General features: G+C 66.5%; 78 protein-coding genes and 5 pseudogenes (1 of these 83 cut by a window edge). 32 read left to right on the forward strand and 51 right to left on the reverse strand.

The annotated features are described in order from the left end of the window. Positions 1-17, reverse strand: the beginning of a protein-coding gene (dapA, locus tag ACZY08_RS16880; protein WP_463745526.1) for a 4-hydroxy-tetrahydrodipicolinate synthase. The gene continues 886 nt to the left of window position 1, outside the view; the window shows 17 of its 903 coding nt (coding positions 1-17); the start codon lies at positions 15-17; its stop codon lies off the left edge, out of view. 58 nt (positions 18-75) lie between these two features. Then, positions 76-828: an FAD-dependent thymidylate synthase gene (gene thyX, locus ACZY08_RS16885; protein WP_463745525.1), complete on the reverse strand. Its 753-nt coding sequence runs from the start codon at positions 826-828 to the stop codon at positions 76-78. Between the two features lie 197 nt (positions 829-1,025). On the opposite strand from thyX, the pseudogene ACZY08_RS16890 reads away from it, so the two are divergent. From ACZY08_RS16890 to ACZY08_RS16930, 9 genes and pseudogenes are all read left to right on the forward strand, one after another. Continuing rightward, positions 1,026-1,880: pseudogene (locus ACZY08_RS16890) on the forward strand (hypothetical protein); the annotation flags it as partial. 27 nt (positions 1,881-1,907) lie between these two features. After that, positions 1,908-2,117, forward strand: a complete 210-nt coding sequence (locus ACZY08_RS16895) for a DUF4926 domain-containing protein (protein WP_463745968.1) — start codon at positions 1,908-1,910, stop codon at positions 2,115-2,117. 151 nt (positions 2,118-2,268) lie between these two features. Further along, a complete protein-coding gene (locus ACZY08_RS16900; protein WP_463745524.1) occupies positions 2,269-2,757 on the forward strand; it encodes a hypothetical protein in 489 nt (162 codons plus the stop codon). A 205-nt stretch (positions 2,758-2,962) separates the two neighbouring features. Then, positions 2,963-3,259 (forward strand): hypothetical protein, encoded by a 297-nt coding sequence (locus tag ACZY08_RS16905; RefSeq protein ID WP_463745523.1) that lies wholly within the window; start codon positions 2,963-2,965, stop codon positions 3,257-3,259. A 71-nt stretch (positions 3,260-3,330) separates the two neighbouring features. Beyond that, on the forward strand, positions 3,331-4,116 hold the full coding sequence (locus ACZY08_RS16910; protein ID WP_463745522.1) for a bestrophin-like domain: 786 nt from the start codon (positions 3,331-3,333) through the stop codon (positions 4,114-4,116). 140 nt (positions 4,117-4,256) lie between these two features. After that, positions 4,257-4,868: a TetR/AcrR family transcriptional regulator gene (locus tag ACZY08_RS16915; protein WP_463745521.1), complete on the forward strand. Its 612-nt coding sequence runs from the start codon at positions 4,257-4,259 to the stop codon at positions 4,866-4,868. After that, a complete protein-coding gene (locus tag ACZY08_RS16920) occupies positions 4,865-5,941 on the forward strand; it encodes a DUF1214 domain-containing protein (protein WP_463745520.1) in 1,077 nt (358 codons plus the stop codon). Before ACZY08_RS16915 ends, ACZY08_RS16920 begins: the two co-directional genes overlap by 4 nt. Continuing rightward, positions 5,938-7,200 carry a sulfotransferase family protein gene (locus tag ACZY08_RS16925; protein ID WP_463745519.1) on the forward strand — a complete coding sequence of 421 codons (1,263 nt, stop codon included), beginning with the start codon at positions 5,938-5,940 and terminating at the stop codon, positions 7,198-7,200. Before ACZY08_RS16920 ends, ACZY08_RS16925 begins: the two co-directional genes overlap by 4 nt. Next, a complete protein-coding gene (locus tag ACZY08_RS16930; RefSeq protein ID WP_463745518.1) occupies positions 7,197-8,270 on the forward strand; it encodes a zinc-binding dehydrogenase in 1,074 nt (357 codons plus the stop codon). Before ACZY08_RS16925 ends, ACZY08_RS16930 begins: the two co-directional genes overlap by 4 nt. Positions 8,271-8,298: 28 nt before the next feature. On the opposite strand, the gene ACZY08_RS16935 is transcribed toward ACZY08_RS16930, so the two are convergent. Then, the gene (locus ACZY08_RS16935; RefSeq protein ID WP_463745517.1) at positions 8,299-9,501 is read right to left on the reverse strand and encodes a winged helix-turn-helix domain-containing protein; all 1,203 of its coding nucleotides are present in this window, start codon (positions 9,499-9,501) and stop codon (positions 8,299-8,301) included. A 130-nt stretch (positions 9,502-9,631) separates the two neighbouring features. On the opposite strand from ACZY08_RS16935, the gene ACZY08_RS16940 reads away from it, so the two are divergent. Next, positions 9,632-10,873, forward strand: coding sequence for a hypothetical protein (locus ACZY08_RS16940; RefSeq protein ID WP_463745516.1), 1,242 nt, complete (start codon positions 9,632-9,634; stop codon positions 10,871-10,873). Here the strand turns inward: ACZY08_RS16940 and ACZY08_RS16945 are convergent. Both ACZY08_RS16945 and ACZY08_RS16950 read right to left on the reverse strand, forming a co-directional pair. Beyond that, entirely contained in the window at positions 10,855-11,346 is a 492-nt protein-coding gene (locus tag ACZY08_RS16945) for a dihydrofolate reductase (protein WP_463745515.1), read from the reverse strand. The two genes, ACZY08_RS16940 and ACZY08_RS16945, sit on opposite strands and share 19 nt — an antisense overlap. Next, positions 11,343-12,143: a thymidylate synthase gene (locus tag ACZY08_RS16950; protein WP_463745514.1), complete on the reverse strand. Its 801-nt coding sequence runs from the start codon at positions 12,141-12,143 to the stop codon at positions 11,343-11,345. The genes ACZY08_RS16945 and ACZY08_RS16950 overlap by 4 nt, the downstream gene beginning before the upstream one ends. 42 nt (positions 12,144-12,185) lie before the next feature. On the opposite strand from ACZY08_RS16950, the gene ACZY08_RS16955 reads away from it, so the two are divergent. Continuing rightward, positions 12,186-12,935, forward strand: a complete 750-nt coding sequence (locus ACZY08_RS16955; RefSeq protein WP_463745513.1) for a dienelactone hydrolase family protein — start codon at positions 12,186-12,188, stop codon at positions 12,933-12,935. A gap of 22 nt (positions 12,936-12,957) precedes the next feature. Further along, the gene (locus tag ACZY08_RS16960; RefSeq protein WP_463745512.1) at positions 12,958-13,875 is read left to right on the forward strand and encodes an HpcH/HpaI aldolase/citrate lyase family protein; all 918 of its coding nucleotides are present in this window, start codon (positions 12,958-12,960) and stop codon (positions 13,873-13,875) included. Positions 13,876-13,882: 7 nt separating this feature from the next. Here the strand turns inward: ACZY08_RS16960 and ACZY08_RS16965 are convergent, their stop codons facing one another. The 8 genes and pseudogenes from ACZY08_RS16965 to dapB all read right to left on the reverse strand — a co-directional run bounded on the left by ACZY08_RS16965 (position 13,883) and on the right by dapB (position 19,221). After that, positions 13,883-14,347: a hypothetical protein gene (locus ACZY08_RS16965; protein WP_463745511.1), complete on the reverse strand. Its 465-nt coding sequence runs from the start codon at positions 14,345-14,347 to the stop codon at positions 13,883-13,885. A 12-nt stretch (positions 14,348-14,359) separates the two neighbouring features. Next, positions 14,360-14,599, reverse strand: a pseudogene (locus ACZY08_RS16970) (flavodoxin); the annotation flags it as partial. 562 nt (positions 14,600-15,161) lie between these two features. Next, a pseudogene (locus tag ACZY08_RS16975) lies at positions 15,162-16,076 on the reverse strand (HNH endonuclease); the annotation flags it as partial. 119 nt (positions 16,077-16,195) lie between these two features. Beyond that, entirely contained in the window at positions 16,196-16,651 is a 456-nt protein-coding gene (locus ACZY08_RS16980) for a flavodoxin family protein (protein ID WP_463745510.1), read from the reverse strand. Between the two features lie 32 nt (positions 16,652-16,683). Further along, on the reverse strand, positions 16,684-17,760 hold the full coding sequence (locus ACZY08_RS16985; protein ID WP_463745509.1) for a DUF4238 domain-containing protein: 1,077 nt from the start codon (positions 17,758-17,760) through the stop codon (positions 16,684-16,686). A 29-nt stretch (positions 17,761-17,789) separates the two neighbouring features. Beyond that, a pseudogene (locus ACZY08_RS16990) lies at positions 17,790-18,020 on the reverse strand (flavodoxin family protein); the annotation flags it as partial. Continuing rightward, on the reverse strand, positions 18,017-18,487 hold the full coding sequence (locus ACZY08_RS16995; RefSeq protein WP_463745508.1) for a hypothetical protein: 471 nt from the start codon (positions 18,485-18,487) through the stop codon (positions 18,017-18,019). The pseudogene ACZY08_RS16990 and the gene ACZY08_RS16995, both read right to left, overlap by 4 nt. Next, the gene (gene dapB, locus ACZY08_RS17000) at positions 18,484-19,221 is read right to left on the reverse strand and encodes a 4-hydroxy-tetrahydrodipicolinate reductase (RefSeq protein ID WP_463745507.1); all 738 of its coding nucleotides are present in this window, start codon (positions 19,219-19,221) and stop codon (positions 18,484-18,486) included. The genes ACZY08_RS16995 and dapB overlap by 4 nt, the downstream gene beginning before the upstream one ends. Positions 19,222-19,347: 126 nt before the next feature. Here dapB and ACZY08_RS17005 point away from each other — a divergent pair, with 126 nt between their 5' ends. Next, on the forward strand, positions 19,348-19,950 hold the full coding sequence (locus ACZY08_RS17005) for a DUF222 domain-containing protein (protein ID WP_463745506.1): 603 nt from the start codon (positions 19,348-19,350) through the stop codon (positions 19,948-19,950). Between the two features lie 172 nt (positions 19,951-20,122). Further along, positions 20,123-20,890, forward strand: coding sequence for an META domain-containing protein (locus tag ACZY08_RS17010; protein ID WP_463745505.1), 768 nt, complete (start codon positions 20,123-20,125; stop codon positions 20,888-20,890). Positions 20,891-20,892: 2 nt separating this feature from the next. Here ACZY08_RS17010 and aldR read toward each other — a convergent pair whose 3' ends face one another. Further along, positions 20,893-21,405: an HTH-type transcriptional regulator AldR gene (aldR, locus tag ACZY08_RS17015; protein WP_463745504.1), complete on the reverse strand. Its 513-nt coding sequence runs from the start codon at positions 21,403-21,405 to the stop codon at positions 20,893-20,895. 93 nt (positions 21,406-21,498) lie between these two features. Here aldR and ald point away from each other — a divergent pair, with 93 nt between their 5' ends. From ald to ACZY08_RS17030, 3 genes are all read left to right on the forward strand, one after another. Then, a complete protein-coding gene (ald, locus tag ACZY08_RS17020) occupies positions 21,499-22,626 on the forward strand; it encodes an alanine dehydrogenase (protein ID WP_463745503.1) in 1,128 nt (375 codons plus the stop codon). A gap of 98 nt (positions 22,627-22,724) precedes the next feature. After that, positions 22,725-23,276, forward strand: coding sequence for a DUF4334 domain-containing protein (locus tag ACZY08_RS17025; protein WP_463745502.1), 552 nt, complete (start codon positions 22,725-22,727; stop codon positions 23,274-23,276). 127 nt (positions 23,277-23,403) lie between these two features. Beyond that, positions 23,404-23,874, forward strand: a complete 471-nt coding sequence (locus tag ACZY08_RS17030; RefSeq protein WP_463745501.1) for an Hsp20/alpha crystallin family protein — start codon at positions 23,404-23,406, stop codon at positions 23,872-23,874. Here the strand turns inward: ACZY08_RS17030 and bla are convergent. The 6 genes from bla to ACZY08_RS17060 form a co-directional block, all read right to left on the reverse strand. Continuing rightward, positions 23,866-24,750, reverse strand: a complete 885-nt coding sequence (gene bla / locus ACZY08_RS17035; protein WP_463745500.1) for a class A beta-lactamase — start codon at positions 24,748-24,750, stop codon at positions 23,866-23,868. The two genes, ACZY08_RS17030 and bla, sit on opposite strands and share 9 nt — an antisense overlap. An 18-nt stretch (positions 24,751-24,768) precedes the next feature. Beyond that, positions 24,769-26,058: a M16 family metallopeptidase gene (locus ACZY08_RS17040; protein WP_463745967.1), complete on the reverse strand. Its 1,290-nt coding sequence runs from the start codon at positions 26,056-26,058 to the stop codon at positions 24,769-24,771. Between the two features lie 29 nt (positions 26,059-26,087). Beyond that, positions 26,088-28,343, reverse strand: a complete 2,256-nt coding sequence (locus ACZY08_RS17045; RefSeq protein WP_463745499.1) for a polyribonucleotide nucleotidyltransferase — start codon at positions 28,341-28,343, stop codon at positions 26,088-26,090. Between the two features lie 303 nt (positions 28,344-28,646). Continuing rightward, entirely contained in the window at positions 28,647-29,147 is a 501-nt protein-coding gene (lppU, locus tag ACZY08_RS17050) for an LppU family putative lipoprotein (protein WP_463745498.1), read from the reverse strand. A 10-nt stretch (positions 29,148-29,157) separates the two neighbouring features. Beyond that, entirely contained in the window at positions 29,158-29,427 is a 270-nt protein-coding gene (gene rpsO, locus ACZY08_RS17055; protein WP_163662220.1) for a 30S ribosomal protein S15, read from the reverse strand. Positions 29,428-29,540: 113 nt separating this feature from the next. Then, complete coding sequence (locus ACZY08_RS17060) at positions 29,541-30,536, reverse strand: bifunctional riboflavin kinase/FAD synthetase (protein WP_463745497.1); 996 nt, start codon at positions 30,534-30,536, stop codon at positions 29,541-29,543. Between the two features lie 80 nt (positions 30,537-30,616). On the opposite strand from ACZY08_RS17060, the gene mntR reads away from it, so the two are divergent. The 3 genes from mntR (at position 30,617) to ACZY08_RS17075 (ending at position 33,788) form a co-directional block, all read left to right on the forward strand. Continuing rightward, a complete protein-coding gene (mntR, locus tag ACZY08_RS17065) occupies positions 30,617-31,339 on the forward strand; it encodes a manganese-binding transcriptional regulator MntR (protein ID WP_463745496.1) in 723 nt (240 codons plus the stop codon). Positions 31,340-31,407: 68 nt separating this feature from the next. After that, the gene (locus ACZY08_RS17070) at positions 31,408-32,577 is read left to right on the forward strand and encodes an LLM class flavin-dependent oxidoreductase (protein ID WP_463745495.1); all 1,170 of its coding nucleotides are present in this window, start codon (positions 31,408-31,410) and stop codon (positions 32,575-32,577) included. After that, positions 32,574-33,788, forward strand: coding sequence for an SfnB family sulfur acquisition oxidoreductase (locus ACZY08_RS17075; protein WP_463745494.1), 1,215 nt, complete (start codon positions 32,574-32,576; stop codon positions 33,786-33,788). The genes ACZY08_RS17070 and ACZY08_RS17075 overlap by 4 nt, the downstream gene beginning before the upstream one ends. A 7-nt stretch (positions 33,789-33,795) precedes the next feature. On the opposite strand, the gene truB is transcribed toward ACZY08_RS17075, so the two are convergent. Genes truB through ACZY08_RS17090 form a run of 3 tightly spaced genes read right to left on the reverse strand, consistent with a single transcriptional unit; the run spans position 33,796 to position 36,369 of the window. Next, positions 33,796-34,710, reverse strand: a complete 915-nt coding sequence (gene truB, locus ACZY08_RS17080) for a tRNA pseudouridine(55) synthase TruB (protein WP_463745493.1) — start codon at positions 34,708-34,710, stop codon at positions 33,796-33,798. Further along, positions 34,707-35,381 carry a 4'-phosphopantetheinyl transferase PptT gene (gene pptT / locus ACZY08_RS17085; protein WP_463745492.1) on the reverse strand — a complete coding sequence of 225 codons (675 nt, stop codon included), beginning with the start codon at positions 35,379-35,381 and terminating at the stop codon, positions 34,707-34,709. The genes truB and pptT overlap by 4 nt, the downstream gene beginning before the upstream one ends. Before the next feature lie 28 nt (positions 35,382-35,409). Further along, a complete protein-coding gene (locus ACZY08_RS17090; protein ID WP_463745491.1) occupies positions 35,410-36,369 on the reverse strand; it encodes a metallophosphoesterase family protein in 960 nt (319 codons plus the stop codon). Between the two features lie 158 nt (positions 36,370-36,527). Between ACZY08_RS17090 and ACZY08_RS17095 the strand changes: the two genes are divergently transcribed. After that, positions 36,528-37,112 (forward strand): DUF3558 domain-containing protein, encoded by a 585-nt coding sequence (locus tag ACZY08_RS17095; RefSeq protein WP_463745490.1) that lies wholly within the window; start codon positions 36,528-36,530, stop codon positions 37,110-37,112. A 49-nt stretch (positions 37,113-37,161) separates the two neighbouring features. Continuing rightward, positions 37,162-38,841, forward strand: coding sequence for a CocE/NonD family hydrolase (locus ACZY08_RS17100; RefSeq protein ID WP_463745489.1), 1,680 nt, complete (start codon positions 37,162-37,164; stop codon positions 38,839-38,841). Here ACZY08_RS17100 and ACZY08_RS17105 read toward each other — a convergent pair. Both ACZY08_RS17105 and ACZY08_RS17110 read right to left on the reverse strand, forming a co-directional pair. After that, positions 38,830-39,378 carry a DUF1802 family protein gene (locus ACZY08_RS17105; protein ID WP_463745488.1) on the reverse strand — a complete coding sequence of 183 codons (549 nt, stop codon included), beginning with the start codon at positions 39,376-39,378 and terminating at the stop codon, positions 38,830-38,832. The two genes, ACZY08_RS17100 and ACZY08_RS17105, sit on opposite strands and share 12 nt — an antisense overlap. Beyond that, complete coding sequence (locus ACZY08_RS17110; RefSeq protein ID WP_463745487.1) at positions 39,375-39,641, reverse strand: DUF2277 domain-containing protein; 267 nt, start codon at positions 39,639-39,641, stop codon at positions 39,375-39,377. Before ACZY08_RS17110 ends, ACZY08_RS17105 begins: the two co-directional genes overlap by 4 nt. A 45-nt stretch (positions 39,642-39,686) precedes the next feature. On the opposite strand from ACZY08_RS17110, the gene ACZY08_RS17115 reads away from it, so the two are divergent. Further along, complete coding sequence (locus tag ACZY08_RS17115; RefSeq protein ID WP_463745486.1) at positions 39,687-40,442, forward strand: enoyl-CoA hydratase; 756 nt, start codon at positions 39,687-39,689, stop codon at positions 40,440-40,442. A gap of 8 nt (positions 40,443-40,450) precedes the next feature. On the opposite strand, the gene ACZY08_RS17120 is transcribed toward ACZY08_RS17115, so the two are convergent. Beyond that, positions 40,451-40,888 carry a MerR family transcriptional regulator gene (locus tag ACZY08_RS17120; RefSeq protein WP_463745485.1) on the reverse strand — a complete coding sequence of 146 codons (438 nt, stop codon included), beginning with the start codon at positions 40,886-40,888 and terminating at the stop codon, positions 40,451-40,453. Between the two features lie 45 nt (positions 40,889-40,933). On the opposite strand from ACZY08_RS17120, the gene ACZY08_RS17125 reads away from it, so the two are divergent. Further along, on the forward strand, positions 40,934-41,551 hold the full coding sequence (locus ACZY08_RS17125) for a class I SAM-dependent methyltransferase (RefSeq protein ID WP_463745484.1): 618 nt from the start codon (positions 40,934-40,936) through the stop codon (positions 41,549-41,551). A 9-nt stretch (positions 41,552-41,560) separates the two neighbouring features. On the opposite strand, the pseudogene ACZY08_RS17130 reads toward ACZY08_RS17125, so the two are convergent. Next, a pseudogene (locus ACZY08_RS17130) lies at positions 41,561-41,743 on the reverse strand (class I SAM-dependent methyltransferase); the annotation flags it as partial. A gap of 311 nt (positions 41,744-42,054) precedes the next feature. Between ACZY08_RS17130 and ACZY08_RS17135 the strand changes: the two are divergent. Continuing rightward, positions 42,055-43,398 carry an FAD-dependent oxidoreductase gene (locus ACZY08_RS17135; RefSeq protein ID WP_463745483.1) on the forward strand — a complete coding sequence of 448 codons (1,344 nt, stop codon included), beginning with the start codon at positions 42,055-42,057 and terminating at the stop codon, positions 43,396-43,398. Here the strand turns inward: ACZY08_RS17135 and ACZY08_RS17140 are convergent. From ACZY08_RS17140 to rimP, 7 genes are all read right to left on the reverse strand, one after another. Continuing rightward, positions 43,395-44,729, reverse strand: coding sequence for an MATE family efflux transporter (locus ACZY08_RS17140; RefSeq protein ID WP_463745482.1), 1,335 nt, complete (start codon positions 44,727-44,729; stop codon positions 43,395-43,397). The genes ACZY08_RS17135 and ACZY08_RS17140 overlap by 4 nt on opposite strands. 32 nt (positions 44,730-44,761) lie before the next feature. Then, positions 44,762-45,766 (reverse strand): DHH family phosphoesterase, encoded by a 1,005-nt coding sequence (locus tag ACZY08_RS17145; protein ID WP_463745481.1) that lies wholly within the window; start codon positions 45,764-45,766, stop codon positions 44,762-44,764. Next, positions 45,759-46,262, reverse strand: coding sequence for a 30S ribosome-binding factor RbfA (gene rbfA, locus ACZY08_RS17150; protein WP_135453742.1), 504 nt, complete (start codon positions 46,260-46,262; stop codon positions 45,759-45,761). The genes ACZY08_RS17145 and rbfA overlap by 8 nt, the downstream gene beginning before the upstream one ends. Positions 46,263-46,276: 14 nt before the next feature. Beyond that, positions 46,277-49,105 (reverse strand): translation initiation factor IF-2, encoded by a 2,829-nt coding sequence (gene infB / locus ACZY08_RS17155; protein WP_463745480.1) that lies wholly within the window; start codon positions 49,103-49,105, stop codon positions 46,277-46,279. A gap of 134 nt (positions 49,106-49,239) precedes the next feature. Further along, the gene (locus ACZY08_RS17160) at positions 49,240-49,578 is read right to left on the reverse strand and encodes a YlxR family protein (protein ID WP_463781825.1); all 339 of its coding nucleotides are present in this window, start codon (positions 49,576-49,578) and stop codon (positions 49,240-49,242) included. Between the two features lie 51 nt (positions 49,579-49,629). Next, on the reverse strand, positions 49,630-50,658 hold the full coding sequence (gene nusA / locus ACZY08_RS17165) for a transcription termination factor NusA (protein WP_463745478.1): 1,029 nt from the start codon (positions 50,656-50,658) through the stop codon (positions 49,630-49,632). After that, positions 50,655-51,200, reverse strand: coding sequence for a ribosome maturation factor RimP (rimP, locus tag ACZY08_RS17170; RefSeq protein ID WP_463745477.1), 546 nt, complete (start codon positions 51,198-51,200; stop codon positions 50,655-50,657). Before rimP ends, nusA begins: the two co-directional genes overlap by 4 nt. A 208-nt stretch (positions 51,201-51,408) precedes the next feature. On the opposite strand from rimP, the gene ACZY08_RS17175 reads away from it, so the two are divergent. Next, positions 51,409-51,930, forward strand: coding sequence for a hypothetical protein (locus ACZY08_RS17175; RefSeq protein WP_463745476.1), 522 nt, complete (start codon positions 51,409-51,411; stop codon positions 51,928-51,930). After that, on the forward strand, positions 51,927-52,406 hold the full coding sequence (locus ACZY08_RS17180; protein WP_463745475.1) for a ferritin-like domain-containing protein: 480 nt from the start codon (positions 51,927-51,929) through the stop codon (positions 52,404-52,406). Before ACZY08_RS17175 ends, ACZY08_RS17180 begins: the two co-directional genes overlap by 4 nt. A 108-nt stretch (positions 52,407-52,514) precedes the next feature. Here ACZY08_RS17180 and ACZY08_RS17185 read toward each other — a convergent pair whose 3' ends face one another. Genes ACZY08_RS17185 through mqo form a run of 9 tightly spaced genes read right to left on the reverse strand, consistent with a single transcriptional unit; the run spans position 52,515 to position 63,554 of the window. After that, positions 52,515-54,275, reverse strand: a complete 1,761-nt coding sequence (locus ACZY08_RS17185) for a proline--tRNA ligase (protein WP_463745474.1) — start codon at positions 54,273-54,275, stop codon at positions 52,515-52,517. Positions 54,276-54,299: 24 nt separating this feature from the next. Further along, positions 54,300-54,971: a VOC family protein gene (locus ACZY08_RS17190; RefSeq protein ID WP_463745473.1), complete on the reverse strand. Its 672-nt coding sequence runs from the start codon at positions 54,969-54,971 to the stop codon at positions 54,300-54,302. Then, complete coding sequence (locus tag ACZY08_RS17195; RefSeq protein ID WP_463745472.1) at positions 54,952-56,499, reverse strand: MFS transporter; 1,548 nt, start codon at positions 56,497-56,499, stop codon at positions 54,952-54,954. The genes ACZY08_RS17190 and ACZY08_RS17195 overlap by 20 nt, the downstream gene beginning before the upstream one ends. A 33-nt stretch (positions 56,500-56,532) precedes the next feature. Further along, positions 56,533-57,750: a uroporphyrinogen-III C-methyltransferase gene (cobA, locus tag ACZY08_RS17200; RefSeq protein ID WP_463745471.1), complete on the reverse strand. Its 1,218-nt coding sequence runs from the start codon at positions 57,748-57,750 to the stop codon at positions 56,533-56,535. Further along, positions 57,747-59,102: a cobyrinate a,c-diamide synthase gene (locus tag ACZY08_RS17205; protein WP_463745470.1), complete on the reverse strand. Its 1,356-nt coding sequence runs from the start codon at positions 59,100-59,102 to the stop codon at positions 57,747-57,749. The genes cobA and ACZY08_RS17205 overlap by 4 nt, the downstream gene beginning before the upstream one ends. Positions 59,103-59,104: 2 nt before the next feature. Beyond that, complete coding sequence (cobO, locus tag ACZY08_RS17210; RefSeq protein WP_463745469.1) at positions 59,105-59,719, reverse strand: cob(I)yrinic acid a,c-diamide adenosyltransferase; 615 nt, start codon at positions 59,717-59,719, stop codon at positions 59,105-59,107. 34 nt (positions 59,720-59,753) lie between these two features. Beyond that, positions 59,754-61,628, reverse strand: coding sequence for a magnesium chelatase subunit D family protein (locus ACZY08_RS17215; protein ID WP_463745468.1), 1,875 nt, complete (start codon positions 61,626-61,628; stop codon positions 59,754-59,756). Then, positions 61,628-62,101: a GNAT family N-acetyltransferase gene (locus ACZY08_RS17220; protein WP_463745467.1), complete on the reverse strand. Its 474-nt coding sequence runs from the start codon at positions 62,099-62,101 to the stop codon at positions 61,628-61,630. The genes ACZY08_RS17215 and ACZY08_RS17220 overlap by 1 nt, the downstream gene beginning before the upstream one ends. Before the next feature lie 13 nt (positions 62,102-62,114). After that, positions 62,115-63,554, reverse strand: coding sequence for a malate dehydrogenase (quinone) (mqo, locus tag ACZY08_RS17225; RefSeq protein WP_463745966.1), 1,440 nt, complete (start codon positions 63,552-63,554; stop codon positions 62,115-62,117). Between the two features lie 325 nt (positions 63,555-63,879). On the opposite strand from mqo, the gene ACZY08_RS17230 reads away from it, so the two are divergent. Together ACZY08_RS17230 and mtr are read left to right on the forward strand one after the other, a co-directional pair. Beyond that, positions 63,880-64,917 (forward strand): alpha/beta hydrolase, encoded by a 1,038-nt coding sequence (locus ACZY08_RS17230; protein ID WP_463745466.1) that lies wholly within the window; start codon positions 63,880-63,882, stop codon positions 64,915-64,917. Positions 64,918-64,925: 8 nt separating this feature from the next. Beyond that, positions 64,926-66,311 carry a mycothione reductase gene (gene mtr, locus ACZY08_RS17235; RefSeq protein ID WP_463745465.1) on the forward strand — a complete coding sequence of 462 codons (1,386 nt, stop codon included), beginning with the start codon at positions 64,926-64,928 and terminating at the stop codon, positions 66,309-66,311. Positions 66,312-66,335: 24 nt separating this feature from the next. Here the strand turns inward: mtr and nicT are convergent, their stop codons facing one another. Genes nicT through ACZY08_RS17270 form a run of 7 tightly spaced genes read right to left on the reverse strand, consistent with a single transcriptional unit; the run spans position 66,336 to position 72,853 of the window. Further along, positions 66,336-67,442, reverse strand: a complete 1,107-nt coding sequence (nicT, locus tag ACZY08_RS17240) for a Nickel transporter NicT (protein ID WP_463745464.1) — start codon at positions 67,440-67,442, stop codon at positions 66,336-66,338. Between the two features lie 57 nt (positions 67,443-67,499). After that, positions 67,500-67,829, reverse strand: coding sequence for an ArsR/SmtB family transcription factor (locus ACZY08_RS17245; protein ID WP_463745463.1), 330 nt, complete (start codon positions 67,827-67,829; stop codon positions 67,500-67,502). A gap of 9 nt (positions 67,830-67,838) precedes the next feature. Beyond that, the gene (locus tag ACZY08_RS17250; RefSeq protein ID WP_463745462.1) at positions 67,839-68,564 is read right to left on the reverse strand and encodes a FadR/GntR family transcriptional regulator; all 726 of its coding nucleotides are present in this window, start codon (positions 68,562-68,564) and stop codon (positions 67,839-67,841) included. Positions 68,565-68,581: 17 nt separating this feature from the next. Continuing rightward, positions 68,582-69,355, reverse strand: a complete 774-nt coding sequence (locus ACZY08_RS17255; protein WP_463745461.1) for a 3-oxoacyl-ACP reductase — start codon at positions 69,353-69,355, stop codon at positions 68,582-68,584. Next, entirely contained in the window at positions 69,356-70,735 is a 1,380-nt protein-coding gene (locus ACZY08_RS17260; RefSeq protein WP_463745460.1) for an aldehyde dehydrogenase family protein, read from the reverse strand. Further along, positions 70,732-71,484 (reverse strand): gamma-glutamyl-gamma-aminobutyrate hydrolase family protein, encoded by a 753-nt coding sequence (locus ACZY08_RS17265; RefSeq protein WP_463745965.1) that lies wholly within the window; start codon positions 71,482-71,484, stop codon positions 70,732-70,734. Before ACZY08_RS17265 ends, ACZY08_RS17260 begins: the two co-directional genes overlap by 4 nt. A gap of 1 nt (position 71,485) precedes the next feature. After that, positions 71,486-72,853 carry a glutamine synthetase family protein gene (locus ACZY08_RS17270; protein WP_463745459.1) on the reverse strand — a complete coding sequence of 456 codons (1,368 nt, stop codon included), beginning with the start codon at positions 72,851-72,853 and terminating at the stop codon, positions 71,486-71,488. A 201-nt stretch (positions 72,854-73,054) separates the two neighbouring features. On the opposite strand from ACZY08_RS17270, the gene ACZY08_RS17275 reads away from it, so the two are divergent. Next, positions 73,055-74,644, forward strand: coding sequence for an amino acid permease (locus ACZY08_RS17275; protein WP_463745458.1), 1,590 nt, complete (start codon positions 73,055-73,057; stop codon positions 74,642-74,644). Here ACZY08_RS17275 and ACZY08_RS17280 read toward each other — a convergent pair whose 3' ends face one another. Further along, entirely contained in the window at positions 74,645-77,974 is a 3,330-nt protein-coding gene (locus ACZY08_RS17280; protein ID WP_463745457.1) for a DEAD/DEAH box helicase, read from the reverse strand. 97 nt (positions 77,975-78,071) lie between these two features. Here ACZY08_RS17280 and ACZY08_RS17285 point away from each other — a divergent pair, with 97 nt between their 5' ends. After that, the gene (locus ACZY08_RS17285; protein WP_463745456.1) at positions 78,072-79,877 is read left to right on the forward strand and encodes an N-acetylglutaminylglutamine amidotransferase; all 1,806 of its coding nucleotides are present in this window, start codon (positions 78,072-78,074) and stop codon (positions 79,875-79,877) included. Next, positions 79,874-81,661: an N-acetylglutaminylglutamine synthetase gene (gene ngg / locus ACZY08_RS17290; protein WP_463745455.1), complete on the forward strand. Its 1,788-nt coding sequence runs from the start codon at positions 79,874-79,876 to the stop codon at positions 81,659-81,661. Before ACZY08_RS17285 ends, ngg begins: the two co-directional genes overlap by 4 nt. Positions 81,662-81,786 lie beyond the last annotated feature (125 nt).

Consider the following 81,786-nt stretch of genomic DNA (forward strand, 5'->3'; position numbering starts at 1 on the left):
ATTCCGCTCGTGCTCACGCGCCAAGATTACCCCGGGTCGATCGGACCTCCGTCGCGGTGTTGACCGGCCACTCCGTCAAGCCTCCGTGGCCAAAGGCGACGTTGCCACCTCACTGCCGTCCGCGAGCGTCGAAATCTCGAAATCGGAGAACACCGCTGGGGCCGCTTCGACGAGCTCACGCAGGCACGCGATCGCCAGCCTGCGGATCTCCACATCGGCATGTTCGCTGGCCCGCATCGCGATGAAGTGGCGCCAGGCGCGGTAGTTGCCGGTGACCACGATGCGGGTCTCGGTGGCGTTGGGCAGCACCGCGCGGGCGGCTTGCCGGGCCTGCTTGCGACGCAGGACAGCGTTGGGCTGGTCTGCGAACTTGGCTTCCAGCCGTGCCAGCAGGTCGATGTAGGTCGCGCGGCTGGCATCGACGGCAGCGGTGAAGAGCTCCACCAATTCCGGGTCGTCCTCGAACCCGGGCGGAACCACCACCTCGGCGTCGTTCTCCGGGACGTAGCGCTGGGAAAGCTGCGAGTAGGAGAAGTGCCGGTGCCGGATGAGTTCGTGGGTGGCAGACCGGGAGATGCCCCTGATGTAGAAGGACACCGACGCGTGTTCGAGGACCGAGAAATGGCCGACGTCGATGATGTGGCGGATGTAGCTCGCGTTGGTCGCCGTCCGGGGATTGGGCTTCGACCAACTCTGGTAACAGGCCCGGCCCGCGAACTCGGTGAGCGCGGGCCCGCCCGCGGCATCGGTGCTCCACGGCACGTCCGGCGGTGCCTGGAATTCCGTCTGGGCGATCAGCTGCACGCGCAGCGGCGCGATCTCGGCCACTCGCCCACCCTACTGTCGAGCCGTTTGCAGCGGCATGGCAGCGCGCCGACATCTACGCCAGGGCTGTTGGTCGGCCGGCGCCACGACCCCGCTGCAGAAATCGGCAACCGTTCGACCCAACGCGATCGGTATCGCTCCTAGACTTTCCTGATGTTCTGCGCCGTCCCCTCGCCATCGGCACACCACGACGGTTCACAGTGCTGATCGGCGTGGCCGCCGCGCTGCTGGCGTGTGTCGGTTATGGAACGGCCTCTGTGTTGCAGTCGTATGCCGCGGGACGTTCGGGCGCGACGGTGGCCGGCACCACGGACAGCGGCCCCACCCTGCGGTCGACCATCGGCGCGATGCTGGCACCGGTCTTCATCGCGGGAATAGCGCTCGACCTTCTCGGCTTCGTGGGCAGCCTGGTCTCGGCTCGGTTGATTCCGCTGTTCCTGTCGCAGACGATCATCAGCGCCAATCTCGTGGTGACCGCGGTGTTGAGCATCTTCGTTCTCCACGTTCGACTGCACCGGCGCGACTGGACCGCGATCGCCATTGTTCTTGTGGCGCTGTGCATCCTGGGCGCGACTGCCGGGCGTCTGGGCGACCGCGATCCGGGCGCAATGATGCACTGGGGTGTGCTGGTGGTGTCCGCGATCATCCTGGGCCTGGGCGCCGCACTGGTCGGGTTTCTCGGACGGCGTGCTGCCGTGCCTGCGGGCCTCATCGCCGGTGTCCTCTACGGGGCGATGGCGGTGGCGATACGACTCGTCGACGGTCTCGATCCCCTGAACCTCCGGGTGCTGGTCGCCGACCCGGCGACATGGGCCGTGGTGGTCGCCGGTCTCGGTGGTTTCTACCTCTTCACCGTTGCCCTGCAGGTGGGGTCGGTGAACGGCGTGGCTGCGGCATTGGTGGTGGGCGAAACCGTGGTGCCCGGCATCGTCGGCGTGGTTCTGCTGGGTGATGTTTCCCGGCCGGGATACGGCGCTCTGGTGGTCATCGCCTTCATCGCAGCCGTGGGCGGAGCCGTCGCGCTCGCGGTTTCCAGCGCCGCCGAGTACGAGCAGGCGCAGGGTTCCCGCCGGGGCGAACCGATGAAGCCGGAGGAATACGGACAGGTCCGACTGAGACGGCCGATGCCCGAACACAACCTGCCGGCCGGGGCCGTCGGGACCGTCGTGATGGACCACACCAAATATGGGCAGTCCGACCTCCCACCCGCCTATGAGGTGGAGTTCATGGATCCGCAGGGCAATACCGAAGCGGTCGTCACCGTGCTCGAGGAATTCCTCGAAGTCATCTGACGCCCGGAGTTGTCACCCCGCACCCTCGCCTGACCGAACTTGTCGGTCCCCTCCTCTTTACTGTCCTGTTCCCCGGACACAGGGTGGCAGGTTCACAGCTTGGACCCTGCCCCGCCACCCGGCCCGCCCACCTGAAAAGGAAGGTCGATCGATGCTACGCAAAATCACCGGCAAGGCCATTGCAGCTGCCGGCAACAAGCACCGAATCACTCTGGCCCTGTGCATACTTGGCACAACACTCGCGTTGGCGGGCTGCGTGTCGCCAGACCGGGTCTCGACGAACCCGACTGACACACCGAAGTGGGGCGCGGGGTTGTCGTCGTCCTCGACGCCGTCACCCGCCGCACCGTCACCCACCGCAGCCGATTTCGTCATCGGCGTCGTCGTCACCCAGCAGAAGTGCTACGGCTCGGCGGGATGCAACTACCGGTACACCATCAACCCGCAATACATCAGTGCAAAGCCATTGCCGGACAAGACGACCGTGGTCTTCAAGGTGACCGGGGGCGATCAGGATCAGGTGGGCAACTTCACCATCGACGCGGACGGAACCGCGACCTTCGACCGGGAGACCGGCATCACCGGCCCCGAAGGTGCTGACCTGCAAGCCACCGTCACTCAGATTCTGCCCGGGCGCTGAGCCACCCAGACCGATGGATCGGTCGCTGATCGAGGGGCAGCGACCGATCCGTCCAACTTTGTCCCCCGATCGGCTGATCGGGAGTTGGCCCTGGCGGTGGTCCGATCAGCGGACAGACGCCGGACGCCGATTGAACCAAGCTCGACACCATGTCGATAGCCCTGTCTCGCAATACATCTCCACCAAACGACGATCGAGAACGATCATGAGAGGAACCACCGTGCACTACGAGATGCTGGATCTGGTCACCGAACGCGCCAACGAGAAGGACTGGGATCTGATCTTTGACAGCGGACCCAACGCCGAGTACCGCACGATGGTGTGGGAACACCCGCTGCTCAGCGCAACCGGCGTGGTGACGGAGCTGGAAATCGGGTTCAGCCCCGACGGTCGCATCATCTTCTCCGAGAGGCGACGCGGCGGGGTCACCCACAAACGCGTCAAGCCCGCGAGAGCGTTCGCCTCGACTGATGTCTGCCTCGCGGCCCTGCAGATGATCTGATCCGTAGCCGCCGCCCCGAAACCGAACGATCAGCCTCCGCGACGAGAAGTTTGCTGCCATCCTGGTCAGCTATGGGCGACTTTGGGATGGTCGGCGCGTGGATCATGCTTGCTGTCGTTGTCATCGGGGCGGTGGCGCTGGCTGTCGGCAGTGTGCTGCTGGCTAGCCGGGTCATTGCCCGTGACACGCGACCAGAACACAACGGGATACTGTCGCCGTTCCTCACGGTTGTCGGACTCGTCTATGGCGCGCTTCTCGGGTTCACCGTGGTCGTCGGTTGGCAGCAATACCTTTCGGCTGAGACCAATGTGTCCAACGAAGCCTCGACGTTGGTAACCATGTATCGCCAGACCGTGGCCATGCCGCAGCCGGAACAGGCTCAGGTGCGCGAACAACTCCGCAGCTATGCAGCCGCGGTACAGGGGCCCGAGTGGGGCAAGGAGGAGTTCGGCACCATCAGCAACAATGGCCGACACGCGCTCACCGAGATGTACCGCATCGTCGGCACCGCCAAACCGGACCCCGCCGCGAGCGCGATCAACAGCCAGTTCCTCAGTCAATTGGCCGTCCTGACCTCGGACCGCAGCGCCCGGATCCTCAACTCGAGTCCGCGAATACCTCCTTTGTTGTGGGGCGCCCTGGTCTTCGGCAGCCTGGTCTTGATCAGCCTGGCCAGCTTCATGCGGCTCGAGAACAACCGCGCCCACATGGTCCTGGTGAGTTCGGTGACCGTTCTACTGGCGTTGCTGCTCTACCTGGTCTTCACGCTCGACCATCCTTATGGCGAGATCGGCGTGACCCCACATCGTTTTGCACATGCAGTGATGGTGTTCGACCTGATCGATCGCGGAACGTGACCGGTCCGCACACGCCTCACCGTTTCCGACCCGAGACCTGTTGACCGACGACGACCACGACCCAGGTGGCGAAACGGCGAGAAAAACGAGCGCCAACGAAGCCCTTGACCTATTTACGTGACGTATCGTAACGTAATCATGTGTCTTCGCTCACAGGCCCCGGACGGCCACGTGATCCACAAACCCAGCGCGACATCATGCGCGCCACCCGTGCCCTGCTGGCACGTGACGGCTATGACCAGCTGTCCATCGAGGCCGTCGCCCGCGAGGCCGGCGTCAGCCGGCCCACCATCTACCGGCGCTGGCCGTCGAAGGCCCACCTGGCCTTCGACGCTGCATTCGGCCAGCCGCCTGGCGGTGAACTCCTTTCGCTCTCAGGAGATTTCGAGTCCGACCTGCGGGGCTTCACTTCCGCGGTACTCACCTTCTGGCGTGATCCGGTGGTCGAGGCCGCCGCACTCGGCATCCTGACCGAACGTCGCCGCGACCCGGAACTACACATCAAGACCCAGCAACTGCTCGACGAGCAGACCAAGGGCGCTTTCCGCTCCCTCGTCGCCACCGGCGTGGAGCTGGGCCGGGTCCGTCCCGATGTCGACGTCGACATGGTTTACCAGGCGGTGATCGGTACCGCGTTCTTCACCGCCCATATGGAACCCGAAATCGATGTCGAAAACACCGCAGATCGATTGTGCTCCTTGCTGATCGAAGGAGCAGGACGTACCAACCCACCCAGGAAGGACCAACCATGACCGACAAGGCCGAGCTGTCCGAGGCGTTCAATGCGCTTCTCGACGAGGTGCGCAGCATCGAGCAGAAGTTGCTCACCGCCGAACCTGCACTGAGCGAACCCGATCTGCTCGACGGATATCGCCTGGCGTTCAGCGTGCTGCAGGTCAGCGTCGACGCCTACGTGCGGGGCGACCGCGACAAGCCGATGCTGATCGATGTCACCAGCCCGTATCTCAAATGGGGCGGGGACAACGCGGACGCCTTCTATCAGCTCGCCCCGCTGAACCCTGACCGCACCTTCCGCGTCACAGGCAACCGCGGTGACGCGGTGTACCTGTCGATGACCGTCTACGGCGGGCCGGGAGAGGGCCGCTACAGCGACCGCATCGTCGGCACCATCAACGATCACGACCTGGAATTCGACGAGGAAGGCAACTTCGAGTTCATCATGAGCCCGGACACCCACCCGGGCGCCTGGCTCAAATTGGAAGCCGATGCCGAATTCGCCTTGACCCGTGACTATCTGAACGATACGGCCACCGGGCGCCGGCCAGTGTGGCGGATCGAGACCCTCAATCCGCCCGCCCGGCGTTCAGACAGTGCCGCGGACCTGGCCCGCCGCTTCCGCTACGCCAAGAACTGGCTGCACGAACAGGTTTCCTTCCTGCCCACCAAGGTGGAGCCCGCCAACCAGCTGCACCCGCCGTTCCCGGTCCCCCAGAACGCCTACGGGTGGTCCGCCGGGGACGCGGCGTACGCCATGGGCGCCTACGACCTGGCGCCGGATCAGGCCCTGATCATCGAAGGCACCTCACCGGAGTGCGAGTTCTGGAACCTCTGCCTGTGGAATCCGTTCTTGCACACCTTCGACTACACCCATGAGCGGGTCACCATCAACGGCGCCCATGTCACCTACGAACCCGACGGATCCTGGCGCATCGTCATCAGCGACAAGGACCCGGGCCACCCGAACTGGGTGTCGACGGCCGGCCGGTCCAAGGGCCTCATCTGGCTGCGCTGGTTCCTGCCGGCCGAAACCCCGGCACACCCACAGTGCCGGGTCGTCGACGTGGCCGAGGTCGCGGCCCTGTGACCACCAACCTGCAACGTCCGGCGCCGATCCGGTTCGATGACCTCGCCAACCCCGTGTATCCGCCGGCCGCCCAGGCGTTCCGCGAGGGGCTGACTGCCTATGGTGCGAATCTGGAGTTGAACCCGGAAGCACTGCTGACGGCCGCGACCGAGCGGTCCGGGCTGGACGATTTCGGCGACCCCGCGTTCCGGGAGCGTCTCGATGTGCTCTGTACCGCATTTCGCGATGAGGCGAACCTTTCCGGCACCGGCGTGGCGATGGCGTTCGAACAGGTGGTGGGCCATCTGATCAATCGGTTGCGCCTGGAGGCGTTGATCACCGACCATCCCGAGATCGAGGCCATCGAGATCGAACGGCCGATCATCATCTGCGGCCTCCCCCGCACCGGGACCACGCACCTGCACAACCTGCTCGCCGCGGATCCCGCACTGCGTTACCTGCCCTACTGGGAAAGCCTAGAACCCGTGGCCGGCCCCGGCGAAGACTCACCGGCACCGCGTCAGGAGCGCTGCGCCACCGGCCTGGAACTGGTGCACTCCTCGATGCCGGAGTTCCGGCGGATGCACGACATGACCGTCGAGCATGCTCACGAGGAGATCCAGCTGCTGGCCAACGACATCTCCGGCATGCTGTTCGAAACTTCCTATTACGTACCGAGTTTCGCCGCTCACTACAAGGCGCACGATCAGGCGGCGTCCTACGCGTACGTCAAGCGCAGCCTGCAGGCGATGCAATGGCTGCGCGGCGGAAACCGCTGGGTACTCAAATCACCCCAGCACCTGGAACAGTTCCCGACCCTGGCCGCCACATTCCCGGATGCGACTTTCGTTGTCACCCATCGTGATCCAGTCGAAGTGACGCTATCGATGATGACGATGATCTGCTATGCGGCGCGGATGACGGTGGACCGTCCCGATGTGGCAAAAGTGACCGGGCACTGGCTGAACCGTGTCGACGATCTGCTCGCCGGTTGTATCCGCGATCGCGACGCGTTGCCGGCCGGGCAATCCATCGACGTCCGGTTCGACGATTTCATGGCCGACGAGCGGGCCACGCTGGCCGGCATCTACCGACTCGCCGACCAGCCGTTCGGCGACGATGTTCGCGCGGCGATGACGGACTTCCTCACCGAACATCCCCGTGGACGCTACGGGGGCGTCATCTACGACCCAGCCCCCCTTCAGCTCGATCCGGGCGCCTTGGCCGAGCGATTCCGCGCCTACCGGGAACGCTTTCTCACCGCCACGGAGGACAAGTGAATCAAACTGCACCACAGCCAATCTCGGCGGAGGCGTGGGTTGCCACCGCGCTCGGTGAGCCCACCGAGGTGCTGGAGCGCCAGACCGTGGAGGTGCGGGCGCCCGGCCCCAACGAAGTCCGGGTGGCGGTCCGCGCGTTCTGCCTGAACTTCAACGACATCGACATCATCAAGGGGCGTTACACCACGCTGCCCCTGCAGCCGCCGTTCGTGCCGGGTATGGAAGCGGTCGGTGTGGTCGAAAGCGCGGGCCTGGGCGCCGAACACTTGATCGGCCGCCGCGTGGTCGGGATCCCGGTGATGGCGTTCGGCGGGTATGCGTCCTACGCCATCGTCGACGCCGCAACGGTGCTCGATCTGCCGGAGTGGGTCAGCGACGTCGAGGGCGCCGCCCTGCACTATCCGTTCCATCTGGGCTGGTTCGCATTACGCGAACGCGGTCGCCTGAAGCCCGGCGAAACGCTGCTGGTGCACGCGGCTGCGGGCGGAACCGGATCGGGCGCCCTGGTTCTCGGAAAGGCGCTGGGCGCCAAGGTGATCGCCACCGCCGGCAGTGAAGAGAAGCTCGAGCTCTGTCGCAAACTCGGCGCCGACCATGCCATCAACTACCGCGAGAGCGACTGGGTCGAGCAGGTCATGGACCTCACCTACGGCCGGGGCGTGGACGTTGCGTTCGACGCGGTGGGCGGCAGCGTGACGACGGATACGTTCCGTTGCATGGGATTCAACGGACGTCACCTGATGGCCGGGTTCGCCGAAGACATCGCCCTGGAGGACGGTGACTACATCTCACCGCGACCCATCGCCTACGGCAACTTCGACGTGTGCGGGGTGTGTCTGGTCTATGTGACCGATCCCCTGGCCGTACGCCGCACACTAGGGTTCAACTGGCCGGCCCGCTCCGAAGGCCTCGACGCCCACGTGCAGATTCTCGAGCTGATGCGCACCGGCCGGCTACAGACCGTGGTGGGCGACAACGTGGCGTGGGATCAACTGCCGCATGCATTGGCGCGGATGGCCGCCCGCGAAACCACCGGACGATTGGTGGTGAGCACCGGGGCGCACGACTAGACGGCTACCCAATGTCGGGGCGCACAGGTTATCCCCGCAGGCTCCGGACCAATGATGTGGCGAGATCGCCCCGCCCGGCGACCGTCACGTCATCGGCCCCGAGCCACGAGGCCATCGAGCGCAACTCCCCCGCCAAGGCGCCTGCCACCCGAGAACGGTCGCGGCCGTCTTCGGTGAAAGCGCCCAACACCTGCAGCGCGGCATCGGAGCGTTTGAGATCCACCCGCGCCACCAGCTCCCCGTCGAGCAGAAACGGCCATACGTAGTAACCGAATTGGCGTTTGGGCGCGGGCACGTAGATCTCGATGCGGTAGTGAAAGTCGAACCACCGCTCCACCCGGGGCCGGAAGAAGACCAACGGGTCGAACGGGCACAGCAGGGCGGTGCCACGGTCCCGGCTCGGCACCGTCTGGCCCGCGCGCAGGTAGGCGGGGGTGCCCTCGACGTCGACGGGCTCAAGTTCGCCGTCCGCCACCAGCTTGGCGAGCGCCGGCTTGACCTGTCTGGCTCCCATCCGGAAGTAGTCGCGGATGTCGGCTTCGGTGCCGACGCCCAGCGCCGAGGCCGCGCGTAGGGCCAGCTCCCGAACCGCCTCCTCGTCGTCGACCTGTCGGGCAACGACCTCCGGTGGCAGTACGCGCTCGGTGAGGTCGTAGTGCCGGGCGAAGCCGACGCGCGTCGCCGTCGTCAGGACACCAGAGGACCACAGTGCCTCGGCCACCCACTTGGTCTCGCTGCGGTCCCACCACGGTCCTTTGCGGCCGCGCGGCTCGGACTCCAGATGTGCCTCGATCTGGCCGGCGGTCGACGGCCCGAGCTCGGCGACGGCGGCCACGATGTCCTCCGCCAGCTTGGGGTTCTTCCGGACGATCTCGGTGCCCCACCGGCCGTGGGTGTACTCGCGCATCCGCCATCGCAGCAGCGGCCAATCCTCGACCGCCATCAGCGCGGCCTCGTGCGCCCAGTACTCCACCAGAAGCCGCGGCGAACGCGCACTGTGCGACCACGCGGCCCGGTCCAGCGCATCCCGGTCATACGGACCCAGCCGACTGAACACCGGCGCGTAGTGCGCCCGCACCGCCACCGACACCGAATCCAGCTGCAGCACCTGAATCCGGGAGATCAACTTGCGCAGATGCGCGCGCGTCACCGGGCCGCGGGGCTTGGGTGCGTGAAACCCCTGTGCGGAGACGGCGACGCGGCGGGCCTGCGCGATCGTGAGGGTGGCCACTTGGCCATCGTTCCCTATGCCACCGACAAGTAGCGGAGCGGATTGGAGCGAGGTGACCGACAAGTAGCGGAGCGGATTGGAGCGAGGTGACCGACAGGTCCCCCGCCCCGGTTGGCCGATACTGGTCCGCGTGACGTTGGACTGGGATGCGTTCGAGACCGAGTTGACCCTGGCCGCGGCGGAATCGGTACGTGCGCTGGTCGCTGCGGCCGCCGCAGAGAGGCCCTATGCCGTGGCGTTCAGCGAGTTCTATGCCGAGACCACCGGCGTGATCTACCTCCCCAACCTGGCGCTGGCCACCGAGGAGTCGGTCGAGGATCCGGATTGCCGGTTCAGTCCACCGGACTGGGAGTACCAGGACTACGAGTGGGGCGAAACCGATTCGCAGTGGGGCACCCGGCTGAGCGCCGCCGTGACGGGCCTTCCCCGCGCACAGTGGGAGCAGGAGTGGGACCGGTTCGCCCTGGCGATGCTGAACATCGCCGCCGGGACCCGGATCGCTTTGGTCGCCGACGGGACCCTGCCCGACGATGCGGTCGTCTACCTCGATGACGAGGACGCCGATCTGCTGGTTCGTTCGTTGACCGGCGACGAATTGCGGCGTCACTTCCCTGAGTACCTCGCCGCAGCCGAGACAGAACGCGACCTGCTGGCCATGCCGGTCGAGCAGCGTGTGACAGCCCTCGCCGTAGCGGCGGGTCTGGCCGCCGGACCGGACAACGCACTCGGCCGTGAACGGGCGATCGAGCTTCTGCTCGATACCGGTGCGGCCGCGGTACCGGTCGCCATTGCGACGCTCGGGCACTCCGAGAACGCCTGGACCGGCGCCAAACTCCTCGCCGACCTCAACATCGCGACGCCCGAGGTGTTGGACGCATTGTGGGCTGCACTACCGCTGCGCGGCAACGCCCACGACTGGGTGGCGACGGCCCTGGGCCGCCTCGGCGCCGGGCTGGAGGTGCTGGCACACCGTGACCTACCGGCCGACAGCAGATCGGCCGCCGTCGCCGCACCGTACCGTTCGTTTCGCGATCATGGGCGCGGGCACCTGCCGCTGGACTACACGTTGCTGGCCGCCGGCCTCGCAGACCCGGCCGTCGCGGCGCTCCTGGCCGAGGACCTGAAACCGGGGCGCGGATTCTGCACGCTCGACGCCGCCGACCTCCCGGGCGTCCGGCCCGGCCTCAAGCATCCCGAGCCGCTGATCCGTCGCCACGCGGTCATCGTCATCGGTGATCTGATCGGGCCCATGGGGCCGAGCGATCTCGACAGCGACGACGTCGCGGCGCTGGAAAAGCGGATCGACGAGCTTGCCGCTGCAGACCCGGACAGCGAAGTACGCAGGCTGGCCGGTTACCGCGCTCGCACGTAGCTGGAAAATCGGTACCGAAGTCCCGCACTGCTGGTCAGCCACTCACCCGTGGTTTTGCTCCAGGAGTCGTCGAGCACCGGCGCCAACGCGTCGCCCTCGGCCGGGGCCAGGTCGATGTCGACCTCGGTCACCTCACACCTGACCGCGAACGGAAGGGCCTGCGCGTAGATCTGCGCTCCGCCGATCACCCAGCCGCGGAAGACGTCGTCGAGTCCGCTCAGCACCTCAGCACCGTCGGCGACGTACCCAGGGTTGCGGGTGATGACGACGTTGCGCCGCTCCGGCAACGGACGGACCTTGGCCGGCAGCGACTCCCACGTCAGCCGGCCCATCACCACGGTTTGTCCGAGGGTGAGTTGTTTGAACCGGGCCTGGTCTTCCGGGAGATTCCAGGGGATACCGTTGTCGCGGCCGATGATGCCCGAGGTCGACTGTGCCCAGATCATCGCCAGCGCTCGAAGATCACCGGTCATACCGCGACGGGCGCCTTGATCGCCGGGTGTGGGTCGTAGTTCAGAATCGCAATATCCTCGTACTTGTAGTCGAAAATCGAATCACGTTCAGCCAGAACAAGTTCCGGGTACGGTCTGGGTTCTCTGCCGAGCTGGGTGGCCACCTGCTCGACGTGATTGTCATAGATGTGGCAATCGCCACCGGTCCAGACGAACTCACCGACGCCCAACCCGGCCTGCGCGGCCATCATGTGGGTCAGCAGGGCATAGCTGGCAATGTTGAACGGCACTCCGAGAAACAGGTCCGCACTGCGCTGATACAGCTGGCAGGACAACTTCTCGTCGGCGACGTAGAACTGGAAGAAGGCGTGGCACGGCGGCAGTGCCATCTGCGGAATCTCGCCGACATTCCACGCCGAGACGATATTTCGGCGTGAGTCAGGGTCGCGTTTGAGCAACTCGAGGGCATTCGAGATCTGATCGATGTGCTCACCCGACGGGGTCGGCCACGACCGCCACTGCACCCCGTAGACCGGGCCGAGATCGCCTGTCTCGCTGGCCCATTCATCCCAGATTGTGACACCGTGGTCTTGCAGCCATCGCACGTTGGAATCGCCGCGCAAGAACCACAGCAACTCGTAGATCACCGATTTGGTGTGCACCTTCTTCGTGGTGATCAACGGAAAACCAGCGGCCAGGTCGTAACGCAGCTGATGCCCGAACAGGCTGCGGGTGCCGGTACCGGTGCGATCGGATTTCGACACCCCCTGCTCGGTCACCTTCCGCAGCAGGTCCTCGTAGGGCGTCTGGATCAGCACACAGTCAGCTTACGTGCCGGCCCAGGGAGTAAAACGGTAGCCATGCCGACCACCACAGACACAATCACCACATCTGATGGCACCTGCCCCGTCACCGTCGCCACGCCGGCGGGCGACGGCCCCTGGCCCGGTGTCGTGCTTTTCCCCGACGCCGGCGGCCTGCGCCCCACCATGGAACAGATGGCGGACAAGCTGGCCGGATTCGGTTACGTCGTACTGGTACCCGACGTCTATTACCGCACTCCGGGCTGGGGCCCGTTCGACCTCAACACCGTGTTCACCGATCAGGAGCAGCGCAAGCAGCTCTTCGAGCTGATGGGCACGCTCACCCCCGAGATCATCGCCTCTGACGCCGAGGCGTTCTTCGATTACCTCGCCGCCCGGGACGATGTCGACGGTGAGACATTCGGCACCACCGGTTACTGCATGGGCGGGCGGGCGTCTCTGATCGTCGCAACCCGCGTCCCGAAGCGGGTCGCGGCCGCATTGTCCTTCCACGGCGGCAGACTCGCCGTCGAAGACGATCCGGACAGCCCGCACCTGCTGGCCGACAAGATCCAGGCGGTGGTCTATGTGGGCGCCGCCGAGAACGACGCCTCGTTCACCGAGGACGACAGCAAGAGGTTGGAGGACGCGCTGGCCGGCGCCGCCGTCGAGCACACCATCGAGTTCTACCCCGCTGCGCACGGTTTCGCGGTGCCCGATCATGCGGCGGTATACGACGAGGCAGCCGCGAAACGGCATTGGGAGAACACCGAGCGGGTGTTCGGGGCCGCTTTTGCCCCGGTGTAGGCCGTGAGCGACGATTGACGGCGTGTACGACCAGCCTTTCTCCGACGAGTCCCATTCCAGCGAACCCGGGTTCCGCATCGACCCGGTACTGGCCCGGAGCTGGTTGCTGGTCAATGGCGCGCAGTACGAGCGCTTCGCGCCCGCAGCCCGCTCCCGCGCCGACATCGTCGTTCTCGACATCGAGGATGCGGTGGCACCCAAGGACAAGGTCGCCGCGCGCGAAAAGGTGACCCGCTGGCTGGCCGACGGCAACAGTGACTGGGTCCGGATCAACGGCTTCGGCACCCCGTGGTGGGCCGACGACCTGGAGATGCTGGCCGGCACCTCGGTGGGCGGCGTCATGCTCGCCATGGTCGAGTCGGTGGACCACGTCACCGAGACCGCCCGACGGCTGCCCAACGTGCCGATTGTCGCTCTGGTCGAGACTGCCCGTGGCCTCGAGCGGATCACCGAGATCGCGTCCGCGAAGGGCGCGTTCCGACTTGCTTTCGGCATCGGCGACTTCCGGCGCGACACCGGCTTCGGCGACAGCCCGGCGACGCTGGCGTATGCGCGGTCGCGGTTCACCATCGCCGCCAAGGCCGCTGGACTGCCGGGGGCCATCGACGGACCCACGGTGGGATCCAGCGCGTTGCGATTGTCAGAGGCCACCGCAGTCTCGGCCGAGTTCGGCATGACCGGGAAGATCTGCCTGACGCCCGACCAGTGCGCGACGGTCAACGAAGGCTTGGCGCCCTCTCAGGACGAGATCAGCTGGGCCAAGGAGTTTTTCGCCGAATTCCAGCGCGATGGCGGGGAGATCCGCAACGGGTCAGACCTGCCCCGCATCGCCCGGGCCAACAAGATCCTCGATTTGGCGCGGGCGTACGGCATCCACGAGCCGGAGTACAGCGACGACCCGGATCACGTGCCGGCCCCGTCCGACACCTACCACTACTGACGCCGGCTCAGGCCTGCGGTTTGTCGTCGTTGCGGTGCATGAAGCTGTTGACGGCGCGGGCGATACCGCGGCCAGCGTAGATGCCCGCGGCCACCGAGACCACGATCATCAACACGAAGGTCAACGTCCAGTTGGGCCGGCTGTGGCTGACGTTCCACCAGATGAACGTGAACAGCAACGCGCAGACGAACACCAGAATGTCGCGCCAATTTCCCCGATATGACAACGCGGCTTCACGGAGCTCACGGGTCCGTTCACCGGCATCGATCAATTCGTCGATCCGACGGTCGATGCTGGCCTGCATTCTGGCGCGCCGATCGACCTGGTCCTCCGGAATGCGGGCCAGCAGATCGAGATCCTTGGTGATCAAACCGCGTACGTCTGGTGGTTTGAGGTTGCCTGCAGCCGCTCCCAACAGGGCACCACCGGCAATGGGCGCCGCCCCCAGCGCAAGTTCGGCAATTCCTGGCATTACGTCCCTCCATCACTCCATCAGCGTTGCGGCCAGGGTCCCACCCAGCTCGTAGGCCCGTTCCCGGATCCCGGCATCGACTGCGCCCACAACTTCGAGCACGTCCGCTGCCTTGACCAACGCCAGTCCCGTCACGATCTTGTCGACCGCATTCGCCGCACCCACGGTGTCGTTGTTGCCATGCACCCACAGTCCGTAGGGACGCCCGGCCACATGGTCGAGGCTCGGGTAGTACACCGTATCGAAAAAGTTGCATCTTGGTCATAAACCCGCTTACTCAGGGGCACTAATCCGGAGGTCTAACATGCAAGCCCGCCTGCAGGATTCGCGTCTCCAGACTCAATAGCTCGGTCCGGCGGTTTAATAGACTTGTCTCCAAACCAGATATAGCGATGACAAGATCGAACAGCACTTCGTCGATGTCATAGCCGCCGTTGGCACCTTCCGCCATGACCTCCTGTCACGACTCAATCAATTCGGACGTGACGGGCTGCCGGTCTGGATCAGGATCAAGCTGCAGAACCATTTCGAGCATCGAGGTTCTCCTTCGTTCGTCGGTCCGCTCTCGCTCTGTTCACGTCGTCCTGTTATGCGTTCGCAGTTCGGCAGTTCACCGCCCGGCATTGGCCGTTTATCCGGCGACCCGCCGTTTGAGGGCTTGGCCGCACTGCTCACAGTTGAAGCTCAGCAGTGACCGCGGCACCTTCTGTTTGTGCTCGCAAACGAAACACTTCACGGTCGAATGCTCGGAGATGGGAGCATCGGCGAGTTGCCGCTGGGCATTCGCTGCCGCACCCGACGGAATGTGTCCACCGGACGCCACTTTGTTCGACTTGGTCCGGTTGCACTTCCAACACAGGGTCTGCAAATTCTCCGGCGTCGACAAGCCACCCCTTGAGATCGGGACGATGTGATCAACCTCAAGAAGTAGGTGGGGCTCCGCCGAAAGCGATACTGAGCAGTATCGGCAGGTGTGGTTGTCGCGTGCCTTGATGGAACTGCGAAGCCTGGACGTCATCAGAGCGCGCTGACCAGCAGCACTCTTTCGCCAACGGATCTTCTGCGAAAGAGTCTCAACCAGCGCGTCGGTCGTCGGCGTGTCCAGCGTGACGGTTGCACGTTGTGAGCTGTTCCCACCAGCACTCACGTACTCGAATATGTATACCGGGTAGGGAACAGTGATTGGCGACAGCTCTACCCCGACGTGCTCCATGAGCTCTGCCGTGTAGTGCTTCAAGATGAACGCGGGTGGATTGATCGACTGGGTGATGCTCACCTCGCGCTGTTGGAGGTTGTCGACAGCATCTTGGAGCCGGGCGATATCGTCGCCGAGATTCTCAACTTCGGCTAGATGCGCCTCGTCCGCCTTGATGTTGAAGTACTTCATCACGTACTTGAGGGGGTCGGCGCTGGCGTTTCGCACCACTTGTAACGAGCAGTTATGTACGTTCGGCGCGTGGTAGCTCGCCACGTTCCGATCTCGGCGATAGTTCCAGTTGCTCGTGTTCTGGAACGAGGCCAAGTGCGCCTGCAAGCCTGTGTGCGACCCGCCTAGCTCGAATGTTCCACGGTTACGGATTTCGGCGATGTATCGGGCTAATTCGTTGTGCTCGGCAACGAACGATGCGATCCGGTTCTTGTGGGCGAGGAACTCTTCGCTGGCGAAGTACCGCTCTTTGAGTATGTATCGGCCGATCCGGTACGTGCCCCAACCAACGAGGGCGAGCATGCCGACAACAAATAAACCTTCCACGCGGTTCACCCCCCGTGCCAGACACTCAGCGACCGGAATCTAGCAGAGCGCAACACAGTTGGTCACTGCTTTCGGCAAGTCGCCCACCGATTCTCTCACCCCTCCATCAGTCTGGCCGCGACCGTTGCACCGAGGTTCCAGCACGACTCAAGGTCAACCTTCGTCGGCTTACCTGACACGATGACCGTATCCGCAGCGCGCGCCCACGCGAGCCCTGCGATGATGCCATCGAGCGCGCGTACAGCACCCTCAGTGCCCTCGTTGCCGTGCAGCCAAACCCCGTAAACCCTCCCCCGTGTCGCATCGAGGCACGGGTAGTACAGCTGGTCGAAAGCGTGCTTCACAGCGCCACTGAGATAGCCGAGATTGACTGGGCTTCCGATCAGATACCCGTCAGCTTCCAGCGCGTCCGTTGGTGAAACAGTCAGCGCCGGTCGGCGTACAACGTCGACACCGTCGATCTCAGGGTCGGTAGCACCCGACACCACCGCCTCGAGCATCTCCTGGCAGTACGGCGACGGTGTGTGATGGATGATCAGCAGACGCGGCATGAGGCGATCCTCCTGTTGGTCAACTTACGGAATCAGCTAGCCGGTCTGGAATACCAACGGGAGACGGCCCATTCAGGACCTTCGCCTTCATTCCATCGGCTCGGTGCAAGCACGGCCTCCATGAACGTAGCTGCCGACGCCGGGTCGTGGTCTACCCAGTGCGGAACCTCGATTGATGCCGCGATGCTGGCCTCGGGTTGTTCGTAGCAGAACTGATTCGATGCAGCGACAACTTCGAAGTTGACCTCTCCCGCTTCTGCTTGGCTGAGCTGATGCGGCCGTTTGAGCTCGATGTCGTTGGCGGTGAGCACGAGCAGCCGGTGCGGACCGATCGGAAAGAGCACGATCGGCGAAGTGGCCCAACCCGCTGTTTTCCACCGTGGCCGCACGGACCCGCCGAGATAGACGATCGGTTCGTCACAGGTCAGCAGCGGCGAAGCGCTCGAAATCAACCACCACGTTCGCTGGGATGTGAAGTACGGGACCGCCTGGTTCCTCCATACTCCGATGGCGCTTTCGAGGGCACGTGGCTTAGGTTCGGCGCTGATGAGTGGCCGATCGAGAAATTGCTGCAGAATTTGGTCGTGAAGTCGCGGCGAGTACGGAATTCCGTACAAGCGGCACACGAATGGCAGCAAGGGCTCAAGACTCTCTCTACGCCCGAAGCGGTTGAGCGCGTCCTCGATTCGCAACTCCCGCTGATGCTGTCGCAGCGACCTCTGATCTTGAAGAGCGACGAAGACTGCCATGTCGGCAATGAGCTCCCGATCTCTCATACGCCCGTCGGGCAGGTCGTCGAGTGCCGACATCCACGCTGTCGCCTCGTTCTCGATACGCGACATGTGCTTTTCGAACCAGAGTCCAGGAAACTCTGCGTCCAAGTCTTCAGCTGAGATCGTGTAGAGGTTGTTTCGTCGGGCGATCTCTTTAGGTGGCTGCAGGTGGCTGTCGCCGGTGGTCGGGTTGGTCAATCGAACCCTGCCGTCAGCCCCGGCCCACCGCCGGAGGTACGTCTGCGGCACGTGATGGTGACGCTTGCCGACACGCGCATGTGCGGCTTGCCGTTTCGACTCCTCAATCGATACGTCAGCAGTCCATCGGTGCCGCATCACCCCTGGGCCGATCTAGTAATAGAGTTCGTTGCACAAAAGTGCTTGAGCGCACCGCTCATGTAGCCGAAATTGGCTGTGGTTCCGAACAAACAGCCGTCGGCGGCCAGCATGTCCGGGACAGTCGCAGCTAACGCCGGCTTGAGTTCGACTGTGACCCCTGAGATGTCCGGATCGTTTGCCCCGGCCAGCACCGCTTCCAGGAGTTCTCGCGTTGCCGGCGACGGCGTGTGATGCACCACCAGCAGCGTCTTGGTCATGACGCCTGCTGTTCCTGCATCCGCACCGCCGTGCGCATGGTCTCGCGCGCGCGGCCCCGATCACCGGCGAAGTCGTAGGCACGCGCCAGCCGGTACCAGCGAACCCAATTGTCGGGATCGGCTTCCAATTCGGCCTTCACCGTCCCGAACAGTTCATCGGCGGCGTCCCGTTCGATACGACCGGACGGCCGCGTCGGCAGCTCGCTGACGTCCAGTTCCATGCCCTGTTCACGGGCGAGGCGGGCCAACCGTTGATGCGCCAGCCCGGCCCGCAGCGTGGTGACCAGTACCCAGATGCCGATCAGCGGGAATACCAGCAGCGCCAGGCCCAGTCCGATCGCGGCCGGCTCACCCGAGGTGATGAAGATCCACGCGGTACGTCCGAGCATCAGGAAGTAGGCGATCAGCGCCAGGCACATGAAGCCGATCACCAGTTGGATGCGCAGCGACCGCGCGCCGTCGTTCACGACAGGTCGAGCAGCGGTTCAATGCCGATGGTCAGGCCGGGCCGCTCGGCGATCTTGCGCACGGCCAGCAGCACGCCCGGCACGAACGATGACCGGTCCAGGCTGTCGTGCCGGATCGTCAGCGTCTCCCCCTGCGTTCCGAACAACACCTCTTGATGGGCGACCAGCCCGGCTACCCGCACTGAGTGCACCGGCACGCCGTCCACATCGGCACCGCGGGCTCCCTCCAGGCCGGTGCTGGTGGCGTCCGGGTTGGGCGGCATGCCTTTCCGCGCCTCGGCGATGAGCTTCGCTGTGCGAGCGGCCGTGCCGGACGGCGCGTCGGCCTTGTGGGGGTGGTGCAGTTCGATGATCTCGACGGACTCGAAATAGCGAGCCGCCTGCTGGGCGAAGTGCATGGACAGCACGGCGCCGATGGCGAAGTTCGGCGCGATCAGCACAGCGGCTTCGGGCTTCGCCTTGAGCCAGGCCTCCACCTGTTCGATGCGGTCCCAGGTGAATCCGGTGGTACCGACGACGGCGTGAATACCGTTGTCGATGAGGAACTTCAGGTTGTCCATCACCACGTCGGGATGAGTGAAGTCGATGACGACGTCGGTCTTGGTGTCGGTGAGCAAGGTCAGCGGATCACCCACATCGACCCCCGTCGAAAATGTCAGGTCTTCCGCGGATTCGACCGCATGCACCATGGTCGCGCCGACTTTGCCCTTAGCTCCGAGAACACCAACTCGCATGGTTGGGAGCCTACTGCCCGCGGTTGTGCGGGTATTCGGGCCGGTGCAAGGAAAACATTGGTCTCGTTTGTCACTACAGCCCCAAATCACGCAAACGTGTCGGGGCATCGAACTAGTGTTCGAATCATGGACGACGGAGTGGCTGCCAAGCTGGTCGCGTTGGCGGCCGCGGTCGCCGACCTGCAGTCCCCGCCTTTCACCGCCCTGTCCACCGCGCAGTTGCTGGACGTGTGCTCGGGGATGCAGCAGGCCCGCAACCTCATTCCCACCATCGAACACCCGGCGATCGCCGCATTGGCCGAGCAAGGCACCGCGGCGCGCATAGGCGCGAAGTCCTGGCCCGAAGCACTGCGTATCCGGTTGCGGATCTCTGGGACCGAGGCCCGCCGGCGCTACCGCGACGCCCTCGACTTCGCGCCACGCATCTCGACAACCGGAGAGTCGTTGCCGCCGTTGCGGTCGGCGACTGCAGCCGCCCAAGCCGGCGGCTGGATCAGCACCGACCACATCGAGATCCTGGAATCGTTCTTCCGCAAATGCCCGCCCTGGGTCGACGCGGTCGGCCGGGCCAGGTTCGAGGAGAAACTGGTCGCCGTCGCCGCCACCAACTCCCCGGAGACTCTGCAGCAAGCGGCCAACGAGGCGCTGTACCCTCGGCTGCGGGCCAGATCAACGCCTCGTCGGCCCCGGCAAATGGACCACCCGCATCAACCACCGCGGCCAATGTGAGTGGGTCCCACCTCCACTCCTGGATACCGGCCAGGCTCGCATCAACACGCACCACCACCCCCAGCGCTACTTCACCGAAACCAACAGCAAGGGCGACGACGAAACCGACTGCTGCCCAGGCTGATTGCACACAGTAGAGACCACACCGACAACCGGTCTCTAGGGTGGAACCATGCGCCTGATCTCGCTGACACCATTCGCCATCGCTGTTCTCGCGTTCGTGGGGTGCTCCGACGATGCCGCCGCCGACGATGCCGACCTCAACGGTCGCACGTTCGTGTCGGTGCAGGTCGAGGGCGATCAGATCCCCGGAAACGGGCCGCTGACGGTCGGTTTCGACGGGAACCGGATCAGCACCTTCGCGGGCTGCAACCACGGTTCGGGCACCGTCGACCTGTCCGGCGGGCGGATCGCCACCACCCAGTTGGCCATGACCATGATGGCCTGCCCTCCACCAGTCGGCGACTCGGACGCGTGGGTGTCGAAGTTCTTCGACGCCAAGCCAACCTGGTCTCTGGCCGGCGACGATCTCACGTTGCGTACCGACGCCGCGACCGTCACATTGCGAGACAAGAAGGTGGCGGATCCCGACCGCCCGATCACGGGTACCACGTGGCGCGTCACCAGCCTGGTATCCGCGCAGGCGGTCACCACCTCGGTCGCACTTGAGAAGTCCAAGCCCACCTTGACCATCGCCGACGACGGCGCCGTGAGCGGTTCGACGGGCTGCAATCGAATCACCGGCCACGCAACCGTTTCCGGATCGAGCCTCGAGTTCGGCCCGCTGGCCACCACCAGGATGGCCTGCCCACCGGAGGTCGACGAGATCGAACAGGCCGTCCTGCGAGTCCTCAAGGGCACGGTGCAGACCACCGTCGACGCCGATCAACTGAAGCTCGTCGGCGCAGACGGCAATGGATTGGTCCTGCAGGCACAGTGAGCTCAGAGCGGTGACGCCCCCCGCAGATGCTCGAAGATCAGCGAGGTCTGTGTTCCGGCGACATCGGCGTCGGCGTTGAGGTTCTCCACCACGAAGGCCCGGAGGTCATCGGTGTCGCGCGCGGCCACATGCAGGATGAAGTCGTCTCCCCCGGCCAGGAAGTAGACGTCCATCACCTGTGGCCGGGTGCGGATATGGGCGATGAAGTTGCGGATCTTGCCCCGCGCGTTCGATTGCAGACTCACCGAGATCATCGCCTGCAGGCTCAGTCCGACGGCCGCCGGATCGATGTCGGTGTAGAAGCCGCGGATCACCCCGATCTCCTGCAGCCTGCGCACCCGGCCGTGGCACGTCGACGCGGCGACACCGACCGCGTCGGCCAGCGCACTGTTGGACATGCGGGCATCGGCATGCAACGCGAGCAGGATGCGACGGTCCACCTCGTCGAGATCCGGCCGAACATCCTTCGGTGAACGGGTCGCACGCACGGCCGAGATTGATGATTCTTCTGCCATGCACGGAGCCTAACGAATCTTCATCCGAGATATTGCTCATTAATCGAAGGTTCTTCACAATTATTTCAGCACATCAACTTTGAAGGAGCCAGCATGCTCGTCGGTATCCCGACCGAGATCAAGAACAACGAGTACCGAGTGGCGATCACCCCGGCGGGCGTGGCGGAGCTGACCCGACGCGGCCACGACGTGATCATCCAGGCCGGCGCGGGCGAGGGCTCGGCCATCACCGACAACGACTTCAAGGCCGCCGGAGCCGAGATCGTCACCACGGCCGACCAGGTGTGGGCCGAGGCCGAACTGCTCCTCAAGGTCAAAGAGCCCATCGCGGCGGAGTACTCGCGCATGCGCAAGGGCCAGACGCTGTTCACCTACCTGCACCTGGCAGCGTCCAAGGAATGCACCGACGCCCTGCTGGCATCGGGCACCACCTCGATCGCCTATGAGACGGTGCAGACCACTGGACCAGACGGGTCGGTGTCCCTCCCCCTCTTGGCCCCGATGAGCGAGGTCGCCGGCCGGTTGTCTGCACAGGTCGGCTCGTACCACCTGATGCGCACCCAGGGCGGCCGCGGCGTGCTCATGGGTGGCGTCCCCGGAGTCGCACCGGCCGAGGTCGTCGTCATCGGCGGTGGCGTGGCGGGTTACAACGCCGCCCGCATCGCCAAGGGCATGGGTGCGCACGTCACGGTGTTCGACCTGAACATCAACACGCTGCGCAAGATCGACAACGAGGCGAACAGCAGCATCGAGACCCGTTACTCGTCGTCACTGGAGCTGGAAGAGGTCGTCAAGAAGGCCGACCTGGTGATCGGCGCGGTGCTGATCCCGGGCGCCAAGGCCCCCAAGTTGGTCACCAATTCGATGGTGTCCCACATGAAGCCCGGCGCGGTGCTGGTGGACATCGCCATCGACCAGGGCGGCTGCTTCGAGGATTCACGGCCCACCACCCATGACGACCCGACGTTCGCCGTGCACGACACCGTCTTCTACTGCGTGGCCAACATGCCGGGCTCGGTGCCGCGTACGTCAACATTCGCGCTGACCAACGCGACCATGCCGTACGTGCTCAAGCTGGCAGACAAGGGCTGGCAGGCAGCCTGCGCGAATGACCCGGCGCTGGCCAAGGGCCTGTCGACACACGAAGGCGGGCTGCTGTCCGAGCAGGTCGCCTCCGACCTCGACATGCCGTTCACCGATCCGGCCACCTTCCTGGCCTGATACCAACCACGATCGCCCGGCTGCAGTTGGCTCCGGCCGGGCGATCGCGCATTCCGGCCCGTAGCCATACTTGACACGTGTCAAGTATGGTGGCGTCCATGTTGCAGCAGCTGTTCCCCACCGTCCCGTCGACCACAACCGAGGCGCTCGACGTGTTCGACGCGGCCGAGGCGGTCGAACCGGAGTTCATGGTCGGCACCTGGCACGGCGCCGAACTGCCCACCGGACATCCGATGGACGGCCTACTGGCGGCCAGCGGCTGGTGGGGCAAACAGTTCGTCGACGCCGAGACAGTGCACCCGCTGCTGTTCCCCGGAAGCGACGGCGTATCGCTGTGGGCCCTCAACCCGACGCTGGCCTTCGGCGGCCTCGCGGTGTCGACCAAGATCCCACTGCTTCGGAATCGGTCGATGGTGGCGCCGATCGCAGCGTTGCGGCCCGTGCTGCAAACCCGCGCACCCAAGGCGAGGTTGCGCACCACCCGCTACCGCGGCGTCGACACCGCCACGATGATCTACGACCAGCTGCCCATCAACGACGTGTTCCGGCGCCTGTCCGACGACGCCGTGATCGGGGCGATGGACCTGCGGAACTCCCGCAAGCCCTATTTCTTCGTCCTGCAGCGCGACGACTCAGTGCGGGTGACCTAGCAGCCGCCCGTACGCACGCTGTTCACCACGCATTCGGCCGGTGGCTCCACGTCAGTGCTTGGATCGAAAGGGCAAGCGTTACAAGGCCTTTTCCTCCGATCTACGTTCCAAGACTGAGGAGTCACCCATGGTCAACCTGCCCGTCGCGCACCAGCCCCGCCCGCTGCTGCCCGAGCTTTCGGAGTTCTTCGCCGGAATCACGCCGTTCGCCGGCCTGCGCCCCATCTTCGAGCGCAACCTCATGCGCATCGAGGACGAGGTCACCGAGGATCACTACGAACTGCGCGCCGAAATCCCCGGCATCGATCCGGCCGCGGACGTTCAGATCACCGTGGCCGACGGCCAGCTGACCGTGAAGGCCGAGCGCTCCGAACGCGCCGACACCACGGCACGGTCGGAGTTCTCCTACGGTTCGTTCCTGCGCACCGTGACGCTGCCTGCCGAGGCTGACGAAGACAACATCACCGCCGGTTACGAGCGTGGCATTCTCACCGTGCGCGTGCCGTTGTCGCAGAATCCCGCCGGAGCCCGCCAGATCGAGATCCAGAACACCGAGAACGGCTCGGCCGCAATCGGATCCGCGGAGCACTCAGAGTAACGACGGCACCACGAGCCCCGTCAACTCACCGATGAGCGGACGCAGGTTGTCGGCCTTCGGGTCATCGGCCTGCGACCGCGTCATCACCGCCAACAACAGCCTTTGACCGGCGGGCCCGTAGGCGATCCCGACATCGTTGGTGCTGCCGTAATCGCCGCTGCCCGTCTTGTCGGCCGTGGTCCAGCCCTCGGGAAGTCCGGCTCGCACGCTCGATGTCTGATTGGCCCGCATCCAGTCCTCCAACTGGCGGCGCTGCGGCGGGCTCAAAGCGCCACCGGTCAGCACCGCGCGGTACCCGGAAGCCAGCGCAGCCGGGGTGGAGGTATCCCTCGGATCGCCTGGAATCGCCGAGTTCAACTCGACTTCCCAGCGGTCAAGCCGGGTGCGCTCGTCACCGACGCTGCGGGCGAACGCGGTGATTCCTGACGGCCCGTCAATGGTTTTCAGCAGCAGGTTGCCCGCAGTGTTGTCACTGCGCTGCAGCGCTGCCTGACACAACTGCGCCAGCGTCATCTCGGCACCGGCGTGGGTCTCGGTGACCGGTGAGTTCGGCACGATCGCGTTCCGGTCGACGAAGACGCGGTTGTCCAGCGACAGCTGTCCGCGCCCGACCATCTGCAGTACCCGCGCAGCGGCGTAACCCTTGAATGTCGAGCACATCGCGAACATCTCGTCGGGCCGATGGGTGAGGGCCTGCCCGGAGTCCAGATTGGCCGCGTACAAGCCGATCAGGGCATTGTCCCGACGTTCCAGCTCAGCAATCTGGTCATCGATCGGGGCGGCAAACGCCGGTGCGGCGGCCCCCACACCGGCACCGACGGCCGCTGCCGCCGCGAGCGAACCGATCAGAACATTGCGCCGTGAGAGTCCCGTCATCGGACCCACCCTAGCGGGTCAGCCGGCGATGGTTAGAAGCTGTTGCGGCAGAGCCTTTTTCGACCTATATGGGCCGAGCACCGCAGCACCGTACTCGCGGGACAGCAACTGGTGAGCGATAGCGTTGACCTCTTCGAGCGTGACCGCCTCGATCTGAGCCAGCGTGTGGTCGATGGTCCGGTGCTCACCGTAATTGAGCTCGCTGCGCCCTATCCGGTGCATGCGCGAACCGGAATCTTCCAGCCCGAGCACGAGCCCACCGCGCAACGAGCCCTTCGCGATCCGGCATTCGTCGGCGGTGATCCCGTCTCTGGCAACGCCTTCCAGAACGTCGGTGGTCACCCGGATCACTTCGTCGAATCGTTCCGGCTGGCACCCGGCATACACCGAGAGCGCCCCGCTGTCGGCGAAGGTGTCCACCGTCGAGTACACCGAGTAGGCCAGACCACGAGATTCCCGAATCTGCTGGAACAGGCGCGAACTCAGGCCACCGCCGAGTGCGGTGTTGAGCACCGACAGAGCCCACCGGTGTTCCCAGTGTCGGCCGGGCGTGCGAACGCCCAGTGACACATGGGTCTGTTCTCCGTCGCGGTCGACCACGAGCAACGACGGCTTGCCCCCGACCCGGCCTGCACCCTTACGCGGAGCCACCGCAGTGCGCCCGGCTTCGAGCCGCGGACCGAAATGCTGCCGCACCAACGACACGACCACGTCGTGGTCGATGTTGCCCGCCACCGCCACGATCATCCGTTCGGGGGTGTAGCGACGGACGTGGAACGAATGCAGCTGCGCGCGCGTCATCGTCTCGATCGACTCGACGCTGCCGATCACCGGGCGTCCCACCGGGTGATCGCCGAACATCGCCGAGAGGAAGACGTCGCCGAGACTGTCCTCGGGATCGTCGTCGCGCATGGCGATCTCTTCGAGGACGACGTCGCGTTCCACCTCGACATCCTCGGTGGCGCAACGGCCTCGCAGCACGACGTCGGCGACCAGGTCGACCGCGAGCTCCAGATCGGAGTCGAGCACATGCGCGTAATAGCAGGTGTGCTCACGCGTGGTGAACGCGTTCAGCTCACCGCCGACGGCATCGACAGCCTGCGCTATGTCGACTGCGCTACGCGTCGGGGTGGCCTTGAACAACAGGTGTTCCAGGAAGTGTGCGGCGCCCGCGACGCTTCGTCCTTCGTCACGGGAACCGACACCTACCCAGACCCCGACCGATGCCGAACGCACCGACGGGATGTACTCAGTGACCACCCGGAGTCCGCCGGGCAGATCTGTCCGGCGGACATCAGTGGTATTCAGTGCAAACGCCTTATGTCGAGCTGAGGCGATCAGGACTCGGCAGCCGAGGCAGCTTCGGCCGGCGCCGGGGCACCGTCCACTGCACCGGCGGCCTGATCCGCCGACTCCTCTTCGACGAGCACCAGCGAGATCTTGCCGCGGTTGTCGATATCGGCGATCTCGACGCGCAGCTTGTCGCCGACCTTCACCACGTCCTCGACCTTGTTGATCCGCTTGCCGCGGCCCAGCTTCGAGATGTGGACCAGGCCGTCACGGCCCGGCAGCAGCGACACGAATGCGCCGAAATCGGTGGTCTTGACCACGGTTCCGAGGAACCGCTCACCGATCTTGGGCAGCTGCGGGTTCGCGATGGCGTTGATCTTGTCGATCGCGGCCTGCGCCGCTTCGCCGTTGGAGGCTCCGACGAACACCGTGCCGTCATCCTCGATCGAGATCGACGCACCGGTCTCCTCGGTGATCGAGTTGATCATCTTGCCCTTGGGTCCGATGACCTCACCGATCTTGTCGACCGGAACCTTGATGGTGGTGATCCGCGGTGCGTACGGGCTCATCTCGTCCGGCGCGTCGATGGCCTCGGCCATCACGTCCAGGATGGTCAGCCGTGCGTCCTTGGCCTGGCTCAGCGCACCGGCGAGCACCTTGGACGGGATGCCGTCCAGCTTGGTGTCGAGCTGAAGCGCGGTGACGAAGTCCTTGGTGCCTGCGCACTTGAAGTCCATGTCGCCGAAGGCATCCTCAGCGCCGAGGATGTCGGTGAGGGTGACGTAGCGGGTCTCGCCGTCCACCTGATCGGACACCAGGCCCATGGCGATACCGGCGACCGGCGCCTTGAGCGGCACACCGGCGTTCAGCAGCGACAGCGTCGAGGCGCACACCGAGCCCATCGAGGTCGAACCGTTGGAGCTCAGGGCCTCGGACACCTGACGGATCGCGTAGGGGAACTCCTCCACGCTGGGCAGCACGGGAACCAGTGCCCGCTCGGCCAACGCGCCGTGGCCGATCTCGCGGCGCTTGGGCGAACCCACTCGGCCGGTCTCACCGGTCGAGAACGGCGGGAAGTTGTAGTGATGCATGTAGCGCTTGGAGGTCTCGGGTCCCAGCGAGTCGATCTGCTGGGCCATCTTGACCATGTCGAGTGTGGTGACACCCATGATCTGGGTCTCGCCGCGCTCGAACAGCGCGCTGCCGTGCGCCCGCGGAATGATGGCCACCTCGGCCGAGAGTGCACGGATGTCGGTCACACCACGGCCGTCGATACGGAAGTGATCGGTCAGGATGCGCTGGCGCACAAGCTTTTTGGTCAGCGAGCGGTAGGCCGCGCCGATCTCCTTCTCGCGCCCGGCGTAGGTCTCGCCCAGGCGCTCGAGCACCTCGACCTTGATCTCGTTGGTGCGGTCGTCGCGCTCGTGCTTACCGGCGATGGTCAGCGCCTCCGACAGCGCCTCGGTGGCCACCGCGGCCACGGCGTCGTAGACGTCGTCGGCGTAGTCGGGGAACAACGGGTACTCGGCGATCTCCTTGGCGGCCTTCTCGGCCAGCTCGGCCTGAGCGTCGCACAGCACCGAGATGAACGGCTTGGCCGCCTCAAGGCCCTCGGCCACAACGGCCTCGGTCGGCGCACCGGCGCCGCCGGCGATCAGCTCGATGACGTTCTCGGTGGCTTCGGCCTCGACCATCATGATCGCGACGTCGTCGCCCACCTTGCGGCCCGCGACGACCATGTCGAAGACAGCCTTCTCCAGCTGCTCGACGGTCGGGAAGGCGACCCACTGGCCATCGATCAGGGCAACGCGCACGCCGCCGACCGGGCCGGAGAACGGCAGGCCGGAAATCTGCGTCGACGCAGAGGCGGCATTGATGGCGAGCACGTCGTACAGATCCTTCGGATCCAGGCTCAGCACGGTCACCACGACCTGGATCTCGTTACGCAGACCGCTGACGAACGACGGGCGCAGCGGCCGGTCGATCAGGCGACAGGTGAGGATCGCGTCGGTCGACGGACGGCCCTCACGCCGGAAGAACGAGCCGGGGATACGACCCGCGGCGTACATCCGCTCCTCGACGTCGATGGTCAGCGGGAAGAAGTCGAAGTGGTCCTTCGGCGTCTTGCTGGCGGTGGTGGCGCTCAGCAGCATGGTCTCGTCGTCGAGGTAGGCGACGACGGAGCCGGCGGCCTGCTGGGCCAGCCGGCCTGCCTCGAATCGGATGGTGCGGGTGCCGAAGCTCCCGTTGTCGAGGATTGCGGTGGATTCGAACACACCGTCTTCAAGTTCAACTACAGACATAGAGTCCGTTGGCCTCTTTCGATTCATTCAACTGTTTTCGCGGCGTCACGGTGGCGATACGCCACGGGCCCTGGATACGGCTACGGCCGTCGATCGAAGCGGCCGGATGGCCCCCCAGAGATAGTCCCTGTGTCGGGGTCCGGCAGCCACTACCGAAGACCGCCCGTCCAGGCGGGCCCGATATGACTCGCAGGAACAGCGCCCGCCGGATCGCGGATGCCGCACCTGAGTTCAGCGCAGAATTGAGCCACTGAACGCCCTCATGTTACACGGCAGCAACGGCCCAACAGCCATCCGTGCCAGCTAGGACACGTCCTCCACACATACGGTGAACTGGCGTTCCGGGTAGGCGTAGCCCACCCCGCTGGCGCACTGATCGACGTTCGACACCCCGCGCAGAACCTCGGTGGCCCGTTGCCGGTGCGGCGCAGAAGAATCCGCGCAGTCCACCCGATACGGGTCTTTGTCGTTCGCCGGGTCGATGCTCATGCAGCCGCCGGTGATCCAGTCGATGTCCAGACAGAGCGTCTGGGTCTCCTCACTGAATGCACTGCGCACCGAGTAGTAGGTGTCGACGTCGCCCGGGCACTGGTCGCTGTCGGTGACCGTGGAGATCACCTTGTAGTTCGACGCGTCGCTGCCGCACTCCGCCCGGCTGGAGTCCGGGCGCTCGTAGGTGCCGCTCATCTTCAGGCAGTCCCCTGCCTTCATGTCCGCGGCCGCCGCGGACGAGCATGCGGTCAATCCGCCGGCGAAAAGTATCGCGGCTGCCCCGAGAGGGGCAGCCGCGGAAAGTGGTGGCATCGACGCCGCGTCAGCGACGCAGCCCGAGGCGCTCGATCAGGGAGCGGTAACGCGCCACGTCAACCTGGGCGACGTACTTGAGCAGCCGGCGACGACGGCCGACGAGCAGCAGCAGACCGCGCCGCGAGTGGTGGTCATGCTTGTGCTGCTTGAGGTGCTCGGTCAGATCCGTGATCCGCTTGGTCAGGAGAGCGACCTGGGCCTCCGGCGAACCGGTGTCGGTCTCGTGCAGACCGTAGCTGGTCAGGATTTCTTTTTTCTGCTCGGCAGTAAGCGCCACGAAAGTAACTCCATCATTTCAGTCCCGCGAACATATTCTCGGCACAGCCACCGCGGACTGCAGCATGCACCGGATCGGGGCAAAGTCTAGCAGGACCACGGCGAGCTGCGAATTCAGCTTTGCGAGTGCGCAGCCAGAATCGCGCGGGCCCGGTCGGTGTCGGCCTCCATGGCCACCACCAGATCCTTCACCGAATCGAACTTCTCCTGCCCGCGAATCCGGGAGACGAAATCGACCGCGACATGCTGCCCGTACAGGTCGGCATTGGTGTCGAGCACGAACGCCTCGACCGTGCGGGTACGCCCGGAGAAGGTCGGGTTGGTGCCCACCGAGACGGCGGCCTGATATCGCTCGCCGGGAATCACGGTGCCCATCACCGGACCGTGCCCCAGCACGGTGAACCAGGCGGCGTACACGCCGTCGGCGGGAATCGCCGAGAACATCGGAGGCGCCACGTTCGCAGTCGGGAAACCCAGCACCCGGCCCCGCCCGTCACCGCGAACCACCACGCCCTCGACGCGGTGCGGTCGGCCCAGGGCCTCGGTGGCGGCCACCACGTCGCCGGCATCGACGCAGGACCGGATGTAGGTCGAGGAGAAGGTGACCCGCTCGTCGCGATGCTCGGCGTCGAGCGTTTCGGTCACCAGCGACATGCTCTCGACCGCGAATCCGAACCGCTCCCCGGCCGTACGCAGCATTGCCACGTTGCCTGCCGCCTTCTTGCCGAAGGTGAAGTTCTCCCCCACCACGACCTCGACCACATGCAGGTCTTCCACCAACAGCTCATGGATGTACCGCTCGGGGGTGAGCTTCATGAAGTCCGAGGTGAACGGCATGACCAGAAAGACGTCGACGCCGAGTTCCTCGACCAGTTCGGCCCGGCGGGTCAGCGTCGTCAACTGCGCCGGATGACTCCCCGGAAATACCACCTCCATCGGATGTGGGTCGAAGGTCATGAGAACCACCGGTACTCCGCGTGATCGGCCCGACTTCACCGCATGGCTGATCAACTCCGCGTGTCCACGGTGAACCCCGTCGAACACCCCGATGGTGACTACACACCTGCCCCAGTCCGTGGGGATCTCGTCCTGCCCACGCCAGCGCTGCACGCGATCAGCCTACGACCCGAACGCGCCGCGGTCTGCTCTAGATCCCCCGATCAGGTGATGATTGCCTAAACTTTCCTACTGTGAGTCCAGACGGTAACCATCAAGACCTCTCCACGGTTGCCCAGGACTATCTGAAAGTCATCTGGACAGCCCAGGAGTGGTCTCGCGAAAAGGTCAGCACGAAACTGCTGGCCGAGCGGATCGGCGTGTCCGCCTCCACGGCGTCGGAATCCATTCGCAAACTCGCCGATCAGGGCCTGGTCGACCACGAGAAGTACGGCGCGGTGACGCTGACGGATGCCGGCCGGCGTGCCGCGCTGGCGATGGTGCGCCGGCACCGGCTGATGGAGACCTTCCTGGTGTCCGAGCTCGGTTACAGCTGGGACGAGGTGCACGACGAGGCCGAGATCCTCGAGCACGCGGTCTCCGACCGGATGCTCGATCGCATCGACGCCAAGCTGGGCCACCCCACCCGCGACCCGCACGGCGATCCCATCCCGGCCGCCGACGGTCAGGTGCCCACCCCACCGGCCCGGCAGCTGTCGGCATGCCAGGACGGCGACGCCGGCACGGTGGCCCGCATCTCCGATGCCGATCCGGAGATGTTGCGTTATTTCGACAGCGTCGGCATCAGCCTCGATTCCCGGGTTCGGGTGGTCGCGCGGCGCGATTTCGCGGGCGTGATCTCGGTGGCCGTAGGACAACCGGGCAAACCCGACGATCCGTCCGACCGCGACGACACGAGCGTTCTCGTCGAGCTGGGCAATCCGGCGGCCGAGGCGATCTGGGTCGTCGCCAGCTGAATCATCAGTGAATCATCGCGATTTTTACCCGTGTGCCATAGCGGGATCGGCACCAACATGTCCTGTTCGTGACTGTCTCTCTGCACTGGTTCCTGCCCACCTACGGCGACAGCCGGCTCATCGTCGGCGGTGGCCACGGCACGCCCGCCGGTTCTGCCGGTGGTGACCGCGAAGCCTCGATCGACTACCTGGCGTCGATCGTCCGCTCGGCCGAGCGGTTCGGGTTCACCGGCGCGCTGATCCCGACCGGGGCCTGGTGCGAGGACGCGTTCATCACCGCCGCGCTGCTGGCCCGCGAGACCACCTCACTGGCGTTCCTGGTGGCGTTCCGCCCGGGTCTGGTGAGCCCGACGCTGTCGGCGCAGATGGCCGCGACGTTCGCCCGGCACGCACCCGGACGGATCCTGCTCAATGTCGTCGTCGGCGGCGAGGCCCACGAGCAGCGGGCATTCGGCGACCACCTGGACAAGGACGCGCGGTATGCGCGTTGCGACGAGTTCCTCGACGTGGTCCGGCGACTGTGGGCCGGTGAGACGGTCACGCACAAGGGCGAGTACATCGACGTCGAAGAGGCCTCGCTGGCGCTCCCGCCGACCCCGGTGCCGCCGCTGTACTTCGGCGGCAGCTCGCAGGCGGCGGGCCCGGTGGCCGCACGGCACTCCGATGTCTACCTGACCTGGGGTGAGCCGCCCGCGGCGGTGCGCGAGAAGATCGAGTGGATCCGCGCGCTCGGCGAGGAGCAGGGACGCAAGCTGCGCTTCGGTATCCGCCTGCACACCATTTCGCGGGACACCTCCGAGGAGGCGTGGGCGCAGGCCGACCGCCTGGTCGCCGCGCTGGACGAGGAGACGGTCGCCGCAGCGCAGGCCGGGCTGGCCCGCAGCCAGTCCGAGGGCCAGCAACGTATGCGGGCACTGCACGAGGCCAACCGTGTGAACGGCACCTGGAGCGACGCCCGCAGCTTGGAGATCGCCCCGAACCTGTGGTCGGGTGTCGGGCTGGTGCGCGGCGGCGCAGGGACCGCGTTGGTGGGCAGCCACACCGAGGTGGCCGACCGGATCGCCGAATACGCCGAGATCGGTATCGACGAGTTCATCTTCTCGGGCTATCCGCACCTCGAGGAGCTGTTCTGGTTCGGCGAGGGTGTCGTGCCGATCCTGCGCGAGCGCGGCCTGTTCGGCGGCGGCGAGCAGGCCGGTGCGCCCGCCTCGATCCCGTTTGTCGGTACGCCGCGATGACCGATCTGGCCGGCGCCGCCCGCATCTCGTCGGCGGAGACCGCGCTGACCGCCGCGGCACGACTGTCGAAAGCCTTCGCCGCCGACGCCGGAGCCCGCGACGCGCACCGGATACCGCCGCACGAGCAGGTTCGGGCGCTGAAGGAGTCAGGACTGCTGGCCTTGACCGTGCCCGCCGAACACGGTGGGCTCGACGTGCCGGTCACCGTCCTCGCCGAGGTGATGCGACTGCTGGCACACGGCGACCCGTCGATCGGCCAGATCCCGCACTCGCATTTCACATTTCTGGAGGCCTTGCGCTTGCAGGGCACGCCGGCGCAGCAGGCGTACTTCTACGGCCTGGTGCTGGATGGGGCGTTGTTCGCCAATGCCCAGTCCGAACGCGGGCCGCATCCCGTCGACGTGGACACCACCACGCTCACGGCGTCCGACATCGGCTATGTCCTACGCGGCCGCAAGTACTACTCGACCGGGGCGCTGTTCGCCGACTGGCTGATCGTGCGGGCCTCGCTCTCCGATGGTTCGGGGGTGCCGACGGCCGCCACGCCGAAGGCGATCGCATTCGTTCCGCGCGATACCGACGGGGTCGACGTTGTCGATGACTGGGACGGCATGGGACAGCGGACCACGGCCTCGGGCACCGTCACCCTCGATGCCGTCGAGGTACCCACGGCCCATGTCGTCGAGTTCAGCCCGATCTTCACACGACCCACGGTGTACGGGGCGCGGGCGCAGCTGCTTCACGCCGCCCTGGACGTAGGTATCGCCACCGCCGCGCTGGAGGAAGGGGTGCGCCAGGCGGGCAAGGCCCGGCCGCATTTCGAGGCGGCGGTCCCGAGCGCCGTCGAGGATCCCACGCTGGTGCAGGCGGCCGGTGAGCTGACCGTGACAGTGCGCGGTGCGGTGGCACTGCTCGCCGAGGCGGCCCGCCAGGTCGACGCGGCCCGCGGCGATCTCACCGAAGACAGCGCGGCGGCCGCCTCGATTGCGGTGGCGGTCGCCAAGGTGTCCGCGGCCCGGGCCGCGGTGGACGCCGGCAGCGCGCTGTTCGAGTTCGGCGGCACCCGCAGCGCCTCCGCGTCAGGCAACCTGTCGCGGTACTGGCGTGATGCCCGCACCCACACGCTGCACGACGCCACCCGATGGAAGATCCGCCACATCGGCAACTACACCCTCTCGGGCACGAAACCGCCTCGCCACGGCCAACTTTGAGTAGCCGCTACAACGTCGCGGGTCGCAGTACGACCACGTTCTTGGTGCGCGACGAGCCGTCCTGCAACAGTGCGATGACCTGACCGTCCGGTGCGGTGGCGGCATAGATCCCGCCGATCCCGGCCGGCGCCAACGCCCGCCCGTGGCGGGTGTCCTCGGTTTCCTCGGCGGTCAGGTCACGGCGCGGGAACCCGACCAGGCAGGCCTCGTCGAGCGAATAGCTCAGCCGCGCCTCCTCGGAAAGTTCATCGAGCGTGCGGGCCTCGTCGAGGCCGTAGCGGCCAACCTTGGTGCGGCGCAACGCTGTCAGGTGGCCACCCACCCCGAGTGCCACGCCGACGTCGCGGGCCAGGGCGCGGATATAGGTGCCCGAAGAACAGTCCACATCGACGTCCACGTCGACGAATTCGTCCACTCGACGGACAGCCAGGATGTCGAATCGGCCGATGCGCACCGGCCGGGCGGCCAGCTCGACGGTCTGCCCTTCGCGGGCCAGCTTGTAGGCCCGCTGTCCGGCGATCTTGATGGCGCTGACCGCCGACGGCACCTGCTCGATGTCTCCGCGCAGTGCCGCGACGGTGGACTCGATCTGCTCATCGGTCACATGCGCGGCCGAGACCGACTGCAGCACTTCACCTTCGGCATCTTCGGTGGTGGTGGTCTGACCGAGCCGGATGGTCGCGGCATAGGACTTGTCCGTGGCGGTGAGCAGACCGAGGATCTTGGTGGCACGTTCGATTCCGACCACCAGCACCCCGGTCGCCATCGGGTCGAGGGTGCCGGCGTGACCGACCTTGCGGGTGCCGAACAACCGCCGGCAGCGCCCCACCACATCGTGACTGGTCATGCCGGCCGGTTTGTCGACGATTACCAGGCCGGGTTTTGGACTGCTCCTCGCGTGCGCAGATTCTGGACCACTCACAGCACGATCGCCGTCAGCGTCACACCGTCACGCACCGACCATCGCCCGTCCAGCGCCGTCAGCGGTGGCCCGTGTTCGGCAGCCGGATCGATGAGTATCTGGGATCGGAATGTTCCGGCCGCGCCCGTCCCGTCCACCCCGAACGTGATGTGGGCATCTTCGAACCCGAGCCAGCGGTGCGTCAGCGGATACCACGCCTTGTAGGTGGCTTCCTTGGCGCAGAACAGGATTCGATCCCAATGCAGGCCGTCGGGAAGTCCGCCGAGTTCAACGCGCTCCAGCGGCAGCGAGATGGCGCCCAATACCCCCTCGGGCAGCACGTCATGCGGTTCGGCGTCGATGCCGACCGAGCGCACCCCGCCGACAAGCCCGACCACCGCACCGCGGAAGCCCTGGCAGTGGGTGAGGCTGCCGACGATGCCGTCAGGCCAGCACGGCTCGCCCTTGTCCCCCTTGAGGATCGGCACCGGGCCAACCCCCAGTTCGCCCAGCGCCTGGCGGGCGCAGTAGCGCACCGTGGTGAACTCGTTGCGCCGCTTCGCGACTGCGCGGGCCACCAGCGCCGCCTCCTCGGGCAGCGCAGTCAGGCCCGGCGGGTCGTCGTACAACTCGGCCGCGGCGAGCTTGTCCGGCATCTCGGGCAGGACCTGCCCCAGCAACGTGTCGCTCATCGTGCCACTCTGTTCTTCGCGCAAGCGCTCATCCGCGCCTGGCCTTGATCCGGTCCTGCATCTGCTGCGCGTGAGTCCGCATCTCATCGGTGATCTGGAAGTGCCCGCCGAACTCGTTGAGATAGCCCGGCGTGTAGTTGGGGTCGGGCAGGATCTGACGCAACCAGCGGAAGGGCTTGCGGCGGCGCCACTCCCGCGGATAACCGACCGAAACCTCCTCGAAGCGCACGTCGTCGTACCAGGTGGTCCGCGGAATGTGCAGATGGCCGTACACCGAGCAGACCGCGTTGTAACGGGTGTGCCAGTCCCTGGTGGCCGTGGTACCGCACCACAACGAGAATTCCGGATAGAACATCGCATCGCAGGGTTCGCGGACCATCGGAAAGTGGTTGACCAGGACTGTCGGGGTCATCCAGTCCAGGTCGTCGAGTCGCTTGCGGGTGGCCGCCACCCGGTCACGACACCAGGCGTCGCGGGTCGCGTAGGGCTCACTGGACAGCAGGAACTCGTCGGTGCCGACGACGTTTCGGTCGCGGGCGATGGCCAGCCCCTCGGCCTTGGTGGAGGCACCCTCGGGCAGGAATGTGTAGTCGTAGAGCAGGAACATCGGCACGATCGTCGCCGGGCCACCCTGTTCGGTCCACACCGGGAACGGATGCTCGGGGGTGATGACACCCATCTGGTCGCACATGTCGACCAGGTAGTCGTAGCGCGACCGGCCGAAGATCTGCATCGGGTCCTTGTTGGTGGTCCACAGTTCGTGGTTGCCCGGAACCCAGATGACCTTCGCGAACCGTTTGCGCAGCAGATCCAGCGCCCATCGGATCTCATCGGTGCGCTCACCGACATCACCCGCGACGATCAGCCAATCGTCCGGTGAGGCCGGGTACAACGACTCGGTGACCGGCTTGTTCCCGTTGTGCCCGGTATGCAGATCGCTGATCGCCCAGAGGACAGGCTGCCGATCTCTCGACTCGTGATCATTCACAGTTGCACCACCACAACAGACCAGCCTAACGGTGCGCCGGAACCGCGAGGCATTGACAACTAGAACAGGTTCTCGTTTATGGTCGAGTCGGTCGCGGCGGACCGCTACACTCCCCGCAAGCCGGGGAACGTTTTGCCACCAAACTGCGAGGGAGTGTGATGGCTGCCAAGTTGCGCCTGTTGTCGGCATTGACGGCACTGGTTTCGGCGGTGATCGTGCTGTGGCAGTCGGGCCCGTCCGAGGGCGCGGCCGCCGGGCCGCTCCACCTCGACGTCACCGACCTCCCGATGACCAACGTGTCCACGACGATCAAATGGCCGATCGTCGAGACCACGGATCCGTCGCCCTTCGATCCGTGCAATGACATCCCGTTCGATGCGGTCCAGCGGATCGGCCTGGCCTACACGCCGCCGGAGCCCGAGGACAGCCTGCGCTGCCACTACGACGCCGGCGACTACCAGATGGCCGTCGAGGCGTTCGTCTGGCGCACCTACGAGCAGACCATCCCGCCCGATGCGGTCGAGCTGGACGTCGACGGACACCGGGCCGCCCAGTACTGGATCATGAAGCCCACCGACTGGAACGACCGGTGGTGGGTCACCTGCATGATCGCGTTCAAGACCAGCTACGGCGTCATCCAGCAGTCGTTGTTCTACTCGCCCGTCCACTCCCCGGACCGGCCGGACTGCTTGGCTGTCAACCTGCAGCGAGCCCACGAACTGGCGCCGTACTACAAGTTCTGAGTTGCGCCGCATTGCGAGAAGCACAGCGGGCGATCCGTAGCCTGGTCGCGTGAGCACATTGCGCCGGTACGCCGGCAAGGCCGTCAGCAGGGTTCTCGGGTTGCCGCCGCACACCACCGACTTCTCCGTGCAGCACGGACTGCGGGTCCCCATGCGCGACGGCGTCGAGCTCATCGCCGACCACTACGCGCCCCTCACCGACCGACCGGCAGGCACCCTGCTGGTGCGCGGACCGTACGGCCGTCGCTTCCCGTTCTCACCGCTGTTCGCGCAGGTATATGCCGCGCGCGGCTATCACGTGGTGTTGCAGAGCGTGCGCGGCACGTTCGGCTCGGGCGGCCAGTTCACCCCGATGGTCCACGAGATGGCCGACGGCGCCGACACGGTGGCCTGGCTTCGGGACCAGCCGTGGTTCACCGGTTCGTTCGCCACCGTGGGCCTGTCCTATCTCGGCTTCACCCAGTGGGCCCTGCTGGCCGACCCGCCGCCGGAGATGAAGGCCGCCGTCATCACCGTCGGCCCGCACGACTTCAGCACGTCGTCCTGGGGCACCGGAGCGTTCAGCCTCAACGACTTCCTGGGCTGGAGCGCGATGGTCGCCCGCCAGGAGGAGCCCGGCATGATGCAAGCCCTCTCCCGGCAGCTGCGCGGGCCCGCCGAGCTCGCCAAGGCTACCGCCGGACTGCCGATGGGTACGGCCGCCCGTCAGTTACTGGGCAGCGGTGCACCGTGGTTCGAATCCTGGCTGGAACACCCCGAACTCGACGATCCGTTCTGGGACCAACTGAGGTTCGACGAGGCATTGCAGCGGGCCGAGGTACCGATCCTGCTGCTCAGTGGATGGCAGGACCTGTTCCTGGACCAGAGCTTGAAGCAGTACGAGCAGCTCCACCGGCGCGGCGTCCCGGTGGCGTTGACAGTCGGCCCGTGGACGCACACCCAGTTGATGACCAAGGGAGTCGCCACCGTGGTCGGCGAATCGCTGGACTGGCTGGGCGCCCATCTGGCCGAGCAGGGTGAGACCAACCGCGGCAGCACGGTACGTATTCATGTGAACGGGCACGGCTGGGTGGAACTGGCCGACTGGCCGCCGGTCATGCCGGAGCACGAGTTGTTTCTGCAACCGGCTGGGCGGCTGGGCGCGATTGCGCCGCCTGACACTGCCCCACCGTCAGACGACAGTTGGTCTTCGCGCGAGCGCTCATCGACGTTCACCTATCACCCGGCCGATCCCACTCCGACCATCGGCGGCCGGCTCTTGGCCGCCAGCGGCGGCTACCGCGACGACACCCGACTGGCCCGGCGCAGCGATGTCCTGACGTTCACCGGCGACCCGCTGCCGGCCGACCTGTACCTGGCAGGCAGCCCCGTCGCAGAGCTTGCCCACAGCTGCGACAACCCGTATCACGACATCTTCGTCCGGATCAGTGAGGTGGATGCAAAAGGCCGGTCCCGCAACGTAACCGACGGATTCCGCCGGTTTAACGGCCATACCGGGCCGGTTCGGCTCGAGCTCGATGCGGTCGCGCACCGGTTCAGAGCCGGGTCCCGGATCCGGGTGCTGATCGCCGGTGGTTCACACCCACGCTTCGCCCGTAATCTGGGCACCGGCGAGCCGCCGGTCTCCGGTTCCCAGCTGGTGCGCGCCACCCACACCGTGCACCACGGTCAGGGCGGGATTTCCCGGGTGCTGCTGCCGGCCGGACCGAAGCCGCCGTCAGCCGACTGAGGTTCGCACCCGCTCGGCGACGTCGTGCAGCGTCGCATCGTCGCACACCGGCAGGCCCCGGACCGCCGGCACCGGCAGGTCGACCCAGCTCTTGCATCCGGCGAATTCGGGCGTGCGTATCAGCTGGATCGGCGTCAGCAGCGGGGCCACCTGGACGATCACGACGGTCAGTCGGTGCCTGGGGCGGAAATCGAGCCGGTCGGTGCGCACCGACTCGGCGGTCCAGATGTGCAGGTCGGAGAGTTCCTCGATCGCCTCAGGACGGTTCACCTCCACTGCTGCAACAACTTTCGCGCCGGCCCTGATGGTCACGGCGTCCTCGGTGCTGTCGGCCGCCGCGGCAGCGAGCAGGTGCTGATGTTCGGGGCGCACCCGCTCGGCGTGGCTGTGTGCAATCGTCGGGAACAACACAAACTCCGGCGCCGCCACCGAGAACCGCTTCTCGTGGATGCCACCCTTGCGCAGCAGCACTGTCTGGCGGCCGTCGAGCAGGGCGTGCACGGCCGCGCCCCACTCCTTGAGCCCAGGCTGCGTCACTGAGCGGCCAGCCGGGCGCGGACCTCCGGACGGCGCAGTGGCGGAACGGTTTTTGGTGGCTGCCGGCGCGGGGCCAGCCCGTCGAGCAGCCTGGTGGTGGTTTCGGTGACTTCGGCGACGGCAGCCTCGAACGTCTCGATATTGGCCCCGGTCGGACGGGTGATTCCGCTGACCTTGCGCACGTACTGGCGCGCCGCGGCCTCGATTTCTTCGTCGGTGGCGGCGGGCTGCAGCCCCCGCAGCTCAGTGATGTTGCGGCACATGACACCCACGATAGGCGCGTTGGGCCCGGCGGTTACGGTGAGCGCATGACCGATCCCGTACTGCTCGTCGACACCACCGACCGGGTTCGCATTCTGACCCTGAATCGACCCCGATCGCGCAATGCCCTCTCGGCGCAGCTGCGCACGGAGTTCTACAGTGCGCTGCGTACCGCGCAGGCCGATGACGATGTCGACGTGGTCATTCTCACCGGGGCCGATCCGGTGTTCTGCGCAGGGCTGGACCTCAAAGAACTCGGCGACACCACCGAGTTGCCCGACATCTCCCCCAAATGGCCTTCCATGACCAAGCCGGTGATCGGTGCCATCAACGGTGCCGCGGTCACCGGAGGCCTGGAATTGGCGCTTTACTGCGACATCCTGATCGCCTCCGAGCAGGCCAAGTTCGCCGACACCCACGCGCGGGTCGGGCTGCTGCCGACCTGGGGTCTGAGCGTGCGGCTGCCGCAGAAGGTCGGGGTGGGCCTGGCCCGGCGGATGAGCCTGACCGGCGACTACCTTTCAGCCGACGAGGCGTTACGGGCCGGCCTGGTCACCGAGGTGGTCCCCCATGACGAGCTGCTGCCTACCGCTCGACGGGTGGCCACCTCGATCGTCGCCAACAATCAGGCCGCTGTCCGGGCCCTGCTCGCCTCGTATCACCGGATCGACGAGTCCCAGACCAATCAAGGCCTATGGATCGAAGCGGCATCGGCCCGCGCCTGGATGGCTACGGCGTCCGGTGACGACATCGCGGCCAGCCGCAGCTCCGTGATCGAGCGGGGACGCGCGCAGGTGCGGTGACAGGTTGATCAGTCGACGACCCACCCGGCCTGGCCGCTGGCGAGTTCCTCGACGCTCATCCCGTCGACGAGCCGGTCCAGCGCGCCGATCATCGTGTCGCATTCGCGTGCCGGGTGGTCTTTGGGGCATCGCAGCGCATGGGTCAGAAACTGCTGCGCCCCTTGCGCTTGCGCGATGACCCGATCCAGCGCGGCGATCTGCTCGCGCACCGTCTCGCGCCACTGTTCACTCGGCGCGTCGAGCACTGCGGCCGCGGTGTCGAGCGGAAGGCCCAACCGGTTCACAATCTTGAGCAGTGCGAGCCGGCGAAGCTCCTCGGGCCCGTACATGCGCTTCCCGGCCTGCCGCAGGCACGGGGACACCAGCCCACGTTCGTCGTAGTACCGCAACGCCGACGGACTCATCTGCAACCTCGCCGCGGCCTCGCCGATCGGGATCAGGTCCATGCCGCCATTTGACTTCAACCCGCCTTGAACCGGCAAGGTCTACCTATGAACGCCGCGCGTGCGATCAATCACCATGCCGAACACCCCGGGTTCGCGGGGGTCACCGGGGTGTTGTGCGGCTTGGTCTTCCTGCTGGTGGGCCGGGCGAAGGCCCGGCTGGCCGCGGATGTCGCGCAGGTCTCGGCCACAGACCACGTAGTCGATGTGGGTTGCGGACCTGGTACCGCTGCCCGAGTGGCCGCCCGGCGCGGTGCGCGAGTGACCGGCGTCGACCCCTCGTCCACCATGTTGCGCATCGCGCGGCTGGTCACGCCGAAACGCGCGCCGATCACCTGGGGTGAGGGCACTGCCGAGGCCCTGCCGGTGACCGACGGATCGGCGACCGTGGTGTGGGCGCTGGCAACGGTGCACCACTGGCAGGACGTCGACATGGCGGTTGCCGAAGCCCGCCGCGTACTGACGCCGGGCGGGCGGCTGATCGCGATCGAACGCCAATCACCTGACGGGGCCACCGGATTGGCCAGTCACGGCTGGACGCAGCAGCAGGCCGAGGCCTTCGGTACCTTGTGTCGCGACGCCGGATTCGACGACGTCTCAGTGGCCGAGCGCGGCAGGGGCAAGCAGGCCACCTGGGTGGTCAGCGGTACGCGTCGGACTCACTAGTCTCCGGTACAGCGATGCCACCCCGAGTGCCAGGTCGATCTTGGCCGGCTGCGCCTCCTCCAGAGTCATATCGCTACGCTCGAAGTATGCGCAGCTGTACGTCTGTGTCGGGTCCAGGAACAGCCGGAAGAAGGCGTCGGACAGGTCATAGTGGGTCCGAACGTCCTCGAAGTACGGGGTCAAACCGGACATAGTCGAATCCACCTTTCTGACACGTGCGGATGAGCGCGCCGGTTCATCAGGTCCGCGCAGGTAATTCGGAGCCGACGCCCTCGCGGATCACCTCGACTTCTTCGCGGACTTCTTCGCGGACTTCTTCGCGCCCGGTTCCATCCGCCAGGCGCATCGCTCCGAATGTCAGTTGAGGTGGCCGTTGAGTGCCAATCTGTAGACGAGTGGAGACATCCGTGACATCAGCGCGCCAGTGCACTGGTTTATCTGCAGCCGACCGAAAAGGTCGACGTCATGAGCCGATTACGAGGATTCAGGTCAAGGAGGGCCAGGTGGACAGCGCCGCGTCGAGCCACGCCGTGGTCATCGGCGGCAGCATCGCAGGCCTCTGCGCAGCTGGTGTGCTGTCCGGCTATTTTGACCGCGTCACCCTGTACGAACGCGATGAACTACCCGACGAACCAGTCAATCGCCCGGCGATACCCCAGGGCCAGCACGTTCACCTGCTGATGGCCCGTGGAGCGCAGGAACTCGAAGGTGTTTTTCCGGGACTGCTGGACGACATGGCCGCCGCCGGCGTTCCGGTCGTGCACAACCAGCCGGAGTCGATTCATTTCGATGCCGCCGGCCATATCCTCGGTACCGGGCACGGGTTGCACGACAGCTTTACCGCGTACGTGCCGAGCCGCGGACAACTCGAATGGCAGATCCGCAAGCGCGTCAACGCCATCCCGTCGGTCGGACTGGAACAGCGGGTGGTCGTGCACCCGCAATTCGATCCTGAGACCAACCGGGTCACCGGCGTGGTCCTCGACGACGGCCAGCGTGTGGCCGCTGACCTCGTTGTCGACGCCTCCGGACGGGGCAGCCGCCTGCCAGGCTGGATGCAGCAGTGGGGCTTTGAAAGCCCGAGGGTCGATACAGTCCACATCGGGGTCACCTACGCCTCGCACCGGGTCCGGATCCCCGCCGGTCTGATCGCGGAGAAGATGGTGCTGGTCAGCGCAACTCGAGACCGGCAACTCGGCATGGGCATGTTGTTCCACGAGGACGGCACCTGGATGGTGACATCCTTCGGAGTGGCCGATACCGAACCGCCACGGGACTTCGCCGGGATGTGCCGGCTTGCCCAAGCCATACTGCCGGCGCATATCAGTTCGGCCCTGCAGGCCGGCGAACCGCACGGCAGCATGATGTTTCACCGCTACCCCACCAGCAAATGGCGCCGATACGACAAGCTGGCGAGCCTGCCCGGTGGGATCGTGCCGTTCGGCGATGCCGTCGCGAGCCTCAATCCCACCTTCGGCCAGGGCGTGACGATGACGGCTATCCAGGCCAGCAATCTACGTGCAGTCCTCGACACCGGACCGAACGATGTTGCTGCCCGACTGGCACATGCGACGGCACGGACGACATATCCGGTGTGGCTCATGAACGCGGTCGCCGATTACGCCGAGCATGGCGCCCAAGGCGACCGCCCATGGTGGTATCGGCCGCTGTACGGCCTGTTTGATCAGTTCCTCGGCGCAGCCGAGACGGACCCCGTACTGGCCGAATGGTTTCTTCGGCGCACGAGTCTGCTCGACAGTCTCTACCTCGCACCATCGCCCCGGCTGATCGGGCGTGCGGTCCGCAACAACATCGGGCAGTGGCGCGCCGAACGCTCGCGCCGCTAACCGGTCCCTGGCACCAGCCAGCGACCGGATAACGCCCGCCAGCCGACGAAGATCAGTCTCAGCACCATGAAGGTGCTCAGCCCCGACCAGATGCCGAACAGGCCCCAGCCGTAGATGAGCGACAACCAGATCAGAGGCAGGAAGCCGACCAGTGCACTGGTCAGCGTGGCGTTGCGCATGAACTTCGCGTCGCCCGCACCCAACAGCACGCCGTCGAGGGCGAAGACGATTCCCGCCACGGGCAATTGGGCCACCAGGAACCACCAGGGCACCCTGATCGCCGCAAGCACCGATCGATCATCGGTGAACACCGGCGGCAGCACCGAGGAACCGACGGCGAACACCAGCGCCAACACCACACCAGCCATCGTGGAGAACAGCGTCACCCGCCAGGCCACGCTCTTGGCATGCGCGAGTTGCCCCGCGCCCAACGCTGCGCCGACCAGTGACTGCGCGGCGATTGCGAGTGAATCCAGCACCAGCGCAAGGAAACTCCACACCTGCAGAACGACCTGATGGGCCGCCACCGCCGCCGCACCGAACCGCGCCGCGACGGCCCCGGCCGACAGGAAGCAGGCCTGGAACGCCAACGACCGCAGCAGCAGATCGCGCCCCATGGTCAATTGGGCCCGCAGCACCGCCGGCTCTATGCGCAGCGCAACCTTCTCGATCAGCAGGGCCCGCAGAAACAACAGTGCCGCCACCCACTGCCCCACCAGGTTCGCCACGGCCGAGCCGGCCAATTCCCATCGCGGCAAGCCCAGCCAGCCGTACACCAGCAGCGGACACAGCACCGCTGACACGGCGAACCCGAACACCACGTAGCGCAGCGGCCGGACGGTGTCCTGCACCCCGCGCATCCAGCCGTTACCGGCCAACGACACCAGGACCGCCGGGGCGGCCAGAATGGCGATGCGAAGCCAGGGCAGCGCGGCGTCCGCGATGTCGGAGCGCCCGGCGATCACCGACAGCAGCGGTCCCGCGGCGGCCTCTACCACCGCGATGATCAGCAGCCCCAGACCCAGCGCCAGCCAGGTGGCCTGCACGCCCTCACCGACGGCGGACTGCCGGTCACCTGCCCCGAACATGCGAGCCGAGCGCGCAGTGGTGCCGTAGGACAGGAACGTGCCCTGCGAGTTGACCAAGCCCAGGATCAGGCCGCCGATGGCGAGCCCGGCGAGACTGAGTGCGCCCAACCGCCCGACGATCGCAATGTCGAACAGCAGGTAAATGGGCTCGGCGGCCAGCACGCCCAGTGCCGGAAAGGCCAGGCCCGCAATCCGGCGGGTGGTCGCCGGCGTGACGGGAACATCGCCTTCGGGTTCAACCATGTGACCGCCTGGGAGAGGCGCTCCGCATGCCGTCAGGCAAGAGCTTGCGCGAGCGCCTGCACGACATCGTCGGCCGGCCCGGCTGCCGAGTATCCGGCCGCGTGCGGGTGTCCACCGCCTCCGAAGGAGCTGGCGACCGTGGCGAGGTTCAGCGACTTCGCCCGCATCGACACCGACCAGTGTTGTGGCTCGATCTCTTTGAACACCGCGGCGACCTCCGCCTGTTCAGTGGTGCGCACGATGTCGACGATGCTCTCCACTTCCTCGGGCCGAGCGCTTGACCATTCATCATGCGACACAACGGCATACACGAGTCCGCGGCCGCCGACTGCGCCCGGCAGGAGCCGGGCCGAGGCCAGCACCCGTGACAGCATCGGCAACCACGCGAACGGGTGGGTGTCGAGCAGCGCGCGGCTGATCGAGGCGTTGTCCACCCCGAGTTCGACCAACCGGGCCGCCAACCGGTGTGCCCGCGCGGTCGCCCAGCGGAACGAGCCCGTGTCAGTGGTCAGCCCGGCGTACAAGCAGTGCGCGACACGTTTGTCGATGGGCTTGTCCCAGGCGTCGAGCAGTTCGGCCACCAACATCGTGGTGGAATCCGCCGTCGGGTCGACGTAGTTGGCCGAACCGAACAGCTGATTGGACGCATGGTGGTCGATGACCAGAACCTCGCGGCCGGCAACGGCCAGTCCCGCCAGCGCACCAAGACGGTTGACGCTCGGAATGTCCACTGTGACAACCAGATCAGCGTCATCCCGGATGGCATGCGGCGCGACCATCAGGTGGCCGCCCGGCAGCGTCTGCAGCGATTCGGGCAGCTGATCGGGAGCCGCGAAGGCTACCTCGACCTGCTTGCCCGCGTCGTCGAGCACCTGCGCAAGCGCCAGCCCGGCGCCGATGGTGTCGGCGTCGGGATAGACATGGCACACCACGCTGATGCTCGCCGCGTCGGAAAGGAGGTCGGCTGCCGCACGCGCGTCGACACGCTGACCGGAAGGGCGCCCGTTGGGAGCCCCCGAATGAGCAGTATCAGTCATCCGTTCGATCGCGGTCACCGGCATCCTCTGTGTCTGCCCCGTCGGCAAGCCCGTCCATGTCTTCCGCCCCGCTCACACGGTACGGGTCTTCATCACCGGCATGCTTGGCGCCCTCCCGAACTCTCGCCAGATCCTCGTCGGCGGCCCGCGCCCGCGCCAGCAGCTCCTCCATCCGGTGCGCCGCGTCGGGCACGGTGTCCCGGACGAACGCCAGGGTCGGGGTGAATCGCACCCCGGTCCCGGCGCCCACCTTGGTCCGCAACACACCCTTGGCGCTCTCCAGCGCCGCCGCCACACCGGCATAATCCGGTTCCTCATCGAGACTGGTCCCGATGACGGTGTAGTACAGCGTGGCGTCGTGCAGATCACCGGTCATCTTGGCATCGGTGATCGTCACGCCGTTCAGCCGCGGATCCTTGATCTCGTACTCGATCGCCGAGGCGACGATGGTGGAGATCCGTTTGGCGAGCCGCTTGGCCCGTGCAGGATCAGCCATTTATGTGGACACCTTTACGTCCGTACCTTCTCGACGAGTTCGTACGTCTCGATGACGTCGCCTTCCTTGATGTCGTTGTAGGTCAGAGTCAGACCGCACTCGTAACCTTCGCGGACCTCGGTGGCATCGTCCTTCTCCCGCTTGAGCGAGGACACCGTGAGGTTCTGCGCGACCACCAGGTTGTCACGCAGCAGCCGGGCCTTGGCGTTACGACGCATGATGCCCGAGGTGACCAGGCAACCAGCGATGTTGCCGACCTTGGACGACCGGAAGATCGCCCGGATCTCGGCGCGGCCGAGCTCCTTCTCCTCGTACACCGGCTTGAGCATGCCCTTGAGGGCCTTCTCGATCTCGTCGATGGCCTGGTAGATCACCGAGTAGTACCGGATCTCCACACCCTCGCGGTTGGCCAGTTCGGTCGCCTTGCCCTCGGCACGGACGTTGAACCCGATGATGATCGCGTCCGAAGCCGAAGCCAGGTTGACGTTGGTCTCGGTGACGCCACCGACACCGCGGTCGATGACCCGCAGCTCCACTTCGTCGTCGATCTCGATGCCCATCAAGGCTTCCTCGAGGGCTTCGACCGTACCGGCGTTGTCGCCCTTGAGGATCAGGTTCAGCTGGCTGGTTTCCTTCAGCGCCGAATCCAGGTCTTCCAGGCTGATCCGCTTGCGGCTGCGTGCGGCCAGGGCGTTGCGCTTGCGCGCGCTGCGCCGGTCGGCGATCTGGCGGGCGATGCGGTCCTCGTCGACAACCAGGAAGTTGTCACCGGCACCGGGCACCGACGTGAAGCCGATGACCTGGACCGGACGCGAGGGCAGCGCCTCTTCGACGTCGGCGCCGTGCTCGTCGACCATGCGGCGGACGCGACCATAGGCATCGCCGGCCACCACCGAGTCGCCGACTCGCAGGGTGCCGCGCTGGATGAGCACCGTGGCGACCGGACCGCGACCGCGGTCCAGGTGCGCCTCGATGGCCACACCCTGGGCCTCCATGTCGGGGTTGGCCCGCAGGTCGAGGGATGCATCGGCGGTCAGGACGACCGCTTCCAGCAGCGCCTCGATGTTGGTGCCCTGCTTGGCGGAGATATCGACGAACATGGTCTCGCCGCCGTACTCCTCGGCCACCAGGTTGTACTCGGTGAGCTGCGCCCGGATCTTGGCCGGGTCGGCACCTTCCTTGTCGATCTTGTTGACCGCCACCACGATCGGCACATCAGCGGCCTGCGCGTGGTTGATGGCCTCCACCGTCTGCGGCATGACTCCGTCGTCGGCGGCGACCACCAGGATCGCGATATCGGTGGCCTTGGCACCACGGGCACGCATGGCGGTGAACGCCTCGTGACCCGGGGTGTCGATGAAGGTGATCGGCCGGACGTTGCCGTCCAGATCGACCTCGACCTGGTAGGCGCCGATGTGCTGGGTGATTCCACCGGCCTCGCCCTCGCGGACGGTGGCGTTGCGAATTGTGTCCAGCAGTCGGGTCTTGCCGTGGTCGACGTGACCCATGACGGTGACCACGGGCGGGCGGAACTCGAGATCGTCCTCGTCGCCCTCGTCCTCGCCGTAGGTGAGGTCGAAGGACTGCAGCAGTTCGCGATCCTCGTCCTCGGGCGAGACGACCTGCACCTTGAAGTTCATCTCGCTGCCGAGCAGCTCCAGCGTGTCGTCACCGACCGACTGGGTTGCCGTGACCATCTCACCGAGGTTGAACAGCGCCTGGACCAATGCGGCCGGGTTGGCGTCGATCTTCTCGGCGAAGTCGCTCAGCGATGCACCGCGGGCCAGCCGGATGGTCTCGCCATTGCCCTTCGGCAACCGCACACCACCGACGACCGGTGCCTGCATGTTCTCGTATTCGGCGCGTTTCGCGCGCTTCGACTTGCGGCCGCGCTTGGGAGCACCGCCGGGACGACCGAACGCACCGGCCGCGCCACCGCGCTGACCGGGACGGCCACCGCCGCCACCACCACCGGGGCGACCGCGGAAACCACCGCCGCCACCTGCGGGTGCGCCGCCACCTGCGCCGGCACCGCCGCCACGGTAGTTACCACCACCGCCGCCGCCACCGGGGCGAGCGCCCTGACCGGCACCGCCGGGACGTGGGCCACCACCGGGACGCGGGCCGGGACGCGGGCCGCCCCGTCCGGGCGCACCGGCGCCGGCCGGTCGCGGCGGCATGTTGCCGGGCGACGGACGCGGGCCACCACCGGGACGCGGGGCCCCGGGACGTGGCTGCGGACGCGGGATGGGCCGCTCGACAGGCTGCTGCGAGGAGAACGGGTTGTTACCGACACGCGGAGCGCGCGGAGCCGGCTTCGGGGCACCCGATGCCGGACCCGGACGCGGTCCGGGCGTGGCACCCGGGGTAGGCCGGGGACCGGGCGTGGTGCCCGGGGCCGGCGCTGCCGGGGCGCTGGGTGCAGCTGCAGCCGGTTCACTCGGCGCTGCCGGAGGCTGCGGAGCGGCGGGCTTGGGTGCTGCGGGCCGAGCCGGGGCGACCGGTGCGGCCTCAGCGGCCGGAGCCTGAGGTTCGGCCACCGGGGCCGCCGGCGCGGCGGGCTTGGCCGGTGCCGGCTTGGCCGCCGTGGCGGGGCTGGGAGCCGGAGCGCCCGGCTTGGGTGCCGGAGCAGCGCCACCCTGGGGGCGGGGCTTGTCTTCGGTCTTCTTGCCGCCGGCCGGTGAGCCGAGCGCTTCGCGCAACCGACGCGCGACCGGCGCCTCCACAGTGGAGGACGCCGACTTTACGAACTCGCCTTGCTCCTTGAGCTTGGCCAGTAGTTCCTTGCTGGTGACACCGAGTTCCTTAGCCAACTCGTGCACACGGGCCTTACCTGCTGCCACTACATCTCCTCGTCTGGAGGCAACAGCGGTGGTAGGCGCCGCGCCTCGGGTTTAGCTATGACGCATGGTCATCGGGACTTCACGGTGTGCTCATGTTCTTCGCTACCTGTTCTGTTGCCGGGCGTCCGAATGCTTCAAGAGTCTCGGTGATCTTCACCGAAGCTCTCGACGTACTCGATCACCGCGGATGTATCCGGTGAACCGGTGAGTCGCAACGCTCGGACGAAGGCTCGCCGCCGCACTGCCATCTGTGCGCACTGTTGGTCGGGGTGCAACCACGCACCACGCCCAGGCAGGCTTGCCGCGGGGTCAACGGTTACGGAACTCGTCCCGTTCCCGTCGGTCACCGCAACCACTCGGAGCAACTCGGCGGCCAACTCTCGCTTCCGGCACCCGATGCAGGTCCGCACTGGTCCGACAGAGGAGTCGGAGGTGCTTCGATGCGTCAGAGCCGGAGTCTCGCGCTGGATCACGGCTGAGTCTACCGCCCCGAGGGCTGTGCTCCGAAACGCCGGTCACTACTGTCAGTCGCGCACCGCCCCGGGCCGGACTTCAGCGTCCGGCTGCGGCGCCGCATCGCTGCGGATATCGATCCGCCAACCGGTCAGCCGGGCGGCCAACCTGGCATTTTGCCCTTCTTTGCCGATCGCCAGGGAAAGCTGGAAGTCCGGCACGATCACCCGCGCCGCGCGCGCGGCCTCATCGATCACCGATACCGATACGACCTTGGCCGGCGAAAGGGCGTTGGCGACGAACCGGGCGGGGTCCTCGTCGTAGTCGATGATGTCGATCTTCTCGCCGGACAGTTCGCTCATCACATTGCGCACGCGCTGGCCCATAGGGCCGATACACGCGCCCTTGGCGTTCAGTCCGGGCACCCGTGAGGCGACCGCGATCTTGGACCGGTGCCCGGCCTCCCGGGCGACCGCCACGATCTCCACCGACTCGTCGGCGATCTCGGGTACTTCCAATGAGAACAGCTTGCGAACCAGGTTCGGGTGGGTGCGTGACAGCGTGATCATCGGCTCGCGGGCACCGCGGGTGACGCCGACGACGTAGCAGCGCAGCCGGTCGCCGTGCTCGTAGCGCTCCCCCGGCACCTGCTCGGCGCTGGGGATCACCCCTTCGGATCCCTTGGTCTCGCTGCCGATCCGTACAATGACCAGCCCTCGAGCGTTGGCCCGCGCATCGCGCTGGATGACCCCGGCCACGATGTCGCCCTCGTGAGCCGCGAACTCCCCATAGGTCTTCTCGTTCTCGGCGTCGCGCAACCGCTGCAGGATCACCTGGCGAGCCGTCGTCGCCGCGATCCGGCCGAATCCCTCGGGCGTGTCATCCCATTCGTGCAGGACATTGCCGTCGGCATCGGTCTGACGGGCGATCACCTTGACCACACCGGTCTTACGGTCGATGTCGATGTGCGCGTCGGGCTCATGCCCCTCGGTGTGGCGATACGCGGTGAGCAGCGCCGATTTGATGGTCTCGACGACCACGTCGACCGTGATGCCCTTGTCGGCCTCGATGGCATGCAGCGCCGCCATGTCGATGTTCATTCGCCGGCCCCCTTCCCGGTTTCTCCCGACAGTTCCAATTCACGTCGGTTCGGAGGTGAAAACTCCACTTGGACAACAGCTTTGGCGATATCAACCAGGGCGATATCACGGACGGCCAGATCGCGGCCATCCGGCACCACGACCTCCAGTACGGTGCCGTCGGTTTGCCCGATCCTTCCGGTGAGCACCGAACCGTCGGCCAGCGTGAGTTCGGCCTTGCGCCCGCGGGCGCGGCGGAAATGCTTGGCCTGGGTCAGCGGCCGGTCCACACCCGGCGAGGTGACGTCGAGCACATACGGCTTGTCGCCCTGCGCAAGCTGGTCGAGCAATTCCGAGGACCTCCGCGACAGCGCAGCCAGGGAATCGAGATCGAGACCCTCGTCGCCATCGGCGATCACGGTGATGCGGGGCGGACGAGTCGATGTGTCGATGACGACATCGTCGATTTCGTAACCGGCGCGCGCGAACTCGCCGTCAAGTAGCTCGATCACCTTCGTCTGCGACGGCAAATCCGCAGACCGCAACTTTGGATCCGGTGCCACGGCGAGCTCCTCATCTTGAATTGTCTCCGACACAAATCCCAGGGCCAGCCACCTGGATCAGCCCCGGAATTGCCTATCTACGATACGCCAGGCCCCCGGCAGCAACCGCCAATCGAAGTTCGGTGCGTGGCGAATGCCGTCGCACCGGTGCCGGGCGGCCAGTCAGCGCCCCGTCAGGCGAGTACCTGAGCAATGGCAGGATGTTCACGTGCCGAGCGCCCATGCAGACATCAGCCGGCGGCGCGTACTGCTCTCGGCCGCGGCCCTTGCCCTGCTGGGCGCCACCGCCGCCTGCAGTACGTCGACGTCTCAACCTGAAGTGGACGACCTGACCGCGCAGTGGGATCGGGCCCGCGCCGACAGCGCGCTGGCCGCCGACGCGGCCGCCGCACAGCCTCCGCAGGCGCAGGTCACCCGGGCGCTGAACGCGGTGGCGGCCGATCGCACCGCGCACGCCAAGGCCCTGTCTGACGAGTTGACCCGGATGACGGGTGCCGCCCCGGCGAACGCCGCCACCTCCACCACCGGAAGCACGGCCAAGGCCCCGCCCGGCGCCGGGGCAGACGCGTCGGCGCCCCGTGTCGATGACGTGGTCGACGCGCTAAAGGAGTCCGCCGACAAGGCCGCCGGCGTGGCCCGCAGGCTGTCCGGTTATCGCGCCGGCCTGCTCGGATCGATCGCCGCCTCGTGCACGGCCGGCTACACCGTCGCGCTGGGAGGTGCACAGTGACCTCACCCGGACCACGTTCGACCACCTCGCCCGCCCGGCCGACCACGGCCGCCGACGCCGCGCTGTTCGATGCGGTGGCCGTGGAACACGGGGCCATCTACGGCTACGGGCTGGTATCGGCCCATTCGACGGCCGAGGACAACGCCCTGGTGGCCACGGCGATGGCCGAACACCGGGCCCGGCGCGAGGCCGCCATGGCCATGCTCGAAGCACGCTCGGTCACGCCGCCGCTGCCGGCCGCCGGGTATCAGTTGCCGGCGCCGGTGACCGACCCGACCGACGCCGCCAACCTCGCGATTCGCATGGAGGAAGACACCTCGGTCGCCTGGCGTGCGGTGCTCGAACAGGCGACCAGCGCCGACGACCGCACCTTTGCGGTGACCGCACTGACCCAGACTGCCGTCAGCGCGGCCAAGTGGCGCGCGATCGTGAATGCCTGGCCGGTGACGGTCGCGTTCCCGGGCGGCGGTGAATAGCCCCACGCTGCGGTATTGCGCTGACGCCACGTCACCCGTTTCCGCCGATTTCTACCGGAGGGCGGCCGCTCGCGACCCGCAGCCGCCCTGGTGCAGAAAGCGGCAGCCTCAGCCGGCGGTCAGTGCCGCTGAGATCTCGGTGGCAGCGTCGTCGACGGCGATCTCGCGGTTCTCGCCGGTGAACCGGTTGCGAAGCTCCACCACACCGTTGGCGAAACCGCGGCCGACCACCACGATCCACGGCATGCCCAGCAGCTCGGCGTCCTTGAACTTCACCCCGGGTGACGCCTTGCGGTCGTCGAACAGCACCTCATGGCCCAGCCGGTCCAGCGCCGCGACGAGTTCGGTCGCCCCGGTCCGCGCGGCGTCGTCCTTGTTGGCCACCACCACGTGCACGTCGAATGGCGCGACCGACGCCGGCCAGCGCAGGCCCAGCTCGTCGTGCTGCTGCTCGGCGATCACCGCGACCATGCGGGACACCCCGATCCCGTACGAGCCCATCGTGAGCCGCACCGGCTTGCCGTCCTCGCCGAGTACGTCGGCGGTGAAGGCATCGGCGTATTTGCGGCCCAGCTGGAAGATGTGGCCGATCTCGATCCCACGCGCCGAGGTCAGCACACCGGCGCCGTCGGGTGACGGGTCACCGTCGCGGACCTCGGCAGCCTCGATCGTGCCGTCAGGCGTGAAGTCGCGGCCGGCCACCAGTCCGACCACGTGCCTGTTCGGCGCGTCGGCACCGGTGATCCACGCCGTGCCGTCCACCACGCGCGGATCGACGAGGTATCGAACCCCGTTGTCCAACAACGCCTTCGGCCCGACGTAGCCCTTGACCAGGAATGGATTCTTGGCGAAGTCCGCGTCATCGAGAAGGGCGAACTCGGCCGGCTCCAGCGCGGCACCCAGGCGCTTCTCGTCGACCTCACGGTCACCGGGCACCCCCACTGCCAGCAGCTCCCACTCGCCACCGGGCACGCGGGTCTTGAGCAGGACGTTCTTCAGGGTGTCTGCCGCGGTCACCTCACGATCCGAGAACTGTTCCAAGCCAACCGAATTGGCCCAATCCACCAGGGTCGCGATGGTCGGGGTGTCCGGGGTCTCGTGCACCTGTGCCTCGGGCAGACCCTCGATCGGCAGCGGCTCCGGCGCCCGGGTGATCACCGCTTCGACATTGGCCGCGTACCCGGAATCCAGGCAGCGCACGAAGGTGTCCTCACCGACCTCGCTCTCGGCCAGGAACTCCTCGGAGGCACTGCCGCCCATTGCGCCCGAGACCGCCGACACGATCACGTAGCGCACGCCCAGGCGGCCGAAGATCTTCTGGTACGCCTCACGATGGGCGTGGTACGCGTTCTTGAGACCGTCGTCGTCCACATCGAAGGAGTACGAGTCCTTCATGACGAACTCGCGGCCACGCAGAATGCCTGCGCGCGGCCGTGCCTCGTCGCGGTACTTGGTCTGAACCTGGTACAGAATCGTCGGGAAATCTTTGTAGGACGAGTACTCCCCCTTGACGGTCAGCGTGAAGATCTCCTCGTGGGTCGGCCCGAGCAGATAGTCGTTGCCTCGCCGGTCCTGCAAACGGAACAGGGTGTCGCCGTACTCGGTCCACCTGTTGGTGGTCTCATAGGCGCCACGCGGCAGCAGCGCGGGCAGCAGGATCTCCTGGCCGCCGATCGCGTTCATCTCGTCCCGCACGATGCCCTCGATGCGGCGCAGCACCCGCAGGCCCAGCGGCAGCCAGCTGTAGATACCAGGGCCTACCGGCCGGACATAGCCCGCCCGGATCAGCAGCTTGTGGCTGGGCACCTCGGCATCAGCGGGGTCGTCGCGCAGGGTTCTCAGGAACAGCTCGGACATGCGGGTGATCACAGGCGACAACCTTAAGGCGTGTCTTCAGTCACGGCCCTGCCAGGTACAGATGCAGGCCTCGTTCCCCTCCGCGTCGGCTAGTACCCAGAAGCGCGGCGCGACCCGGTCGTTGACCAATGTGCCGCCGGCGGCGAGTGCTGCGTCGACGCGGGCCTGCGCCGCATCGTGGGTGACATCGATGTCGAGGTGGATCCGATTACGTTGCGAGCGGGGCGCATCCATCTGCTGAAACCAGATGGCCGGGCCGCGGCCGAACGGATCGACAAGTCCCGCGTTGAGGTCGATGTTGCCCGGCTCGTCGATGTAGCCCGTGACGGCCTTCCAGAAGGGGCGTACGGCGCCGATGTCGAGGGCGTCGATCGCGATCTCGAATGCCTGGATGGCACCCGGTCCGGTGGACAGCTCGAAGCCATGGGCAGCAAGCGCCTGTGACACCGCGCCGGCCAGCGCGAGGTCCCGCTCGGTCGCCGCATGGGCGTCCTGAGTGCGCAGACGAAGTATGGCCCGGTCACTGCGGATGTCGATCGAAAGATGGCCGGACGCATCGGAACCGGCCGCGCGCACTGCGTGGGCGGCCGCCGAGGCGGCATCGGCCATCGACGGGACCAAGACCTCGGTGTAGATGGCCCCCAGTACCAGCCGCCAGCCCAGCGGACCGACGGCCTCGGAGATCTGCTTACGTGTCAGAGCGCTCACGGGTCGATTGGTCGACATCGATTTCTCCGGCGTCGATGGCTTCCTTGACGTCCTGGGCGTGGGCTACCTGTTTGGAGGTGTAACCGATGAACAACGCCGCAAGGCCGACCAGCACCGCGACCGCGGCCACCCACAACAACCCATAGGTATAACCCGCGTCGAGCGCCGCCAGCTGCGGCCCGTTCATGTCCTTGACCGGGCCGGTGATCCCACCGAGGTACAGGGTGCGCGACGTGATGACGGCCTGGATGATGGCCAGCACCAGCGGACCGCCGAGATTCTGCAGCATCAGCGCGATGGCCGAGGCCGGACCGATACGGTCGATGTCGACACCGGCGATGGCCGACAGGGTCAGGGGCACCACGATCATGCCGATGCCGATACCGCCGATGGTGATCGGCAGCACCAAGTTCGGGAAGTACGGGATGCCCGCGTGCAGCGTGGAGCCGTAGAGCATCGCGCCCAGCACGAGGACGCCACCCGCTATGACCACGATGCGCGGCTGGAAGAACCGCACGATCTGGGAGGAGACCCCCAGGCCGATGCCCATCCCGATCACGAACGGGATGAAGCCGACACCGGCGTGCAGGGCGCTGTAGCCCAGGATGTCCTGCACGTACAGGCCGATCAGCACGGTCAAGGTGAACAGAACGCCGCCGGCCAGGAAGATCGCCGCGAACGTGGCGACCCGGTTGCGCTCGTGGAACAGGTCGAACGGCACCACCGGGTTCTCGGCGCTGCGTTCGGCGATGAGGAAGGCAATGCCGAAGACTGCTGCCGCGGCGCCGGAGCCCAGCGTGATCGGGGACAACCAGCCGCTCTCGGGGCCCTGGGTGAATGCGAACACCGCGGCCGTACAGGCCAGCGTGGCCAGCAGCGCGCCAGCGGCGTCCAACTTCATCCGCTCGCGGTGCGTTTCCTGCAGCGAGGTACGGGCCAGGTACAGCATCACCAGACCGATGGGCACGTTGACCAGGAACGCGAGTCGCCAGGACACCTCGGTGAGAGCTCCGCCGACCACCAGGCCCATCACCGAGCCGATGGCGGTCATTGCTCCGAACACTGCGGTGGCGGCGTTGCGGGCCGGGCCTTTGGGGAACGTCGTCGCGACGAGCGCGAGCCCTGTGGGTGCCGCGATCGCGGCGCCGACGCCCTGCAGCAGCCGGGCGACGACCAGGGTGGTCTCGTTCCAGGCGATGCCGCACAGGATCGAGGCGATGATGAACAACGCGACGCCGACGATGAAGGTGCGCTTACGACCGATGGTGTCGCCGAGCCGTCCGCCGAGCAGCATCAAGCCGCCGAAGGTGAGGACGTAGGCGGTGATGACCCAGCTACGTCCCGCGTCGGAAAGGCCGAGCTCGTCCTGGATCTTCGGAAGTGCCACGATCGCGACCGTGCTGTCCATGGTGGCCAGCAGCTGCATGCCACCGATCGCGATGACCGCGGAAAGGAAGCCCCAGGACGGGAACCAGGACGGGAGGCGGGCAGCGAGGCCCTGGCGCTCGGCGTCGTTGAGTGCCGTCATAGCGGGTCACCTTACCGGAATCTTAAGAATCCTTTAACCGGCGAAGGCCGCCACCGGTCCGATCACGATGATCGCCGGAGGTCGAATGCCGTCCGCGCGGATCCGCTCGGGCGCGTCGCCGAGCGTGGCCCGCAGCGTGCGCTGAGCGACAGTCGTGCCGTGCTGCACCACCAGAACGGGCGTATCCGCAGGTCGGCCGCCCTCCAGAAGGGCCTTGGTGAACAGTTCGATGCGCTCGACGGCCATCAGCAGCACGATGGTGCCCGTCATCGCTGCCAGTGCGTTCCAATTCACTAACGATTCGGGGTGGCCGGGCGCAACATGGCCGCTGACCACCACGAACTCGTGGGTCATGCCCCGGTGCGTGACCGGAACCCCGGCCAGTGCGGGTACCGATATGGCACTCGTCACACCCGGGACGACGGTGACCGGGATACCGGCCTCGGTGCACGCCAGGACCTCTTCATATCCGCGCGCGAAGACGAACGGATCGCCGCCCTTGAGGCGGACGACGAACTTTCCGGCGCGGGCCCGGTCCACCAGCACCTGGTTGATCGCGTCCTGAGCCATCGCCCGCCCGTACGGGATCTTGGCCGCGTCGATCACCTCGACATGGGGGCCGAGTTCGGCCAGCAACTCCTGCGGAGCCAGCCGGTCGGCGACCACGACGTCGGCGCGGGCCAGCAGGCGTCGTCCGCGCACGGTGATCAGCTCGGGGTCGCCCGGACCACCGCCGACGAGGGCCACCCCGCTGGGAGTCTCCCCCGGCTCGCTACCGGCGTCTGTGGTGAGCAGACCGCGTTGCAGCGCTTCGTGGATGGCGGTGCGGATGGCCGCCGACCGGCGGTGCTCACCGCCGGCCAGGACGCCCACCGAGAGTCCATCGGAGTCGAATGTCGCCGGGGTCACCGCGGATCCTTCGCGAGCCACGTCGGCGCGGACGCAGAAGATGCGCCGCTCGTCGGCTTCGGCGGCGATGGCCGCGTTGACCTCGGAATCGTCGGTGGCGGCGAGCACATACCAGGCGCCGTCAAGATCCCCGGGGCGGAAGTCGCGCAGCTGCAGGGTGATCCCCGGTTCGTCGTGCGACAGTGCCTCCACCGCAGGGCTCGCCGCTCGGGCGATGACATGTACGTCGGCGCCGTGGGCGATCAGCAGGGGCAGCCGACGTTGCGCGACGGTTCCGCCGCCGACAACGACGACCTTCTTGCCCGACAGGCGCAGGCCGACGAGGTAGGCATTCTCGGTCACCCGCCGAGCTTAGAGGTTGCTGCCGTGGTCACGAAGCGGGTGATGGCCTCAGGGTGCGCGGCGGGGTGGGTGTGCAGATATCCGGCGTGCACACCGAGCTGCACCGCGCCGTCCCGCCGGGCTGCCTGGCCCGCGGTCGCGAATGCCCAGGCCGGCGGTTGATCGTCGACGAATTCCACTGCAGTTCGGTGGAATTCGTGGCCGGTAACCCGATTGCCTGCCGCGTGCAGGCTGGAGTCGACAACCGCGACGGCGTCGCGGTAGCCCAGCGTGAGGCGTTCGGTGAAGCGTGCCGAGCCGGCGAGCACACCGCACATCGGCACGCCGTCGAGATCGTCGACCAGATACGTCAGGCCCGCGCATTCGGCATGCACAGGGGCGCCCCGGGTGGCGAGATCCCTGATCTGCTGGCGGACAAGATCGTTGGCCGACAGCTCGGCGGTGAACTGTTCGGGGAATCCGCCGGGCAGTACCAGCGCATCCGCACCGGCAGGCAGAGCTTCGGACAGCGGGTCGAACTCGGCGACCTGCGCGCCGGCCCCGCGCAACAGTTCGGCGTGTTCGGCATAGCTGAAGCTGAACGCCTTACCGGCAGCCAGGGCCACCGTGACATTGGTCACCGATTCGGCGACCGGGCTCCACGACTCGGCGGTGACGTGGGCCGCCGATGCGGATACCAGGGCCTCCAGATCGACGTGGCGGGCCACCAGCGCGGTCATCGCGGCCACCGCGTCGCGCGCCTGACGGCCGTGCTCCACTGCGGTGATGAGACCGAGATGTCTTGACGGGACGGATAATTCGTCATTCCGAGGAATCGCGCCGAGCACCGCCACACCGGCATGCTCACACGCCTGGCGCAGGACCGCCTCGTGCCGGTCCGAGCCCACCCGGTTGAGGATGACCCCGGCGATCCGCACCGCGGGGTCGAAGGTGACGAAGCCGTGGATCAGCGCGGCGATGCTGTGGCTCTGCCCGCGGGCGTCGACCACCAGCACCACCGGGGCCCCCAGAAGCCCGGCGACCTGGGCCGCCGAACCTCGCGGGATACCGGTCATCTGCGACTCGATGCGGCCGTCGAACAGGCCCATCACACCCTCGACCACCGCGATGTCGGCACCGGCGCAGCCGTGCCGGTACAGCGGGCCGATCAGATCCTCACCGACCAGCACCGGGTCCAGATTGCGGCCCGGGCGGCCGGCTGCGAGCGCATGGTAGCCGGGGTCGATGAAGTCCGGGCCCACCTTGAACGGCGCGGGAGTGTGACCGGCCTGGCGCAGTGCACCGACCAAACCTGTTGCCACCGTGGTCTTCCCGCTGCCCGAGGCCGGTGCAGCGATCACCACCGCGGGCACAGTTACCACTCGATGCCTTTCTGGCCTTTGCGGCCGGCATCCATCGGATGCTTGATCTTGGTCATTTCGGTCACCAGGTCCGCGGCGTCGATCAGGGCCTGCGGGGCATCCCGGCCGGTGATCACCACGTGCTGGGTGCCCGGGCGGGCATTCAGTACCTCGACTACTTCTTCTACGGCAACCCAGCCCCACTTGAGCGGGTAGGTGAACTCATCGAGCACGTAGAAGTCGTGACGTTCCTCGGCCAGCCGACGTTTGATCTCGGCCCAGCCGTCGGCGGCGGCCGCCGCGTGGTCGACGTCATCGCCGTGCTTACGCGTCCAGGACCAGCCCGAGCCCATCTTGTGCCACTCGACGGGGCCGCCCGCACCGTGCTCGTCGTGCAGCCGACCGAGCTGACCGAATACGGCCTCTTCCCCGACCTTCCACTTCGCGCTCTTGACGAACTGGAACACCGCCACCGAGAAGCCCTGGTTCCAGGCCCGCAGAGCCATCCCGAAGGCCGCGGTGGACTTGCCCTTCCCTGGCCCGGTGTGCACGGCGAGCAGCGGCGCGTTGCGGCGGGCCTTGGTGGTGAGGCCGTCGTCGGGGACGGTCAGCGGCTGTCCCTGTGGCATTGGGCGGTCCTCTCTTTCTGCGTCTCGGGCCGCGCTAGGCGGCGGTCTGGTGCTGGACGAGCCGGGTCAGTTCGGCCGCACGCAACTGCTCGAGCCGGACTGCCGGCGACCCCAGCTGCTCGGCCAGTTGCCCGGCCAATCCGAGTCGCACAAACGATGTTTCACAGTCGACCACCACAGCGGCAGCACCCTCGGCCACCAGAGCGGCCGCGGCTTGTCTGGTGCGGCCCAGCGGATCCGGGCCACCCGTGGCGCGACCGTCGGTGAGCACCACCACCAGGCTGCGCCTGGCGCGGTCGCGGGCCTTCTCGCGGATCACCAGGTCACGGGCGGCCAGCAGGCCTTGGGCCAGCGGGGTCTTGCCTCCGGTGTCGAACCGCGCCAGCCGCCGACTGGCGATGTGCACCGAGGTGGTGGGCGGCAGCAGCACCCGCGCGTCCTGTTGGCGGAACGTGATCACCGCGACCTTGTCCCGCCGCTGGTAGGCATCGCGCAGCAGGGACAACGTCGCGCCGGTGACCGCCGACATCCGGTCGCGGGCGGCCATGGACCCGGAGGCATCGACGACGAAGATCACCAGATTGCCCTCGCGGCCTTCACGTACCGCACGGCGGATGTCTTCGGGCCGGGGGCGGGGCAGGCCGGCGCCCTGTTGGCGGCCTGCAGTGGCGAGCAGGGTGGCGAACATGTGCAACCCGTGCCCGGCGCCGGGCTCCGCGGTGGCCGCGATGGGAGTGCCGGTGCGATTGCGTGCGCGTGAGCGGCGGCCTGGGGCGCCCTCCCCGACACCGGGCACCACCAGCGCCCTGGTCCGGAATACCGACGACGGCGGGGCACTCGGCCGCGTCGAGGGTTGTTTCGAACTGCCCTGTGGCGCGCCACTTTCCGAGCCGGAATCTGCTCCACCACCGGGCGGATCGAAGTCGGGATCGAAGTCCGGGTCTGACGGCTCGGGATCCTGTCCGGCTTGCGCGGCCGACTCCCCTGCCTGCTGCATCGCCTCTTCGAGGCGTTCGGGGTCCAGCCCCGGATCGTCGAACGGGTCACGACGGCGCCGGTGCGGCAAGGCCAGTTCGGCAGCCACCCGGATGTCTTCTTCGGCGACCGTGGTGGCACCGCGCCAGGCGGCATGAGCGACAGCGGTGCGCGCCACCACCAGGTCGGCGCGCATCCCGTCGACGTCGAACGCCGCGCACAGGGCGGCAATACGGCGCAGTTCGCTGTCGGGCAGGACCACCGAGCCGATCGCTGCCCGGGCCGCGGTGATACGCCCGGCCAGTTCGGCGTCGGCAGCCGCGTGTCGATCGACGAAACCCCGCGGGTCGGCTTCGAACGCCATGCGGGCGCGGATCACCTCGACGCGGACGTCGACATCGCGTGAGGCGGCGACGTCGACGGTCAGCCCGAACCGATCCAACAGCTGGGGACGCAGTTCACCTTCCTCGGGGTTCATCGTGCCGATCAGGACGAATCGGGACTCGTGTGAGTGCGAAATCCCTTCGCGCTCAACATGGACCCGGCCCATGGCAGCGGCGTCGAGCAGCACGTCCACCAGGTGGTCGTGCAGCAGGTTGACCTCGTCGACGTAGAGGACGCCGCCGTGGGCGCGGGCCAGCAGGCCCGGCGAGAAGGCGTGTTCGCCGTCGCGGAGCACCTTCTGCAAGTCCAGCGATCCGACCACCCGGTCCTCGGTCGCGCCGATCGGCAGTTCCACCAGTCGGGCATCGTCGTCGACTGCGGAAAGCACCGCGGCCAGGCCACGGACCGCGGTGGATTTCGCGGTCCCCTTCTCACCGCGGATCAGAACGCCGCCGATCTCAGGGTGAACCGCGCACAGCAGCAGGGCCAGGCGCAGCCGGTCCTGCCCCACCAGTGCGCTGAACGGGTAGGTCTGGGTCTCCGCCGTCATCAGACTCGCTCTCGCGTCACATCGGCTCCGGGCCGCACCATCGGCACATGAGGGATACCGTCGTCAAGGAATTCGTCGCCGTCGCGGACGAATCCGTGCCGGCCGTACATGTCGACCAGGTAGGTCTGGGCGTTGATGCGGCACGGGTAGTCGCCGACCTCGGCCAGCGCGGCCTGCATCAGCCGGGTGGTGTGCCCGCTACCGCGAGCGCTGCGTTTGGTGCACACCCGGCCGATCCGGAACGCCTTCTCTCCCCCGGGATGCTCCTCCATCAAACGCAGTGTCGAAATGACTTCTCCGTCGGGTGTTTCCAGCCAGAAGTGGCGGGTCTCAGCGAGCAGATCGCGGCCGTCGAGCTCCGGGTAGGGGGTCGCCTGCTCCACCACGAACACCTCGACACGGAGCTTGAGCAGCTCGTAAAGCGTTGGTACGTCGAGGTCTTTGGCCCAGCTCCGGCGTAGCGCGACCGTCATCCGCCCGCCCCGGTCACGCGGTCACAGGGGCGTCCAGTAGGAGCGCCTTACTGCCCCACGCCCAGACCTCCTCGAACAAGCCCGGTTCGTCGGACAACTTGGTGCCCAGCGACGGCACCATCTCCTTGAGCTTGGGTAGCCAGCTCTGGTAGCGATCGGTGAAGCAGCGCTCCAGCACGTCGAGCATGGCCGGCACCGCAGTGGAGGCGCCCGGCGAGGCGCCCAGCAGACCGGCGATGCTGCCGTCGGCCGCCGTGAGCACGGTGGTGCCGAACTCCAGCACGCCGCCAGCGCCCTTGCGCCGGATCACCTGCACGCGCTGCCCGGCGATGTCGAGTTCCCAATCGGAATCGACTGCGCTGGGCGCGAATTCGCGCAACGTATCGACGCGCGCGGCCTCGCTCAGCAGCAGCTGGCCGACCAGGTAGTTCACCAGACCCATCTCGGTGAGACCGACACCGAGCATGGACATGATGTTGTTGGGCTTGACCGACAACGGCAGGTCGGTGAACTTGCCCTGCTTGAGGAACTTCGGCGTCCAACCGGCGAACGGGCCGAACAACAACCACGATTTACCGTTGATCACGCGGGTATCCAGGTGCGGCACCGACATCGGCGGCGCACCCAGCGGCGGCAACCCGTACACCTTGGCCTGGTGGCCTGCGGTCAGCGCCTGATTGTTGGTCCGCAGGAATGCGCCGCCGACCGGGAATCCGCCGAAGCCCTTGGCCTCCGGGATGCCCGCCTTCTGCAGCAGTGGCAGCGCACCGCCACCGGCGCCGACGAACACGAACTTGGCATTGAACTTGCGCTTGAGGCCGGTGCGCCGGTTGGTCACCTTGAGCGTCCAGGTGCCGTCCGATTCCTTGCGCAGATTGCGCACCTCGTGGCCGAAAAGGGTGTCCATCCCGCGCTGCGCAGTAAAGCCGATCAACTGGCGCGAGAGCGCGCCGAAGTCGACATCGGTACCGTGCTGCGACCAGTTCAGCCCGACCGGATCGGAGAAATCACGCTTGGCCGCCATGAACGGCAGCCGGCGGGCGAACTCGTCCTTGTCGTCGATGAATTCCATCGAGGCGAACAGCGGATTGCCGACGAGCGCCTGGTGCCGACGCTTGAGGTAGTCCACGTTGCCGGCACCGTGGACAAAACTGACGTGCGGGACCGGATTGAGGAAGCCGCGCACATCGGGCAGCACGCCGTTCTCGGCCGCATAGGCCCAGAACTGCCGCGACACCTGAAACTGCTCGTTGACGTTGATGGCCTTGGCGGTGTCGATCGAGCCGTCGGACAGTTCGGGGGTGTAGTTCAGCTCACACAGCGCCGAGTGTCCGGTGCCTGCGTTGTTCCACGGATCGCTGCTCTCGGCGGCAGCGCCGTCGAGACGCTCGATCATGGTGATGGACCAGTCCGGTTCCAGCATGCGGATCAGAGCGCCGAGGGTTGCGCTCATGATGCCGGCCCCAACCAGCACGACGTCAGTCTTCACGGTCGTACCCACGTTTGACTCAGACACCCTGATCGCTCGTCCTTTGCATTGCGCGGCCCGTCGCCGTCGACGGGCTTTCTGTTATTCCAAGGTTATCGCGCGACGAATCCCAGTTGGCCAGGCATGGTAGTGCGATCCGTCACCCATCCGTCCTCCTCAGCGCCACGACAGTCCGCCAACCACCCCCGATCTGGTGCGTGGCCCAGCAACCTTGCAGGTCCTCGGGCCGGCAACGGACTCCGCTACGTCATTACGACGCCGGTTTCCAGCGCGCAGCTAGGGTGGAACCGTGACGTCACGGGAGCCCGCTTGGGAGCCGGATGTGTTGCCGGGGTTCTGGCAGCAGACCATCGATTCAGGACCCGATCCCGACGGCGAAGGCGACCTGGTCGCCACGCTGGTACGCCGGGGTCCGGGCGCCACAGCGAACGGGGCAACACGGCCCGGCCACGCCGTGCTGGCACTGCACGGCTACACCGACTACTTCTTCCACACCGAACTGGCCGATCGATTCGTCGAGCGCGGCTTCGCGTTCTATGCGCTGGATCTGCCCAAGTGCGGACGCTCCCGGCATGACGGCCAGACCGCGCATTTCACCACCGATCTGGCGCGGTACGACAACGAGTTGCAGCGGGCACTGGAGGTGATCGCGGCCGACACCGGCGATGCCACGGTGTGCCTGTACGGGCATTCGGCGGGCGGGCTGATCCTGACGTTGTTCGCCGATCGCCTGCGCCGCAGCGGGCGGCTCGCCCAGCTTCGCGTCGGGGGGCTGATCCTCAACAGCCCGTTCTTCGATCTGCACGGACCGGCGATCCTGCGAACCGCACCCACGTCGGCGGCCCTGATCGCCCTGGCCCGCTTACGCAAGCTGTCGGTGATCCGTAAACCCACCGAAGGCGGTTACGGCACCACCCTGCATCGCGATTACGGCGGCGAGTTCGACTACAACCTGGACTGGAAACCGTTGGGGGGCTTCCCGGTGACGATCGGATGGATCAACGCCATCCGCCGCGGGCAGGCCCGGCTGCACCGCGGCCTGGACGTCGGCGTACCGAACCTGATCCTGCGGTCGGACCGCAGCGTCACCGAAACGTCCGACCCCGCCTCGATGCAGCGCGGTGATGCCGTGCTCGATGTCACCCAGATCGCCCGGTGGTCCGGTTGCTTGGGTAACCACACGACGATCGCCCCTGTCACCGACGCCAAACACGACGTTTTCCTGTCGGTCGCCGACGCCCGCGCGGCGGCCTACCGCGAGCTCGACCGGTGGTTGGACTACTACCTCAATCTGCAAACCCGGCCGAGCACAACATCTTCGGGATAGGACCGCGCATGGAGCATTACGACCTGACCATCATCGGCACGGGCTCGGGCAACAGCATTCTCGACGAGCGCTACGACGGGAAGAAGGTCGCGATCTGCGAGCAGGGCACCTTCGGTGGCACCTGCCTGAACGTCGGCTGCATCCCCACCAAGATGTTCGTCTACGCCGCTGACGTCGCGGACACCATCCGGGCCGGCGCCGAGTACGGCGTCGACGCGCACATCGACAAGGTGCGCTGGTCCGACATCGTCTCCCGGGTGTTCGGCCGCATCGATCCGATCGCTGCCGGCGGCAAGGACTACCGCCGCAACGATCCCCACATCACGGTGTATGCCAGCCACACCCGGTTCGGCCCCAAAACCGCCGACGGCCGCTACACCCTGCGCACCGAAGCCGGTGAAGAGTTCAGCAGCGATCAGGTAGTGATCGCTGCCGGATCCCGCACCTTCATCCCGCCCGCCATCGTGGACTGCGGCGTCACCTACTACACCAGCGACGACATCATGCGGATCCCCGAACTGCCCGAGCACCTGGTGATCGTGGGCGGCGGATTCGTCTCGGCCGAGTTCGCCCACGTGTTCTCGGCTTTGGGCGTGCGGGTCACCATAGTGGTGCGTGGCGACTGCCTTCTGAGCCATTGCGACGAAACGATCTGTCATCGCTTCAGCGAACTGGCCGCCGAGAAGTGGGACCTGCGTACGCATGAGAACGTGATCGGCTCCCATCACGACGGCGACAAGATCGTCCTCGAACTCGACGACGGCAAGACCTTGCACGCCGACATGCTGCTGGTGGCCACCGGCCGGATTCCCAACGGGGACCTGCTCGACGCCGAACTCGCCGGGGTCGAGGTGGACGAGGACGGCCTGGTGATCGTCGACGAATATCAACGCGCCACCGCGCGTGGCATTTTCGCACTCGGCGACGTGTCTTCGGATTATCAGCTCAAACATGTCGCCAACCACGAGTCACGGGTGGTGAAGGAGAACCTGCTGCGCGACTGGGATGACACCGAGGCGATGGTGCGCAGCGATCACCGGTTCGTGCCGTCGGCGGTGTTCACCGAACCGCAGATCGCCACGGTCGGTTTGACCGAGGCTCAGGCCCTCGACGAGGGCTACGACTTCGTCACCAAAGTTCAGGCGTACGGCGACACCGCGTACGGCTGGGCGATGGAGGACACCACCGGCATCGCCAAGCTGATCGGTGACCGCAACACCGGCAAGATCCTGGGTGCCCACATCATGGGCTATCAGGCATCGTCGCTCATCCAGCCGTTGATCCAGGCGATGAGCTTCGGACAGACCGCCCATGAGATTGCGAGGGGCCAGTACTGGATCCACCCGGCACTGGCCGAGGTGATCGAAAACGCGCTGTTGGGACTGGCCGAATAAGCCGTACCGCTGAGCACGGGCCGGTCAGGCCCGTGCAGCCCAGCGTTGCTCGATCCGACCGAACCGCCAGATCCCCAGGGCCACAGCCCAGCTCACCACGAAAAGGCCCACGATCGCGAAGCCGACGAACTCCAGATCGGCCGATCCGACGAAGGCCAGCGGCCCCGTGGTGATGCCGAGGCGCTCCACCAGCAGGCCGCTCAACACGATCACCCCGACCCCCAGTGCCACGACCACCGAGAGCACCGTCACGGTCAGGTTGTAGTAGACCTTGCGGACCGGCTGCAGGAACGCCCAGCCGTAGGCCCGCGCCATGAAGATTCCATCCAGGCTGTCGAAAAGGCTCATCCCCGCCGCGAACAACACGGGCAGGACCAGCATGGCGTACCAGGGCAGGGCGAAGGCCGCGGTTCCGGCCGCCAGCACCAGCAACGCCACCTGGCTGGCGGTGTCGAACCCGAGCCCCATCAGGAACCCGACCGGGTACAGATGCCAGGGCTTGTTGACCCGCCGCATCACCCGGCCCAACAGGCGGGCCACGAATCCCCGGCTGTCGAGTTGACGTTCGAGCTCTGCCTCGTCGTACTCGCCGCTGCGCATGGACCGGAAGACCTTGGCGATACCCACCGCGGCAAGCAGATTCGTGACGCCGATCAGGATCAGGAAGGTTCCGGCCACGAGCGAGCCGATCAGCCCCAGGGTCTGCAGCATCGCGGACCCCTCGTCCTGCACCGGCCCGACGAGCGCCCGGATTCCCAGTGCCAGCAGCAGGGCCAGGCCGAACACCACGCTGGAATGCCCGAGGGAGAACCAGAACCCCGCCGACACCGACCTGGTGCCCTCACCGACCAGCTTTCGCGTGGTGTTGTCGATGACGGCGATGTGGTCGGCGTCGAACGCGTGGCGCACGCCCAGCAGATAGGCGGTGACGCCGAGGCCCACCCCGAACACCCCGGCCGAGCCGAGTGTGATGTGCTGCGGCACCACTCCGAAGACGAGTACACCCCAACCGAGGACATGCAGCAGCAGGACGAATCCGGTGACCGCGACGATCGACGTCCAGTCGGAGCGGTCGAAACGGGTTGCCAATCGGGCAGATCGGGCGGTTGCCGGCGATGCACCGATGGTCATCGACCGAGCGTAAGGCGAGCGCTGATATCTGTCCAGATGAACAGATGAGATGGCGCTTCAGCCGTGCCGGGCCCCGATCCAGTGCAGCAGATCGTGCACGGTCTCGTCCCCGAGCCGGTAGTTGACCGTCCGGCCGACCCGAGTAGAGGTGACCCACCCCTGGTCACGGAGCACCCGCAGGGCCTGGGAGACGGCGTTCTCCGAACGGCCGAGGGCGGTGGCCAGATCGCTGACGCAGATCCCCGGTGCCCGGTGCAGACCGAGCAGGATCTCCAGCCGGTGCGGATCCGACAACAGGTCGAAGCGCTGTGCCCACCCTGGGGTGTCGACGTCGGCCAAGGCTGACGACGCGCGTTCGACCTGGACCTCTTTACCGTGGTGGTCCACGATACGAATCTAATCCAGAAAGCCGTGCAGCAACGCCGATGAACCGCCGACGTGGGCCAGCATGGCCTCGGCGGCTCGCTCACTGTCACCGGCCAGGATCGCCATCACGATCGCTTCGTGCTGCTCGTCGGAGTGGGCGATGTTGCGCGGCAACAGCGGAATCTGATCCAGCAGCGCGTTGAGCCGCATCCGATTCTCGGCGACCAGCGGCACCAGCGACGGCGACCCTGCGGCCTCCGCGATGGCGAGGTGCAGCCGCGAATCCAGACGGCGGTAGTCGTCGGGTTCAGCGGCGCGCACATCTGTCAGCCGGGACCACAGCCCCTCCCGCTCGGCTGCGCTCAACGTCCGTCCGGCCGCCATCCGTGCCGCACCGACCTCCAGGATCTCGCGCAGTCGCAATGCGTCGTCGATCTCCTCGCGCGTCGGCCGATGACTGGTCGCGGGAAGTGCAGGCAACTCAGCGGCCAGGAAGGTACCGCCGTACCGGCCCCGCTTGGACACCAGGTAACCGGCATCGGCCAGCGATTTGATCGCCTCCCGGACCGTGTCACGGCTGACGCCCAGGCGGGCAGCCAGCTCACGCTCGGGGGGCAACGACTCACCTGGGCCCAACACTCCCAGGCGAATGGTCTCCAACAACCGGCCGACGGTGTCCTCGAAGGCATTGCCGAGCCGAACGGGACGCAACAGTGCACCCGCGGTCGGCTGCTGAGGATCGGGTTCGGCTGTCATGGCGCGCTACCAGCGTGTCACAGGGGCGTGACGTAGGCGGAACTGATGCCGCCGTCGACGAGGAAGGTCGAACCCGTGATGAACGACGCGTCGTCACTGGCCAGGAAAGCGACAGCCGCCGCAAGTTCTTCGGGCTGCGCGAACCGTCCCAACGGGATGTGTACGAGCCGACGTGCGGCCCGCTCGGGATCCTTCGCGAACAACTCCTGCAGCAACGGGGTGTTCACCGGGCCGGGACACAGGGCGTTGACCCGGATTCCCTGCCGCGCGTACTGCACCCCCAGTTCGCGTGACATCGCCAGCACGCCGCCCTTGGATGCGGTGTAGGAGATCTGGGAGGTGGCCGAACCCATCACCGCCACGAACGACGCGGTGTTGATGATGGAACCCTTGCCCGCGGGCACCATGTGGCGCAGCGCCGCCCGGCAGGACAGATAGACCGACTTCAAGTTGACGTCCTGCACCCGTTGCCAGGCCGGCAGCTCGGTGGTCTCGATCAGGTCATCTTCGGGCGGCGAGATCCCGGCGTTGTTGAACGCGATGTCGACGGTGCCGAATGTGCTTGCCGCAGTGTCGAAGAGATGGTCGACGGCATCCTGGTCGGACACGTCGACACCGACGAACAGCCCGTCGAGTTCCTCGGCTGCGGCCTCGCCCGCGGCGGGGTCGACATCTCCCACCACGATCGTGGCGCCCTCGGCTCGCAGCCGCCGCCCGGTGGCCAGGCCGATGCCGCCGGCGCCGCCGGTGATGACGGCGACTTTGCCGGCCAGACGTTGGGTCAGATCCATCTAAAAGGACTCCTCTGCTCGATCTTCTACGGCGATGAAGACGTTTTTCATTTCGGTGAAAGACAGTGGCGCATCGGGTCCCAACTCGCGTCCAAGGCCGGACTGCTTGAAACCACCGAACGGAGTGTTGTACCGCACCGAGGAGTGTGAGTTGACACTGAGGTTGCCCGCTTCCACCGCCCGGGACACCCGCATGGCGCGCGAGAGGTTGTCGGTCCAGATCGAGCCCGACAAACCGTAGGGAGTGTCGTTGGCCAACGAGATGGCATCGGCCTCGTCATCGAACGGCAGCACGGTCACCACCGGCCCGAAGATCTCGTCGGTCACGGTGCGGTCGGTGCGCTGCGGGGTCAACACCGTTGGCGGGAACCAGAACCCGGGTCCGTCCGGTGCGGTCCCCCGGAACGCCACCGGGGCACCGTCGGGTACGTAGGACGACACCGACTCCCAGTGCGGACGCGATACCAACGGCCCCATCTCGGTGTCGCGCACCGTGGGATCTCCGACGGCGACGCCCTTGACCGCCGGTTCGAGCAGCTCCATGAATCGGTCGTAGACATTGCGCTGCACCAGTATCCGGCTACGTGCGCAGCAGTCCTGCCCGGCGTTGTCGAACACCCCGTACGGGGCGGTGGCCGCGGCCTTCTCAAGATCGCAGTCGTCGAACACGATGTTCGCGCTCTTGCCACCCAGCTCCAGGGTCACCCGCTTGACCTGAGCCGCCGCCCCGGCCATCACCCGCATCCCCACCTCGGTGGACCCGGTGAACACCACCTTGCGGACACCGGGGTGGGTGACGAACCGTTCCCCCACCACCGAACCCCTGCCCGGCAACACCTGGAAGAGCCCAGCCGGCAAACCTGATTCGACGGCAAGCTCACCGAGCCGGATCGTGGTCAGCGGGGTCCACTCGGCGGGCTTGAGCACCACGGCGTTGCCGGCGGCCAGTGCCGGGGCGAAGCCCCACGCGGCGATGGTCATCGGGAAGTTCCACGGCGTGATGATCCCGACGACACCGAGCGGTTCGTTGAACGTGACATCCAAGCCACCGGCCACCGGGATCTGCTTGCCGCTCAACCGTTCCGGGGTGGCGGAATAGAACTGCAGGACATCCCGGACGTGCCCGGCCTCCCACTCGGCCTGCCCGATCGGGTGCCCGGAATTGGCCACCTCGAGGGCGGCCAGTTCATCGATGTGGGTGTCGACGACAGCGGCGAAGGCACGTAGCGCCGCGGCCCGCTCGGCCGGCGCCAGCCGGGCCCACGCCCGTTGCGCCGCGGCGGCCCGCGCCACCGCGTCGTCGACGGCATCCACGTCCAGGAGGTCGACCGTAGTCAGCACCTCTTCCGTGGCCGGGTTGACGACCTGGCTGGAAGTCATGAAACCCTCTCTGTCGCGTAGGTTCTGGCCGCCTCGACCACCGCGGCGAACAGCCGTAGGTCGTCGAGGGTTTCTTCAGGGTGCCATTGCACGCCCAGCACAAACACATCGCCGGGCAGTGCGGGGTCACGTTCTACCGCCTCGATCACGCCATCGGCGTCCCGGGCGCTCACCACCAGTCCTTCGCCGAGCCGGTCGATCGCCTGGTGGTGATAGCACTGCGCGTCGGATGTCTCACCGACCAGATCTGCCAGTCTGGTGTCGGGCACTGTGCGCACCGCCGACGTGCCGAACACCGCGTTGCCCCTCTGGTGGTGGGTGTGCCCGATCACCTCGGGCAGATGCTGGTGCAGGGTGCCGCCCAGCGCAGCGTTGAGCACCTGCGCCCCTCGGCACACGCCGAGCACCGGAATATCGCGTCGCAGGGCGGCTTCCAGCAGAGCGAACTCCCAGGCGTCGCGCTCGGTGGCCGGCTCATTGGTGGCCGGATGGGGCTGCTGCCCATAGCGTGCCGGATCCACGTCCGGGCCGCCCGTGATGACCAGACCGTCGACGCGGTCGAGCACCCGATCGGCAATATCGCGGTCGACCGGCTGCGGCGGCAGCAGCAGTGCGATGCCGCCGGCACGGGTGACACCGTCGAAGTAGACCTGCGGCAGGAAACTCGCCCGCACGTCCCAGACTCCCGTCTGCGCCTGCTGCAGATAGGTCGTCATGCCGATCACCGGCCGCGCGCTCGCACCGCGCATCTCAGAGCCGCTCAAAACCGCGCACCCTTTCCCAGTCGGTCACCGCGGAATTGAATGCCGCCAGTTCGACCCGCGCGTTGTTCAGATAGTGCTCGACGACGTCGTCCCCGAAGGCCGTGCGCGCCACCTCGGACTTCTCGAACAGCTCGGCCGCCTCGGCCAAGGTGGTCGGTAGCCTTTGCGCCTCACTGGCATAGGCATTGCCCGGCAGCGCGGCGGGCAGTTCCAGTCCGTGATCGATGCCGTACAGACCTCCGGCGATCAGCGCCGAAACCGCCAGATACTGGTTGACGTCACCGCCGGGCGCCCGGCATTCGACCCGCATACCGGCCCCGTGGCCGACCACCCGCAACGCGCAGGTGCGGTTGTCCATGCCCCAGGCAATGGCGGTCGGCGCAAAGCTGCCGTCGGCGAATCGCTTGTAGGAGTTGATATTCGGTGCGTAGAACAAGGTGAGCTCGCGCAGTGTGGCCAGTTGACCGGCGATGAAACTGCCGAACATCGACGACATCCCGTGCGGCCCGGCCTCGTCGGCGAATACGGGTGACCCGTCGTCGCCGCGTAGCGAGATGTGGATATGGCAGCTGTTGCCTTCGCGTTCATCGAATTTCGCCATGAACGTCAGGGCCTTGCCGTGCTGGTCGGCGATCTCCTTGGCGCCGTTCTTGTAGATGGTGTGGTTGTCGCAGGTGTTGCGGGCATGGTCGTAGCGGAAGGCGATCTCCTGCTGACCGAGGTTGCACTCCCCCTTGACACCCTCGCAGTACAGCCCGGCGCCCTCCATGCCGCGGCGGATGTCATGCAGCAGCGGTTCCATCCGGGTGGAGGCCATCATCGCGTAGTCGACGTTGTAGTCGCTGGCCGGCGTGAGGTCGCGGTAACCCGCAGCCCAAGCCTCGCGGAAGGTGTTGTCGAACACCATGAATTCGAGTTCGGTGCCGACATAGGGCACCAGCTTCCGCTCGGCCAGACGGTCGATCTGCCGGTTGAGGATGCTGCGCGGCGCCTGCTCGACGGGCCGACCGTCGGGCCACGACAGATCCGCCATCACCAGCGCGGTGCCGGGTAGCCACGGGACCACCCGCAGTGTGTTGAAGTCCGCGGTCATCACCATGTCGCCGTACCCGGTGTCCCAGCTCGACATCGAGTAGCCATCGACGGTGTTCATGTCGACATCGACCGCGAGCAGATAGTTGCAACACTCGGCGCCGTGCGCGGCGACCTCTTCGACGAACAACCGCCCGGAAACCCGCTTGCCCGTCAGCCGGCCCTGCATATCGCAGAAGGCGACGATCACGGTGTCGATCTCACCCGCCGCCACCATTTGCTCCAGGTCGGCCCGTGCCAGCATGCCGGGGTTCTGGCTCATTGCGCACCCTCCTGCCCGTGTGGGATTCGCCGACCAACCGACCGTCCAGCCGACCATTGCGTCGCCGATGACGTGATGATCGTGCACCGAATTAGCATGATTGTCATCCTAAAAGGTAGGACAACAGACCAATAACGTTCTATTGTCCGTGTGCAGCGCAGGGTTCATCCGCTCAACCCGCCCGCATCACGAGGAGCCGCCATGCCCGAGGGGCACGAAGAACTCGCCGAACACCTCACCGACGACGAACAACATCTTGCCAAGCTCGGTTACGTTCAGGAACTGCAGCGGTCCTGGTCCGGCTTCTCCAACTTCGCCATCTCGTTCTCGATCATCTCGATCCTGGCGGGTTGCTTCACCTCATTCGGGCTCGGCTGGAACAACGGGGGCCCGGCCGCCATCGCCTGGGGGTGGCCGATCGTCTCGATCTTCATCCTGATCATCGGGTTCTGTCTGGCCGAACTCGTCTCCGCCTATCCGACCTCGGGCGGGATCTATTGGTGGGCATCCAAACTCGGCGGCTCCAAGGCCGGCTTCTACACCGGCTGGCTCAACCTCATCGGCCTGATCGCAATCCTGGCGTCGGTGTCCTACGGCAGCGCGACGTTCCTGGACCTCACCTTGGGCACGTTCAGTGAATCCTGGCTGGCGAATTACAGCCTGACCCGGGTATTCATCATGTTTCTGATCATCCTGGCGCTTTCGGCGGTGATCAACATCTTCTCGTCACACCTGCTGGCTGTCATCAACAACATCTCGGTGTGGTGGCATGTCGCCGGCGCCACCGCGGTGGTCGCCATCCTGTGGCTGCTCCCCGACCAACACGCCAGTGCCTCCGAGGTTTTCGCCAAGACCATCAACAATTCCGGCATCTTCTCGGGTTCGACTTCCGGTTGGGGCTTCCTGCTGTTCGTGCTCCCGATCTCGGCGATCCTGACCCAGTACACGATCACCGGATATGACGCGTCGGCGCACCTGTCCGAGGAGACCAAGAGCGCCGCCAATGCCGCCGCGAAGGGAATCTGGCAGTCCATCTTCTACTCGGCGATCGGCGGCTGGATCCTGTTGCTGTCATTCCTGTTCGCGGTGCAGAACTCTGACGAGGTGTCGGCCAACGGCGGAGCCGTCGCGACAATCTTCACCCAGGCGCTGACATCGAAATGGGCCGGCGTGGTGCTGCTGATCGCCACCGCGGGTCAGCTGTTCTGCACCACCGCCTGCCAGACCAGCGCATCGAGAATGCTGTTCGCATTCAGCCGGGACCGCGCAGTCCCCGGGCACCAACTGTGGTCGAAGGTCAACGCGACGCGCGTTCCGGCCAACGCCGTGATGATCACCGCGGTGATCGCGGCGATCATCACACTGCCTGCCATCGTGCCGGTGAAAATTCCGGTCAACGGCGTCGAGGTGCCTTCACCGGTGGCGTTCTACGCAGTGGTCTCGATCGGTGTGGTCGGGCTCTACCTGTGCTTCGCGGTACCGATCTACTACCGGTGGAAGGCCGGCGACTCGTTCGAGCAGGGCCGATGGAACCTCGGGAACAAGTACAAGTGGATGGCCCCGGTGGCGATCGTCGAAATCATCGTCACCTCGGTCATCGCCATGTTCCCCACCTCGCTCGGCGGCATGCCGTGGGATCCGAGTTTCCAGTGGAAGTTCGTGAACTACACCCCGCTACTCGTGGGCAGCGTGCTGATACTGCTCTTCATCTACTGGCATGCGTCGGTGAAGCACTGGTTCACCGGCCCGATCAAACAGGTGGACGCCCCGACCGCTGACCTGCCCGGCTGATCACCCCAGCAGTTCACGGATGTCGGAGGCGGAGATGGTCGAGCCGAACAGATCCCCGTCATCGACCACCGCGGCGAACAGGGCCCGCTTGCGGTCCTGCAACGCAACCACCTTCTCCTCGATGGTGTTCTCCGCGACCAGGCGGTAGACGCTGACCGGCCGGGCCTGCCCGATGCGGTGGGCCCGGTCGACAGCCTGTGCCTCGGCCGCCGGGCTCCACCACGGGTCACAGAGGAAGCAGTAGTCGGCAGCGGTCAGGTTGAGCCCGAATCCGCCCGCCTTCAGGCTGATCAGAAATACTTGCTTGGCACCGGCACCGAATTCCTCGATGGCTCTGGCCCTTCCGTCGGAGTCGACGGAACCGTCGAGGTAGCTGTAGGCGATGCCTGCGGAATCCAGATGTGCCCGGACGATGGCGAGGAACCCGGTGAACTGGCTGAACACCAGCGCACTGTGCCCCTCGGCTACCAGCTGATCGAGTTGTTCGACCAGGAAGTCGATCTTGGCCGACCCCACCGAGCGCGCGGAGTCGTCGACCAATCCCGGATGCAGGCTCAGCTGACGCAGCAGGGTCAGTGAACGGAAAATCTGGAACCGGTTCTTCTCCCAGTCCCCCAGCAGTCCCAACACCTTCTGGCGTTCCCGGGCCAGCCGCGTGTCGTAGATCTTGCGATGCTTCACGCTCAGGCCGATGGTCAGCACCTGCTCGGTCTTCGGGGGCAGCTCGGCGAGCACCTGGCTTTTCGTCCGGCGCAGCAGCACCGGCTTGATCCGCCTGCGCAACACCGGTAGCAAATCGTCGGCAGTTCCCGATTCGATCGGCTTACGGAAATATGTCTCGAACACTTTCGGTGACGGGAACAGCCCGGGCACCGTGATCGACAGCAGCGACCACAACTCCATCAGGTTGTTCTCCATCGGCGTGCCGGTGATGGCCAACTTGAACGGCACGTCGAGCAGCCGGGCCGCCTGATGGGTCTTGCTGTGATGGTTCTTGACGAACTGGGCTTCATCGAGAATCATTCCGGCCCAAGGGATTTGCGAATAGGCGGCAACGTCCATACGCAGCAGCGTGTAGGAGGTGACCACGATGTCCGCCGCGGCCACCTGTTCGGCCAACCCCACCGACGCCCGCGCAGCGGTGGAGGTCACCACCGCCGCGTTCAGGCCGGGAGTGAACTTGCGGCATTCGACCACCCAGTTGCGGGCGACGCTGGTGGGCGCCACCACCAGAAACTTCCCGGCTCCACCGCTGACGGCACGCGCGATGAGCGCCAGGGTCTGCACGGTCTTCCCCAGGCCCATGTCGTCAGCGAGGACTCCGCCGATTCCGTTGTCCCACAGGAAGGAAAGCCAGTCCAGCCCGTCACGCTGGTAGTCACGCAGTTCGGCATCAAGGCCCGCCGGCGGTTCGACCGGCACGGGCGGGCGGGCGGCGGCCAAACGCGCCAGATTGGCCCGCCACCGGGCCAGCTGCTCGTCGACGACACCGAGTTCGAGCAGTTCGTCCCACAACGTGATGTTGAGTGATGCGGCGTTGACCCGGTCCCCGTCGATCTCGCCGAGTGCGCGCGCCTCGTCGAGCAGGGCCCTCAGCCGGACCACCTCAGGCGTGTCCAGCCGGAAGTAGATACCCGAAGGCAGCAACATATGCGTTGCGCCGGCGGCCAATTCGCGGATTACCTCGGCCAGAGCCACCGTCTCACCGTCCACGCTCACCGTGACGTTCAGGCTGAACCAGTCACCGGGCAGTGAGGTATCCCCGGAAAAGGACAGGACCGGGTCGGCACCGGCAGCACGGTACCGGCCATCGGCGTCGACGATCAGATCTGCGAAACAGCTCAACTGAGGCAGGGTCTCGTCACACAGCACCGCGGCCTCGACCGCGGTGAGATTCACCCCGCACAGCAGCGTGCGCTGGGACGCCACCGCGACCGCGTCGAGGGAGCTCACGGTATTCACGATGGCCCGTAACTCGTGGACGGCGTCGGTGTCGAGCGTCGTGGAGATGCGACGGTTGACATGCTGCGCTGCTTGACGTTTCCAGTCCTGCGCGGCCGCTGCGACCGCCTGCAGCGCGGGCATCACCCGCTGCCAGAGCTCCTCCTCGGCGGCGGGGTCGCGGTACCCGATCAGGCCGGCCGAGGACACCGGGTCGAAGTCGTGATGCTGATCGTTGACCTCATACCGCGTGCTCCAGAAGACCCGTGCTCCGCCGTCGACGACATTGACGGTCAATGCCGGCAGCGGGCCGGTGATGGTCGGCGGGACGAAGAGCCCGTCGGCGACGTCCATGTCGACGCTGCCGGCCAGCCGCGGCAGGATGTCCACCGCGAGTTCGCGCGCCATGTCGGCTGGGATGTGCACCTGCTCGTGATGCCCCAGTAGTTCGGCCATGGTGCGCCCGGGCACCGGATCGAAGGCGCCCAGCCGTAGCACCGAATCGACGACCTGGAACATCCCGTGGGGCGCCGGCATCCCGATCAGCCCGACGCCGTCGGGATCGCGTCCCTGACCGTCGACGATCAGGGACACCGACATCACGGCACCGCCTCCCCCCTCGGCGGCGAAGTCGAGCCGGAGATGGACGTTCTTGGTCAACTCGACCGCACGAATGTCCGATGCCGGGTCGGCCAGGATGGTGACGCCGGCATCCAGCACCTCGGCGAGCCGCGGCCACAACGTGGCGGGCATCCCGTTGAGCATCATCCCGTCGCCGCTGTGCTGCGGTGAGGAATACCGAACCATCTCCGACACCAGCGCCCGCACCGCCCGGTACTGGTCGTGATCGAACTCGCCGGCGTCGGGATAGTCCGCGAGGCGGCGCCACGTCAATGCCCGGCTGATCCAGGTGCCCCGTTTACCGAGGGTGAGGGGGCGCAGCATCAGCAATGTCCCCGGGCGGTAGCGAGTGGGCGCGCCGATGGAGAATTCCAGCGCGATCGGTTTGCCGCCCTCTGCGGGAAGGGCGACCTCGTCGAGCACCTTGTCGAGCAGGTAACGCCAGCGCTCCGCCGGGGGATGCGCTGAGTCCGAAGGTGCAGCCGTCAGCACCAGAGCGACGGCATGTTTGCAGAACGACCCCACGGGGCATGAACACAAGGCCCACTCGACGACAGCGCGGCTGCCCGGCGACAGGCCGACCTCAAGGACGTAGAGCTGACCATGCGAACCCACACACCGTCCGCGCAGCACCCGGTCGTCGTCATCGAACTCGATGTCGCGGACGCGCCCCTCGGCGGCATAGCGTTCACCACGCACCGTGGACTGTGCGCCGAAATCGCGAATCAGCTCGTCACGGGCTATGCCGAAGCCGAATCCAGGCCTCATGTGAGGAGGATAGAGCCAGCCCCCGACATGTCCTGGCCACACCCCCGACACACCACGGGTGGCGCGCCGCCGACAGATCCTGTGTAGGGTCGAACTGATGTGTGGAGCCGCCGGGGAGGTGCGTCTCGATGGCCGGACACCGGATATTTCAGCGGTGTCGGCCATGGCAGACGCGATGGCGCCCAGGGGTCCGGACGCGGCCGGTGTGTGGTCGCAAGGCCGGGTCGCGCTGGGTCACCGCCGCCTGAAAATCATTGACCTGACCGAAGCGGGCGCCCAGCCCATGGTCGATCCCGAATTGGGGTTGACCGTTTGCTGGAACGGCTGCATCTACAACTACCAGGAGCTGCGCCGGGAACTGTCCGGGCACGGCTACCGCTTCTTCTCGCACAGTGACACCGAGGTGTTGCTCAAGGCCTATCACCACTGGGGTGACCGGTTCGTCGAACATCTGATGGGCATGTTCGCGTTCGCCATCGTCGAACGTGACACCGGCCGGGTGCTGCTGGGCCGCGACCGGCTGGGCATCAAGCCGCTGTACCTCACCGAGGACGCCCACCGGATCCGGTTCGCCTCGTCGCTACCGGCGCTGCTGGCCGGCGGCGGTGTCGACACCAGGATCGACCCGGTCGCACTGCACCACTACCTCACCTTCCATTCGGTGGTGCCGCCTCCGTTGACGATCCTGCAGGGCATCAAGAAGGTGCCGCCCGCTTCCGTGGTCGCGATCGAACCCGACGGCACCCGGCATTCGACTGTCTACTGGTCACCGGACTTCACCCGGCACTCCGACCGGGCCGACTGGTCGGACAAAGACTGGGAGGACGCCGTACTGGAGTCACTGCGGCGCGCTGTCGAGCGTCGCCTCGTGGCCGACGTGCCGGTGGGGTGCCTGCTGTCGGGCGGGGTCGATTCCAGCCTCATCGTCGGCCTGCTCGCCGAGGCCGGCCAGCACGGGCTGTCCACGTTCTCGATCGGCTTCGAGTCGGTGGGCGGGGTTGCCGGTGACGAGTTCCAGTACTCCGACATCATCGCCGAGCACTTCGAAACCGATCACCACCAGATCCGGATCGGGACCGACCGCATGCTGCCCGCCCTCGACGGTGCGATCGGCGCGATGAGCGAGCCGATGGTCAGCCATGACTGTGTGGCCTTCTACCTGCTCAGCCAGGAAGTGTCCAAGCACGTCAAGGTGGTGCAGTCCGGACAGGGCGCCGACGAGGTGTTCGCCGGTTATCACTGGTATCCGCCGATGGCCGAGCCGGGCGCGGCAAGCCTGGACGGTTCGGTGGCCAGCTACCGGAGCGCGTTCTTCGACCGTGACACCACCGCGGTGAGCGCCCTGATCAGCGACGCATACCGGGCCGAGGGAGATCCCAGCGGGGTGTTCGTCTCCGATCACTTCGCCGCGGCGGGCGCCCAGACCGGTGTGGACCGGGCACTGCGCCTGGACACCACGGTGATGCTGGTCGACGATCCGGTGAAGCGGGTCGACAACATGACCATGGCGTGGGGGCTCGAGGGCCGGGTGCCGTTCCTCGATCACGAACTCGTCGAGCTGGCCGCCACGTGTCCGCCCGGCCTCAAGACCGCGTACGGGGGCAAGGGTGTGCTCAAACAGGCTGCCCGCCGGGTGATCCCGGCAGCAGTGATCGACCGGCCCAAGGGGTACTTCCCGGTCCCGGCGCTCACCCACCTTGAGGGGCCGTACCTGGATCTCGTTCGCGACGCGCTGTATGCGCCAGAGGCCAAGGAGCGCGGTCTATTCCGCCCCGAGTCCGTCGACCGGCTGCTGGCCGATCCGAACGGCAAGCTGACCCCGCTGCGCGGCAACGAGTTGTGGCAGATCGCGCTGCTCGAGTTGTGGCTGCAACGCCACGGAGTGACGGGGGCCGCGGCATGACCGCCACCGACCATGACGCGTCGGCCTCGGCACTGGAGCCCGACCACACCGAGGCGATCACGCTCGGGTTGCACGATGCCTCACCTCAGCACCTGGTCGATGCCATGGCCGACGACGTGGTTCTCGAATTGGGCTGGGGCCGGCTGATTTTCGGGCAGACCTTCGCCGACCCTGAGCAACTCGCCGAGGTGCTACAGCAGGAAGGTCCGGGCCGCCGCGACATCTGCATCTACGCCCGCGAATCGCATGTCCTGATCGCCCGCTCCCCCGCGGAGCTGTTCATCGACCCCAGTCACACTTACCGGCTGCGGTTCACCGATGAGCTCACCGCCGCCGACCCCGTCGGGTTCACCGTGCGCACCCTGCAGACACCGAGCGACGCCGACGCGATGAATCGGGTGTATGTGCGGTGCGGGATGGTGTCCGCACCCGTGGACGTCATCTGGCACAACCACACCCTCACCCCGGCCGTGGTCTATCTGGTCGCGGTGCGTGACGACGACGGCAGCGTGGTGGGCACCGTCACCGGTGTCGACCACAAGCGCTTGTTCGCCGACCCCGAGGACGGGTCGAGCCTGTGGAGCCTGGCGGTCGACCCAGCGGCCGGACTGCCCGGCGTCGGCGACGCGCTGACCCGGACGCTGGCCGGGATCTTCCGTGAGCGGGGCCGGGCATACCTGGATCTGTCTGTGGCCCATGATAATTCCGCCGCCATCGCGCTGTACGAGAAGCTGGGTTTCCATCGGGTCCCGGTACTGGCCGTCAAACGCAAGAACGCGATCAACGAGCCGTTGTTCACCCATCCTCCGGAGACCGTCGACGATCTGAATCCGTATGCCCGCATCATCGCCGACGAGGCGATGCGTCGCGGTATCCGGGTCGAGGTGCTCGACGCGGGCGCCGGCGAGATGCGGCTGTCGCACGGTGGCCGCAGCGTCATCACGCGAGAGTCACTCTCGGAGTTCACTTCTGCGGTGGCCATGGCCCGCTGCGACGACAAGCGGCAGACCAGACGGATCGTCTCCGACGCCGGCATCTCGGTCCCCAAGGGCCGGCTGGCCACCTTCGACGGTGAGGATCACGAGTTTCTGGCCGAGGTCGGCGATGTGGTGGTCAAGCCCACCCGCGGCGAGCAGGGCAAGGGCATCACCGTGGGGGTGGACGGCAGCGACGAGTTGGACGCGGCGCTGCACCGGGCCCGCGAGCAGTATCCAGAGGTGCTGATCGAGCAGCGCGCCGCCGGCGACGATCTTCGCCTGGTGGTGATCGACGGCAAGGTGGTGGCTTCGGCGATCCGCAAGCCCGCCGAGGTGGTCGGTACCGGAAAACACACGGTGCGTGAGCTCATCGAGACGCAGTCCCGGCGCCGGGCTGCTGCCACCGGCGGGGAATCGCGCATCCCGATGGACGACGTCACCATGGGAACAGTTGCCGACGCCGGCTGGTCATTCGACGATGTGCTGCCCGAGGGCGAGCGTCTGCGGGTGCGGCGGACGGCCAATCTCCATCAGGGCGGGACAATTCACGACGTCACCGCGGAGGTGAACCCCGAACTGTGCCGGGTCGCCGTGACCGCGGCCGAGGCGATCGGCATTCCGGTGACCGGGATCGACCTGCTGGTGCCCGATGTGACGGGCCGCGATTACGTCTTCATCGAGGCCAACGAACGCCCCGGGCTGGCGAACCATGAGCCACAACCCACCGCAGCGGCGTTTGTGGATTTCCTGTTTCCGCAGCAGCCGGGGTTGCCGCAAGCCTGGACGCCTTCGGAGGCGGCTGACTGAGCGCCCGCGCGAAGGCAGGCCGCCGACCCTAGAACACCGTGGCGGCTGACTGAGCGCCCGCGCGAAGGCAGGCCGCCGACCCTAGAACACCGTGGCGGCTGACTGAGCGCCCGCGCGAAGCAGGC

The organism is Mycobacterium sp. IDUB_9, assembly GCF_055419505.1.

Excerpts from the sequence above, each read along its gene's own strand:
- ACZY08_RS17265 (WP_463745965.1), bottom strand. The coding sequence starts at position 71,484 with ATGCGCGGTGCGAGCGCGCGGCCGGTGATCGGCATGACGACCTATCTG.
- ACZY08_RS16895 (WP_463745968.1), top strand. The coding sequence starts at position 1,908 with ATGAAGCCGGAGGAATACGGACAGGTCCGACTGAGACGGCCGATGCCC.
- ACZY08_RS17280 (WP_463745457.1), bottom strand. The coding sequence starts at position 77,974 with ATGAGGCCTGGATTCGGCTTCGGCATAGCCCGTGACGAGCTGATTCGC.
- pptT (WP_463745492.1), bottom strand. The coding sequence starts at position 35,381 with ATGAGCGACACGTTGCTGGGGCAGGTCCTGCCCGAGATGCCGGACAAG.
- ACZY08_RS17115 (WP_463745486.1), top strand. The coding sequence starts at position 39,687 with ATGACCGATCCCGTACTGCTCGTCGACACCACCGACCGGGTTCGCATT.
- ald (WP_463745503.1), top strand. The coding sequence starts at position 21,499 with ATGCTCGTCGGTATCCCGACCGAGATCAAGAACAACGAGTACCGAGTG.
- ACZY08_RS16900 (WP_463745524.1), top strand. The coding sequence starts at position 2,269 with ATGCTACGCAAAATCACCGGCAAGGCCATTGCAGCTGCCGGCAACAAG.
- nicT (WP_463745464.1), bottom strand. The coding sequence starts at position 67,442 with ATGACCATCGGTGCATCGCCGGCAACCGCCCGATCTGCCCGATTGGCA.
- ACZY08_RS17030 (WP_463745501.1), top strand. The coding sequence starts at position 23,404 with ATGGTCAACCTGCCCGTCGCGCACCAGCCCCGCCCGCTGCTGCCCGAG.
- ACZY08_RS17220 (WP_463745467.1), bottom strand. The coding sequence starts at position 62,101 with ATGACGGTCGCGCTACGCCGGAGCTGGGCCAAAGACCTCGACGTACCA.
- ACZY08_RS17285 (WP_463745456.1), top strand. The coding sequence starts at position 78,072 with ATGTGTGGAGCCGCCGGGGAGGTGCGTCTCGATGGCCGGACACCGGAT.
- nusA (WP_463745478.1), bottom strand. The coding sequence starts at position 50,658 with ATGAACATCGACATGGCGGCGCTGCATGCCATCGAGGCCGACAAGGGC.
- mtr (WP_463745465.1), top strand. The coding sequence starts at position 64,926 with ATGGAGCATTACGACCTGACCATCATCGGCACGGGCTCGGGCAACAGC.
- ACZY08_RS17140 (WP_463745482.1), bottom strand. The coding sequence starts at position 44,729 with ATGGTTGAACCCGAAGGCGATGTTCCCGTCACGCCGGCGACCACCCGC.
- ACZY08_RS17005 (WP_463745506.1), top strand. The coding sequence starts at position 19,348 with ATGGACGACGGAGTGGCTGCCAAGCTGGTCGCGTTGGCGGCCGCGGTC.
- ACZY08_RS17275 (WP_463745458.1), top strand. The coding sequence starts at position 73,055 with ATGCCCGAGGGGCACGAAGAACTCGCCGAACACCTCACCGACGACGAA.
- ACZY08_RS16905 (WP_463745523.1), top strand. The coding sequence starts at position 2,963 with ATGAGAGGAACCACCGTGCACTACGAGATGCTGGATCTGGTCACCGAA.
- ACZY08_RS16920 (WP_463745520.1), top strand. The coding sequence starts at position 4,865 with ATGACCGACAAGGCCGAGCTGTCCGAGGCGTTCAATGCGCTTCTCGAC.
- aldR (WP_463745504.1), bottom strand. The coding sequence starts at position 21,405 with ATGGCAGAAGAATCATCAATCTCGGCCGTGCGTGCGACCCGTTCACCG.
- ACZY08_RS17075 (WP_463745494.1), top strand. The coding sequence starts at position 32,574 with ATGACCGATCTGGCCGGCGCCGCCCGCATCTCGTCGGCGGAGACCGCG.
- ACZY08_RS16980 (WP_463745510.1), bottom strand. The coding sequence starts at position 16,651 with ATGCCGCGTCTGCTGATCATCCATCACACACCGTCGCCGTACTGCCAG.
- ACZY08_RS16945 (WP_463745515.1), bottom strand. The coding sequence starts at position 11,346 with ATGACCGGTGATCTTCGAGCGCTGGCGATGATCTGGGCACAGTCGACC.
- ACZY08_RS17095 (WP_463745490.1), top strand. The coding sequence starts at position 36,528 with ATGGCTGCCAAGTTGCGCCTGTTGTCGGCATTGACGGCACTGGTTTCG.
- ACZY08_RS17045 (WP_463745499.1), bottom strand. The coding sequence starts at position 28,343 with ATGTCTGTAGTTGAACTTGAAGACGGTGTGTTCGAATCCACCGCAATC.
- ACZY08_RS17145 (WP_463745481.1), bottom strand. The coding sequence starts at position 45,766 with ATGACTGATACTGCTCATTCGGGGGCTCCCAACGGGCGCCCTTCCGGT.
- rbfA (WP_135453742.1), bottom strand. The coding sequence starts at position 46,262 with ATGGCTGATCCTGCACGGGCCAAGCGGCTCGCCAAACGGATCTCCACC.
- ACZY08_RS17255 (WP_463745461.1), bottom strand. The coding sequence starts at position 69,355 with ATGGATCTGACCCAACGTCTGGCCGGCAAAGTCGCCGTCATCACCGGC.
- cobO (WP_463745469.1), bottom strand. The coding sequence starts at position 59,719 with ATGCCACAGGGACAGCCGCTGACCGTCCCCGACGACGGCCTCACCACC.
- ACZY08_RS17010 (WP_463745505.1), top strand. The coding sequence starts at position 20,123 with ATGCGCCTGATCTCGCTGACACCATTCGCCATCGCTGTTCTCGCGTTC.
- lppU (WP_463745498.1), bottom strand. The coding sequence starts at position 29,147 with ATGCCACCACTTTCCGCGGCTGCCCCTCTCGGGGCAGCCGCGATACTT.
- ACZY08_RS16985 (WP_463745509.1), bottom strand. The coding sequence starts at position 17,760 with ATGCGGCACCGATGGACTGCTGACGTATCGATTGAGGAGTCGAAACGG.
- ACZY08_RS17260 (WP_463745460.1), bottom strand. The coding sequence starts at position 70,735 with ATGACTTCCAGCCAGGTCGTCAACCCGGCCACGGAAGAGGTGCTGACT.
- ngg (WP_463745455.1), top strand. The coding sequence starts at position 79,874 with ATGACCGCCACCGACCATGACGCGTCGGCCTCGGCACTGGAGCCCGAC.
- dapB (WP_463745507.1), bottom strand. The coding sequence starts at position 19,221 with ATGCGAGTTGGTGTTCTCGGAGCTAAGGGCAAAGTCGGCGCGACCATG.
- ACZY08_RS17195 (WP_463745472.1), bottom strand. The coding sequence starts at position 56,499 with ATGACGGCACTCAACGACGCCGAGCGCCAGGGCCTCGCTGCCCGCCTC.
- mqo (WP_463745966.1), bottom strand. The coding sequence starts at position 63,554 with ATGAGCGCAACCCTCGGCGCTCTGATCCGCATGCTGGAACCGGACTGG.
- ACZY08_RS17120 (WP_463745485.1), bottom strand. The coding sequence starts at position 40,888 with ATGGACCTGATCCCGATCGGCGAGGCCGCGGCGAGGTTGCAGATGAGT.
- ACZY08_RS17250 (WP_463745462.1), bottom strand. The coding sequence starts at position 68,564 with ATGACAGCCGAACCCGATCCTCAGCAGCCGACCGCGGGTGCACTGTTG.
- ACZY08_RS17270 (WP_463745459.1), bottom strand. The coding sequence starts at position 72,853 with ATGAGCCAGAACCCCGGCATGCTGGCACGGGCCGACCTGGAGCAAATG.
- ACZY08_RS16965 (WP_463745511.1), bottom strand. The coding sequence starts at position 14,347 with ATGCCAGGAATTGCCGAACTTGCGCTGGGGGCGGCGCCCATTGCCGGT.
- ACZY08_RS17110 (WP_463745487.1), bottom strand. The coding sequence starts at position 39,641 with ATGTGCCGCAACATCACTGAGCTGCGGGGGCTGCAGCCCGCCGCCACC.
- ACZY08_RS17125 (WP_463745484.1), top strand. The coding sequence starts at position 40,934 with ATGAACGCCGCGCGTGCGATCAATCACCATGCCGAACACCCCGGGTTC.
- ACZY08_RS17215 (WP_463745468.1), bottom strand. The coding sequence starts at position 61,628 with ATGACGGCGGAGACCCAGACCTACCCGTTCAGCGCACTGGTGGGGCAG.
- bla (WP_463745500.1), bottom strand. The coding sequence starts at position 24,750 with ATGACGGGACTCTCACGGCGCAATGTTCTGATCGGTTCGCTCGCGGCG.
- ACZY08_RS16910 (WP_463745522.1), top strand. The coding sequence starts at position 3,331 with ATGGGCGACTTTGGGATGGTCGGCGCGTGGATCATGCTTGCTGTCGTT.
- ACZY08_RS17025 (WP_463745502.1), top strand. The coding sequence starts at position 22,725 with ATGTTGCAGCAGCTGTTCCCCACCGTCCCGTCGACCACAACCGAGGCG.
- ACZY08_RS16955 (WP_463745513.1), top strand. The coding sequence starts at position 12,186 with ATGCCGACCACCACAGACACAATCACCACATCTGATGGCACCTGCCCC.